Source organism: Micropruina sonneratiae (genome assembly GCF_025972045.1).
Classification (GTDB): domain Bacteria; phylum Actinomycetota; class Actinomycetes; order Propionibacteriales; family Propionibacteriaceae; genus Micropruina; species Micropruina sonneratiae.
In genome coordinates, this window is record NZ_JAPDHX010000003.1 from 57672 (window position 1) to 171214 (window position 113543).

Annotated in this window: 102 protein-coding genes, 4 tRNA genes, 1 pseudogene and 1 riboswitch (1 of these 108 only partly in view); of the genes and pseudogenes, 72 read left to right on the forward strand and 35 right to left on the reverse strand. The window is 71.0% G+C overall.

Going from position 1 to position 113543, the window contains the following annotated elements:
* Positions 1 to 2264 carry the 3' portion of an MDR family MFS transporter gene (locus tag OIE40_RS08415; RefSeq protein ID WP_264701761.1) on the forward strand. The gene continues 469 nt to the left of window position 1, outside the view, so only the last 2264 of its 2733 coding nucleotides appear in the window; the start codon falls outside the window, past its left edge; it ends in the stop codon at positions 2262 to 2264.
* A gap of 50 nt (positions 2265 to 2314) precedes the next feature.
* Entirely contained in the window at positions 2315 to 2893 is a 579-nt protein-coding gene (locus OIE40_RS08420) for a TetR/AcrR family transcriptional regulator (RefSeq protein WP_264701762.1), read from the forward strand.
* Positions 2894 to 3016: 123 nt separating this feature from the next.
* On the opposite strand, the gene OIE40_RS08425 is transcribed toward OIE40_RS08420, so the two are convergent.
* Positions 3017 to 3889: an endonuclease domain-containing protein gene (locus tag OIE40_RS08425; RefSeq protein WP_264701763.1), complete on the reverse strand. Its 873-nt coding sequence runs from the start codon at positions 3887 to 3889 to the stop codon at positions 3017 to 3019.
* Positions 3890 to 4113: 224 nt separating this feature from the next.
* On the opposite strand from OIE40_RS08425, the gene OIE40_RS08430 reads away from it, so the two are divergent.
* The 6 genes from OIE40_RS08430 to OIE40_RS08455 are packed head-to-tail and all read left to right on the forward strand — an operon-like array spanning position 4114 to position 9178.
* Positions 4114 to 5151 (forward strand): nucleoside hydrolase, encoded by a 1038-nt coding sequence (locus OIE40_RS08430; RefSeq protein ID WP_264701764.1) that lies wholly within the window; start codon positions 4114 to 4116, stop codon positions 5149 to 5151.
* A gap of 34 nt (positions 5152 to 5185) precedes the next feature.
* The gene (locus OIE40_RS08435) at positions 5186 to 5995 is read left to right on the forward strand and encodes a hypothetical protein (protein ID WP_264701765.1); all 810 of its coding nucleotides are present in this window, start codon (positions 5186 to 5188) and stop codon (positions 5993 to 5995) included.
* A 6-nt stretch (positions 5996 to 6001) separates the two neighbouring features.
* On the forward strand, positions 6002 to 6781 hold the full coding sequence (locus tag OIE40_RS08440; RefSeq protein WP_264701766.1) for an energy-coupling factor transporter transmembrane component T family protein: 780 nt from the start codon (positions 6002 to 6004) through the stop codon (positions 6779 to 6781).
* 55 nt (positions 6782 to 6836) lie between these two features.
* Positions 6837 to 7691 (forward strand): energy-coupling factor ABC transporter ATP-binding protein, encoded by an 855-nt coding sequence (locus OIE40_RS08445; protein WP_264701767.1) that lies wholly within the window; start codon positions 6837 to 6839, stop codon positions 7689 to 7691.
* The gene (locus tag OIE40_RS08450; RefSeq protein ID WP_264701768.1) at positions 7688 to 8494 is read left to right on the forward strand and encodes an energy-coupling factor ABC transporter ATP-binding protein; all 807 of its coding nucleotides are present in this window, start codon (positions 7688 to 7690) and stop codon (positions 8492 to 8494) included. The genes OIE40_RS08445 and OIE40_RS08450 overlap by 4 nt, the downstream gene beginning before the upstream one ends.
* A 48-nt stretch (positions 8495 to 8542) precedes the next feature.
* Entirely contained in the window at positions 8543 to 9178 is a 636-nt protein-coding gene (locus OIE40_RS08455; RefSeq protein ID WP_264701769.1) for a DUF3060 domain-containing protein, read from the forward strand.
* Positions 9179 to 9293: 115 nt separating this feature from the next.
* Here the strand turns inward: OIE40_RS08455 and pdxT are convergent, their stop codons facing one another.
* On the reverse strand, positions 9294 to 9902 hold the full coding sequence (gene pdxT / locus OIE40_RS08460; RefSeq protein ID WP_264701770.1) for a pyridoxal 5'-phosphate synthase glutaminase subunit PdxT: 609 nt from the start codon (positions 9900 to 9902) through the stop codon (positions 9294 to 9296).
* A gap of 94 nt (positions 9903 to 9996) precedes the next feature.
* Entirely contained in the window at positions 9997 to 10914 is a 918-nt protein-coding gene (gene pdxS / locus OIE40_RS08465; RefSeq protein WP_264701771.1) for a pyridoxal 5'-phosphate synthase lyase subunit PdxS, read from the reverse strand.
* 725 nt (positions 10915 to 11639) lie between these two features.
* On the opposite strand from pdxS, the gene OIE40_RS08470 reads away from it, so the two are divergent.
* Positions 11640 to 11825 (forward strand): hypothetical protein, encoded by a 186-nt coding sequence (locus tag OIE40_RS08470; RefSeq protein WP_264701772.1) that lies wholly within the window; start codon positions 11640 to 11642, stop codon positions 11823 to 11825.
* A gap of 50 nt (positions 11826 to 11875) precedes the next feature.
* On the opposite strand, the gene OIE40_RS08475 is transcribed toward OIE40_RS08470, so the two are convergent.
* The 4 genes from OIE40_RS08475 to OIE40_RS08490 form a co-directional block, all read right to left on the reverse strand.
* Entirely contained in the window at positions 11876 to 12784 is a 909-nt protein-coding gene (locus tag OIE40_RS08475) for a flagellar basal body L-ring protein FlgH (RefSeq protein WP_264701773.1), read from the reverse strand.
* A gap of 205 nt (positions 12785 to 12989) precedes the next feature.
* A complete protein-coding gene (locus OIE40_RS08480) occupies positions 12990 to 13532 on the reverse strand; it encodes a dihydrofolate reductase family protein (protein ID WP_264701774.1) in 543 nt (180 codons plus the stop codon).
* A 78-nt stretch (positions 13533 to 13610) separates the two neighbouring features.
* On the reverse strand, positions 13611 to 13763 hold the full coding sequence (locus OIE40_RS08485) for a hypothetical protein (RefSeq protein ID WP_264701775.1): 153 nt from the start codon (positions 13761 to 13763) through the stop codon (positions 13611 to 13613).
* 332 nt (positions 13764 to 14095) lie between these two features.
* The gene (locus OIE40_RS08490; protein WP_264701776.1) at positions 14096 to 14299 is read right to left on the reverse strand and encodes a cold-shock protein; all 204 of its coding nucleotides are present in this window, start codon (positions 14297 to 14299) and stop codon (positions 14096 to 14098) included.
* Between the two features lie 553 nt (positions 14300 to 14852).
* Between OIE40_RS08490 and OIE40_RS08495 the strand changes: the two genes are divergently transcribed.
* The 4 genes from OIE40_RS08495 (at position 14853) to OIE40_RS08510 (ending at position 20045) form a co-directional block, all read left to right on the forward strand.
* Positions 14853 to 16430, forward strand: coding sequence for a DEAD/DEAH box helicase (locus OIE40_RS08495; RefSeq protein WP_264701777.1), 1578 nt, complete (start codon positions 14853 to 14855; stop codon positions 16428 to 16430).
* 378 nt (positions 16431 to 16808) lie between these two features.
* A complete protein-coding gene (locus OIE40_RS08500; protein WP_264702322.1) occupies positions 16809 to 17660 on the forward strand; it encodes a fumarylacetoacetate hydrolase family protein in 852 nt (283 codons plus the stop codon).
* Between the two features lies 1 nt (position 17661).
* Positions 17662 to 18684, forward strand: a complete 1023-nt coding sequence (locus OIE40_RS08505) for a zinc-dependent alcohol dehydrogenase (protein WP_264701778.1) — start codon at positions 17662 to 17664, stop codon at positions 18682 to 18684.
* 107 nt (positions 18685 to 18791) lie between these two features.
* The gene (locus tag OIE40_RS08510) at positions 18792 to 20045 is read left to right on the forward strand and encodes an ROK family protein (RefSeq protein WP_264701779.1); all 1254 of its coding nucleotides are present in this window, start codon (positions 18792 to 18794) and stop codon (positions 20043 to 20045) included.
* Between the two features lie 40 nt (positions 20046 to 20085).
* On the opposite strand, the gene OIE40_RS08515 is transcribed toward OIE40_RS08510, so the two are convergent.
* From OIE40_RS08515 to OIE40_RS08530, 4 genes are read right to left on the reverse strand one after another with little or no spacing between them, the layout of a single operon-like run.
* Positions 20086 to 22149, reverse strand: a complete 2064-nt coding sequence (locus tag OIE40_RS08515; protein WP_264701780.1) for a glycoside hydrolase family 3 C-terminal domain-containing protein — start codon at positions 22147 to 22149, stop codon at positions 20086 to 20088.
* Positions 22139 to 24046 carry an alpha-galactosidase gene (locus OIE40_RS08520; protein WP_264701781.1) on the reverse strand — a complete coding sequence of 636 codons (1908 nt, stop codon included), beginning with the start codon at positions 24044 to 24046 and terminating at the stop codon, positions 22139 to 22141. Before OIE40_RS08520 ends, OIE40_RS08515 begins: the two co-directional genes overlap by 11 nt.
* A complete protein-coding gene (locus OIE40_RS08525) occupies positions 24043 to 25431 on the reverse strand; it encodes an MGH1-like glycoside hydrolase domain-containing protein (RefSeq protein WP_264701782.1) in 1389 nt (462 codons plus the stop codon). The genes OIE40_RS08520 and OIE40_RS08525 overlap by 4 nt, the downstream gene beginning before the upstream one ends.
* Positions 25428 to 28472, reverse strand: a complete 3045-nt coding sequence (locus tag OIE40_RS08530; protein WP_264701783.1) for an alpha-mannosidase — start codon at positions 28470 to 28472, stop codon at positions 25428 to 25430. Before OIE40_RS08530 ends, OIE40_RS08525 begins: the two co-directional genes overlap by 4 nt.
* Positions 28473 to 28592: 120 nt before the next feature.
* Here OIE40_RS08530 and OIE40_RS08535 point away from each other — a divergent pair, with 120 nt between their 5' ends.
* The 7 genes from OIE40_RS08535 (at position 28593) to OIE40_RS08565 (ending at position 35648) form a co-directional block, all read left to right on the forward strand.
* Positions 28593 to 29591, forward strand: coding sequence for an aldose epimerase family protein (locus OIE40_RS08535; RefSeq protein WP_264701784.1), 999 nt, complete (start codon positions 28593 to 28595; stop codon positions 29589 to 29591).
* Between the two features lie 31 nt (positions 29592 to 29622).
* Positions 29623 to 30804 (forward strand): mandelate racemase/muconate lactonizing enzyme family protein, encoded by a 1182-nt coding sequence (locus OIE40_RS08540; RefSeq protein WP_264701785.1) that lies wholly within the window; start codon positions 29623 to 29625, stop codon positions 30802 to 30804.
* On the forward strand, positions 30801 to 31526 hold the full coding sequence (locus OIE40_RS08545) for an SDR family NAD(P)-dependent oxidoreductase (RefSeq protein WP_264701786.1): 726 nt from the start codon (positions 30801 to 30803) through the stop codon (positions 31524 to 31526). The genes OIE40_RS08540 and OIE40_RS08545 overlap by 4 nt, the downstream gene beginning before the upstream one ends.
* A 135-nt stretch (positions 31527 to 31661) precedes the next feature.
* Positions 31662 to 32603: a carbohydrate ABC transporter permease gene (locus OIE40_RS08550; RefSeq protein ID WP_264701787.1), complete on the forward strand. Its 942-nt coding sequence runs from the start codon at positions 31662 to 31664 to the stop codon at positions 32601 to 32603.
* Complete coding sequence (locus tag OIE40_RS08555; RefSeq protein ID WP_264701788.1) at positions 32603 to 33466, forward strand: carbohydrate ABC transporter permease; 864 nt, start codon at positions 32603 to 32605, stop codon at positions 33464 to 33466. Before OIE40_RS08550 ends, OIE40_RS08555 begins: the two co-directional genes overlap by 1 nt.
* A gap of 35 nt (positions 33467 to 33501) precedes the next feature.
* Complete coding sequence (locus OIE40_RS08560; RefSeq protein WP_264701789.1) at positions 33502 to 34848, forward strand: ABC transporter substrate-binding protein; 1347 nt, start codon at positions 33502 to 33504, stop codon at positions 34846 to 34848.
* Positions 34849 to 34970: 122 nt separating this feature from the next.
* Complete coding sequence (locus OIE40_RS08565; RefSeq protein ID WP_264702324.1) at positions 34971 to 35648, forward strand: SDR family NAD(P)-dependent oxidoreductase; 678 nt, start codon at positions 34971 to 34973, stop codon at positions 35646 to 35648.
* Here OIE40_RS08565 and OIE40_RS08570 read toward each other — a convergent pair.
* Complete coding sequence (locus tag OIE40_RS08570; protein WP_264701790.1) at positions 35645 to 36232, reverse strand: hypothetical protein; 588 nt, start codon at positions 36230 to 36232, stop codon at positions 35645 to 35647. The two genes, OIE40_RS08565 and OIE40_RS08570, sit on opposite strands and share 4 nt — an antisense overlap.
* Before the next feature lie 204 nt (positions 36233 to 36436).
* Between OIE40_RS08570 and OIE40_RS08575 the strand changes: the two genes are divergently transcribed.
* On the forward strand, positions 36437 to 39592 hold the full coding sequence (locus tag OIE40_RS08575; RefSeq protein ID WP_264702325.1) for a DEAD/DEAH box helicase: 3156 nt from the start codon (positions 36437 to 36439) through the stop codon (positions 39590 to 39592).
* Here the strand turns inward: OIE40_RS08575 and OIE40_RS08580 are convergent.
* Complete coding sequence (locus OIE40_RS08580; RefSeq protein ID WP_264701791.1) at positions 39555 to 39998, reverse strand: TIR domain-containing protein; 444 nt, start codon at positions 39996 to 39998, stop codon at positions 39555 to 39557. The two genes, OIE40_RS08575 and OIE40_RS08580, sit on opposite strands and share 38 nt — an antisense overlap.
* A 272-nt stretch (positions 39999 to 40270) precedes the next feature.
* On the opposite strand from OIE40_RS08580, the gene hutH reads away from it, so the two are divergent.
* Complete coding sequence (gene hutH / locus OIE40_RS08585) at positions 40271 to 41812, forward strand: histidine ammonia-lyase (protein ID WP_264701792.1); 1542 nt, start codon at positions 40271 to 40273, stop codon at positions 41810 to 41812.
* Positions 41813 to 41899: 87 nt separating this feature from the next.
* Here hutH and OIE40_RS08590 read toward each other — a convergent pair whose 3' ends face one another.
* The gene (locus OIE40_RS08590; RefSeq protein WP_264701793.1) at positions 41900 to 42673 is read right to left on the reverse strand and encodes an IclR family transcriptional regulator; all 774 of its coding nucleotides are present in this window, start codon (positions 42671 to 42673) and stop codon (positions 41900 to 41902) included.
* A gap of 207 nt (positions 42674 to 42880) precedes the next feature.
* Between OIE40_RS08590 and hutU the strand changes: the two genes are divergently transcribed.
* Together hutU and hutI are read left to right on the forward strand one after the other, a co-directional pair.
* A complete protein-coding gene (gene hutU, locus OIE40_RS08595; RefSeq protein WP_264701794.1) occupies positions 42881 to 44545 on the forward strand; it encodes a urocanate hydratase in 1665 nt (554 codons plus the stop codon).
* A 4-nt stretch (positions 44546 to 44549) separates the two neighbouring features.
* On the forward strand, positions 44550 to 45713 hold the full coding sequence (gene hutI, locus OIE40_RS08600) for an imidazolonepropionase (protein WP_264701795.1): 1164 nt from the start codon (positions 44550 to 44552) through the stop codon (positions 45711 to 45713).
* Positions 45714 to 45734: 21 nt separating this feature from the next.
* On the opposite strand, the gene OIE40_RS08605 is transcribed toward hutI, so the two are convergent.
* Positions 45735 to 46064, reverse strand: a complete 330-nt coding sequence (locus tag OIE40_RS08605) for an excalibur calcium-binding domain-containing protein (RefSeq protein ID WP_264701796.1) — start codon at positions 46062 to 46064, stop codon at positions 45735 to 45737.
* 184 nt (positions 46065 to 46248) lie between these two features.
* Positions 46249 to 46923: an efflux RND transporter periplasmic adaptor subunit gene (locus OIE40_RS08610; RefSeq protein ID WP_264701797.1), complete on the reverse strand. Its 675-nt coding sequence runs from the start codon at positions 46921 to 46923 to the stop codon at positions 46249 to 46251.
* On the opposite strand from OIE40_RS08610, the gene OIE40_RS08615 reads away from it, so the two are divergent.
* Positions 46895 to 47893, forward strand: a complete 999-nt coding sequence (locus OIE40_RS08615) for a hypothetical protein (protein WP_264701798.1) — start codon at positions 46895 to 46897, stop codon at positions 47891 to 47893. The two genes, OIE40_RS08610 and OIE40_RS08615, sit on opposite strands and share 29 nt — an antisense overlap.
* A gap of 151 nt (positions 47894 to 48044) precedes the next feature.
* Here OIE40_RS08615 and OIE40_RS08620 read toward each other — a convergent pair whose 3' ends face one another.
* The 4 genes from OIE40_RS08620 to OIE40_RS08635 form a co-directional block, all read right to left on the reverse strand.
* Positions 48045 to 49274, reverse strand: coding sequence for an ABC transporter permease (locus OIE40_RS08620; protein WP_264701799.1), 1230 nt, complete (start codon positions 49272 to 49274; stop codon positions 48045 to 48047).
* Positions 49274 to 49966, reverse strand: a complete 693-nt coding sequence (locus OIE40_RS08625) for an ABC transporter ATP-binding protein (RefSeq protein ID WP_264701800.1) — start codon at positions 49964 to 49966, stop codon at positions 49274 to 49276. Before OIE40_RS08625 ends, OIE40_RS08620 begins: the two co-directional genes overlap by 1 nt.
* A gap of 11 nt (positions 49967 to 49977) precedes the next feature.
* Entirely contained in the window at positions 49978 to 51312 is a 1335-nt protein-coding gene (locus tag OIE40_RS08630) for an efflux RND transporter periplasmic adaptor subunit (RefSeq protein WP_264701801.1), read from the reverse strand.
* Between the two features lie 90 nt (positions 51313 to 51402).
* Positions 51403 to 52041, reverse strand: coding sequence for an HAD family hydrolase (locus OIE40_RS08635; RefSeq protein WP_264701802.1), 639 nt, complete (start codon positions 52039 to 52041; stop codon positions 51403 to 51405).
* 45 nt (positions 52042 to 52086) lie between these two features.
* A riboswitch (FMN riboswitch) is annotated at positions 52087 to 52214 on the forward strand.
* Between the two features lie 83 nt (positions 52215 to 52297).
* Between OIE40_RS08635 and OIE40_RS08640 the strand changes: the two genes are divergently transcribed.
* From OIE40_RS08640 to OIE40_RS08655, 4 genes are all read left to right on the forward strand, one after another.
* Complete coding sequence (locus OIE40_RS08640; protein ID WP_264701803.1) at positions 52298 to 53062, forward strand: ABC transporter permease; 765 nt, start codon at positions 52298 to 52300, stop codon at positions 53060 to 53062.
* A gap of 11 nt (positions 53063 to 53073) precedes the next feature.
* A complete protein-coding gene (locus OIE40_RS08645; protein ID WP_264701804.1) occupies positions 53074 to 54093 on the forward strand; it encodes an ABC transporter substrate-binding protein in 1020 nt (339 codons plus the stop codon).
* Positions 54094 to 54291: 198 nt separating this feature from the next.
* Entirely contained in the window at positions 54292 to 56556 is a 2265-nt protein-coding gene (locus tag OIE40_RS08650) for a sensor histidine kinase (protein ID WP_264701805.1), read from the forward strand.
* Positions 56553 to 57215: a response regulator gene (locus OIE40_RS08655; protein WP_264701806.1), complete on the forward strand. Its 663-nt coding sequence runs from the start codon at positions 56553 to 56555 to the stop codon at positions 57213 to 57215. The genes OIE40_RS08650 and OIE40_RS08655 overlap by 4 nt, the downstream gene beginning before the upstream one ends.
* Before the next feature lie 44 nt (positions 57216 to 57259).
* Here OIE40_RS08655 and OIE40_RS08660 read toward each other — a convergent pair whose 3' ends face one another.
* A complete protein-coding gene (locus tag OIE40_RS08660; RefSeq protein ID WP_264701807.1) occupies positions 57260 to 57916 on the reverse strand; it encodes an aggregation-promoting factor C-terminal-like domain-containing protein in 657 nt (218 codons plus the stop codon).
* A 144-nt stretch (positions 57917 to 58060) separates the two neighbouring features.
* Positions 58061 to 58306, reverse strand: coding sequence for a PLD nuclease N-terminal domain-containing protein (locus OIE40_RS08665; protein ID WP_264701808.1), 246 nt, complete (start codon positions 58304 to 58306; stop codon positions 58061 to 58063).
* A 35-nt stretch (positions 58307 to 58341) separates the two neighbouring features.
* Here OIE40_RS08665 and OIE40_RS08670 point away from each other — a divergent pair, with 35 nt between their 5' ends.
* The 4 genes from OIE40_RS08670 to menD are packed head-to-tail and all read left to right on the forward strand — an operon-like array spanning position 58342 to position 62911.
* Positions 58342 to 59436 (forward strand): AMP-binding protein, encoded by a 1095-nt coding sequence (locus tag OIE40_RS08670; RefSeq protein WP_264701809.1) that lies wholly within the window; start codon positions 58342 to 58344, stop codon positions 59434 to 59436.
* Entirely contained in the window at positions 59437 to 60315 is an 879-nt protein-coding gene (locus OIE40_RS08675) for a 1,4-dihydroxy-2-naphthoate polyprenyltransferase (protein ID WP_264701810.1), read from the forward strand. It abuts the gene before it with no gap.
* On the forward strand, positions 60315 to 61322 hold the full coding sequence (locus OIE40_RS08680) for an o-succinylbenzoate synthase (RefSeq protein WP_264701811.1): 1008 nt from the start codon (positions 60315 to 60317) through the stop codon (positions 61320 to 61322). The genes OIE40_RS08675 and OIE40_RS08680 overlap by 1 nt, the downstream gene beginning before the upstream one ends.
* Entirely contained in the window at positions 61319 to 62911 is a 1593-nt protein-coding gene (gene menD, locus OIE40_RS08685; protein WP_264701812.1) for a 2-succinyl-5-enolpyruvyl-6-hydroxy-3-cyclohexene-1-carboxylic-acid synthase, read from the forward strand. Before OIE40_RS08680 ends, menD begins: the two co-directional genes overlap by 4 nt.
* A 33-nt stretch (positions 62912 to 62944) precedes the next feature.
* Here menD and OIE40_RS08690 read toward each other — a convergent pair whose 3' ends face one another.
* Entirely contained in the window at positions 62945 to 64606 is a 1662-nt protein-coding gene (locus tag OIE40_RS08690) for a TM0106 family RecB-like putative nuclease (RefSeq protein WP_264701813.1), read from the reverse strand.
* A 13-nt stretch (positions 64607 to 64619) separates the two neighbouring features.
* Positions 64620 to 65315 carry a demethylmenaquinone methyltransferase gene (locus OIE40_RS08695; RefSeq protein WP_264702326.1) on the reverse strand — a complete coding sequence of 232 codons (696 nt, stop codon included), beginning with the start codon at positions 65313 to 65315 and terminating at the stop codon, positions 64620 to 64622.
* 260 nt (positions 65316 to 65575) lie between these two features.
* Between OIE40_RS08695 and OIE40_RS08700 the strand changes: the two genes are divergently transcribed.
* From OIE40_RS08700 to OIE40_RS08710, 3 genes are all read left to right on the forward strand, one after another.
* On the forward strand, positions 65576 to 66235 hold the full coding sequence (locus OIE40_RS08700) for an ABC transporter ATP-binding protein (protein WP_264701814.1): 660 nt from the start codon (positions 65576 to 65578) through the stop codon (positions 66233 to 66235).
* Entirely contained in the window at positions 66232 to 67935 is a 1704-nt protein-coding gene (locus OIE40_RS08705) for a DUF6297 family protein (protein WP_264701815.1), read from the forward strand. The genes OIE40_RS08700 and OIE40_RS08705 overlap by 4 nt, the downstream gene beginning before the upstream one ends.
* Before the next feature lie 194 nt (positions 67936 to 68129).
* Entirely contained in the window at positions 68130 to 69206 is a 1077-nt protein-coding gene (locus OIE40_RS08710) for a fatty acid desaturase family protein (RefSeq protein ID WP_264701816.1), read from the forward strand.
* 69 nt (positions 69207 to 69275) lie between these two features.
* On the opposite strand, the gene OIE40_RS08715 is transcribed toward OIE40_RS08710, so the two are convergent.
* The gene (locus OIE40_RS08715; protein WP_264701817.1) at positions 69276 to 70517 is read right to left on the reverse strand and encodes an isochorismate synthase; all 1242 of its coding nucleotides are present in this window, start codon (positions 70515 to 70517) and stop codon (positions 69276 to 69278) included.
* A gap of 111 nt (positions 70518 to 70628) precedes the next feature.
* Here OIE40_RS08715 and OIE40_RS08720 point away from each other — a divergent pair, with 111 nt between their 5' ends.
* From OIE40_RS08720 to OIE40_RS08805, 18 genes are all read left to right on the forward strand, one after another.
* Positions 70629 to 71891 (forward strand): geranylgeranyl reductase family protein, encoded by a 1263-nt coding sequence (locus OIE40_RS08720; RefSeq protein WP_264701818.1) that lies wholly within the window; start codon positions 70629 to 70631, stop codon positions 71889 to 71891.
* Between the two features lie 16 nt (positions 71892 to 71907).
* Positions 71908 to 72267, forward strand: a complete 360-nt coding sequence (locus OIE40_RS08725; protein ID WP_264701819.1) for an NADH-quinone oxidoreductase subunit A — start codon at positions 71908 to 71910, stop codon at positions 72265 to 72267.
* Between the two features lie 39 nt (positions 72268 to 72306).
* A complete protein-coding gene (locus OIE40_RS08730) occupies positions 72307 to 72864 on the forward strand; it encodes an NADH-quinone oxidoreductase subunit B (RefSeq protein WP_264701820.1) in 558 nt (185 codons plus the stop codon).
* Positions 72861 to 73667 carry an NADH-quinone oxidoreductase subunit C gene (locus OIE40_RS08735; protein WP_264701821.1) on the forward strand — a complete coding sequence of 269 codons (807 nt, stop codon included), beginning with the start codon at positions 72861 to 72863 and terminating at the stop codon, positions 73665 to 73667. The genes OIE40_RS08730 and OIE40_RS08735 overlap by 4 nt, the downstream gene beginning before the upstream one ends.
* Complete coding sequence (locus tag OIE40_RS08740; protein WP_264701822.1) at positions 73664 to 75019, forward strand: NADH-quinone oxidoreductase subunit D; 1356 nt, start codon at positions 73664 to 73666, stop codon at positions 75017 to 75019. Before OIE40_RS08735 ends, OIE40_RS08740 begins: the two co-directional genes overlap by 4 nt.
* The gene (gene nuoE / locus OIE40_RS08745) at positions 75016 to 75780 is read left to right on the forward strand and encodes an NADH-quinone oxidoreductase subunit NuoE (RefSeq protein ID WP_264701823.1); all 765 of its coding nucleotides are present in this window, start codon (positions 75016 to 75018) and stop codon (positions 75778 to 75780) included. Before OIE40_RS08740 ends, nuoE begins: the two co-directional genes overlap by 4 nt.
* Positions 75777 to 77102, forward strand: coding sequence for an NADH-quinone oxidoreductase subunit NuoF (gene nuoF / locus OIE40_RS08750; RefSeq protein ID WP_264701824.1), 1326 nt, complete (start codon positions 75777 to 75779; stop codon positions 77100 to 77102). Before nuoE ends, nuoF begins: the two co-directional genes overlap by 4 nt.
* The gene (locus OIE40_RS08755; RefSeq protein WP_264701825.1) at positions 77099 to 79495 is read left to right on the forward strand and encodes an NADH-quinone oxidoreductase subunit G; all 2397 of its coding nucleotides are present in this window, start codon (positions 77099 to 77101) and stop codon (positions 79493 to 79495) included. Before nuoF ends, OIE40_RS08755 begins: the two co-directional genes overlap by 4 nt.
* Positions 79492 to 80811, forward strand: a complete 1320-nt coding sequence (gene nuoH, locus OIE40_RS08760) for an NADH-quinone oxidoreductase subunit NuoH (protein WP_264701826.1) — start codon at positions 79492 to 79494, stop codon at positions 80809 to 80811. The genes OIE40_RS08755 and nuoH overlap by 4 nt, the downstream gene beginning before the upstream one ends.
* On the forward strand, positions 80811 to 81371 hold the full coding sequence (gene nuoI, locus OIE40_RS08765) for an NADH-quinone oxidoreductase subunit NuoI (protein ID WP_264701827.1): 561 nt from the start codon (positions 80811 to 80813) through the stop codon (positions 81369 to 81371). Before nuoH ends, nuoI begins: the two co-directional genes overlap by 1 nt.
* Complete coding sequence (locus OIE40_RS08770; protein ID WP_264701828.1) at positions 81368 to 82153, forward strand: NADH-quinone oxidoreductase subunit J; 786 nt, start codon at positions 81368 to 81370, stop codon at positions 82151 to 82153. Before nuoI ends, OIE40_RS08770 begins: the two co-directional genes overlap by 4 nt.
* The gene (gene nuoK, locus OIE40_RS08775) at positions 82150 to 82446 is read left to right on the forward strand and encodes an NADH-quinone oxidoreductase subunit NuoK (RefSeq protein WP_264701829.1); all 297 of its coding nucleotides are present in this window, start codon (positions 82150 to 82152) and stop codon (positions 82444 to 82446) included. The genes OIE40_RS08770 and nuoK overlap by 4 nt, the downstream gene beginning before the upstream one ends.
* Positions 82447 to 82486: 40 nt before the next feature.
* Positions 82487 to 84391: an NADH-quinone oxidoreductase subunit L gene (nuoL, locus tag OIE40_RS08780; RefSeq protein WP_264701830.1), complete on the forward strand. Its 1905-nt coding sequence runs from the start codon at positions 82487 to 82489 to the stop codon at positions 84389 to 84391.
* A 13-nt stretch (positions 84392 to 84404) separates the two neighbouring features.
* A complete protein-coding gene (locus tag OIE40_RS08785) occupies positions 84405 to 85913 on the forward strand; it encodes an NADH-quinone oxidoreductase subunit M (protein ID WP_264701831.1) in 1509 nt (502 codons plus the stop codon).
* Positions 85913 to 87454: an NADH-quinone oxidoreductase subunit NuoN gene (gene nuoN / locus OIE40_RS08790; protein ID WP_264701832.1), complete on the forward strand. Its 1542-nt coding sequence runs from the start codon at positions 85913 to 85915 to the stop codon at positions 87452 to 87454. Before OIE40_RS08785 ends, nuoN begins: the two co-directional genes overlap by 1 nt.
* 84 nt (positions 87455 to 87538) lie before the next feature.
* Positions 87539 to 88519 (forward strand): polyprenyl synthetase family protein, encoded by a 981-nt coding sequence (locus OIE40_RS08795; protein ID WP_413774484.1) that lies wholly within the window; start codon positions 87539 to 87541, stop codon positions 88517 to 88519.
* Between the two features lie 95 nt (positions 88520 to 88614).
* Positions 88615 to 89973: an NAD(P)/FAD-dependent oxidoreductase gene (locus tag OIE40_RS08800; RefSeq protein WP_264701833.1), complete on the forward strand. Its 1359-nt coding sequence runs from the start codon at positions 88615 to 88617 to the stop codon at positions 89971 to 89973.
* Positions 89974 to 90174: 201 nt separating this feature from the next.
* The gene (locus OIE40_RS08805) at positions 90175 to 91602 is read left to right on the forward strand and encodes an amidase (RefSeq protein WP_264701834.1); all 1428 of its coding nucleotides are present in this window, start codon (positions 90175 to 90177) and stop codon (positions 91600 to 91602) included.
* A 48-nt stretch (positions 91603 to 91650) separates the two neighbouring features.
* Here OIE40_RS08805 and OIE40_RS08810 read toward each other — a convergent pair whose 3' ends face one another.
* Entirely contained in the window at positions 91651 to 93567 is a 1917-nt protein-coding gene (locus OIE40_RS08810; protein ID WP_264701835.1) for a M13 family metallopeptidase, read from the reverse strand.
* A gap of 131 nt (positions 93568 to 93698) precedes the next feature.
* Here OIE40_RS08810 and OIE40_RS08815 point away from each other — a divergent pair, with 131 nt between their 5' ends.
* Positions 93699 to 93857, forward strand: a complete 159-nt coding sequence (locus OIE40_RS08815; protein WP_264701836.1) for a hypothetical protein — start codon at positions 93699 to 93701, stop codon at positions 93855 to 93857.
* A gap of 144 nt (positions 93858 to 94001) precedes the next feature.
* Positions 94002 to 94388 carry a DoxX family protein gene (locus OIE40_RS08820; RefSeq protein ID WP_264701837.1) on the forward strand — a complete coding sequence of 129 codons (387 nt, stop codon included), beginning with the start codon at positions 94002 to 94004 and terminating at the stop codon, positions 94386 to 94388.
* Positions 94389 to 94410: 22 nt separating this feature from the next.
* Here OIE40_RS08820 and OIE40_RS08825 read toward each other — a convergent pair whose 3' ends face one another.
* From OIE40_RS08825 to OIE40_RS08845, 5 genes are all read right to left on the reverse strand, one after another.
* Positions 94411 to 95460 carry a 2-oxoacid:ferredoxin oxidoreductase subunit beta gene (locus tag OIE40_RS08825; protein WP_264701838.1) on the reverse strand — a complete coding sequence of 350 codons (1050 nt, stop codon included), beginning with the start codon at positions 95458 to 95460 and terminating at the stop codon, positions 94411 to 94413.
* Positions 95457 to 97307, reverse strand: coding sequence for a 2-oxoacid:acceptor oxidoreductase subunit alpha (locus OIE40_RS08830; protein WP_264701839.1), 1851 nt, complete (start codon positions 97305 to 97307; stop codon positions 95457 to 95459). Before OIE40_RS08830 ends, OIE40_RS08825 begins: the two co-directional genes overlap by 4 nt.
* A 61-nt stretch (positions 97308 to 97368) precedes the next feature.
* Entirely contained in the window at positions 97369 to 98070 is a 702-nt protein-coding gene (locus tag OIE40_RS08835; protein ID WP_264701840.1) for a sirohydrochlorin chelatase, read from the reverse strand.
* A 70-nt stretch (positions 98071 to 98140) separates the two neighbouring features.
* Positions 98141 to 98944, reverse strand: a complete 804-nt coding sequence (locus tag OIE40_RS08840; RefSeq protein WP_264701841.1) for a phosphoadenylyl-sulfate reductase — start codon at positions 98942 to 98944, stop codon at positions 98141 to 98143.
* Positions 98941 to 100638 carry a nitrite/sulfite reductase gene (locus tag OIE40_RS08845; RefSeq protein ID WP_264701842.1) on the reverse strand — a complete coding sequence of 566 codons (1698 nt, stop codon included), beginning with the start codon at positions 100636 to 100638 and terminating at the stop codon, positions 98941 to 98943. Before OIE40_RS08845 ends, OIE40_RS08840 begins: the two co-directional genes overlap by 4 nt.
* Positions 100639 to 100972: 334 nt before the next feature.
* Between OIE40_RS08845 and mptB the strand changes: the two genes are divergently transcribed.
* Together mptB and OIE40_RS08855 are read left to right on the forward strand one after the other, a co-directional pair.
* Complete coding sequence (mptB, locus tag OIE40_RS08850; RefSeq protein ID WP_264701843.1) at positions 100973 to 102478, forward strand: polyprenol phosphomannose-dependent alpha 1,6 mannosyltransferase MptB; 1506 nt, start codon at positions 100973 to 100975, stop codon at positions 102476 to 102478.
* Positions 102475 to 103413, forward strand: coding sequence for an enoyl-CoA hydratase/isomerase family protein (locus OIE40_RS08855; RefSeq protein WP_264701844.1), 939 nt, complete (start codon positions 102475 to 102477; stop codon positions 103411 to 103413). The genes mptB and OIE40_RS08855 overlap by 4 nt, the downstream gene beginning before the upstream one ends.
* 9 nt (positions 103414 to 103422) lie before the next feature.
* Here the strand turns inward: OIE40_RS08855 and OIE40_RS08860 are convergent, their stop codons facing one another.
* The 4 genes and pseudogenes from OIE40_RS08860 to OIE40_RS08875 form a co-directional block, all read right to left on the reverse strand.
* Positions 103423 to 104223 (reverse strand): exodeoxyribonuclease III, encoded by an 801-nt coding sequence (locus OIE40_RS08860; RefSeq protein ID WP_264702327.1) that lies wholly within the window; start codon positions 104221 to 104223, stop codon positions 103423 to 103425.
* On the reverse strand, positions 104120 to 104695 hold the full coding sequence (locus tag OIE40_RS08865) for a phosphopyruvate hydratase family protein (RefSeq protein ID WP_413774490.1): 576 nt from the start codon (positions 104693 to 104695) through the stop codon (positions 104120 to 104122). The genes OIE40_RS08860 and OIE40_RS08865 overlap by 104 nt, the downstream gene beginning before the upstream one ends.
* Before the next feature lie 27 nt (positions 104696 to 104722).
* Positions 104723 to 105072: pseudogene (locus OIE40_RS17025) on the reverse strand (hypothetical protein); the annotation flags it as partial.
* A gap of 275 nt (positions 105073 to 105347) precedes the next feature.
* A complete protein-coding gene (locus OIE40_RS08875) occupies positions 105348 to 105839 on the reverse strand; it encodes a YajQ family cyclic di-GMP-binding protein (RefSeq protein WP_264701847.1) in 492 nt (163 codons plus the stop codon).
* 83 nt (positions 105840 to 105922) lie between these two features.
* Between OIE40_RS08875 and OIE40_RS08880 the strand changes: the two genes are divergently transcribed.
* The 14 genes from OIE40_RS08880 (at position 105923) to rplA (ending at position 113260) form a co-directional block, all read left to right on the forward strand.
* Positions 105923 to 106004 (forward strand) — tRNA-Tyr (locus OIE40_RS08880).
* A 307-nt stretch (positions 106005 to 106311) separates the two neighbouring features.
* Positions 106312 to 106812 carry a GNAT family N-acetyltransferase gene (locus OIE40_RS08885; protein WP_264702329.1) on the forward strand — a complete coding sequence of 167 codons (501 nt, stop codon included), beginning with the start codon at positions 106312 to 106314 and terminating at the stop codon, positions 106810 to 106812.
* 68 nt (positions 106813 to 106880) lie between these two features.
* Positions 106881 to 106953, forward strand: a tRNA-Thr gene (locus OIE40_RS08890).
* 58 nt (positions 106954 to 107011) lie between these two features.
* Positions 107012 to 107087: transfer RNA gene (locus OIE40_RS08895), tRNA-Met, on the forward strand.
* Positions 107088 to 107122: 35 nt separating this feature from the next.
* Complete coding sequence (gene rpmG / locus OIE40_RS08900; RefSeq protein ID WP_264701848.1) at positions 107123 to 107293, forward strand: 50S ribosomal protein L33; 171 nt, start codon at positions 107123 to 107125, stop codon at positions 107291 to 107293.
* A 117-nt stretch (positions 107294 to 107410) separates the two neighbouring features.
* Complete coding sequence (locus OIE40_RS08905) at positions 107411 to 107845, forward strand: FAS1-like dehydratase domain-containing protein (protein ID WP_264701849.1); 435 nt, start codon at positions 107411 to 107413, stop codon at positions 107843 to 107845.
* The gene (locus OIE40_RS08910) at positions 107842 to 108246 is read left to right on the forward strand and encodes a MaoC/PaaZ C-terminal domain-containing protein (protein ID WP_264701850.1); all 405 of its coding nucleotides are present in this window, start codon (positions 107842 to 107844) and stop codon (positions 108244 to 108246) included. The genes OIE40_RS08905 and OIE40_RS08910 overlap by 4 nt, the downstream gene beginning before the upstream one ends.
* Positions 108243 to 109313 carry a UDP-N-acetylmuramate dehydrogenase gene (locus tag OIE40_RS08915; RefSeq protein WP_264701851.1) on the forward strand — a complete coding sequence of 357 codons (1071 nt, stop codon included), beginning with the start codon at positions 108243 to 108245 and terminating at the stop codon, positions 109311 to 109313. Before OIE40_RS08910 ends, OIE40_RS08915 begins: the two co-directional genes overlap by 4 nt.
* 5 nt (positions 109314 to 109318) lie before the next feature.
* Complete coding sequence (locus OIE40_RS08920; protein WP_264701852.1) at positions 109319 to 110521, forward strand: amino acid aminotransferase; 1203 nt, start codon at positions 109319 to 109321, stop codon at positions 110519 to 110521.
* A gap of 122 nt (positions 110522 to 110643) precedes the next feature.
* Positions 110644 to 110716: transfer RNA gene (locus OIE40_RS08925), tRNA-Trp, on the forward strand.
* Between the two features lie 30 nt (positions 110717 to 110746).
* Positions 110747 to 111124, forward strand: coding sequence for a preprotein translocase subunit SecE (gene secE, locus OIE40_RS08930; RefSeq protein ID WP_264701853.1), 378 nt, complete (start codon positions 110747 to 110749; stop codon positions 111122 to 111124).
* A gap of 29 nt (positions 111125 to 111153) precedes the next feature.
* Positions 111154 to 111954, forward strand: coding sequence for a transcription termination/antitermination protein NusG (gene nusG, locus OIE40_RS08935; RefSeq protein WP_264701854.1), 801 nt, complete (start codon positions 111154 to 111156; stop codon positions 111952 to 111954).
* A 39-nt stretch (positions 111955 to 111993) separates the two neighbouring features.
* Entirely contained in the window at positions 111994 to 112425 is a 432-nt protein-coding gene (gene rplK / locus OIE40_RS08940) for a 50S ribosomal protein L11 (RefSeq protein ID WP_264701855.1), read from the forward strand.
* A gap of 136 nt (positions 112426 to 112561) precedes the next feature.
* Positions 112562 to 113260: a 50S ribosomal protein L1 gene (gene rplA, locus OIE40_RS08945; protein WP_264701856.1), complete on the forward strand. Its 699-nt coding sequence runs from the start codon at positions 112562 to 112564 to the stop codon at positions 113258 to 113260.
* The last annotated feature ends 283 nt before the right edge of the window (positions 113261 to 113543 follow it).

Below are 113543 nucleotides of genomic sequence, written 5' to 3' on the forward strand. Positions count from 1 at the left end.
CCACGTTCGGAATCGCGTCCGTCATCGGACCGCTGATCGGCGGACTGTTCGCCGGCACCGACACCATCTTGTGGGTGTCCGGCTGGCGCTGGGTGTTCCTGGTCAACGTGCCAGTCGGTGCGATCGCCCTGCTGATGGTGATCGCCTTCCTGCACCTGCCGCACGAGTCGCACGGGCATCCGCGGATCGACTGGTGGGGCGCGACCCTCGTCGTCGGCACCCTCGCCCCGCTGCTGCTGGTCGCCGAACAGGGCCGCGACTGGGGCTGGACGTCGGCCGGGTCTATCACCTGCTACGTGATCGGCGGCGTCGGCCTGCTCGCGTTCATCCTGGTCGAACGGGCGATGGGTTCGGACGCCATCATCCCGATGCGGCTGTTCTCCTCGGGCACCTTCTCGACCACCGTGGTGCTGAGCGTGCTGGTCGGCTTCGGCATGTTCGGAGCCATGCTGACGATTCCGCTGTACCTGCAGATCGTCAACGGACTGACCCCGACCGAATCGGGCTTCGCGACGCTGCCGATGATGGTCGGCGTGATGATCGCCTCGATCGGCTCCGGCCAGATCGTGATGCGCACCGGCAAGTACGCCGTCTTCCCGATCACCGGCACCTTCACCACCGCCGTCGGCTTCGGCATCCTGGCGTTCATCACGCTCGACCGGCCGCTGTGGTACCTGATGATCGCCATGTTCGTCATCGGCCTCGGCCTCGGCCAGCTGATGCAGACGCTGACGATGTCGGCCCAGGCGTCCGCCGAAGCGCGCGACATCGGCGTGGCCACCAGCTCGGCCGCCTTCTTCCGGCAGATCGGCGGCACCCTGGGCACGGCGATCATGCTGTCGCTGCTGTTCAGCCTGCTGCCCGCCAACATCACCAACTCGCTGACCGACGAGCAGACCCTCACCGACGCGCTGGACGCCGCCCTCGACCCCGCGGTCGCCAACGCGCCCGAGAACGCCGCGATCATGGCGCAGATGTGGACGCCGATCGTCGACAAGATCAAGGACAAGGTCGACGACAAGCTGTCCGACGCCACCGACACCGTGCACGACAAGGTCGAGGCGGCGGTGCGGGAGAAGGTCGCCGACGCCGTCCACAAGAGCGCGGCCAAGGGCGCCGGCAAGCTGGCCAACGGGGTCTCGGCGGTCAGCAAGGGGCTGGGCAAGCTGAGCACCGGCACCGGCGCCTTCGTCGACGGCGTCGGCCAGATCGGCACGGGTGCCGAACAGCTGGCCACCGGTGCGGCCAAGATCGCCACCGGCGCCGGCCAGCTCTCGACCGGACTGGCCAAGGTCAGCACCGCCGAGAAGACGGCCGCCAAGAACGCCAAGCAGGCCACCGCCGACTTCGCCGAACTGAGTGCCGCGATGACGTCACTCGGCACCGACCAGCAGAAGTGCGCCGGCGGCGACGAAACCGCCTGCGGCAAGCTGACCGACGACCAGACCGCCGTCAGCGCCGCCATGAAGGCGCTCGGCACCAGCGTCTACACCACCAGCGGCTACCTCAACGGCGCCTCCGGCAAGCCCGGGCTGTCCGACGCGCTGGCCCAGCTGGCCAGCGGATCGAAGGGGTTGGCGTCCGGTACCGAGCAACTGGCGACCGGCACCAAGCAGCTCGCCACCGGCGCCAGCACGGCGGCCGAGAAGGGCAGCGCGCTCACCACGGGCACGCAGGCCGCGGCGTCCGGCACCAAGAAGCTGAGCGCCGGCGCCAAGCAGCTGTCGAAGGTCGAGAAGCTGATCAACTCCAAGGTCAAGGAGCTCGTCCCCGACGCCGAGGCCAAGGCGCTGAAGAAGGTCGCCAAGGACAAGCACTTCAGCGTCGTCGACGGCAAGCTGACCATCGACTACAGCGACCCCGTGCAGCGCCGGGCGATCATCGACGAACTGGTGCCCGAGATGGTCAAGTCGATCAAGAACGGCGACACCGACAACGTCAAGACCGAGACCAGCTCGAGCGACACCTCGTTCCTGACCGGAGCCGATCCGCGGCTCACCAAGCCGTTCCTGGCGGGCTTCAACACCTCGGTGGTGACGATCTACTGGGTCGGCTTAGGCGTGATGCTGCTGGCGTTCGTCATCACCTGGTTCTTCCGGGTGCCGCCCCTGCGGACCCGCTCGGCGATGCAGGAGCGGGCGGCCGCCGCCGAAGCGGCCGCTGAGGAGGCCGGGGCGCAGACCGACGCCGACTCGCCGACCGTGGTTGACGATCAGACAGCGGCCGAGGCCGACACGCCCAGCACCGAGCGGGCGTCGTCGTGACCGCGGAGATCGCCGCCCCCAGCGGCGCACGGGCTGGGATGATGAGGAACGTGACCGAACAACCGTGCACGTCGCTGCGGGAGCGCAAGAAGCGGGCCACCCGCGCGGCGCTGCACTCGGTGGCGTTGCGGCTGGTCACCGAGCGCGGCGCCGACGACGTGACGATCGAGGAGATCTGCGACGAGGTCGAGGTGTCGCCCCGGACCTTCTTCAACTACTACCCGACCAAGCTGGCGGCCGCCTTCGACCTGCCCGTCGCCGAGATCCCGGAGGCCGAACGCCAACGGTTCCTGGCGGCGACCGGCCACCTGGTGGTGGACGCCTGCGAGCTGGTCTCGCGCAACGTCGCGTTGCCGACCGACTATCCGCGGATCAAGGACATGCTGCGCGCCCACCCGGCGCTGCTGATGGATTTCTGGCAGCAGACCCTGCAACGGCTGAAGCCGTTCCACGCCCTGATCGACGAGCGGGTCGGTGACCCGCAGGCGGCCAGGCTCGCCTTCGGGATCGTGATCACGGCCGTCAGTTCGGCGATGGTCATCGCCGGTACACCAGGGGTCGACCTCCGCGATCGGCTGCTGGAACAGGTGCGGGCCATGAGCGGCCTGATCGACGGGGTCGACGGCTGAGCTGGGCGGCACGGCGAAGGCACTCCAGACAAGGGTTGTTCCGGGGGTTTGTCTGAAAACTGCATGCCAGTGATCCGCTGGACCAGTCAGTGACTGATCGGCTGGGTCACTGGCATGCAGTTGTCAGAACTCTTGCGCGGCACGGCGGTGCTCAACCGCCTCACGAACTGCCTCGACGAAGGCGTCGGGTTCCTCCAGAACCGCGGAGGCTGCGAACGGTAGGACCAACCAACCGGCGGTGCTGAGACGCACGCTGCGCCAACGGTCTGCGACGAACGACTTCTTGGTGTGGTGGTGAGCCCAGCCGTCGATCTCGATGGCGAGCTGAAGTCTGGGGAATGCGATGTCGAGGAAGTACGTCAGGTCCTTCACTGTGACGCGGTGGTTGGTTCGCCATCCCGTCAGACCAGCCTGCCTGAGCTGTCGGTGCGCCTCCCGCTCAGCCTCAGACCACGGTTCGTCGCGGGAGTCCTCCAGCAGGTCACGACGTAGATGATTGCCCGGGCGGTGGGGTGACAGGCGGAGTGCCTGCCACAGGTCGGCAAGCTGAACGGCGCCCCGTCGCAGGGCTTCGTCGATCACGGTGCCACCCAAAGCAGGAAGAAGGTCGAGGACCGACAAGGCGGGCCCGGCCACCCGCAGGCCTTCGGTGTGCGCGATCAGGTCGGGATGAACCTCCCGCTGCTCCCACACGAAGCCCGGATAGCTCCCGCGCACCTTGTGGGGCACCGCCACGGACACTTCAGTGATGGGGCACTCGGGCCACCAGGTGATCAGGGCTGCCGCTGCGCCCGTGATCACACAGCCCGCCCGAAACGCGTCGGCCGCCCGGATCCGCGCCTGCCAGCCGGGCTGTGGGGCTGTGTAGATGCCGGGCAGCGTCGACACGAGCGAGCCGGTCCGCAGACAGTAGTCGAGTTGAACGCTGAGAGACCGCTCCTCGCGGCGGAGCAGGACGCCTTGCCCGGCCACCAGGAGTTCGTTGAGGTGCTTCACACCATAGAAGGCACTTTTCCGGGTGCGTTTTGTGAGTGCGGACCGAAAGTTGCAGCCCAGCAATTTCGTCTGGTGGCCCCGTACTGGGGTGCGTGGCGGACCCTGGGCACACGCCCACCGTGCGCGGGTGGTTCCACGGGTGTGAGTTCCGGGCCACTGGTCGTGGCCGCCGGTCCGCACTAGATTGATCGCGGCCCGCAGCACGCTCGTGGCAAGGGGGAACAGTGGCCGAGCAGACAGTCCCGCTGATCGTCGACGTCGACACCGGCATCGACGACTCGCTCGCCCTGCTGTACCTGATGGCCAGCCCCGAGGCCGAACTGCTCGGCATCACCTGCACGGCCGGCAACGTGACCGCCCGGCAGGTCGCCACCAACAACCTCGCCTGGCTCGAGCTGTGCGGCTACGCGGACGTCGAGGTCGCGCTCGGTGCCGAGGTGCCGATCATTGCGCCGCTGATGACCACCGAGGAGACCCACGGACCGCAGGGCATCGGCTATGCCGAACTGCCCGCACCCACCCGCGCGCTGTCGTCCCGGCACGCCACGCAGGTGTGGATCGACAACGCGCGCCGGCGTCCGGGCGAGATCACCGGACTGGTCACCGGGCCGCTCACCAACCTGGCGCTGGCGGTCAAGCTCGAACCGGAACTGCCCCGGCTGCTGAAGCGCATCGTGGTGATGGGGGGTGCGTTCAACCATCCCGGCAACACCAACCCCACCACCGAATGGAACGTCGCCGTCGACCCGGACGCCGCCAGGATCGTCTTCGACGCCTTCTCGGGCCTGCCGGAGGGGCGGCGTCCGGTCATCTGCGCCCTGGACGTCACCGAACGGATCGAGATGCGTCCGCACCACATCGCGGCGCTCGCGGAGGCGTGCGGCAGCACCCCGGCCGAGATCATCGATCCGGACGACCCGCCCGGCCGGCGCTCGCAGGCGTCCAACCGGGTGGTGCGGCACCTGAGTGACGCCGTCCGGTTCTATATGGAGTTCCATCGGCTCTACGACCAGGGGTTCCTGGCGCACATGCACGACCCGTTCGCGGCGGCCGTCGCGCTCGACCCGGCGCTGGCGACCACCCGGCGCGCCACCGTCGACGTGGAACTGGCCGGCACCCTCACCCGCGGGCAGACCGTCGCCGACTGGCGAGGCATGTGGGGCCGCGAGCCGAACGCCGACATCGTGGTCGACACCGACCCCGAGGAGTTCTTCCGGCGCGCCATCGAGCGGGTCGCTGCGCTCGCCCGGCGGGTCGGCTGAGCACAATGTGACAACGACTTCGCCAGGAGGACCCGTGAGCACGACCACCACCGGACAGGGCAACGCCAACCGAACCCGCAACCTCGCCCTGATCGTGATCGGCACCCTGATCGTGCTGGCCACCTACCTGTACCTGGTCATCGCGCAGCCGACGGAACTCGCCGACAACGCCTCGGCGCCGGCCGGGCTGATCGCGATGGCCGGCTACCTGGTCGGCGCGGTACTGATCGCCGCCGGGTCGATCCACCGGCTCTCCACCGTCACGATCGCGATGGTGCCGGTGGCGATAGCGCTCAACATCGTCGTCGGGCAGCTGGTCGTCGTGCTGGCCCTGCCGGTCTATCTCGACTCGATCGGCACCGTGCTCATCTCGGTGCTGGCCGGGCCGGCCGCCGGCGTGGTGACCGGCATCCTGACCAACGTGATCTGGGGGCTGATCCTGAGCCCGTCCGTGTTGCCGTTCGCCGTGGTGCAGGTGGTCATCGGGCTGATGGCCGGCTACGCCGCCCGCTACGGCATGTTCCGCCGGGTGTGGCTCGCGCCCATCGCCGGCGCCGTCACCGGGGTGGTGGCGGCGATGATCTCGGCGCCGATCGCCGCCTTCGTCTTCGGCGGGGTGACCGCGCCCGGCACCGGCGCGCTGGTCGGCATGTTCCAGGCCTGGGGCAACTCGCTGCTGGCGTCCACCACCTTCCAGGGGTTGCTGTCCGACCCGCTGGACAAGTTGCTGTCGTTCACCGTGGTGGTGCTCATCCTGACCGCGCTGCCGAGCCGGTTCCTGCAACGGTTCCCGTTCGTCCGCGAGTACCGGGTGTTCCGGCGTCCCGGCGTGAAAGCGGCCTGAGCGGGCGTGTCGACGACCCTGTACGTCGAGCGGGTATCGCCGGTCCACCGGCTGAACCCGGTCACCAAACTGGTGGCGCTGCTGTGCCTGCTGGTGGTGGTGTTCGCCATCGCGCAGTGGTGGGTCGGGGTGGGGGTGCTGCTGCTGGTGATCGTGCCGGCGGCGGTGGCGTCCGGCTGTGGGGGAGTGCTGGCCGGCTTCGCGCTGCGGCTGCTGCTGCCGGTGCTGGCGATGCTGGTGCTCGTGCAGGGGCTGACCTACCCGGGCGGGCAGACCGTGCTGTGGGAGTGGGGTCCGCTGGCGCTGACCACCGAAGGGTTGCTGTTCGCGGCGACGATCGGTGCGCGGCTGGCGTGCCTGGTGTGCGCGTCGGTGCTGCTGGTGCTGACCACGCACCCCGGCGAGCTGATGTCGGCGCTGACCGAGAAGGGCCTGTCGCCGAAGTTCAGCTACATCATCTCCTCGACGCTGCAGTTGATCCCGTCGTTCCGCGACCGGGCCGACAGCATCCTGCTCGCGCAGCAGGCCCGCGGCCTGGCCGTTCCACGCAATCCGCTGCGCCGGCTCGGCGTCCTGATGCCGCTGCTCGGGCCACTCGTGCTGGGCATGTTCACCGACGTCGAAGAGCGGTCGACGGCCATGGAGGCGCGCGGTTTCGGCTCGACCGCACGCCGCACGTCGCTGGTGCCGGTGCCCGACACCACGGCCCAGCGGGTGGCGCGCTGGGTGATGCCGGCCCTGGCCGCGGTGGCGATCGTGGCGCCGTTCGTGTGGGGGTCGCGGTGAGAGTGCTCACTGCGCTGTGGACCGGGGGGACCGTTCTTCCGTCGGGAGGTGGCCGATGACTGACCAGGGCTTCGTGGTGCTCGACGACGTCACCTACGCCTACCCGGACGCCGACCGCCCCGTCCTCCACGGCGTCCGGCTCGAGATCGCGGCCGGGTCGATCACCGGGGTGGTCGGGGCGTCCGGGGCGGGCAAGACCACGCTGGCGAAGCTGATCAGCGGGTTCATTCCGCAGGTGGACGGCGGCGACCTCACCGGCACCGTGTCGGTCGGCGGGCGCGATCTGGCCGAGCTGTCGCTGGTCGAGGCGGTCGGTCAGGTCGGCCTGGTCATCCAGAACCCGTTCAACCAGATCTCCGGCGCCAAGTACACCGTCCGCGAAGAGATCGCCTTCGGGCTCGAGAACGTCGGCACCCCTCGCGCCGAGATGGCCAAGCGGGTGGACGACGTGGCCCGGCTGCTGCGGATCACCGACCTGCTCGACCGCTCGCCGTACGCGCTGTCCGGCGGGCAGATGCAGCTCGTCGCCATCGCCTCGATGCTGGTGCTGCGCACCCCCGTGCTGGTGATGGACGAGCCCACCTCGCAACTCGACCCGGCAGGCACCCGGCTGGTGTTCGACGTGCTCAACACGCTCGAGGAGGCGGGCCTGACCGTGATCGTCTTCGAGCACAAGCAGGAGCTGCTGCAGGCCTACGCCGACCGGTTGCTGGTGCTGGCCGGCGGGCGGATCGTCGCCGACGGCGACCCGACCACCGTGCTCGCCGACGACCACACCGAAGAGTGGGGGATCGGCGCCACACGCTTCACCCGCGCCGCCCGGATCGCCCGGGATCGCGGGCTGTTGAACGGCGGCGTGCTGCCCGTCTCGTTCGAGCAGGCCGTGGAGACGTTCGGGGGCCCGCGATGACCGCGGTGCGGTTCGACGGCGTCCGGTTCAGCTACCCGGGCGGCGTCGAGGCGTTGCGCGGGGTGAGCCTGGCCGTCGCGCCCGGCGAGCGGGTGGCGATCGTCGGCCAGAACGGCGCAGGCAAGACCACCCTGGTGCGGCACCTGAACGGCATCCACCAGCCCACCGCGGGGGTGGTCACCGTCGGCGACCGGCCCACCACCGGACGCCCGATCGCCGAGCTGGCGGCCCTGGTCGGCTACGTGTTCCAGAACCCCGACGAGCAGATCTTCGCCTCGACCGTGCTGGCCGACGTCGAGTTCGGGCCGCGCAACCTCGGGGTCACCGGGGCCGAGGTGACGACGCGGGCGGTGGAGGCACTGGAGCAGGTCGGGCTGGCCGCGACCGCTCACACCCATCCGATGCATCTGTCCTTGTCCGAGCGCAAACGGGTGGCGCTGGCGGGAGTGTTGGCGATGTGCACCGACGTCGTGGTGCTGGACGAGCCGACCACCGGCCAGGACGCCCGCGGCGTCGAGTTGGTGGCCGGGGTGGTGGAGTCGCTGGCGGCCGCGGGCCGGACGGTGATCGCCATCACCCACGACATGGACGTGGCCGCCGAGCATTTCGAGCGGGTGGTGGTGATGGCGCGCGGCGAGGTGCTCGCCGACGGCCCGCCCGCGGAGGTCTTCGGGCAGGACGACGTGCTGGCCGCCGCGGCGGTCGAGGCGCCGCAGCTCATGCGGCTGGCCGGACGCCTCGGCTGGCAACGGCGTCCGCTCACCCCGGAGCAGTTCGTGGACGCCTGGCAGGCCGAGCGCTGACGGCCGCGTCCCGCCACACCGCGGCAACCCCGTGCCTAGAATCCGGCCATGAGTCGAACAGCGCCCCGTGCGGCGGGCCTGGCCGGGCTTGGGCTGCTGGTTCTCACCGCCTGCACCGGCACGCCGGCCGCGCCCCCGACGCCGTCGATCGGGACGCTGGTCTCGACCGCGCGCGCCACCGCGTCGGCCGGCCCGGCGACGGGGACGCCGGACGCCTCGAAGCCGGCCACCTGGGTGAGCCTCGCCGCGGGCTCGACCACCCAGTGCGAGGCCGGCACCGGCTACGCGATCCACGGCGCCGGCGACTACTGGCTGACCGGAGACTGCGACGCGGTGAGCCTCAGCGCCGACGGCAGCGACGTCGAGAGTGCCGGACCGATCGCCGTGCTTACCGTGCAGGGCGACAACAACGACGTGGACGCCAGGGCGGTCGCCGCGCTCAAGGTGAGCGGTGACGGCAACGACCTCGAGACCGACGACGTGACCAACGGCTCTGTCTCCGGTCAGGACAACGACCTGTCGCTGACCAGCGCCAATGCGCTGCTGGTGAACGGCGATCACAACAGCTTCGAGGTCGAGACGCGGATCGGCCTGCTCACCATCAACGGCAACGACAACGAGGTCGAAGCGCAGAGCATCGAGAAGCGCGACGTGGTCGGCGACGGCAACCGGATCACCCCGTAGCAGCAGGTCGTCCCCGGCGACCCGGGCAGGGGCGTGGTGACGTTGCGCGCCTGCGGACCCGTTGCGGCTGTTGCAACACCCGCAACGTGACCGGACGCGCGCAATGTCGCGAGGGTCAGCCGGCGGCCCGGGCCAGGGCGACGAAGGCGGCGTGGACGCGGGGGTCGCCCCCCATCTCGGGGTGGAAGGCGGTGGCCAGCAGGTTGCCCTGCCGGACGGCCACCACGTGCCGGGCGCCGTCCGGACGCGGCACGCTCGCCAGCACCTCGACGTCCGGCCCGCACCCGACCACCTCGGGCGCCCGAATGAACACCGCCCGGAAGGCGCCGCCGGCGGGCCAGCCGGAATCGAGGTCGGCCTCGAACGAGTCGGTCTGGCGTCCGAACGCGTTGCGCCGCACGGTGACATCGAGGCCGCCGAAGGTCTGCTGGTCTGCCGGGGCGTCGACGAGCCGGTCGGCCAGCATGATCATGCCCGCGCACGATCCGAAGGCGGGCAGGCCGGCTCGCAGCGCCGCGACCAGCGGCTCGCGCAGGTCGAAGGCGCGGGCCAGCTTGTCGATGGTGGTGGACTCGCCGCCGGGGATGACCAGCCCGGCCAGCCCGTCCAACTCGGCCGGACGCCGCACCGGTCGCGGCAACGCCCCGCAGGCGGTCAGCGCCGCAACGTGCTCGCGGACGTCGCCTTGCAGGGCGAGGACGCCGACGACGGGCGCCGCCGTCACCGGGGCTCCCGGAGTGGGGCGGGCGGTAGGGATCCCGGGGCGAGCTCGGGATGACGAAGGGCGCCTGAGCGACCACCACCGCCCCGGACGGTGCTCACCAACCGCGTTCGGCGAGCCGGTGCGGCTCGGGGACGTCCTCGACGTTGATGCCCACCATCGCCTCGCCGAGGCCGCGCGACACCTGGGCGATGACGTCCGGGTCGTCGTAGAAGGTGGTCGCCTTGACGATCGCGGCGGCCCGTTGCGCCGGGTTGCCGGACTTGAAGATGCCCGAGCCGACGAACACGCCCTCAGCGCCGAGCTGCATCATCATCGCCGCGTCGGCCGGGGTGGCGATGCCGCCGGCGGTGAACAGGACCACGGGCAGCTTGCCGGTCTCGGCCACCTCGCGGACCAGCTCGTAGGGCGCCTGCAGCTCCTTGGCCGCGACGTACAGCTCGTCGGCGGGCAGCGACGACAGCCGGCGCAGTTCGGCGCGGATCTGCCGCATGTGGGTGGTCGCGTTCGAGACGTCCCCGGTGCCGGCCTCGCCCTTCGAGCGGATCATCGCCGCCCCCTCGGTGATCCGCCGCAGCGCCTCGCCCAGGTTGGTCGCGCCGCACACGAACGGCACCGTGAACTGCCACTTGTCGATGTGATGGGCGTAGTCGGCGGGGGTGAGCACCTCGGACTCGTCGATGTAGTCGACGCCCAGCGCCTGCAGCACCTGCGCCTCGACGAAGTGCCCGATCCGCGCCTTGGCCATCACCGGAATGGTGACCGCCGAGACGATGCCGTCGATCAGGTCCGGGTCGCTCATCCGCGCGACGCCACCCTGAGCCCGGATGTCGGCCGGCACCCGCTCCAGCGCCATCACGGCGACGGCGCCGGCGTCCTCGGCGATCTTCGCCTGCTCGGCGGTGACCACATCCATGATCACGCCGCCCTTGAGCATCTCGGCCATGCCCCGCTTCACCCGCGAGGTGCCGGTCTGCGCGGCGCCGTTCGCCTGCGGGGTGGTGGTTGCTGTCATCTGCCTGCCTTCCGTTGTGCCGGACCATTATGGGCCGGACGTCGTGGCGCCCCCGGCGGGGGTCTGTCCGTGGGCAACGGACCGGGCGGCGGCACCGTGTGGGGCGGCCGTGCACCGGCCGGGCGAATACGCAGATCGGACACCGTTCGTGCCGGAGCGGGCCGAGCTGGTCGGGGCATGACGACCGGACCGGCCCTGGTGGCCGAATCGATCCGGCCGGGCACCAGGACGATCGGCGCAGGCGCCGATGGCCTGGCGATCGCCGACCTCACCCCGCTGTCGACGTGCGATTGGTCGGGACGGTTGGTGGCGACCGCCCTCCTGCAGGGCTGCCCATGGGCGCTGCGGGTACTGCCACAACCCCGACCTGCTCGACCCCGGGATCGCCGGCCGGGTGCCCTGGGCGAGGGGGCGCGACCTACTGCGACGACGCCGTGGCCTGATCGACGGTGTGGTGTTCTCCGGCGGCGAGCCGACCCGGCAGGCGGCAACGGCCTGCGCCGTCGACGAGGTGCAAGCCGCGGGGTTCGCCGTCGGCCTGCACACCGCCGGGGCGTACCCGTCCCGGTTGGCGGGTCTGCTGCCGCAGCTCGACTGGGTGGGGCTCGACATCAAGGCGCTGCCCGAGGAGTACGGGGCGGTGACCGGGGTGGCCGCCTCCGGAGGTGCGGGCGTTCCAGGCGCTCGAGCTGGTGGTCGCCTCCTATGTCGACCACGAAGTACGAGTGACCATCGATCCTGCCGTTCACACCGACCGCGACATCCGTCGGCTCATCGCGCCGGTGCAGGCGCGTGGTGCGGGGCGGATCGTCCTGCAGCAGCTTCGCAGGCCGGACGGCTCGGTGGCACCCGCGCTGCCGGTCCAGTCCGAGCCGCCGGTCGGCGTCCAGCACCGTGCGGCGGCGCCGTGAGTGATGCGACCGAACGCGCTCGGCGCACCGGCGGCGGCGCAGGTGAGGGTTCAGCTCGACTCGTAGCGGCCCGGATCGGTCCAGACGCAGATGCGGTCGTCGGAGTTGCCACCGGCGGGCCACACCGCGACCAGCCGCATCGGGTCGGCGTTCTGGGTGAGGCCGTGCGGGTGGGTGAGGATCATGTACATCGTCTTGCCGTCGATGGTGAGCGGGGCGGCATTGGTCGGGGCGATGCCGCCCCACACCTTGACCCGCCCGGTCTCGGTGCGTTGCTGGGTGGGACAGACCCCGCCGTAGCCGCGCCGGTCGTCGAGGTTGACCAGCGCGGGCAGTTCACCGACCCGTTCGACGCCCACCCTGCGGGTGGACTTGAACGTGCCCGGGCTCGAGCAGGGCAGGTGGTCGTCGATCACCGGTTCACGCAGCCGTTCGACGACCTTGAAGCCGCCCTTTGTCGCCGTCACCTTGCTGGTGCCGTCGCCACAGCGCACCGTCCAGGCGATCGGGATGGTGACCTGTTCGGGGGTCCCGTCGGCACCGGCCAGCCAGATGTGCCACTGCTCGCGGTAGCCGTTGCCGTCGAGTTGGGCGATGGAGACCGCCATGTCCTCCAGGCCGTCGGCGTTGGCGTCGGAATAGACCGGCTTGCCGATCGTGTAGGTGCGTTTGTGCCTGTCGGGCTTGGTGACGTCGACCGCGGTGATCTGGGAGTGGCTCTCGAACCACTGCCAGTCCAACCCGGCCGGGTCGAGGTGGCGGATGGCGTCGGCGGCCGGTCCTGCGGGGGTGGTCGCCGAGGCGCTGGGCTCGGGTGCGGTGGGCTCTGGTGCGTTCGGCGCCGCACTGCCGGAGGTCGTGGGCCCGGTGTCGACAGGGGGCGGACCCGATGTGCATCCGGCGGCCAGGCCGAGCGCGACAAGGCCGATCAGCAGGTGGCGGAAGGGGGTGAGACGCATCGGCACTCCTCGACGACAGGCGGGCGGTCAGTGCGGGGAGGGTGCTTCAGTGTGGCCAGGGCCGCGGCGGCGGGTCAAGGTTTCCGGCCGGGTTCCTGAAAACGGTGCACTCGTCGCCGCCCCTAGGCGGCGGTTCGCCCCAGGGTCGGTCCGGGTGGCCGGACGAGTGCACCGTATTCAGGGTCACCTGCAGGGCACGACCGTCTCAGGGCCGCAGCGAGTAGGTGAGCACCGCGTTGCCCGCCGGGGTGATCACCGAATCGACCAGCTGCAGTCGGGTCAGCGGCACAGACTCGTCGAACAGCCGCCCGCCGTCGGGGGTCACGGCCGGGTGCATGGTCAGCGTGAGGGTGTCGATCGCGCCGCCGACGAACAACGACCGCACGGTCTGCACGCCGCCGGCGACGCTGACCCGGCCGGCCGCCGTCGCCGCGAGCCGGCGGACGTAGTCGACCGGGTCGCCCACGGCGACGGTGCTGTTCCACTCCAGCGGACCCTGCAGGGTCGAGGAGATGACGTGCTTGCGGACCGGGTTGATGAAGGCGCCGAACGGGTCGTCGGCGGTGGCCCAGTAGTCCTTCCACTCCTGCCACAGCTTCCGGCCGATGACCAGGTCGGTGACGCCCTCCAGGGCCGTGGTCATCAGTTCGCCCTCGGCCTCGCCGAAGGCGTCGAACTGGAACAGGTGCGGATCGCGGGCCACGCCGTTGACGGAGTAGAACAGGTGGGCGCTGACGGGTGCGGACATGTCGTTCCTTCGTGTCGCGGGCGGCGGTTCCGCCCTCCGATCAGTCAGACGGGACGGGCCGCCGAAACTGGTCGGTGATCACGTGACGATTTCGGCCGGCAGGCCGAGCAGCGTGAACACCGAGGCGCCCAGGTAGTGCGTGAGGTCGGTGATGCCGGCGTCCGACGCCTCCACGACGTGCACCGCGAACGGCTCGCAGCGGCGGTCGTCGACGAGGTGGTAGCAGGCCACCGCCGGACGATCGTTGAGGCGTCCGCCGGCAGCGGATCGCCCAGCGCGGGAGCGGCGTCGCCGACGGTGCCCTGCGCCCGCAGGTCCATCGGCAGCGCGCGCCGTTGCGGGGCACGGGTCATGTCGATGCACACGTTGACCGCGACCCGGTACTGGTTGATCGAGCCCTTCCGTTCCGCGCTCGTCGAACGAGCCGCGGTTCACGCCGGCCGTGCGCACTCACCCTCACGGTGGCGGGCGGCGCACGGGGATCGGCGCTTCGCTGTGCTCAGCGGGTGGGCTGAGCGGCCGGTGTGAGTCGAACGGCTGCCCGACTCACACCGGCGGGTGGCTCACAGGGCGCGGATGTTCGTCGCCTGCAGGCCCTTCTGGCCCTGCTCGATGCCGAACTCGACCTGCTGGCCCTCGAACAGGTCGCGGCGGCCGTGGCCCTCGATGGCGCTGAAGTGAGCGAAGACGTCGGGCGAGCCGTCGGACGGGGCGATGAAGCCGTAGCCCTTGTCGGAGTTGAACCATTTGACAGTGCCAGTGGCCATGTCATCTTTCCTTTGTTTCGTGGGGCGCCGTGTGCGCCCCGGTTTTCCATCCCGGAGATGCCGGGGCGGGATCCATGGGTGGGCAGCACCTCGGAGCCGGCGTCCGGGACAGGTCGGCCGGGCGGCGCGGGTGCTGCGGGCAGCCGAAACGAGCCGGTGAAGGACCGGCCGGGATGCTGCGGGTGTTGCGATGATGCGGATCGTTTCTCGTGCGAGGTCCGTGAAGGACGGCGACGGACGGGGGACTCGGGGAATGATCGACCCGGATCGCGGGGCGAGCAAACCATCGGCGTGTTGAACTGCGAACCTTCGGGTGTTACGCCGACCGGCCTGCTCAACCTGGACAGGTGTGCAACTGGTGCGACCACCGACAATACCAGGGTTGGCGGGGGTCGTGGTGCGCGCCGCCGTGGCTTTGTGTGGAATACTGTGGGACAGGTCGCGGTCGTCGCGACCCGCATCGCACCACATTCCGTGTCGAGCTGGCAGGTGTCCGCACCGCCGCCCACGGACTTGGACCGTGGTGAACACTCCTTGTGAAAGTAGACGTTTCGTGTCCAACACCTATACCGCCGTGGGCTTTGCCGCGCTCGGCGTCCCGCAACCCCTGGTCGACGCGCTGACGGCGCGCGGCCTCACGGCCCCGTTCCCGATCCAGGCCGCCACGCTGCCGGACACGCTCGCCGGACGCGACGTGCTCGGCCGGGGCCGCACCGGCTCGGGCAAGACCCTCGCCTTCGCGCTGCCGGTGGTCGCCCGGCTGGCCCGGCTCGTCCCGTCGGCCGGACGCGTCGCCGCCCGGACCCGCCCCGGACATCCGCGGGCGCTGATCCTCGCACCGACCCGCGAGCTGGCCGGCCAGATCCTGGCCACGGTGCGGCCGCTGGCCGAGGCGTCCGGCCTGAGCGTGATGACGATCTTCGGCGGCGTCAACCAGTCCGGCCAGGTCCGCCAGCTGCGGCAGGGCGCCGACATCGTCGTCGCCACGCCGGGACGCCTCGAGGACCTGATCGGACAGGGCCACGCCAGCCTGGGCGACGTGGCCGTGACCGTGCTCGACGAGGCCGACCACATGGCCGACCTTGGCTTCCTGCCCGCCGTCACCCGGCTGCTCGCCGCCACCCCCGCCGGCGGCCAGCGGCTGCTGTTCTCGGCGACGCTCGACCACCACATCGACGCGCTGGTGAAGCGCTTCCTGCACCAACCGCTGGTGCACTCGGTCGACGCGGCGGCGTCCGCGCCTGCCGAGATGACCCACCACGTGCTGCTGGTCGACTCGCCGGCGACCAAGCGTCAGGTGGTCCGCACCCTGGCCGCCGGCCGGACGCGGCGGCTGCTGTTCACCCGCACCAAGCACCAGGCCCGCAAGCTCGCCCGCGACCTGACCGCCGACGGCGTGCCGGCCGTCGAGCTGCACGGCAACCTGTCCCAGAACGCGCGCGAGCGTGGCCTGAAGGCGTTCGCAGACGGCTCGGTGAGCGTGATGGTCGCCACCGACATCGCGGCCCGCGGCATCCACATCGACGACGTCGGCCTGGTCGTGCACGTCGACCCGCCGGCCGAGCACAAGGCGTACCTGCACCGCTCCGGCCGCACCGCGCGGGCCGGACACGACGGCGACGTCGTCACCCTGGTGCTGCCCGAGCAGCGCTCCGACTTCAAGGCGCTCGCCCGGGCCGCCAGGATCAGCGTCGAGCCGACCCCGGTCGCCGGTGGCGATCACCGCGTCGCCGCCCTCGCCGGCGAGCCGGCCCTGCCCGTGCCGCCCGGCGAGGCGCACCCCGCCGCCGCGACCAAGTCGGCGGCCCAGCCGCAGGCGTCCGGGCGCGGCAAGCCCCGCGGCTCCAGCGGTGTCGGACGCCGGGGGGCGACCGCCGCGCCGGGCGCCAACCGCGGCTCGTCGTCCCGCAACTCGTCCTCCCGCGCCCGGGCCGGTCAGGCCCCGCGCACCCGCACCGAGGACGGCTCGCCCGCCCAGCGCCGGACGAAGCAACCGGCGACCACCGGCGGCTGGGGCGCTGCCCGCGGCTCGCGCAATCCGGCCGCCGTCGGCGACAACGTGGTCAGGTTCTCCCAGCGTGGCAGCGCCGGGCGCAGCCGCTCGGGCAACTCCCGCCGGGCTGCCGTCTGACCATTTTCTGGTTCATATCAACGGAGGTGGTCGACGGTCCTGGACGTTGAACCGGTTTGTGGTGGGTATATACACCCCCCGGGGGTATCTATTGCAACCATATGTCGGTTCCTGTGGTCCGACGCGGCGACCACCAGCCACCAATCAACCACAAAGCGGTTCTTGGCAGGAGGCCGGCCTGACGGGACCCAAACGTGAGCGGGCCGATGAGGTGATCGCCGCGGCATCCGGGCTCTCGGCCCAGCTGGGGTTCCGCGGGGAGGCCTGAGGCGTCAGGATGCTGTGTCCGGCGTATTAATCCAGTCAATGGCGAAACCCCGTGGATGCGGGTAGCGTGCGTGCCACCGTCAGACCACAAAGGAGTGTCCTGTGAAACTGATGCGGATCGGCGAGGCGGGCAGCGAGCGTCCGGTCGTCCGGCTCGACGAGGAGCACTACCTGGACGTCTCGGACGAGTTCAGTGACTTCGACGAGCGGTTCTTCGGCTCGGACGGGCTCAACCGGCTCGCCGAGGTGGTGGCCGGGCGGACGGCCGAGGGCGACCGCGTCCGGTTCGCCGGCGAGCGGATCGGGGCGCCGATCGCGCGCCCGCACCAGATCCTGTGCATCGGGCTGAACTACCGCGACCACGCGGCCGAGACCGGGCAGCGGGTGCCCGCCGAGCCTATCCTGTTCACCAAGTCTCCCAACACGATGGTCGGGCCGAACGACGACGTCCGCATTCCACGCGGCTCGACGAAGACCGACTGGGAGGTCGAACTCGGCATCGTGATCGGACGCCGCACCTCGTACCTGGCGAGCCCGGCCGATGCGGCGGCGTCCATCGCCGGCTACGTCGTCGTCAACGACGTCAGCGAACGCGCCTTCCAGACCGAACGAGGCGGGCAGTGGTGCAAGGGCAAGTCCGCCGAGACGTTCAATCCGTGCGGGCCCTGGCTGGTCACCCCCGACGAGCTCGCGGACGTCGGCGGGCTCGACCTGTGGCTGGACGTCAACGGCGTCCGGCGGCAGAGCGGCAGCACCTCGTTGATGATCTTCGACCCGCTGTTCCTGGTGCACTACCTGAGCCAGTTCCTGGTGCTGGAGCCGGGTGACCTGATCAACACCGGGACGCCGCCCGGCGTGGGCATGGGGCTGGAGCCGCCGGTGTTCCTCCAGGCCGGCGACATCGTCGAACTCGGCGTCACCGGTCTCGGGGTGCAACGCCAGCGAGTCGTCGGGCCGCGCTGACATGCGGGCCCTGCGACTGGCCGAGTTCGGCCGCCTCGAGGTCGTCGAACTGCCCGATCCGACGCCCGGGCCGGGCGAGGTGCTCATCGGCGTCGGCTTCACCGGCATTTGCGGCACCGACCTGCACGGCTACACCGGTGCGAACGGACGCCGCCGGCCCGGCCAGGTGATGGGGCACGAGACCTCCGGACGGGTGCGTGCCGTCGGCCCGGGGGTCGCCGGCCCCGCGCCCGGCACCGCCGTCACGGTCAACCCCGTGGTCGTGCCCGAGGCGGACGCCGACGCCTGGCGCGGGCGCGAGCAACAGCACCCGGACAAGTACGTCATCGGCGTGCGGCCCGACCTTCCGGCGGCCTTCGCGCAGTCGTTGGTGGTGCCGGCCCGCAACGTCGTGACCCTGCCCGCGGGGATGCCGCTGACGCACGGGGCGCTGATCGAGCCGCTGGCGGTGGCCACGCACGCCGTCGCCCGGCTGCCCCGGGTGGCCGGCGCCACGGTGCTGATGACCGGCGGCGGCCCGATCGGCCAGTCGGTGGTGGTGGCCCTGCGCCAGGCGGGGGCTGCAACGGTGGTGGTCAGCGAGCCGTCCGCGCCGCGCCGCAACCTGCTCGCCGGTCTGGGTGCGGTGGTCATCGACCCGGCGGACGGACCGGTGGCCGAGCAGGTGCTGGCACTGACCGGGGCGGCGTCGTGCGCGCTGGACGCGGTCGGCACGTCGGGCTCGGTGGCCGACTGTCTGCAGGCCACCGAGGCGGGCGCCACGGTGTGCCTGGTCGGCATGGCCTCGCCGCGGCTGGAACTCGCGGCGTTCGACGTGACGACGGCCGAGCGCATGCTGACCGGCAGTTTCGCCTACTCCAGCCTCGACTTCGCCACGGCGTCCGAGGCCCTGGCCGGTACGCCCCAGCTTGCCGACGCCTTGATCAGCCGCACGGTGCCGCTCGCCGAGGCACCGGCCACCTTCGCGGCCCTCGCCGCCGGCGATCCGACCCCCGGCAAGGTGCTGGTGTCCTTCGAACGGTGAGTCCGACGGACCACTCCTGGACGGGCGGACGGTAGAGACAGCGCGGCGCAGACAAACTACATTGACTTGAGTTACGTGTTTTCCACCCCAGAGCCGAGGTGAGATCGATGCGGGCGCTGCGACGAGGCACCAACCTGTCGCGCGTCGCCGGGTTCAACGAGGCTGTCGTGATCGACGCCATCCGGCGGGCCCGCGACGGCCTCAGCCGGGTGGAGGTGGCCGAGCAGACCGGCCTGTCGGCCCAGACCGTCTCGAACATCGTCCGCCGGATGCTCGAATCCGGGTTGCTGCTCGAGGGTGACCGCGTCACCCGCGGTCTGGGCAAGCCGCGCACCCCGCTCACCCTCGACCCTCAGGGTCGTTACGCCGTCGGCGTCCACCTCGACCCACTGTTCGTCACCGTGGTCGTGGTCAGCCTGCGCGGCGAGGTCGTGGCGCACATGCGGATGCCGAGCCCGGCGCAGGTCGAGCCGACACGGGTGATCGCCGACCTGGCCGAGGCGGTCCCGGCGTTGCTCGACGAGGCGGGGGTTCCCGGCGAACTCGTGGCCGGCGTGGGGGTGGCCGCCCCGGGCCCGATCGACGTCGCGAACGGCTCGGTGCTGGCGCCGCCGCACCTGCCGCGCTGGCGCTACGTGCCGGTGGTCGACGAACTGGCCGCCCAACTGGGGCTGCCGGTGCTGCTGGACAAGGACGTGGTGGCGGGCGCGATCGGCGAGCGGTGGACGGGCGCGACGCTCGGCCAGGCCCACTCGCTGTTCCTGTACCTGAGCACGGGCATCGGGCTCGGCGTCGCCGACAACGACAGCATCATTCGCGGGTCGACGGGCAACGCCGGCGACATCGGGCATCTGAACGTCGACGACAACGGCCCGCTGTGCGAGTGCGGACGCCGTGGCTGCCTGGGCGCCACGCTGAGCCCGGCGGCGCTGGTCGAGCAGGCGGTGCAGTCGCGGCTGCTGGCCGGCCGGCACCTCGAGGCCGTGCACGCCTCCGACCCGGTCCGGGTCGACGAGTCGTTCGCGGAACTGTGTGCCCTGGTGGATGCCGGGGAACCCGGCGCCCTCGTCCTCGTCGATGCCTCGGCGAGGCAGTTGGCGAAGGCCATCTCGACCCTGGCCAACCTCTTCGACACCGACGCCGTGGCGATCGGCGGACCGACCTGGATGCGGCTGCGCGGGGTGTACCTGCCCCGGCTGGAGGCGCTGGTCGCCGCCGACCTGCTGGGGCGTCCGGGCGACCGTCCGGTTGCCCTCGTCGGCACCGTCCTGGGTGACGACGTGATCGCGGTGGGGGCGGCCTGCCTGGTGCTGGATCGTGCCTTCGCGCCCGCGGTGACCGCGATCGCTCTGGAGGCCTGAGCGGCTCCGTCTCGTCCGTGAGAACCGTCCCCCGGTCCGGTCAGCGGCCCTGCAGGCGCTCGGCCAGCTCCTCCTCCGAGACCAGGGCAGGTGCCGAGGGATCGGCGGGCCACTCGACGGTGGTGTGCAGCCGCAGATCGCGCGCGGAGAACCCGATCGAGACGGTGAACAGTCCCGGACGCCGCTGCCAGGCCGAGCCGACCACGTCCCAGAAGGCCCAGGCGCGGGCGTCCAGCTCGAACTCGACGACCCGGGACTCGCCCGGGTCGAGCGTCACCCTCGCGAAGGCGCGCAGTTCGCGGGGCGGCCGCGGAATGAGCGACTGGTGCTCGCCCACGTACAGCTGCGGCACGGCCGTGCCGGTCCGGGTGCCGGTGTTGCGCACCTCGACCGGCACCCGCGCCGCACCCGCGGCCGCGTCCAGCACCTCGAGCTGCAGGTCGGACAGCTCGAAGCCGGTGTAGCCGAGCCCGTGCCCGAACGGGTAGGCGACGTCCCGGTCGAGCGCGTCGTACCAGCGGTAGCCGACGAACACCCCTTCGCCGTAGCGGACGTGCCCGCGCTCGCCCGGATAGGTGGGGGCCGCCGGGGTGTCGGCCAGCCGTAGCGGCCAGGTCTCGGTCAGCCGGCCGCCGGGTTCGGCCGCGCCCAGCAGCACCCGCACCAGTCCCGCGCCGCCGGCCTGCCCGCCGAAGCCGGGCAGCAGCAGCGCCGCCACCGCTCCGCGCCAGGGCCCCAGCGTCAGCGGAGCGCCGCTGGTGAGGCTCACCACCACGGGACCGCCGGACGCCGCCAGTGCGGCGGCCAGGGCGTCCTGGTCGTCGGGCAGGTCGAGGTCGGTGCGGTCGTAGCCCTCGCACTCGACCCAGTCGGGATGCCCCAGGCAGAGCAGCACCACATCGGCGTCGGCGGCCAGCGCCAACGCCTCGTCGCGCAACCCCCGCGCTCGCTCGTCGGACGCCGCCCGCGGCACCCGGCGTCCGTCGATGACCGGCTCCCAGTCGTACCCCGGCGCGTACTGCACGGCCTCGTCGCCCAGCTCCGCGCTCAGCCCCGCCAGCACGGTGTCGACCCGCGTCGGCACCACCCGCGCCGAACCGCCGCCCTGCAGCACCGGCTCGGCCGCCTGCCGCCCGATCACCGCGATCCGGGTGCCGGGTGCGAGCGGCAGCGTGCCGTCGTTGGCCAGCAGCACCGTCCCCGCCGCGGCGGCCCGCACGGCCACCTCGTGATGCTCCCCGGCCAGCGCCGGCGGCACGCCCACCGTTGCCAACGCCGGCCCGCAGCGCTGCGCCAGCGTGCGGACGCGGTCGGCGCTGCGCCTCACGTCGGCCTCGGCCAGGTCGCCGGTGGCCACCGCCGCCCGGATCGCCGCCACCGACGCGCCGTCGTCGCCGGGCATCTGCAGGTCGAGGCCGGCCGCCACCGCCGCGACCGGGTCGTGCACCGCGCCCCAGTCCGAGACCACCAGCCCGCGGTAGCCCCATTCGTCGCGCAGCAGGTCGGTCAGCAGCCAGCGGTGCCGGCTGGCGTGGACGCCGTTGAGCCTGTTGTAGGCGCACATCACGGTCCACGGGTCGGCCTCGCGCACGACCCGCTCGAAGGCGGGCAGGTACAGCTCACGCAGCGTCCGGTCGTCGACGTCGGCCGAGATCGAATGCCGCTCGTGCTCCTGGTTGTTGGCGGCGAAGTGCTTCAGCGAGCACCCCACCCCGGTGGACTGGACGCCGTCGACGTAGGCCACCGCCAACGCGGCGGCCACCTCCGGATCCTCCGACAGGTACTCGAAATTGCGTCCGCACAAGGGGGTTCGCTTGAGGTTGACGCCGGGGGCGAGCAGCACGTCGACGCCCAGCGCCCGGGCCTCGGCCCCCAGCGCGGCTCCGACCTCGCGGAGCAGCCCGGTGTCCCACGACTGTGCCAGGGTGGCCGGCGGTGGGAAGCAGGTGGCGGGCAGGGTGCGGTCGCCGGACTCGCGCCGCAACCCGGTCGGTCCGTCACTCAGCCGCACCGCCCGCGTCCCGGACCCGGGGTCGGGATGGGTCAGCCACTGACCGTCACCGACCAGCAGTCGCGCGTCGTCCGGTGCGGGGTCAGCGGTCATCGACCGGTCCCGCGGGGGTCGCCGGGGGTTCGGCCGGCTCGATCAGCAGTAGCCACGACTGGGCGCCCGAGCCGCGCCCCACCTCGATGCCCGTCGTCATCAACTCGGCACCGGTTCCGGCCACCGTGCCCAGGTCGGACGCCGGCGCGCCCGGCCCCAGCAGCGTCACGGTGTACCGGGCCGCGGCCGCCAGGCCTAACGGACGCAGCCGGCACGTCGCGGCCGCGCCGGGCAGCGCCACCGCCATCACCACGTGAGCGGCACGTGCCGGGGCGGTGAGCTGGAAGGCCGGCCAGCGTTCCCCGCCGCCCTCGCGGCGCGGCTGCGCGGTCAGCGGCCGGATCACCCCGTGCTCCTGCAGAAGAGGCCGCACGTGCTCCCGGTAGACCGCGGCATGCTCGATGACCCGCTCGCGCAGCGCCGCCGACAGTTCGGGCAGCTTCAACGACAGCGCGAACCGGTGCAGCATCACCGCCCGCAGCGACGCGTCGAAGGTCTCGACGCCGATAGTGGCCGGGTCCAGGTTCTGCAACGGATGGAAGGTGCGCCACTGCGACTCGCTGAAGTGGAAGATGCTCGCCGCGGGCAGCAACTGGCTGACGCCCCACAGCAGCTGCAGCTGGAACTCGGTCCAGTCCGGATCGGACAGGAAGCCGCAGTGCACGTGGCCGAGCAGCCCCAGGTCGAGGCGCAGCCCGCCCGAGCTGCAGTCCTCGACGATGAGTTGGGGGTGCCGGTCGCGCAGCACGTCCAGCACCTCGTAGAGCCCGCGGTAGTGCTCGTACAGGCCGTCTCCGGCGTCGTGGCCGTGGTCGGTGCGCGAGCAGCCGGGGCCGGGGTCCAGGTTGAAGTCGACCTTCAGCCAGGACGCCCCGGTGCGGGCGACCAGATCGTCCAGCGTGACCAGGACGTGGGCCCGGCCGGCGGGGGAGCCGAGGCAGACGTAGCCGAGCCAGCCCGGGTCGCCCTCGCGGGCGCCGGCGAACCCCGGCTCGTCGCGGCGGGCCACGATCTCCGGACGCCGGGCGGCCACCGCGGCATCGTCACCGAGCGCCTCCACCTCGCACCACACGCCGAACTGCAGCCCCTGCTCGCGGGTGGCCCGCGCCAGCCCGGCCACCCCGGCGGGGAAGCGGACGGTGTTCTCGGCGTCCCAGTCGCCGCGGATGCGCCACCAGTCCGAGTCGGCGTCGGCGCCGCCGAACCAGCCGGCGTCCAGCACCGCCAGTTCATAGCCGAGCCGGCGGGCCACCTCGACGTTGGCGAGGAACGTGTCGTGGTCGATCTCGCGATCCTCGTAGGGCCACCAGTGGTTCCAGGTCAGCGGCACGGCCGGCGTCCGGGGCACCACCCATGCCGACGCCGCGGCGGCCAGCGCCGCCGTGGCGTCCGCCCTTGTCGGAGCGCTCGAGACGTACACGGTCGGGGCACGAAAGGTCTGCTCGGGGGTGACCCGGCGGCTGAACCGCCACGGGGAGATGCCGGCCCGCACCACGAAGCCGGCCCCGGCCGGCTCGACGTCGAGACGCCAGTTGCCGCTCCACGCGGGCGTGACCACGACGGTGCGGCCGTCGCCACGCTCGAGGGCGAGCCACGGGTGCAGCCCCTTCGACGAGCGACCGGTGGTGTTCCGCAACTCCAGCGGCTCGGGACCGAGCGGCTGCCGGCGGGGAGTGAACTCGTCGCCCCAGTCGGAGCTGAACCAGTGCGCCGTCCAGTCCCCGGGTGCCAGTTCGACCAGCACGGTCGCCAGGTCGGAGACGTCGGTCTCGCCGGCGTTCACGGTGGCCGTCAGGTCGCAGCGGGTCACCTGACCGTAGGGGTTGGGCAGGTCCTGCAGCATCGGCTGCAGGGTCAGCGCGTCGTGCCTGGGCGCGGCGAGCGCGACGCCGGTCATCGCCCGGGCCCAGGGCTGCAGTGCACCTGCACGACCCTCGGCGTCTCACCGGCGGGCAGCCACGGGCCGTCCAGGTCGCGGCCGTCGGCCAGCACCCGCTCGACGTGCGACCCGGAGCCGCGCAGCTCCAGGTCGAACGCCGAGGAGCGCCAGTTCAGCCCGCGTAGGGTGATCGCTTCGGTGCCCGGTGGCAGGCAGGGCGCGAAACCCAGCCGGTCGGGGCCCGGCCGCAGCCCGGCCAGGCCGTACAGCACGGTGCCGATGAAGGCGGACGCCGACCACGTTTGGTCGGGCTCGGACGCCCACTGATGGCCGGATTGCCAACCGCCGTCGGGGTCGCCGCTGAACGGGTGGTAGAGCTCGAAGAAGGCCAGCTCGCTGTCCTCGATGAGCCGGCAGAACCGTTCGAGGTCGGCGCCGAACCGTGCACTGTCGCCGGTCGTGGCGACCGCCTGCGCCCAGACGCCGTGGATCATCGGCCACACCGCGGCGCCATGCCGGCCGAATCGTTGGTCGTCGTAGCCGGGGAAGTGCGGCCACACCGCGGGCAGGCCGGCGGGCGCCTCGCACACCCCGGCCACGACACCGGCGGCGTCCGGCCCACCGACGACGCCGGCGAGGATGGCCAGGGCGACCCCCAGCCCCTCCTGTTCACCCGACAGCCGGCCGTCGGCGATCAGGTAGCCGAACGGTTCGTCCGGCGAGGTCCGGAACCGGCTCGCGACCCGGGCGGCCAACTCGTCGGCGCGCCGGTGCCAGGGCTCGGGCTGTTCGCCCGCCAGCGCGGCCAGGTCGCCCAGGCAGTGCAGCGCCCGCACGTACAGCGCGTTGGTGGACAGGCAGTGGATGCGATGGGTGGCGGCATGGTCGAGGACGAACGAGCCCTCCGGCCGGCCCGGGTCGTGCAGGGCGGGTGGGTAGCCGGTGATGCCGTCGGCCATCACCGCCGGTCCGCAATAGAGCCGGGTGGCCCAGTCGAAGGCGCGCTGGTCGAGCCGGGCCAGGGTGGCCGCCCCGATCCGCAGGCCGCGCGCCGCCTCGACCGGGTCGCCGCTGACCATGGCGAGCATGTGCGTGCCCAGCACCCAGCTGATCTGGTCCCACCACTGGTCGTCCCAGGTGACCGCGGTGCCGTCGGGCTCGCAGACCATTGCCAGCGTGTCGGCGCTGACCTGCGGCAGCATCCACGCCCCCGCCTGCCAGGCGTTGATCGCGGCGTCCCTCGTCCACGGATCGGGGTAGCCGCTGCCGGCCCGCAGGTAGTGCATGGGCTCGTCGGGGCCGCGACCGGGGACGACGTTGTGCAGCACGCAGTCGATGGCGGATTCCAGCAGGGGAGCCAACCGTTGCGCCCACGGGCACTGCCCGCTCAGCGTCAGCGTCATGCCCGCACCCCGCTGAAGCGCAGGGTGACGATCTCGAACGGGCGCAGCGCCAGCGTGACCGGGTCATCGTCGTGCTCGACGGGCGCGTCGGGCAGGACCCGCTCGAGCAGGTCGGTGCGCTCGACCGAGTCGAAGCCGAAGCCGGCGTGCAGGCGTCCGTGCGCCCGCGCCCCCAGTGACTCGTACAGCCGGACGACCACGTCGCCGCTGCCGTCCTCGGCGAGTTTCACCGCCTCGACCAGGACGCCGTGGGCCTCACAGCGCAGCAGCGGCTCGACGCCGTGGGCCCCGGCCAGCGCACGCAGCGGCTGGTTGAGCCGCTGGCCCGCGACGATCGCGTCGGCGATGTCGGCTCCCACCACGGCGGACACCGTGAGCCGCTGCCGGCCCTGGTCGGTGTCGGGGTCGGGGAACTTCGGCCCGCGCAGCAGGGAGAGGCGCACGGTGGTGCCGGAGGAGCGTTCACCGGCGTGGTCGCGGCGGATGTCGTGACCGTAGGTGGAGTCGTTGGCGACCGCGAAACCGAAGCCCGGCTCAGCGACCTGCACCCAGCGGTGCGCGACTGTCTCGTAGCGGGCGGCGTCCCAGGTGGTGTTGGAGTACGTCGGCCGGTGCAGGTGCCCGAACTGGATCTCGGACGCGGCCCGGTCGGTGAACACGCTGGTCGGGAACGCGAACTTGAGCAGCGTGCGCTGCTCGTGCCAGTCGATGTCGAAGTCGAAGTCGATCGCCGCCGAACCCGCGGTGAAGGCGATCAGGTAGCTCAACGTGCTGTCGCGGTGGCGGCGGACCACCTCGAACACCGCGCGGCGGTCGCCGGATTCGACCAGCCGGACGTTGGCGGGGCCGTCCAGATCGGTGACCATCCGGTTGATGTGCCCGTCGATGTCCCACGCCTCGTACATCGACGGTCGGTCGTTGTGCAGTTGCAGCAGCCCGAACCGCCGCCCCTCAGCCACCGCCTCGCGCCCGGTGGCCAGGTGAACCGCCGACGGGATCAGGCCCTCGGCGTCCAGCACCACCCGGACGGCGCCGGTGTCGATCAGCCAGCCGCCGGCCTCGGCGTCCGAGACGGCGAGGTGGGGCGACGATGCCGGGTTCGCGGCAGGATCGGCCGGCGCGGCTTGGATCGCGAACGGCGCCACCCCGTCCAGCGCGACCGGCGCCGAGTTCACCGTGAGCGACATGTCGCCCTCGCCGGCCAGGGCACGCAGCGAGCGGTCGATGATCGCCTCGAGCGTCTCGGCGACCCGGGCGTAGTTCGCCTCGGCCTCGCGGTGCACCCAGGCGATGGACGAGCCCGGCAGGATGTCATGGAACTGCTGCAGCAGCACGGTGCGCCAGCAGTCGGCCAGTTCGTCGGTGGGGTACGGCGTGCCGGCCCGGACGGCGGACGTCACCGCCCACAACTCGGCGGCGCGCAGCAGGTGCTCACTGCGCCGGTTGCCCTGTTTGGTCCGGTGCTGCGAGGTGTAGGTGCCGCGGTGGGTCTCCAGGTACATCTCGCCCGACCAGGTGTGCGGGTGCTCCAGTTCGGCCTCGGCCTCGCTGAAGAAGTCGTGCACGGTGGCGATCCGGACGGTGGGCGAGCCTTCCAGGTCGGCCGTCCGATGGGCCCGGGCGACCATCTCGCGGGTCGGTCCGCCGCCCCCGTCGCCGTACCCGAACGGCACCAGCGAGACGGTGCCGTGGCCCTGCTCGGCGTACTGCCGTTGCGCCTTGGCCAGCTCGAACGCCGCCAGAGTCGAGTTGTAGGTGTCAACCGGCGGCAGGTGCGTGAAGATCCGGGTGCCGTCGATGCCCTCCCACCAGAACGTGTGGTGGGGCAGCACGTTGGTCTCGTTCCAGGACATCTTCTGGGTCAGGAACCACCGCGAGCCGGAGGCCTTCGCCACCTGCGGCAACGCCGCGGAGTACCCGAACGAGTCGGGCAGCCACACGTCCAGCGGCTCGTAGCCGAACTCGTCGAGGAAGAACCGCTTGCCGTAGACGAACTGCCGGGCCAGCGCCTCCGAGCCGGGCATGTTGGTGTCGGACTCGACCCACATGCCGCCGACCGGGACGAAGGTGCCGGCCGCGACGGCGTCCTTGAGCCGCTGCCACAGGTCGGGGTAGTACTGCTTCACCCACGCGTACTGCTGCGCCGACGAGCACGAGAACACCAGGTCGGGGTGGTCGGTCGCCAGCGCGATCACGTTGGCGAAGGTGCGGGCGCACTTGCGGACGGTCTCGCGCACCGGCCACAGCCAGGCCGAATCGATGTGCGCGTGCCCGGTGGCCACGATCCGGTGCGCACTGGCGTTGGCCGGCCTGGCCAGGACGCCCTGCAGCGCCGCCCGGGCGGCGGGGGCCGTGCCGGGCACGTCGTGCGGGTCGACGGCGTCCATGGCGGCGTTCAGCGCGACCACGATCTCGGCGCGGCGGGGCAGGTCGGCCGGCAGTTCCTCGGCCAGGCCCGCGAGCACCTCGAGATCGCGGTGCAGCTCCCACACCTCGACGTTGCGCCGGGCCAGGTGGAAGGTGCGCAGCACGTACAGCGGCTCGTCGGGCACGGTCGCCTTGGACGAAAACGGCGTGGGGTGCCATGACCCGCCGACCGCGACCTCGGGGTTGGCCGCGGCCTCGAGGTAGAAGTCGATCACCTCGGGGTGCTCGACCGGCAGGTAGCGGTTGAACGGTTCGATCGCCTTGATGATGGTTCCGTCGGGGCGGAAGGCGAGTCCCTCGGCCTGGCTACCGTCCAGCTCCTTGCGGAAGCCCAGATCCACCACGATCTCGTAGGGGACGTTGTCGGCGCGCCACCGCTCCGGCACCTCGCCGGTGACGTGGAACCACAGCGTGCTCCAGCCCTTACCCCAGGTGGACCCGACCTGGAACGGCCGGTAGTCCTGGGCCACGGCCTGCGCGAACGGCACCGGCTCGTCCGGCACGGGCCAGGCGGTCAGGGTGAGCGGCCGGGTTTCGCCGTACTGGTGGGGGACGATCAGCTCTTCGAGGAACCGACCCAGGCGTCCGCGGTACAGCCACTCGTTGTCGCGCACCCGTGCTCCTTCGCAGGCGTGAAACTGTTGAGTCAGTTTCGTCAAATTGACAGACTTAGTCAATCGCCGCGGGTGCTCCGCCCGCAGGACGACTCGCCGACGCCGTCGAGAGGGGCCGCGATGACAACGCCGGCAACAGGCTGGGCCCGGGTCGAGACCGGCTGGTCGCTGTCCGGGCTGGACGCCGTGGCGCTGGCCAGCGACCGGCTACGGGTGGTGGTGCTGCCCGGCCTGGGCGGGAGGGTCTGGGAGATCACCGACCTCGCCACCGGCGTCCAGCCGCTGTGGCACCACCCCCGCCTGCAGCCGGCGCCGGTGCCGTTCGGGTCCGGTTACGACGACAACTTCATCGGCGGCTGGGACGAGCTGTTCCCCAACGACCTCGCCGAGGAACTGGCCGGCGAGCCGTTCCCCGACCACGGCGAGACCTGGTCGGAGGGTTGGGCGTGGCGGGTGCTGCCCGGTCCGGACGCCGCCGTCGAGCTCACCCTGCACGGCCGCATCTCCGGCTGCCGACTACGCCGGACGCTGCGGTTGGCGCCCGGGTCGCCGGCTTTGGCCTGCGAGGTCGAGGTGACCAACACCGGACGCGACGAGCTGCCGATGCTGCACAAGCAGCACCTTGCGGTGGCGCTCGACGCCGGCTCGCGCGTGGACCTGCCTTCGGGGTGCCGGGTCGAGGTCGGCCCGTTCGGACGCCCCCGCGCGGGGGCTGGAGGTGACCGGTTCGCCTGGCCGGGGCAGTCCGACTTCGCCGCGCCCGCGCCGCCGGGCACCGCCGAGCTGCTGTTCGCGTCCGACCTGACCCAGGGCTGGTGCGCCGCCACCCGCGGCGACGGCACCGGCATCGGGGTGGCCTTCGACGCCGCCGCCTACCCGGCCTGCTGGACGTTCGCCTCGTGGGGCGGCTGGCGCGGCCTCGAGGTGGTGGTGCTCGAGCCGTGCACCGGTCTCGGCCTCTCGGTCGCCGAGGGCGTCGAGACGGGTCGGCACCGGGTGCTGGCCCCGGGCGAGGCGTTCGCCACCACCGTCACCGCGGTGCTCTACTCGGGCCTGGCCCGGGTCACGTCGATCGCCGGGGCGGGCGACGGCGTCCGGGTCGAGGGGGAGCGACTGTGAGCACGCACACCCACACCAGCGAGGAGAACCGATGAGGATCGAGGCCGTCGACATCTTCTACCTGGCGGTGCCGCAGCTGCGCGACATCGGCGACGGCAGCCAGGACATGGCGCTGGTGCGGGTCCGGGCGGGCGGGCACACCGGCTGGGGCGAGTGCGAGGCCTCCCCGTTGCCCACGATCGCCGCCCTGGTCACGCCGCCGTCGCACTCGGCGTGCCACGGCGTCCTCGACTCGGTGCTCGGTGAGCGCCTCGACGACGTCGCCGACATCGGACGCCTCGCGCGCCGGGTCGCCGAGCGGGGGCTCGACCTGCTGCAGACCCCGCACGCCTGGTCGGGGGTCGAGATCGCGCTGTGGGACCTGCTGGGCCGGGCCCGGGGCGTCGCGGTGTGGCAACTGCTCGGCGTCGCCCAGCCGCAGCCGCGGCGCCCGTACGCGTCGCAGCTGTTCGGCGACGATCCGCAGCAGACCCACGACAAGGCGGTCCAGGTGGTGGCGGCGGGGTTCACCGCCGCCAAGTTCGGGTGGGGACCGTACGGCACCGGCTCGGTCGAGGCGGACGCCGAACAGGTCGCCGCGGCCCGGGCCGGCCTGGGTGACGAGGTGGACCTGCTGGTGGACGCCGGCACCGTGTGGGGCGAGGACATCGAGGCCGCCGCCGCCCGGCTGCCCGCCCTGGAACGGGCCGGTGTGGTGTGGCTCGAGGAGCCGTTCGTCGCCGGGGCACTGGCGGCGCACGCCGAACTGGCCCGGCGCTGCCGCGGGGTGCGGCTGGCGGGCGGTGAGGGGGCGCACAACACCCATCTGGCAAGGCAACTCATCGACCACGGTGGCGTGGGGTTCATCCAGATCGACACCGGCCGGATGGGCGGCATCGGGCCGGCCGCAGCGGTCGCCGGGTACGCCGCCGGCCGCGGGGTCACCTTCGTCAACCACACGTTCACCTCGCACCTGGCGCTGGTGGCCTCCCTGCTGCCCTACGCGGGGCAACCGGGCGGCCGGCTGTGCGAGTACCCGGTGGAGTCCAGCCCACTGGCCCGCGGGCTCACCCGCGACCACCTCGAACCAGGCGACGACGGGCTGATCCGCCTGCCCGAGGGGCCGGGGCTGGGCCTCGACCTCGACCTGGACGCCGTCAGCCCCTACCTGCAGGAGGTCGAGATCGTGCTCAACGGGCAGACCCTGTACCGCACCCCGGAGCTGGTTCCGTGACCGGCGTGGACGGCCGCCGCGCGGTGGTGACCGGCGCCAGCAACGGCATCGGACGGGCCGTCGCCCTGGCTCTGGCCGCGGCGGGGGCGGTGGTGACGGGTCTCGATCTGGAGCCGGGCCGGGACGGCCTTGAGGTGCGCACCGTCGACCTGGCCGACCCCGACGCCGTGGCGCGCACGGCGTCCGGCCTGGGCGGTGTGGATGTGCTGGTCAACTGCGCCGGCAGCTACGCGACCCTGCCACTGCTCGACCTCGACCTCGAGCAGTACCACCGGCTGCTCGCGATCGACCTGCACGCGCCGGTGCTGCTGATGAAACACCTCGGCGCCGGCATGGCCGAGCGCGGCTGGGGACGCATCGTCAACGTGACCAGCGTGCACGCCCAGGTCAGCGAGCCGGGCGCGCTGGGCTACGACATCGCCAAGGCCGGCCTGGAGGCGGCCACCCGGGTGGCAGCGATCGAACTCGCGCCCCGCGGGGTACTGGTGAACGCGGTGTCGCCCGGCTTCGTCGCGACCCGGATGTCCGTCGTGGACGGCGTCGACGAACTGCAGGGGGAGGAGTTCCGCACCGTCTACCAGCAGGGCGGACGCCTGCCGCTCGGCCGGGCGGCGACGCCCGCCGAGATCGCCGCCCCGGTGTTGTGGCTCGCCGGCGCGGACAACACCTACGTGACCGGCCAGTCGCTACGCGTGGACGGCGGGCTCACCGTCCGGCTGTAGTCGACGCACGATCCCGGGGGGAGGACCGGGCCGGCGCACAGGTTTCGCTCCGGCTCTTGACCCTAGTGTCGCAGTGGCCGATCATGAGACTTAATCCGCTCAGTGGATTAAGTACCAGGTCAGAGGAGCTCTGGTGTGACCACGACGACGACGGCGCAGAGCCGGCAACGCCGCGCCCGTCGGCAGCGGCTGAGCGGGTTACGGCGCCGCGAGGCCCTCTGGTGCTACATCTTCATGACGCCCGCCGTGCTCGGCGTGCTGGTCTTCGCCATCGGCCCGATGATCGCGTCGCTGTGGCTGAGCTTCACCGACTACGACATGCTCAGCTCGCCGGAGTTCATCGGGCTGAAGAACTACACCAAGCTGGTCTCCGACAAGCTGTTCTGGCATTCGCTGCGGATCACCATGCTGTACGCGGTCGTGGTCGTCCCCGGCAGCATGCTGGCCGGCCTGGTGGTCGCCATCCTGCTCAATGCCAAGCTGCCGGTGATGGGCTTCTTCCGCTCGGCCTACTACCTGCCGTCGGTGATCGGCGGAGTGGCGGTCGCCCGGGTCTGGGGGATGCTCTACAACACCGATCACGGCCTGTTCAACCTGATCCTCGGCCTGTTCGGCATCGACGGCCCCGGCTGGCTGACCGACGAGAACTGGGTGATCTGGTCGCTGATCTTCATGGGCGTGTGGGGGTTCGGCGGCACCATGCTGATCTACCTGGCCGGCCTGCAGGGCATCCCCAAGGAACTCTACGAGGCGGCAGAGGTGGACGGCGCCGGCAAGTTGCGCCAGCACCTGTCGATCACCGTCCCGATGCTGTCCGGGGTCACCTTCTTCAACCTGGTGATGGGCATCATCGGCGCCCTGCAGGTGTTCGCCGAGCCGTTCGTGCTGGCCAACGGCAACCCCAGCAACGCCTTCCTGCTGCTGCCCGTTTATCTCTACCGGGTCGCCTTCGACTATCTCGAGATGGGGTACGCCTCGGCCATCGCCTGGGTGGTGTTCGCGATCACCCTCGTGCTGACCGCCCTGGTCTTCCGCTCGTTGCCGCTGTGGGTGCACACCGAGGCGGGTGACGACTGATGGCCCATCGGATCAGGTCGAAGGAGGGTGGGGTCGGCATCAGCCGCACCGAGGCGTCCGTGCGGGTGCTGCTGCTCAGCCTGGGCTGCTTCCTGGTGCTGATGCCGGTCGCCTGGACGGTCCTCACCTCGCTGAAGACCGCCCAGCAGACGCTGGAGGTTCCGCCGGTGTGGTTCTTCGACCCGCAGTGGAGCAACTACGCCGAGGTGCTGACCCTCGTCCCGTTCCAGAACTACGCACTGAACACCGCCATCATCGTCACCTCGGTGGTGGTCGGCACGCTGCTCAGCTGCTCGTTCAGCGCCTACGGCTTCGCCCGGCTGCGTGCGCCCGGCCGCAACGCGATCTTCGGCGTCCTGATGGCCACCATGATGCTGCCGGCCACGGTCACGCTCGTGCCCACCTACATCGCCTTCAACAAGATCGGCTGGATCAACACCTTCCTGCCGCTGATCGTCCCGGCGTTCTTCGGCTCGGCCTTCTTCATCTTCATGTTCCGGCAGTTCTACCTGTCGCTGCCCCGCGAGCTGGAGGAGGCGGCCCGGATCGACGGCGCCGGCTACTTCCGCATCTGGTGGAGCATCTTCCTGCCGCTGAGCATGCCGGTCATCGCGACCGTCACGGTGTTCACCTTCGTCGGCACCTACAACGACTTCTTCGGCCCGCTGATCTACCTCACCGATGAGTCGAAGTGGACGATCTCGGTGGCGCTGTCCAGCTTCGGCGGCAGCCCCAGGATCGGGCCTCAGCTGCACATGCTGACGGCCGCCACGATGATCGCCGCCGCCCCGTCGATCATCGTGTTCCTGCTTGCCCAGCGGTACTACGTGAACGGCATCTCGGTTTCCGGGATCAACAAGTGACCCGATCGAACGACCACAGGAAAGGACTCCCCACGATGACTCCAGTGCCCCTTGACGGCGCCACCGGCATCGCTCGCCGGACGCTGCTCGGCGGCGGTCTCGCCGCCTCCGCCCTCGCCCTCGCCGCCTGCAGCGGCCCGAGCGCGACCGAGTCCTCGGCCGCGCCCACGGCCGCCTCGACGGAGGTGATCGGCTCCACCGACCTCACCGTCTACGCCTGGACGAACGGCACGGCCATCGACGAGAACTTCAAGAGCAGCGTGACCGCGTTCAACAAGGAGTTCGACGGCAAGTTCACCGCCAAGATCAACTTCCTGCCCTACGACCAGTACTGGCAGAAGATCCAGCTGCAGTACGCCGCGAACCAGCCGTTCGACATGTACTACTGGGACGTCCAGGCCTACGCCCACTACAAGAAGGACCTGCTGCAGAACGTGCAGCCGGCTGTGTCGGCCTCCGAGCTGGCGGACGGGTCGACGTACCCGGTGGCGCTGTTCGACCCGTGGCGCTTCGACGGCACCGACCTGTACGCGATCCCCGAGAACATCCAGTCGATGTCGCTGTTCTACAACAAGAAACACTTCGACGACGCCGGCATCGCCTACCCCGACGCCACTTGGACGTGGGACAAGGTCATCGAGGTCGCCGGCCAGCTCACCCAGAAGAGCGGCGACAAGGTCACCCGGTGGGGTCTCGACATCGGCGACCTGGGCGCGTGGTGGGGCATCCAGACGTTGGCCTGGGCGGCCGGCACGGCCTTCTTCGACAAGCCGCTGGAGCCGACCGCCTTCCAGATGACCGACCCGAAGGTCGTCGAGGCGTTGCGCTTCGTGCAGGACCTGATGTGGACCAAGCACATCGCCCCGCGGCCGGACGAGCGCGACGCCAACAACTCAGCCGGCGGCTTCGCCGGTGGGGTGGTGTCGATGATGCCGGGCGGCACCTGGGGCATCGCCTCCTACCAGCAGATGAAGGACGGCTGGGGGATCGCGCCGCTGCCGCTGTACCAGGGCCAGAGCGTGATGCCCTACTGGCTGGGCGGCTGGGTGATCCCGAAGGCGTCCGCGGCGTTGACCGCGGCCCAGACCTTCGCGATCTGGCGGGCGACGACCTTCCAGGAGCAGATGGCCGCCGACCACGACTGGATCCCGATCCAGGACGCGGCGCGCACGTCGGAGACGATGCTGAAGGGCATGCCGGACGGCTTCGAGGCGGCCATGCAGTCGCTGCCGTCCGCGCGGATCGGCGACCTGTACACCGAGAACAGCCAGAAGATCCTCAACGAGGTCTACAGCACCCATCTGGACGAGCTGTTCCGCAACAAGGCGACCCCCGAAGCGGTGGCGCAGGCGATCCAGGACGAGGCCACGGCGCTGCTCTGACCGGCCCGGGCGGGCGGGACGCCGGACTGTCCCGCCCGCCGCGTCCGGTGCCGGGATGCGACCAGCACCGACACACAGGCGAAAATAAGGCAACGATGGGTTACCGGGACGTCTGCTGGCTGATGGTGTGGGCCCTTCTCCACGTCGGCTATCAACGGCGAAGCGGCGCAGGCCGTCGCCGACCGGATCACCGAGGCAGGCGGCGTGGCGATCGGCGTCACCGCCGACGTCTCCAGCGGGCCGACATCAAGGCGGTCGTGGCTGCGGCGGTGGAGACCTACGGCGGCGTGCACGTGGTGTTCAACAACGCCGGCATCATCGTGCGCACAACGGTCGAGGAGACCGCCGTCGAGCAGTGGGACCGGGTCTTCGCGGTGAACGTCCGCTCGATCTTCCTGATGTGCCGCGAGGTGGTGCCGATCATGGCCGCAGCCGGTGGTGGCTCGATCATCAACACCGGTTCGGGCTGGGGACTCAAGGGCGGTGGCCGTGCGGTGTCGTACTGCGCCTCGAAGGGGGCGGTGGTGAACCTGACCAGGGCCCTGGCCATCGACCACGGACCCCAGGGCATTCGGGTCAACTCGGTGAACCCGGGCGACGTGAACACCGACATGCTGCGCAACGAGGCGAACCAGCTCGCTCAGGACACCACCAGCTTCCTGGCCGAGGCCGCCGACCGTCCGCTGGGCCGGATGGGTGAGCCGGCCGAGATCGCTGCGGCGGTCGTCTGGCTGGCCGGCGACGAATCGAGCTACGTGACCGGGGCCGCGCTGAGCGTCGACGGCGGCGGTAACGCCTAGCCGGTTCGCCCCGTCCTGGCCAGGTAGGCGCGGCCGCGCGGGCTGAGCTCGTAGCCGACGGGGTGGCTGATGGTCAGCCCGAGGTTCTTCAGCTTGCGCACGTCGAGCTTGAACGGCGCGGTCTCGCGGCCGAACTCCGCGGCCAGGTCGGGGGCGCGGACCTGCGGGCGGCGTCCGATCAGCTCCAGCGTCGCCATCGTCCAGGCTCCGTGGGTGCTGGCCCGATCGAGCCGTTCCAGGCGTTGGTCCAGCGCGGCCACGTCGTCGTCGGACAGCTCGTCGGCGCTTCTCAGCGCGATCCGCGGGTCTTCGCCGGCCCAGCCCAGCCCGATCCGGTAGGTCGTCCAGCCGTCCTCGCCGGACAGTCGCTTGCGGACCGAGTCGGCGCTCGGGTGGCCGGCCAGGGCGGCGTCCGACTCGGTGATGGACGCCGGGTCGACGGTCTCGACCGACTCGACCCGGATCACGCCGGCCGAGGTACGAAACTGCTGCCCGGGCCGGACGTCCGGACGCCGCCAGCGTCGGAAGGCCAGCGAGACCGAACCGTCCCGCACGCCCGCCGCGACCGTGGGTGGGAGCAACACCGAAGTATTGTCGCGCTCCCACCCGCCATCCGCGAGAGGCCGCGGTTGGTGCGAGCGGGAAGTGTCGGTGCACACTGGTTGACTGATCATCGTCCAGCTCGAGCGTGGGAAGAGGCAGCGCGTGCAGCAGACCGGCCGGCTTCACACGTCGGGGATTCGTGCCTGCCGATGAGTTCCCGCAGCTATCCAGACTGGGTGCTCGAAATGTCCGAGCGCGCGTTGGCCGAGTTGTTCGGCGCCACGACCCTGGCCCGCGGCCAGGAGTACGCCAAGCAGGGCAGAGTCGGCCACATCACCGTGGCCCAGGGCGGGGCGAGCACCATCGTCCAGGCCGAGGTGCGCGGCTCCGCCTTCCGCAGCTACCACACCGTCGTCACCCGCACGGCCGGCACCGGCACGCTGGTCGCCACCTGCACCTGCCCGGTCCGCAGCCGCTGCAAGCATTCCGCGGCGCTGCTGTGGCACATGCGCACGGTCAGCGTGCGTGCCGCCACGCCGTCGTGGCAACGGGCGCTGAGCGAGATCGCCGAGAGTGCGCGTCCCGCCGAACGGGGTGAGCCGCTCGCACTGCAGGTGACTCGTGGCGGCCCCGGCGTGGCGTTGCGGCCGATGGTGTGGGGCAGGTCCGAGCGCTGGGTGCGCGCGGGCATCACCTGGGACAACGTCCAGCAGCCCTGGATGCACCAATTCCTCGAGGAACACCGGACGGCGCTGGCCGGGCTGGCGCGCACCCGCAATGAGCGGTCCTCCGGCTACTACTCGAGGCGCCAGGACGAACTGTGGCTGGGTGAACTGGGTCCGGGCGCCTGGGACTGGCTGCGCGCGGCGGTGGCGGCCGGCGTCGAGTTGGTGCCGGGACGCGACACCGGCGCGGTCCGGATCGCCGACCAGCCGGCGGTGCTGGCCAGCCGCCTGAGCCGCACCGAAGGAGGCGTCCGGCTGCGCACCGTGGCCCGCTCCGGCGAGTTCGAGCGGGCGGTCCCCTACGCCGACCTCATCGGCGAGCCCCCGCACGGCTTCGTCGTCGACTCCGGCGACGAATTGGTGCTGGTGCCGTTCGCCGAGCCGCTGAGCAAGGGTCAGCAGGCGCTGCTGCTGCGGCATTCGCGGCTCGACATCCCCGAGGACGACCTGCCCGCCTTCGCGGCGCAGTATCCGCCGACGCTGCGCCGGATGGTCGCCCTCGAGATCGATCCCGACGTCGAGCTACCCGAGGCAGAGCCGCCGCGGCTGAGACTCACCGTCGGCTTCGAACCCGACCACGTGGCGCAGCTCGCCTGGGCGTACCGGTACACCGTCGGCGAGCACGCCTTCGACGTCGACCTCGAACCGGTCGGCAGCCAGCCGGTACTGCGCGACCCGGACGCCGAGGAGGCCCTGCTCGCGGCGCTGCCCGAGGGCCCGTGGCCGCTGGTCGACGTCGCCGCCGGCCTGCGGCGTCCGCTCGAACGGGCGAGGCTGATCGGCCCCGACACGGCCCTGCTCGTCGAGCAGGGCATCCCGTCGCTGACCCGGGCCGGTGTGATCGTCGAAACCACCGGGCAGGCGGCCGATTACCGGCTGGCCACCGAGGCGCCCGAGGTGCGGGTCGAGGTCGCCGACCCCGCCCACGGCAGTGACTGGTTCAACCTCGACGTCGAGGTCAGCATCGAGGGCGAACCGATCGAGTACCGCGAACTGTTCACCGCGCTGGCCACCGGGCAGACCCACCTGATCCTGCCGTCGGGCACCTGGTTCAGCCTCGAGCGGCCCGAACTGCAGCAGCTGCGCGCGCTGATCGCCGAGGCACAGGAGTTCGCCGCCGACGGCACCGGTCAGCTGCGGCTGCGCACCGAGCACGCCGGGCTGTGGGACGAACTGGTCTCCCTGGGCGTGGTGGCCCGGCAGTCGGCGGCCTGGCAGCAGGCCGTCTCGGCGCTGCTCGACCTCGAGCAGTTGCCCGAGGTGGATCCGCCGCCGGGGTTGCGGGCGACCCTGCGCCCGTACCAGTTGCACGGGTTCCGCTGGCTGCACTACCTGTACACGGCCCGGCTCGGCGGCATCCTCGCCGACGACATGGGACTGGGCAAGACCATGCAGGCCCTGGCCCTGGCCTGCGCGCTGGCGCAGGAGGGCGAGCGCGAAGCCCCGATGCTGGTCGTGGCGCCCACCTCGGTGCTGGGCACCTGGGCCGCCGAGGCCGCCCGGTTCGCGCCCGGGCTGCGGGTGCGGGTGGTCACCGGCACGGCGAAACGGCGTGCCGAATCGCTGGCCGAGCTCGCCGCCGGGGCCGACCTGGTGGTGACGTCGTACACGCTGCTGCGCCTCGACGAGGCCGAGTACGTCGCGCAGCCCTGGCAGGTGGTGCTGCTCGACGAGGCGCAGTTCGTGAAGAACCGCCAGGCCCGCGGGTACCAGTCGGTGCGCAAGCTGTCGGCCCGCACCAAGTTCGCGATCACCGGCACCCCGCTGGAGAACAACCTGATGGACCTGTGGTCGCTGCTGTCGATCGTGGCGCCGGGCCTGTTCGCCGACCCGATCAGCTTCGGTGAGCGCTACCGCAAGCCGATCGAGTCGGGCAGCGACCCGGACGCCCTGGCCAGGCTGCACCGCCGCGTCCGGCCGTTGATGCTGCGCCGGACCAAGGAGACGGTCGCCGCCGAACTGCCCGAGAAGCAGGAGCAGGTGCTGTCGATCGAGCTGACCCCGGGGCATCGCCGGCTGTACGACAAGCAGTTGGCGGTCGAACGCAAGAAGGTGCTCGGCCTGGTCGACGACCTCGGCCGGAACCGGATCACGATCCTGTCCTCGCTGACGACCCTGCGCCAACTGGCGCTGTCGCCCGCGCTGGTGCTGCCCGATCAGGCGGCGGTGTCGGCCAAGGTCGACACGCTGATCGAACTGGTCGGCGAACTCGCCGCCGAGGGCCACCGGGCGCTGGTGTTCAGCCAGTTCACCCGCTACCTGAAGCTGGTCCGGGACAGGCTCGAGGACGAGGGCATCGGCACCACCTACCTCGACGGCCGTACCCGCGACCGGGCCGACCGCATCGCCCGGTTCCGCGCCGGTGACGATCCGGTGTTCCTGATCAGCCTCAAGGCGGGCGGTTTCGGGCTGACCCTGACCGAGGCCGACTACGTCTTCATCCTCGACCCCTGGTGGAACCCGGCCGCCGAGCTGCAGGCCATCGACCGCACCCACCGCATCGGCCAGGACAAGCCCGTCATGGTGTACCGCCTGGTCAGCGCCGACACCATCGAAGAGAAGGTGGTCGCCCTGCAGCAACGCAAACGCGACCTGTTCGCCAAGGTGGTCGGCGAGGCCGGCGACCTGGCCGCACCGCTCACCGCCGACGACATCCGGGGCCTGCTCGAGGGCTGAGCGGTGACCGGGGATTCCGGCGTGCGCCGGTCGAGGTGTCGCCGTAGTAACCGGTGAGCAGCGTCGTTCCGTCGGGCATCATCAGGTAGTTGCGCGGCACCCCGTCCAGGCCGGGCGGCACCGGCACCGGCTCCTCGCTGAACCCGTCCCGAAGCGAGGGCACCGTGCTGTCGGGGGTGAAGCCGTCCAGGGCGGCGTCCCAGTGCAGCTCACCGTCGTCGAGCACCAGCAGCACCGACCCCTGCCCCTTGTGGTCGAGCCACCAACGCACCTCGCGGTCGACGTACTCCGACGCCGCGGCGCGCGGGCTGAGCAGCACGATCAGGTGCCGGGCACTGCTCAGGTCCTCCTCGATCGCGTTCCACAGAGCCGGGTTGGTCGACAGGGCGTTGTCGTCGCGGAACACCCGGATCCATCCGGCGCCGGTGCCAGGGCCGGGCGAACCGCTCCAGCCCCCGCTGCAGGGCGACCGCCGTGTCCCCCGGCGCCGCGCGCGCATAGCAGATGAAAGCGTCCCAGCCCGCCAAGCCCGCATTGTCGACCTGCGCCCGCCGGGCCGGCCAGAGGAAGGAGCGACGCGATGCCAGGCTTCTGTTCGGATCCGAGACGGTATCCGGGGGTCGGCTGTTCTGGACGGGGTTCGAGGGTCACGGTGGTGGCGTGAAGGGAGCCGCCGCGATGAATGACAGCACGGTCGAGATCGGGATGGGCCCGGTGACCCCCGAGCAGGTGGTCGCCGTCGCACGCCGGGAGGCGAGGGTCGCGCTGGCCCCGGACGCCCTGGCGGCCCTGGCCGCGACCCGCCGTCGGATAGAGGCCCTCGCGGCGTCCGACCGGCCGGTGTACGGGGTCTCCACCGGGTTCGGCGCGCTGGCCACCCGGCACATCCCGATCGATCGCCGCGCCGACCTGCAACGCAGCCTGATCCGCTCGCACGCCGCCGGCACCGGGCCCGAGGTCGAGCGCGAGGTGGTCCGGGCGATGATGCTGCTGCGGCTGTCCACCCTCGCGACGGGACGCACCGGCGTCCGGCCCGTGGTGGCCGAGACCTATGCGGCGTTGCTGAACGCCGGGCTCACCCCGGTGGTGCACGAGTACGGTTCGTTGGGCTGCTCGGGCGACCTGGCGCCGTTGGCGCACTGCGCGCTGGCGGTGATGGGCGAGGGGTACGTCCGCGACGCCTCCGGTGAGCGACGGCCGAGTGCCGAGGCGCTGGCGGACGCCGGAATCACGCCGGTCACCTTCGCCGAGAAGGAGGGGCTGGCCCTGATCAACGGCACCGACGGCATGCTCGGCCAGTTGATCCTGGCCGGGCACGACCTGGCCGGCCTGCTGACCACCGCCGACATCACCGCCGCGATGAGTGTCGAGGCGCTGCTCGGCACGCCGCGGGTGTTCGCGCCCGACCTGCAGACGCTGCGACCGCAGCCCGGGCAGGCGGCGGGCGCGCGGGTGATCGCGGCCATGCTGCAGGGCTCGGAGATCGCGGCGTCCCACGCCGTCGACGACTGCCCGATCGTGCAAGACGCCTACTCGCTGCGCTGCGCGCCCCAGGTCAGCGGCGCCGCCCGCGACACCCTGGCGCACTGCCTGTGGGTGGCAGGCAACGAGTTGGCCGCGGCGATCGACAACCCGGTGGTGACACTGGACGGCCGGGTCGAGTCCAACGGGAACTTCCACGGTGCCCCGGTCGCCTACGCGCTGGACTTCCTGGCGATCCCGGTGGCCGACGTGGCGTCCATGAGCGAGCGACGCACCGACCGGCTGCTCGACGTGCGGCGCAGCCATGGGCTGCCGCCGTTCCTGGCCGGCGACCCGGGGGTCGACTCGGGACACATGATCCTGCAGTACAGCCAAGCCGGCATCGTGGCGGAGTTGAAGCGGCTGGCGGCGCCGGCGTCGGTGGATTCGATCCCGTCCTCGGCGATGCAGGAGGACCACGTGTCGATGGGCTGGCACGCGGCCCGCAAACTGCGCCGGGCCCTCGACGGGCTGGCCCGGGTGCTGGCCGGCGAGGCGCTCAGCGCCGCCCGCGCGCTCGACCTGCGCGAGCGGCGTCCGGCCCCGGCGACGGCGGCGGTGCGCGACCGCGTCCGCACGGCGGTCGAAGGGCCCGGCCCGGACCGGTTCGTGGCCCCCGAGCTCGAGGCGGTCGTCGGACTGGTCAAGGCGGGCGCCCTGATCGAGGCCGCCGAGGCGGTGACCGGCCCGCTGGAGTGACGCCCGGCCTGAAATGGGGACGGTTCCTTTTCAGGCCACGCAGGCAGCGTGGCCTGAAAAAGGAACCGTCCCCATGTCAGGTCACGCTCAGTGGAGCCGGCGGGTGATCTCCCTGGCCCCCTTCATCAGGTGGCCGATCAGGTCCGACGGGTCGCGCAGGGCGACCCGTGAGCGCCAGGTGCAGCTGATCGCCGCCACCGGCTGGCCGTGCAGGTCGAACACCGGGGCGGCCGCCGATCGCAGCCCGGCCGCGATCAGCTCCACCTCCTCCGACCAGCCCTGGGCCTTCTCCAGGGCCAGCGCCGTGTGCAGTTCGCCCAGCGAGCGCGGCCCGCGTCCGGTTCTGGAGACGAAGTCGCCGGGCCGGCTGTACAACGCGCGCAGCTGCTCGTCGGGCAGGTGGGCGAGGATCGCCCGTCCGTTGGCGGTCAGGTGCGCGGGCAGCAGGACGCCGACCGCCGTCACCAACGGCGGCTCGAGTTCGCTCTGCTTGGGCGGGTACTCCTTCAACAGGTACAGCGTGCTGGCGCCGCGCAGGATGCCCAGGTGGACGGTGATTCCCGCGGCGGCGGCGACGGTCCGCAACACCGGCCTGGCCAGCCGTTCGAGCTGGTCGTGCATCGTGAACGCCGACGCCAACCGGTACGCGGCCGCGCCCAGCGCGTACCCCTTCGCCTCGGGCACGTAGACGGTGAAACCGCGCTCGGTCAGCACGGTGAGAATGTGGTAGACCGACGAGCGCGGCAGGCCCAGATCCCGCGCCATCGTGGACGCCGGCACCGTCCCGGTGCGCTCGGCGAGGTAGCTGAGCAGATCCAGCGCGCGGCCGACCGCCGGCGAGGTGCTGGATTCGGTGGCCATTGGACCATCCTGCCGGTCGGTGACCCGCCGCGCACCCTCGGCCCGTAGCGGGGCGGCTCACCCGTGCACCCGGTGCCACCGCGGGCGCCTGTCTCGGATTCCAGATGTGCCGAACGCCGGCCGTGCGGCGTGCGAACGCCTCACGGAAGCTGGTGGCGTCACCGATCAGCGGCGGCCCGTCCGCCCCAGAGCCCGCCAGGAGAACCGATGTCAGGACCCCGCCCCGTCCGAGCCCCGCGCGGCGCCGAACTGCGCTGCCGCGGCTGGCAGCAGGAGGCGGCGCTGCGGATGCTGATGAACAACCTCGACCCGGAGAACGCCGAGCACCCCGACGACCTGGTGGTCTACGGCGGCACCGGGCGGGCCGCGCGCTCATGGGAGGCGTTCGACGCGATCGTCCGCACCCTGGAGACGCTGGCCGACGACGAGACGTTGCTGGTGCAGTCGGGCAAGCCGGTCGGGGTGTTCCGCACCCACGAGTGGTCGCCGCGGGTGCTGATCGCCAACTCGAACCTGGTCGGCGACTGGGCGAACTGGGAGCACTTCCGCGAGCTGGAGGCCAAGGGGCTGATGATGTACGGCCAGATGACCGCCGGGTCGTGGATCTACATCGGCACCCAGGGCATCCTGCAGGGCACCTTCGAGACCTTTGCCGCGGTCGCCCGGAAGCGCTTCGGCGGTACCCTGGCCGGCACCATCACGCTCACCGCCGGGCTGGGCGGCATGGGCGGTGCGCAGCCGCTCGCGGTCACCATGAACGACGGCGTCGCGATCTGCATCGACTGCGATGAGAGCCGCATCGACCGGCGCATCGAACACCGCTACCTGGACGCCAAGGCGTCCGATCTGGACGACGCGATCGCGCAGGCCAATCAGGCCAAGGCCGACCGGAGTCCGCTGTCGATCGGACTGCTCGGCAACGCCGCCGAACTGGTGCCGGAACTGCTGCGGCGCCACCGGGCCGGCGACATCGTCGTCGACGTGGTCACCGACCAGACCTCCGCCCACGACCCGCTCGCCTACCTGCCGCTGGGCTACGAGTTCGCCGACATGAAGGCCCGCGCCGTGGCCGACCCCGAGGGCTTCACCCGCGATGCACAAGCGGCGATGGCCGCTCACGTGGCCGCCATGGTCGGCTTCCAGGACGCCGGCGCCGAGGTGTTCGACTACGGCAACTCGATCCGCGACGAGGCCCGCAAGGGCGGTTTCGCCGACGCCTTCGCCTTTCCTGGCTTTGTGCCGGCCTACATCCGGCCGCTGTTCGAGGAGGGCCTGGGCCCGTTCCGCTGGGCGGCGCTGTCGGGCGATCCCGAGGACATCCGCCGCACCGACGCCGCGATCCTGGAGCTGTTCCCCGAGAACGAGCACCTGAGGCGCTGGATCACCATGGCGCAGCAGAAGGTGGCGTTCCAGGGGCTGCCGGCCCGGATCTGCTGGCTGGGCTACGGCGAACGGCATCGCGCCGGGCTGAAGTTCAACGAGATGGTGGCCGCCGGCGAGGTCGGTCCGATCGCCATCGGTCGCGACCACCTCGATTCCGGTTCGGTCGCCTCGCCCTACCGCGAGACCGAGGCGATGCTCGACGGCACGGACGCCGTGGCCGACTGGCCGTTGCTGAACGCCCTGGTCAACACGGCTTCGGGGGCGTCCTGGGTCAGCATCCACCACGGCGGTGGGGTCGGCATGGGCCGCTCGATCCACGCCGGGCAGGTGTGCGTCGCCGACGGCACCGATCTGGCCGCGGCCAAGCTCGAGCGGGTGCTCACCAACGACCCTGGCATGGGCGTCATCCGGCACGTCGACGCCGGCTACCCCCACGCGGCCAACGTCGCCCGCGAGCGCGGCGTCCGGGTGCCGATGCTGGAAGGCTGAGCCGATGAGCCTGCTGGTCGACAACATCGGGTCGCTGGTCACCAACGACCCCGTCCACGGCGATCGGCTCGGCGTGATCCCCGACGCCGCGGTGCTCGTCGACGGCGATCGGATCGCCTGGGTCGGGCCGCGCACGCAGGCCGACCGCGGTGTCGACGAGGTGCTGGACGCCGGCGGTGCGGCGGTGGTGCCGGGGTTCGTCGAGAGTCACAGCCACCTGGTGTTCGCCGGTGACCGGGCGGAGGAGTTCGCCGCCCGGATGGCGGGGGAGCGCTACGCCGCGGGCGGCATCCGCTCGACCCTGGCGGCCACCCGGGCAGCCACCGACGCCGAGCTGCACGCCAACGTCGCCCGGCTGCGCGCCGAGTACCTGGCGCAGGGCACCACCACGGTTGAGATCAAGTCCGGCTACGGCCAGACCGTGCCTGACGAGCGCCGGTCCCTCGAGGTCGCCGGTAGCCACACGCCGTTCACGACCCTGCTGGCGGCGCACGTGGTGCCGCCCGAGTTCGGAGGCCGTCCGGACGCCTACGTGGCTCTGGTGATCGACGAGCTGATTCCCGCGTGCGCGCCGCTGGCGTCCTGGATCGACGTGTTCTGCGAGATCGGCGCCTTCGACGCCGACCAGTCCCGGGCGGTGCTGACCGCCGGGCAACGCGCCGGGCTCGGCGTCCGGGTGCACGGCAACCAGTTGCACCAGGGCCCCGGCATCCAGCTGGCCGTCGAGTTGGGGGCGGCGTCGGTCGACCACGTCTGCCACGCCGACGACGCCGACATCGGGGCACTGGCCGGCTCCGGCACAGTGGCGACGCTGTTGCCGGCCGCGGACTTCTCCACCCGCAACCGCTACCCGGACGCCCGCCGGCTCTGGGACGCCGGGGTCACCGTGGCGCTGGGCGCCGACTGCAACCCGGGCACGTCCTACACCACCTCGCTGCCGTTCGTGATCGCGCTGGCGGTGCGGGAGTTGCACCTGACCCCCGACGAGGCGGTGTGGGCCGCGACCCGCGGCGGGGCGCTCGCCCTGCAGCGCGACGACCTGGGCGTCCTGCGACCGGGTGCGGTCGCCGATCTGGTGGTGCTGGACGCCCCCAGCCACCTGCACCTGGCCTACCGGCCCGGCGTCCCGCTGGTGCGCAGCGTGGTCAAGGACGGACGCCTGGCCTGAGCCGCGGCCCGTCCGGCGACCTCAGCGCTTCTCGCAGGCCACGCCGTCCTTGTCGCGGTCGAGGCCGCTGTTGTTGGCCATGGCCTTCTTGTAGATGGCGGTCGACCGCTTGAAGGTGGTCACCGGCTTGGACTTGCCGCTGACCTTGTCCTTGGCGCCCTTCTTGCCGACGCCGTGCTTGTACTTCGCGTTGAACGCGGTGCAGTTCTTGTAGACGCCGGTCTTACCGCTCGGGGCGGCCGCCCCGACCAGACTCGGCTGTGCAGCCACGGCGTCGCCCGGCCCGGCGGCGGCCAGCGGCAGCAGCAGGACGCTGCCGAACGCGACGGAAGCGATGATCTTTCGCACCATGTGATTCCCCCCAGAACCGGCGCCCGGAGAGTTCGCGGGCGTCGGTTTCGATGGTACGAAACGGCGGTCGTCGGGCGCCAACGCCATCGGTCACCCTCAGGAGTGACCGCGCGAGGTGCCCACGGCGCCGACGGCCGGCGTCAGGGTCTCGCCCCGGGCGCCGGCCGCTGCCTGGAACCCGGCCTCAGCGGTTGCCGGAGCGCCCGGTGCTGGTGCTGTTCGACGGGATGTCGGCGGTGGTGTCGGCCAGCACCACCAGCTGCCCGGCAGTCAGCCCGTCGGTGATCTCGACCCAGCCGGCACCGACGGCGCCGGTGGTGACCTGCACGGTGGACGCCGTGTCGGCCCCGGCGCTGTCCACCACGCTCACCGTGGCGGCGTCGGTCCCGGTGGGGGTGACGGCCGAGGCCGGCACCCGGACGACGTTGCTGGCCGACTGCACCGGGATGTCGACGGTCGCCTTCGAGCCCGAGGCGAGCAGCGCGTCCGGATCCGAGATCGTCACCGAGGTGCTGTAGGTCGGAGAATCGCCGGAGGTGCCGCTCGTCTCGACCGCGCTGATCGAGGTGATGGTGCCGGTCAGGGTGGTGGTCGAACCGGCCGGCGTGACGGTGACCTCCTGCCCGGCTGCGATCAGGGTGCGGGTCTTCAACGGCAACTCGAAGGTGGCCTGGGCGTTGCCCTTGCCCACGATGGTGATCGTGCCCGAGTCGTCGCCGGCCGCCATGTCCACGGCGCCCACGGTGCCCGAGATCGGGGAGGCCAGCTCGGCGTCGGCCAGGTCGTCCTCGGCCTCCTGCAGGGCCTGCTCGGCCTCCAGCAGCTTGGCCTTGGCCGAGGCCACCTGCGACGCGCTCACGGTGGTAGTGGAGCCGCTCGACCTCGACGAAGCGGAGGAACTGCTGCCCGACGACGACGTGCCCGACGACGTGCCGGACGACGATCCGCGCGACGTCGTGGTGCCCGAGGTCCCCTTGGAACCCGCGGACGACCCGGTGCTGACCAGCCGGTTCACCGTCGCCTGCAGCGCCTGGGTGGCCAGGTTGACCTCCGCCCGGGCGTCGCCACAGGCCTTGAGCTCGGCGGTGCTGGGGTCGTTGCTCTCGATCGTGTCGGACTGGTTCTTGATGACGCCCGACGAGGCGGACGCCGTGGCCGACTCGGTGGCGCTCTCCGACGGGCTCGGGGAGGCGCTGGCTTCGTCGGTCGGTGACGACGACGCGCTGGGCGTGGCCGTCGCCGTCGGGTCGGCTGAGCCGGTCGGCTCGGCCGACGCGGTGGGGCTGGCGGACGCCGACGCCGAGGCGCTGGGGCTGGCCGACGGGTCAGGATCGGTGTCGGAGAAACTGCCGAAGACCGGCTCGCACGCCGTCTGCTCGGCGCTCACCGCGTCCGTGACCCGCTTGGTCGCGGCGACCAGGGCGGTGGGGTCGATGGTGACGCCCGAGGACGTGCCACCCGAACCGGAACCACCGGAACTGGAACCACCCGAACTGGAACCAACCGAACTGGAACCAACCGAACTGGAACCATCGGAGCTCGAGCCCGACGAGCTGCTTCCTCCGGAGCCGGAACCACCCGAGCCGGAGCCCGTCCCGCTCGAGGTGCTGGAGGGATTCTCCGCCGAATACAGCGACGCCTTGGCCTCGGCCACCGTCGTCTCGGCCTCGAGCACCGCCAGTTGCAGCGGGCCCTTCTTCAGCACGGCCAAGAGGTCGCCCGCACGCACGGTGTCACCCACCGCGACCGTGACCGACCGGATGGTGCCGTCCACCGCGAACGACGCCTCGGCGGTGTTGGTCCGGGTGATGCTGCCGCTGGTGCTGTAGGTCTGGGTGACGTCACCCGTACCGACGACGGCCGTCACGTACCGGTTCGAGCCCGACGTGGACGCCATCGCTGCGGTCAGTCCGGCGCCGGCGACCACGGCCAGCGCGGTGCCGGCGATGATCACCCCGCGGACGCGTGGGTTGATTGCCATCATTCGCTCCTCAGGGCGTCGATCGGGGCCAGCTTGGCGGCCCGCGACGCCGGGTAGACGCCCGCGACCAGGCCGATGCCGAGAGACACCACCAGGGCGAGCAGGGTGACGGGGACCGAGACGGCCACGTCGATCGACAGGGTCAGGGTCAGGATCGCCGCACCGACGACGCCGATGGTGACGCCGAGCACACCACCCAGCGTGCCGAGGATGCCCGCCTCGACCAGGAACTGCCGGCGGATCACCGCCGGCGTCGCGCCGAGCGCCTTGCGCAGGCCGATCTCGCGGACCCGTTCGCTGACCGAGACCAGCATGATGTTCATCACGCCGATGCCGCCGACCAGCAGCGAGATTCCCGCGACGCCGCCGAGCAGCAGGGTGAGCACCCCGCTGACCGAGGTGGCGGTCTCGACCAGGGACGCCTGGGTGCTGACCGAGAAGTCGGCGTCGTCGCTGGTCACCTGATGCGCGGCGAGCAGGGCGGTCTGCACCTGCTGATAGGCCGCGGACAGGCTGTCGGCGTCCTTACCGGACAGGTAGATCGACGAGACGCTGTTGACGCTGGTCGAGGTGGACAGCCGGTTCGCGAACGTGGTCAGCGGCACCAGTACGGTGTCGTCCTCGTTGCTGGACAGCGAGGACCCCGCCTCGGCGAGCACGCCGATGACGGTGAACGACTGGCCGTTGATGCTGACGCTCTGCCCGATCGGATTGACGCTGCTGAACAGTTCCGTCGCCGTCTCGGAGCCGATCACCGCGACGCTCTGCGCGCTGTCGACCTCGGAGGTCGAGAAGAACCGGCCGGACGCCACCTCGCGGGCGCGCACCGTCTGCCAGTCCGGCACGGTGCCGACCACGGTCGAGGTCCAGGTCGTGGACGACGACTGCAGCGAGCCGGACACGCTCGAGATGGGCGCCACCGCGGCAATGTCGGGCGCCACCGTCGGATCGGCCAGCATGGCGGCGTCCGCCGTGGTGAGGGTGGACGCCGCACCACCGCCGCCGCGGAAACCACCGGACGTGGTCGTCTGGCTGGGCGAGACGATGATCATGTTCGAGCCCAGCGCATTGATCTGGCTGGTGATCTGCTGCTGGGTGCCCTGCCCGAGTCCGACGGTCAGCATCACCGCGGCGATGCCGATCAGGATGCCGAGCATGGTCAGCAGGGACCGCATCCGCCGGGCGTTGAGCGCAGCGACGGCGGTCTTGATGGTTTCGGACCATTCCATCACTGCACCGTCCCGGCCAGCAGCGCGTCGGTGGAGTTCAGCAGCCCGTCGCGGATGAACACGGTCCGCTTGGCCTGCTGGGCGACGTCCAGTTCGTGGGTGATCATGACGATCGTGCGGCCGGCCCCGTTGAGTTCGGCGAACAGGTCGAGGATCTCCGCGGTCGAGTGCGAGTCGAGGTTGCCGGTGGGTTCGTCGGCGAGCAGCAGGGCCGGGTCGGTGACCAGCGCCCGGGCCACCGAGACCCGCTGCTGCTGGCCGCCGGACAGCTCACCGGGCCGGTGCTGCACGCGGTCTGCGAGCCCGACCTTGTCGAGCGCGGCCATGGCCCGCTGCTTGCGCTGGGCGGCCGGGACGCCGGCGTAGACCAGCGGGAGTTCCACGTTGCGCAGCGCCGACAGGCTGGAGAGCAGGTTGAACTGCTGGAAGACGAAGCCGATCTTGCGGTTGCGCACCTCGGCCAGCTCCTTCTCGGTCATCTTGCTGACGTCGGTGCCGTCCAGTTCGTAGGTGCCGGCGGTGGGGATGTCGAGGCAGCCGATGATGTGCATCAGCGTCGACTTGCCCGAGCCGGAGGGGCCCATGATGGCCAGGTAGTCACCCTCGTCGACGCTCAGGTCGACGCCGCGCAGGGCGTCCACCTTCACCACGCCGGTCGAATAGGTCTTGCGCACGTCGCGCATCGAGAGCATCCGGGTCATCGTCACGGTCCGTTCCCGCCGTTGCCGTTGCCGCCGCCGCCCGGTGGCTGACCGCCCCCGCCGCCGCCGAAGCCGCCACCGCCGAAGCCGCCGCCGCCGAAACCGCCGCCCTGGCTCTGGTCGCTGCCGGTCGTGCTGGTGCCGGAGGGGCGGGTGAAGGTGATCTGCACCTGGTCGCCCTCGGCGAGGCCGGAGGTGATCTCGGTGCTGTCACCGAACACCCGGCCGGTCTCGACCTCGACGACGCTGGTGGACGTGCCGTCCACCTTGGTCACCACGGACTTGCCGTCCGAGGTGCTGATCGCCGCGGTGGCGACGCTGAGCACGTCGTCGTAGGTGCCGGTGGTGATCACCGCACTCGCCGTGGTGCCCGAGTACAGGTCGGAGTGGGTGCCGGACAGGTTGATCACCACCGGGAAGGTGGCCGTCCCGTCGCTGGAGGACGAGCTGGCGACGATGCCGACCGAGGCCACCGTGCCCTTGATCGACTCGGTGGCGCCCGACGGGGTCACCGCGACGCTCTGCCCGGCCTTGATCGAGGAAAGGTCGGTGCTGCCGACGGTGCCCTCGACCTTCCAGGTCGAGGTGGAGATCACGCTGAACTGGGCGGTGCTGCTCGTGGACGAGCTGGTCCCGGAGCCGCCGGACCCCCCGCTGTTCGATCCGCCGCCCGAGCCCGACGACGTCGAGCCGGACGACGAGCCGCTGCCGCTGACCGTGTCGCCCTCCTCGGCGCTCACCGAGGCGATCGTGCCGGCGATGGGGGAGCGCAGCACGGCGTCGTCGAGGTTCTGCCGGGCACTGGTCAACGCCGCCTTGGCGGAGGAGACCTGGGCCTTCACGGAGGCGATGGCGGCGCTGCTGCCGTCGTTGTTGTCGACCACCTCGGAGTAGTTGGTTCGCGCGGTGGTCAGGTTGGCCTCGGCGACGTCGACGGCGTTGGTGAGGTCGCCGTCGTCGATCTGGGCCAGCTTCTGGTTCTTCTTCACCGTGTCGCCGGCCTTCACGTACACGGCGGTGATCGTGCCGGACACGGTGAAGTTGACGTCGGAGGACTTGCGAGGGCTGAGCGTGCCGTCCAGGCCGACCGTCAGGGTCTGGGTGCCCCGGGTCACCTCGACGGTGCGGCTCATGCCCTGTGCGGCGCCCGCCGCGCGCGGGCGGAACAGCAGGTAGCTGCCGAAACCGGCGGCCAGCATCAGGGCCAGCGCGACGGACAGCCACAGCCACCGCCTGCCCGTCATGTGGAAACGGCGCCTGCTCGGCGGCGCCGCCTCCTCCTCGGCGGTATCGGTCGGAAGTGGTTCGGTGTCGACCTGGTCGGTCTCAGTTGCCATGAATTGGGTCTCCTCAGCGATTGCGCTTCGACGCTAGGAAACCGACCTGTGTGTTCGCTGTGGTCAGCTGTGGGCAGGGCTGTGGGGGCCTCAGAGGCCGAGCAGCTCCAGCAGCCCCGGGTCGCTCAGGGACGCCCCCAGGAAGTCGGCATCATCGGGATCACAAGGGCCGGAGGGCACCATCACCACGTACATCCCGGCCGCGCGGGCCGCGGCGGCGCCGGTGCGGGAATCCTCGATGCCCACCGTCGTCGCGGGCCGGACGCCGAGCAGCTCGCAGGCGCGCAGGTAGACGTCCGGCGCCGGTTTGGACGCCGCCACCTCGCTCGCCGACACCGACACCGGCACCAGTTCGCCCAGGCCGGACGCCGCCAGCGACAGATCCAGCAGGTCGCGCGGGGTGTTGCTGGCGACCGCGAACGGCACCCGGAGGCGTCCGAGCAGGTCGACCGCGCCCGGCATCGGCTCGGAGCCGGCCGCCAGTTCGTCGCGGGCCCTGGCCAGCAGGTCGGCCAGCACCCGCGGCTGCGGTTCGTCGAAATAGTCGGCCATGATCGCCGCGGTGGTCTCGACGGCGGTGCCCAGGAACAGTGCCCGTTCGGTGTCGCCGTAGGGGACGCCGCGGCTGGTGAACATCGACCGCTCGGCCACCCCCCACGGCTTCTCGGTGTCGGCCAGCAGGCCGTCGAAGTCGAACACCACGGCTCGCACGGGGTCGGGTCGCTGCATGGGCCCGACCCTATCCAGCGGCGGGGTGGTACTAGACTGTGCGCGATTCGTGCTCCGGGGTCGGTGTAAGTCCGAACCGGCGGTGACAGTCCGCGACCCGCTGCCCAGGCAGCGGTTGATCCGGTGGAATTCCGGGACCGACGGTGAAAGTCCGGATGGGAGGCAGCACGGGTGACTCGCGCCGTTGGCGTGCGTCGCCATCGGCGCACCCTGCCGCGCCGACCCCCGGTCCACGAACGGAACCGGAGGACATGTGATGAGGCGGCTGAACCCGAGGCACCGGCGCGTGATCGCGCCGATGCTGTTGGGTGTCGTGCTGCTCGGGCTGTGGTCGCTGGCCGCCGCCGTCGCGTCGCCGGTGCTGCTGCCGGGACCGGCGCGGGTGCTGGCCCGGCTCTGGACGGACGCCACCGCCGGCACGCTGTGGCCATACCTGGCCGTCACCCTCGCCGAAGCGCTCGGTGGCTGCCTGCTGGGCGCCGTGGTGGCACTGCCGCTGGCGGTGGCGATCCATCGCTCGGCCTGGTTCTCCGACGCGGTCCAACCGTTCCTCGGCGCCACCCAGGCCATTCCGGCGATCGCCCTGGCGCCGCTGCTCGTGCTGTGGATCGGCTACGGACTGGTGCCCGTGGTGCTGCTGTGCGCGCTGATCGTCTTCTTCCCGATCCTGGTCGCCGCCGTGGTGGGGTTGCGGATGGCCCCGCGCGAGCTGTCGGACGCCGCCCGGCTCGACGGCGCCGGCAGCCTCGCCCTGCTGCGGCACATCGAGGCGCCGCTGGCCCTGCCGTCACTGCTGGGCGGCTTCAAGAACGGCTTCGCGCTGAGCGTGACCGGTGCGGTGGTGGGCGAGATGGTGATGGGCGGCGCCGGCCTGGGCACCGTGCTGACCGTGCAGCGCGATGCGGTCGACACCACCGGCATGTTCGCCACCATCGCCTGGCTGTGCCTGATCGCCGCCGGCGCCTATTCGCTGATCACCTGGTGGGAGCGCCGCTCCGCCATCGTCGAGTCGCTGACCTGAGGAGAAGACCGATGCATCGCCGAACCTTCCTGGCCGCCGCCCTCGCCCTGGCCGCTGCGGGGTGCAGCACCGGTGCCGGCGCGACGACCGCCCCCGCGAGTGGGACGCCGTCCGCCCCGACCGGCGCGGCCCGGGCGGTGATCGGGCTGAGCTACATCCCCAACGTGCAGTTCGCCCCGTTCTACGTGGCCGAGGAGCAGTCGCTGTTCAGCGGCGTCCCGGCCACCGTCAGCCTGCGCCACCACGGCTCCACCGAGGGATTGTTCACCGCGCTCACCGCCGGCACGGAGGATTTCCTGGTCGCGGCCGGCAGCGAGGCCATGCAGGCTCGCGCCGAAGGGGTCGACGTGATCGCGGTCGGCGCCTACTACAAGGCGTTCCCGGTGCAGGTGATCGTGCTGGACGGCTCGCCCATCGACGACCTGTCCGGGTTGAAGGACCGCTCGCTCGGCGTGCCCGGGCGCTACGGCGAGTCGTGGCTCGCCGCCCAACTGGCCCTCGCCACCGCTGGGCTCACCGAGGACGACGTGAAGATCGTCGAGGTCGGCTACACCCAGGTGGCGGCGCTGACCACCAAGAAGGTCGACGCCATCGTCGGCTTCCGCAACAACGAACTCGTCCAGCTCGAGCAGGCGGGCACCGCGGCCCGGGCGATCGACGTCGCCCCCGGCACCGTTCCGCTGGTCAGTGCCAGCCTGCTCACCACGAAGGCGTACGCGCAGGCCAACCCCGACGTCGTGCGCGCCGTCGTCGCCGCCACCGACCGCGCCATCGAGGCGACGGCCGCTGACCCGGACGCCGCCGTCGACGCCGCGGCGAGCCGGATCCCGGGCTGGACGGAGGAATCCAGGCCGAACACCACCGCCGTGCTGGCCGCCACCCTGCAGGTGATGGCACTCGACGGCGGCCGCTTCGCCTCGGCGCTTGACCCCGCGCAGTGGCAGGCGATGGCGTCCTTCCTGGAGGAGCACGACCTGATCGCGGCGCCGGTCACGGCCACGGACGCCTTCAGCAACGACTACACGGCCTGAGGAGTGCGGGCGCCGGCACCTCGCCCCGGCCGACCGGCTCGCGCTGGAATCGCTATGGCCCCGGTGGCAGTATGACTCCATGAAGGACGCGCAGTGGGGGGTCACTGCGCCTGCCCCGACGGCTGCGCCGCACAGTGGTGACGCCTTCGCCCCACCCCGGCTGCGCGGGGCCCGCGCGTTGCGAGCCGCCCCGTGACGGTGAGCGGCGCAACCCTGACGAAGTCCGCGGGGCACCTGGGCCGGGCCGATCCCACCCGGGGCGCCAGTGCTGCCGGGCTGCGGCTGTGGCTGGCCCGCGCCGTCGCGATGACCTGCCTCGCCACCCTGGTTCCGGCCCTGTTCATGGCGCTGGGGCAGGTGCCCGACCTGCACCCGATCTGGCTCGTCGTGGTGGGCGGCGGCATCGTCGGATTCACCCTGCTGATGCCGCTGTACGCCTGGTCGCTGGGCGATGTCCGCTGGTTGTGCGGCGCCTACGCCCTCGTCACGCTGCTGGGCCTGGCCACCTGGGTGTGGGCCTGGACCAGTACCACCAAGGCGACCGAGGGCCCCTGGTTATGGATGTGCCTGGGCATCGCGGCAGTGTGTGCGGCGATGGCGACCACGGTGCCCGTCGGCTTCGTCTACACCGTGGTGGCGGCGATCACGTTCGGCTTCGTCCGTCTCACCCCGGCCGGCGGCGCGGTGGAGCCCCTGGAGGCCGTCCAGGACGTGCTGACCCTGCTCGTGCTGCCGACCGCGTTGCTACTGCTCATCCAGTTCTTCGCCACCGCCGTCGATGAGCTGGACGCCACCACGGCCGAATCGCAGCGGGTCGAGGCCGACCGGGCGATCGACCGTGCCCTCAGCAGCCAGCGGGCGATGCTGGACGGCATCATCCATGACCGTGTGATGACGACCCTGGTGACTGCGGTGCAGACCGACCAGCCCCGCAGCGAGGTCGCCGAACTGGCCGGTGCCGCCCTGGACACGCTGGCCGAGGCGGGCGCCCCGACCGATTCCGGCCAGCCGCTGTCGCCCCACCAGCTCGCCCGGCTGATCGAGGACATGGTCGAGCCGGTCTGCCCGCAGGCCGAGGTCGAGCTCGATTCGGCGGGGGAGGGCTTCACGGTCAACCCGAACGTGGCCAGCATCCTCGGCCAGGCCTGCCGTGAGGCGGCGCTGAACGTGACCCGGCACGCCGAGGCCGAGAACGTCACGATCGGCATCTCGGCCCGGGTGGTCAACGGGGACCAGTCGCTGCGGGTCGACATCAGCGACGACGGCAAGGGCTTCGACCCGACCGACGTGCCCGAGAACCGCTTCGGCATCCGGGTGTCGATGACCGAGCGGATGCGAAGCATCGGCGGCACCGTCGACATCGATTCGGCGCCGGGCAAGGGCACCGTCGTCAGGTTGCGGTGGAGCGGCCAGACCGAGCGGCCACGGACACCGATCTCGCGGCGGCGGGCGTCCGAGGCGCTGCGCTCGGTGCTGCGGGTCGAGCTGTTCCTGTTCCTGGTCTGGCTGGTGGTCGGCGTGCAGGTGCTGGTCGGGTTGATCTCGACGTTGTCGGCGTCCGACCCGGTGCCGGTGCTGGTCGCCCAGGGGGTCGCGATCATCGCGACCGGGATCGCCCTGCACCGCTCGGGTGAGCGGGTGATCACCACGCTCGAAGCGGGGCTGGTGGTGTTCTGCCTGACGACCGTCACCCACCTGATGTACGCGGTGCTGCGCGAGGGTTCGATGCCCAGCTACGCGACCTGGCACTACTCGGTGGTGATGGTGCTGCTGATCGCCGTGCTGGTCCGTGGCCAACGGACCGCCGCGTGGGTGGGGCTGGCGATCTTCCTGGTGCAGTCGATCGTGTGGTCGGTGCAGACCGACCAGGGTCCCTACCAGTTGATGGACGTCGTCTTCGGGCCAGTGCTGTGGGTCACCCTGGCGACGTTGGTGATGCGCGGCCTGCGCTCGATCGGTGAGCAACTGGTCCGGGTGCGCAGCACGTCGCGGGAGAACACCCACGCGATGGCCGACAGCTTCTCCAAACTGGTGCTGCGCGAGGTGTGGCTCACCCAGTTGCGCGAGCAGATCGGGCCGTTGCTGCAGAACCTGGCCGATCCGAACCATCAACTGAGCGCGCAGGAGCGGGACGCGTGCCGCATCCTCGAGGGTCGCCTGAGGGATGCGTTGCGGGCCGGCAACCTCGTGTCACAAGGAGTTTCGGATGCCATCCAGGCCGCTCGAGGACGCGGTGTCGAGGTGGTGCTGGTGGACAACCGGGGCTCGCGGCTGCCCGAACCCGTGCGGCTGGCCACCCTGCGACGGCTGGAGCAGCTCGTCCGTACCTCGACCGGTGGCCGGATCGTCGCCAGGACGGCCCCCGAGGGGTACGCCGACGCGGTCACCATCCTGCAGGTCGACGCGGAGCGTAACCTCACTACCATTGACGAGGCCGGCACCGTGACAGTGAGGAAGACATGACCGATTCGCCCACCATCCGGACCGCGATCATCGACGATCACGAAGCGATCCGGCTGGGCGTCGGCGCCGCCCTGGAGCAGCACGCCGGCAACAGGGTCGAGGTGGTCAGTTCGCACGAGAACGTGGACGAGTTCCTGGCCGACGACGTCGACGCCGACGTGGTGATGCTCGACCTGTCGCTGGGTGACGACTCCGACCCCAAGGACAACGTCGAGAAGCTGGCCGAGCGCGGCTACCGCATCCTGGTCTACTCGATCGCCGACAACATGCGGCTGGTGCGCCGGGCGCTGGCGGGGGGCGCGGACGGGGTGTGCCGCAAGGCCGAGCCGATCGCCCAGACCATCGAGGCGCTGGAGGCGGTCGCCAACGGCCAGATGGTGCTGTCGCAGGAGATTCTGGGCGCCATCGAGTCCGACACCAGTTACGTCGCGGCCCAGCTCGGCCCGCGCGAGAAGCAGGTCCTGTCGCTCTACGTGGCCGGGTTGGAGATCCCCGAGGTCGCGGGCACGCTCTACATCACCGAGAACAGCGTGAAGGAGTACCTCAAGCGCATCCGGGTCAAGTACACCCAGGTGAACCGTCCGGCCAACAACAAGCTCGAACTGTTCCGCCGGGCGATCGAGGACGGCATCATCCCCCCGGTCGAGCGCCGCAACTAGTCACACCTACCGCGCGACGACGTCCGGTCCCGCCTGGGGACGGCTCAGTACCAGCCGTGGCCGGCCTTGAAGGCCCAGGCCTGGCACGGCGTCCCGTAGGTGCTCTTGATGTACTTCAGCCCCCACTTGATCTGCGTCACGGGGTTCGTCCGCCAGTCGGCACCCTCGCTGGCCATCTTCGAGCCGGGCAACGCCTGCGGGATGCCGTAGGCGCTCGACGTCGGGTTGTCGGCGTTCCACTGCCACTGCGACTCCTGCGTCCAGATCTTGTTGACGCAGGTGAACTGGTCCTTGCCCCAGTGGTGTGCGCTGAGCATGATCTGCTTCGCGATGTCCTTGGGATCGGACGTCTTGGGGTCGTAGCCGAGCCGCTTCACCTTCTCGGCGTAGCGCAGCTTCTTCTCAGCCGCGGCGCGCTGCTTCACGAAGTCGCTGACCTGGAGCGACCGCTCGCGGGCGGCGATGTCGGCCTCGGTCCTGCTCAGTGCCGCCTCACGCCGGGCCGCGGCGTTGACCACGTCGGGCAGCAGGGCGGGGCGAGCGTCGTCTCGGGAGGCCTCGGAGTCGCGGTCGACGGGCGGGGTCGAAGCCGCGTCCACCTCCACCGGCCGCTGGGGATGCGCCACCGGCGCGGTCGCGAAACCGGTCGCCAGGCACAGCGCGGCGGCAGCCGCCAGCGCGGGACGGACGAGAAAGGGCACCCGACGAGGGTGCCACATGATTGATGTTAAGGAAAATCTCAGGTGTCTCCTGGCCGGCTGACCGCTCGGGGTGGGTGTCGGGAGTGGCCCACTGGGGGCCGTCGAGGCCCCGCGGTGACGGTCCGCCGAGCCGCACGTCGCGGGTCAGAGCCCGCGCAGGAAGTCCGGATCGTCGTCGGGGGCACGCGGTCGCTTGGGTGGCGGCTGGGTCCGCAGCGGACGTCCGGCGACCAGCCAGGCGATGGCGCCCAGTCCGGGCAGCAGAATGATCAGCGCCACCCACAGCCAGCGCGGCAGCGCGCGCACCCGGTCGGGGTCGGCCTGGGCGACCTCGATCAGGCAGTAGATGACCAGCAGTGCGAGCAGCACCACCGGCAGGATGCGCGGCATGCGCCCAATCTACCCGCCGACAGTAGGGTGAAAACGTGGGTACGGAGCTGATCGCCGGCGCCGACGTGGTGCCCGGCGTCGCCGAGGTGCTGGCCGGTGGCCCCGGCGTCGCCGTGGTGGCCGACCCGGCGTCGGTCCCCGCGGGCTGGCGCCTGGAGACCGAGCCGCTCGGCGACGACATCGGCGTGCTGATCGGCACCTCGGGCTCGACCGGCGACCCCAAGGGCGTCCTGCTCACCCGGGAAGCGATCCGAGCCTCCGCCGAGGCCCTGCACGCCCGGCTCGGCGGGGCGGGGGACTGGGTCTGCCCGCTGCCGCTGCACTACGTGGCCGGCATGATGACCGCGGCCCGCGCCGCCGTCGCCGGCAGCCGGGCGAGCGTGGTGGCGTCCGACCTGTCGGAGCTGCCGCTGGGCAGCGGCCGCAACTACGTCTCGGTCGTCGCAGCGCAACTGCATCGGGCACTCGAGTCTGCCTCCGCCACCCGCGCGCTGGCCGGGTTCGACGCCGTCGTCGTGGGCGGCTCGGCGGTGCCTGCCGAGCTGCTGCGCCGGGGCCGGGACGCCGGCCTCGCCCTGGTCACCAGCTACGGCATGGCCGAGACCTGCGGTGGCTGCGTCTACGACGGCGTCCCGCTGGAGGACGTCCGGGTCGACCTCGCCGCCGCCGCGCGGATCGAGATCACCGCGCCCGGCGTGTTCTCCGGCTACCGACTCGATCCGGACGCCACGGCGTCGGCCCTGGTCGTGGGCCCGGCGGGGCGAACCCTGCGCACCCAGGACCGGGGCAGCTGGTCCGGGGGGCGGCTGCAGGTGCTGGGGCGCATCGACGAGGTGGTGATCACCGGCGGGCTGAACGTCGACCTTGGCCTGGCCCAGCGCACCGTCGACGACGAGTTCGGGCCGGGCGCCGTCGCGCTGCTGGGCGTCCCCGACCCGCGGTGGGGCACCCGGATCGTGGCCGTTGCCGAGGCCGACCTCACCGTGGCCGACCTGCGCTCCCGGCTGGCCGGACGCCTCGAGCCGGCTGCGCTGCCGCGCGAGCTGCGCCGGGTCGCTGGCCTGCCCCGAACGTCCACTGGCAAGATCGACCGGGCGAGCCTGCGCCGGTTGTGGGCCGAAGGGAGCTGAGTGGCCAGTCCGAGTCAATGGCTGGAGGGCGCCCGTCCGCGCACCCTGCCGGCGGCGGTCTCGCCGGTGCTCGCCGGCACCGGCCTGGCCTGGTTCGAGGGCGCCTTGTCGGCCGGGTCGGCGGTGTTGTGCCTGGTGGTCGCCCTGTCGCTGCAGATCGGCGTGAACTTCGCCAACGACTACTCCGACGGCATCCGCGGCACCGACGCACAGCGGGTCGGCCCGATGCGGCTGGTCGGTTCGGGCGCGGCCTCCCCGGGCAGCGTGAAGGCGGCCGCGTTCGCGTGCTTCGCCGTCGCGGCCCTGGCCGGGCTGGGCATCGTGCTGATCACCGGCATGTGGTGGCTGCTGCTGGTGGGTGCGGCGGCGATCGCCGCGGCCTGGTTCTACACCGGCGGGCGGCGTCCGTACGGCTACCTGGGGCTGGGTGAGGTGTTCGTCTTCGTCTTCTTCGGCCTGGTCGCGGTGGGCGGCACCGTGCTGGTCCAGGTGGGCGGGACACCCCCGGCGACCTGGGCGGCGGCGGTGGCGGTGGGCGCGCTGGCCTGCGCCATCCTGGTCGCCAACAACCTGCGTGACCTGACCGGGGACTCCGCGGCCGGCAAGCGCACCCTGGCCACCCGGCTCGGCGACCGGCGCACCCGCTGGTTCTTCGTCGTTCTGGTCGCCGCCGCGATGGCCGCAGTGGTGCTGGTCGCCTTCGCCACGACGCCGTGGGCCCTGTTGGGCCTGGTCGCGCTGGTGGCGCTGGCCGGTCCGTGTCGCGAGGTGCTCGCCGGCGGCACCGGCCGATCGCTGATCGGCGTGCTGAAGCTGGTCGGACTGGGTGAGCTGGTGGCCTCTGCCGGCCTCGCCCTCGGCCTGGTGATCGGCGCCTGATGGACGGCCCACCCGCCGGCCCCGGGCCGCAGGCGCTGCGCAGCTACGACGTGCCGCTGCGGACCCGGTTCCGCGGCATCGTGCGACGCTCCGGGCTGTTGCTGCACGGCCCCGCCGGCTGGGGCGAGTGGAGCCCGTTCCCCGAATACGAGCGGCCCGAGATCGACGCCTGGCGGGACGCCGCGGTCGAGGCCGCGGTGCGGGGCTGGCCCGAGGCCGTGCGCGATTCGGTGCAGGTGAACAGCACGGTCCCGGCCGTGGACGCCGAACGCGCCGGCACGTTCGCGCTCGCCGGGGGGTGCTCGACAGCCAAGGTGAAGGTCGCCGACCGTGGCCAGGGGCTCGCCGACGACCTGGCCCGGGTCGAGGCCGTCCGCGACGCGCTCGGCCCGTCCGGGCGGGTGCGGGTGGACGCCAACGGCGGCTGGAGCATCGACGAGGCGGTGCGGGCGCTGCGGGCGTTGTCCCGCTTCGAGCTGGAGTACGCCGAGCAACCGTGTGCCACCGTCGAGGAGCTCGCCGAGCTCCGGCTGGCTTTGGCGCGGGCCGGCATCGACGTCCCGATCGCGGCCGACGAGTCGATCCGCCGCTCCGGCGATCCCGAGCGGGTGGTGGCGCTCGCGGCCGCCGACGTGGCGGTGTTGAAGGTGCAGCCGCTGGGCGGCGTCCGGCGCTGCCTGGAGCTTGCCGAGAGGCTCGGCCTGCCGGTGGTGGTGTCGTCGGCGCTGGAGACCTCGGTCGGGATCGCGGCCGGGGTCGCGCTGGCCGCAGCACTGCCCGAACTGCCCTACGCCTGCGGGTTGAACACGGTCGAGTTGCTCGGCGGCGACGTGGTGGCCGAGCCGCTCGTGGCGCGGGCCGGGACGTTGCCGGTGCGGCGGGCCGAACCGGTCGCCGGCTCGTGGCCGGCCGGGCCCGAGCTGGACCGCTGGTGGCGGGAGCGCTGGTCGAGCGTGGCCGAGCACCGCTCGTTGGGCCTGGCGACCGCGGCCGAGGAGCAGCGATGACGTCTCCACGCTGCGCTACGGCGATCATCGCCCAACTGGTGGCCCAGGGCGTCCGCGAGGTGGCGCTGGCGCCCGGCTCGCGCAGCGCACCGCTGGCGCTGGCCCTGGCCCGGGCCGAGCTCGACGGGTTGCTGCGGCTGCACGTCCGCTACGACGAACGCAGCGCCGGCTTCCTGGCGCTCGGCCTGGCGAAGGCGTCCGGACTGCCGGTGCCGGTGGTCACCACGTCGGGCAGCGCGGTCGGCAACCTGCTGCCCGCGGTGATGGAGGCGCATCACGGCGGGGTGCCGCTGGTGGTGGTGAGCGCCGACCGGCCCGCCGCCATGGTGGGGTTCGGCGCCAACCAGACCACCGACCAGGTCGGGCTGTTCGGTGCCTTCGTGCGCTGGGCGGCCCGGGTGTCGTCCACCGCTCCCGCGGCGTCCTGGCCGGCGCAGGTGGCGCGTGCCTGCCTGCTCGCCGCCGATCCGGCCGCCCCGGGCCCGGTGCACCTCAACGTCGAGCTCGCCGAACCCCTGGTGGGCGACGAGGAGCCGTTTCCGCGCGTGCGGCCGGTGATGCGAGCCGATTCCGGGCGGGCCGAGCCGGTGGCTCTGGGTGCCGGCCCGCGCACCCTGCTGCTGTGCGGGGACGCCGCCCCCGACGTGGGTCGCAGAGTGGCGGCGTTGGCTGACCGCGCCGGGCTGCCGCTGGTGGCCGAGCCGTCCAGCAACGCCCGCGCGGCCGCCCTGCGGACGGGACGCCTGCTGCTCGCCGGCCCGCTCGCGGGCGAGGTCGAACGGGTGGTGGTGTTCGGACACCCGACCCTCTCCCGCCCGGTGAACCGGCTGCTGGCAAGTGATGATGTCGAGATCGTCGTGGTGGCTCCGGGGGGCGGCTGGGTCGATCCGGGGTGGCGGGCCTCATCGGTGGTGCCATGGGTCGAGGTTGCCGAGGGCGATCCGGACTGGTGGGCGCGCTGGTCGGCGGCCGACGCCGCGCTGAGCGCCGCCGTGGATGAGCTGGTCGCCGCGCAGCCGGTGCTGACCGGCCCCGCGGTCGCCGCGGCGGTGGCGGACGCAGTGGCCGGCGGCGTCCTGGTGCTGGGCAGCAGCCAACCGATCCGGGACGCCGACCTGGCGCCGCTGAGCCGGCAACGGGTGTTCGCGAACCGCGGCCTGGCCGGTATCGACGGCACCGTGTCGACCGCCGTCGGGGTGGCGCTAGCCATGGACGAGCCGACCACCCTGCTGTGCGGCGACCTGACCTTCCTGCACGACCTGAACGGCCTGGCCGCGGGGCTGGGCGAGCGGCGTCCGGACCTGCGGATCGTTGTCGCCGACGACTCCGGGGGCAGCATCTTCGCCACCCTGGAGTACGGCGCCGACCGCTACGCCGACGTCTTCGAACGGGTCTTCGCCACCCCCTCGGGCGTCGACCCGGCGCTGGTGACCGTCGGCTACGGCGTCCCCGCCGACCGGGTCGGCACCCTGGAAGAGTTGGCCGCCGCCCTCGTCCGCCCGATCAGCGGCGTCGAGGTGATCGTGGCGTCGGTCGACCGCGCCGGACGCCGCGCGCTGGACCGGCAGCTCAACGCCATCGGAGGGTAGGGGTCCAGGGGAACGGTTCTCCCGGTTCGTCCGTCACAGCGTGCGCAGCCACCGCCGCACGTGCCAGGTGGCCCGGACGTCGTCCTCGTTGTACTCCAGCACGCGCTGCCGAGCCGCGGCCCTGATCTCGGGTGTCTCGCCGGTGACGGCCTCGTGGAACCAGGACTGGCTGTTCAGCCCGCCCGGGTCGCTGTCGCGCCAGCGGAACCCGGCCGCCCGGGACGCCACCACCTTCAAGCCCAGGCCCTGGGTGCCGAAGAAGTGCGTCCGGATGTAGGTGAACAGGTCGACGAAATGTCGTTGCGCCCACTCCTCGGCCCACGTCAGCGTCCGGGATCCGTCGGCCAGCCGGTGCAGGCGCACCACCTCGTAGTCGGAGTAGTGGTAGACCAGCGCATCCACCCCGTCCACCAGGTCGCGCAGCCAGCCCATCGCGGCCGCAGCCAGATTACGTTCGGCCTCGTCGTCGAGGGTTTCGAAGGCGCCGAAGTGACGGTAGTAGCACGACCCGTCGCGGCTGTCGCTGACCAGGAACCCCCACAGGTACACCCGGTCGTCCACGGACGTCTCGATGTCCAGATCGATCTCGACGGTGGCGCGGGGAACGTCGATCGTACCCTCGGTGACGCGGTCGAAGTCGACGCCGCGCTGCATCAGCACCGAGCGACGCCAGGCCAGCCGCAAGCGCTCCTCGGCGCCGATCCGGTGGGTCACCCGGGGCAGGTACTCCGGCAGCAGACCCGCCAGGTCGGTCGCGGCCAGCTCGGCGACGGTCGCCACCCCCAGGTCGCGCAGCACGCGGATCTCGTGCACGTCCAGGGGCGACTTGGAGATCCGCAGGCTCAGGTCGTCGTCGTCGAGTTGCGGCCGGCACACGTCCCACCATTGGCACCAGCCGCACTCGCGGTTCGCGATCGGCAGCAGGGCCGGCGGGTCGCCCGGCTCGAGCGCGGAGGCCACCTCGGCCACCTCGACCCGGAACGCGTGCTCGGTGTCGTAGCGCTGCAGCGCCGAGACGGGTTCGGGTGCCGCGTCGGCGAGGGCCCGCGGGCTCGGCGGCAGCAGCGGCGCGTCGAGGTCGACCCACGACAGCACCCGGCCCAGCCCGGGCAGCTCGTCGTTCCCGACCACCGCCGCCAGCGGCTCGGACGCCGCGTAGCCGAGCCTCAGCAGCATCCGCTGGTAGTGGGCGAGTTGCAGCAGGTCGTTGAGTCGCCAGGTGTTCCGGAACCGGTAGCCGGGCAGCACCTGCCGGTTCGCCGGGTCGGACAGCGCCGACCAGGTCAATTGCGAGGCGGCGCTGCGCTGGTCGGTGACCCGATGAAACTTGATCTCGACGGGGTGGTAGCCGCCCTCGGGGGCCCGCAGCAACAGGTCTGGGCGGCCGCTTCGGTGCCCGACGCCGTCCCGCGGCAGCAGCGGACCGATCAGCACCTGGACCCCGGCGCCCAGCGCCCGCATCGCAACCGCCTCCTGCTCGGCGGCGGGCAGGTGGGTCAGCTCACGGCCGTCGAGCACCGATCCGCCGAACCCGGCCAGCAGGGCGTCGAGCACCTCGGCCGAGAAGGCCACGCCGCCGTGGAACACCTCACGCAGACCCTCGTCGCCGGCCGGCAGGCTCAACCCCGGATGGAAGGCGTTGTGCGTCTTGACCGGACAGCTGCGGGCCGCATAGGCGTCCAGGGTGAATTCCACAGTCTCGCGACTTTCAGGCCAGGCCCTTGTGCAGCGCGACGATGCCGCCCGACAGGTTCTTCCAGGCGACCCGGCCCCAACCCGCGGCAGCCATCGCGTCGGCCAGCACCGGCTGCGCCGGCCAGGCCAGGATCGATTCGGCCAGGTACTCATAGGCCACCGGGTTGGACGAGGTCAGGCGTGCCACCAGCGGCAACGCCTTCAGCGCCACCCGGTGGTAGGCCCAACGCAGGGGCGGGAACACCGGCGTGCTGAACTCGCAGATCACCACCCGCCCCCCGGGACGGGTGACCCGGTGCAGCTCGGCCAGCGCGGCCGAGGTGTCCTCGACGTTACGCAGCCCGAACGAGATGGTGACCGCGTCGAACGCGTCGTCGGCGAACGGCAACGCCAAGGCGTCGGCGTTGACGAAGGCGAGCGCGGGTTGGCGCTGCTTGCCGACCTGCAGCATGCCCAGGCTGAGGTCGGCCGGCACCACCAGCGCGCCGGCGTCGGCGAACGGCTTGGACGACGTGCCGGTGCCGGCGGCCAGGTCGAGGATCCGCTCGCCCGGACGCGGCGCCACGGCCTCGAGCACGGCCCGCCGCCAGCCCCGGTCGAGGCCGCCGGTGAGCACGTCGTTGACCAGGTCGTAGCGGGCCGCCACACCGTCGAACATCGCTGCAACGTCGGCACGGCGCTTGGCCAGGGTCGCCCGGGCACCCTTCAGTTCCACCACTCGGCATAGCCTGCCATGCCGCACCGACACGTCGCGGTTCGGGGTCGTCTCTGGGCGGCCGGGCGCTCGCCGTTCTCAGCAACGCCGACTACTTTCGGCAACCGTGACTGCTTTCGTGTCACAACACGAAAGCAGCCCGCCAAGCCGAGAACAGTGGGCGTTGCTGAGAACGGACGCCCCCAACGGCCGCCGCCCGCACCAACCGCGCCACGATTCGGGGTCGGCCGGGGTTGTGGGGGACAATCCTGACCATGGCCAAACGCAGCACAGTGCTCAAGGTGGCCGGGTTGAGCAAGGCGTTCGGCCCGGTCGTCATCGTTCAGGACTTCAACCTCGAGGTGCGCGAAGGCGAGGCGATCGCGCTGACGGGACGCAACGGCGCCGGCAAGTCGACCATCCTGCGCTGTCTGGTGGGGGCGGAGCAGCCCGACGAGGGCAGCATCGAGGTCAGCGGCGTCACGATGAGCGAGACCAACCCCGAGGTTCGCCGCGACGTGGCCACCGTCATCGACGATCTGGACTTCTTCCCCGACCTGTCGGTGGTCGAGCATCTCGACCTGTTGGCCCGCGCCCACGGCGTGCCCGATCCGGAGACGGCCGTCGACGAGGTGCTCGACGAGGTGCAGCTGGTGCCGCAGTCCGGGCAGCTGCCCGGGACGCTGTCGTCCGGGCAGCGCCGACGGCTCGCGCTGGCGACCGCCTTCGTCCGGCCCCGCAAGCTGCTGGTGCTCGACGAACCCGAGCAGCGCCTCGACGTCGAGGGTGTCGAGTGGCTGGCGGCCAGGCTCGCGGCCGAGCGCCAGCGGGGACTGGCGATCGTGATGGCCAGCCACGAGCCGCGACTGGTGGACGCCGTCGCGACCCGCATCGTCCGGGTCGGCGAGCCGGCCGCCGACGAGGTCGGCGCGTGAGCAAGAAGTCCCGCAAGCTGATCCGCTCCGCGCAGTTCGTCGCGCAGCCGGACGCCGCCGCGGCACCCGAGCTGGTGCAGCACACCTTCTGGTTCCTGCCGGACGCCCCGGCCGAGTACGTCGACGAGCGCGACCTGCACGACCAGATCCAGGACTGGCGGCACGGCCGCGCGACCCGGTCGATCTGGGACGCCGTCCAGGACGCCTACGTCGCGATCTTCAGCGTGTTGATGATCGGCGCGATGCTGTCCAATCTCGTGCTGAAGGCACAGTCGACCATGGCGTCGTGCACCGCGGTGTCCTGCCTGTCGGCCCGCACGCTGGTGCCGTGGGCGACCTGGTTCGCGGTGCTCGGCCTGGCGCTCGCCGTTGGTCGACTGTTCGGCCCGGTCCTGGTCTCCGCGGCCGAGGGCTTCTGGCTGATGGACGCCCCCATCGAACGCTCCCGGCTGCTGTCCGGACGCCTCCGCCTGGCCCTGATCGCCGGAGGCCTCGTCGGCGCCCTGCTGGGTGCGCTGACCGCGGCGCTGAGCGGTTCCAGCCCCATGGAGATCGGCCTGTGGACCCTGGCCGACGGGGTGGGCGCGGCCGCGGTGCTCGCCTTCGCCGCCGCCGAACAGACCCGGGAGCGCACCGTGGTGACCAGGGTCGTCCAGACCCTGCTCGCCCTGCTCGCGCTGGCCACCCTGCTGCTGACCGTTGCGGTGGCGGCCGGCTGGTGGCAGCTGGCGCTGCCCGAGGGGGTGACCACGCTCGCTCCGGCCGCGGCAGCCGCTCTGGGGCTGGTGTTGCTGGTGGCCGAACTGGTCGTGGCGTCCCGGCGGCTGGGAGAGATCCGGCGCGCCCGGCTCGTCTCCGGCGGCTCGCTGGTGTCCGGCATGGCCGGCGCGATGTACGCCCTCGACTTCGGCCTGATCCGCGACATCGTGGTCGAGCGGGCCGCCGTGGAACGCGGCCACGTCACCCCCACCGCGGGTCGCGGCCAGGGCCTGCAGTCACTGCTGTGGCGCGACCTGCAACGCCTGGTCAGGTTCCCCCGTCCGCTGGTGCCGCTGGCGGCGTCCGTGGTGGCGCCGTACGCGATGGACGCCCTCGGCATGACCACCCTCAACCCGTTCATCTCGGGGCTGGTCCTGGTCGTGGTGCTGATCCCGTTCCTGTCGATGCTGCGGGTGCTGTCGCGGACCGGGGGGCTGGCCCGGCTGTTCCCGTTCCGCACCTCACAGGTGAAGACGGTCACCATGCTGGTGCCGCTGCTGCTCGCGCTGGTCTGGGCGGCCGCCACGGTGCCCGCATTCGTCGGGATCACCTCCAGCGGTGCCGAGCGGACGCCCCTGGAGGGCCTGACCGTCGCGCTGGTGACCGCGCTGGCCGGCTGGCTGGGTGCGGTGCGCTGGGTGACCGCGAAGAAGGTCGACTTCAACACGCCGATGGTGGCGACCGAATCCGGCGCCGTCCCGCCGATGTTGATCCTGAACCTGTTCCGCGGCCTCGACATGGTGGCGCTGATCACCGCCCCGGTGATGCTCGGCGGGTCCGCGATGTGGTCGTTCGGGATCGCCTTCGTGGCGTTCATCTTCCTGCGCGGCACGTTCAACATGGACGAGATGAAGGCCCAGCAGGAGCAGTTGCAGCGAGAGAAGGACGCCGCGAAGGCGCCCGGCGGGCAGAAGATCAGGGTGCAGCGCCCCACTCGCTGATCACGACCACGGGGGAGCGGGCCCGGTGCGCCGCCCCGCGCTGGGACGGCGGAACTCCTCATCGTCCCCGTCGCGTCGGCCCACCCTTCGGGCAGGCCGTTGCGGGTATCGCCGTCGCGCAAGCTACGCTGGCGTAACCGTTCCCTGAGGCGCCGCCCGGGTTCTTTCGATGGGCCGGTGGAGAAGCGGAGCCGATGACGACCACCCACGCCCCGAACAGGCGCGAACAGTTCGCGAACCGTGCCAGGAGCTTCACCGAACTCGCCGGCCGGGTTCGTGACCAGGGGCTGAACGCCCGCACCCGCTGGTTCTACTTCTCGATCTTCGGGCTGTTGCTGCTGGCCCTGGGCGGCGCGTTCACCTCTCTGGTGCTGCTGCAGGATTCGTGGTTCACGCTGCTGATCGCCGCGGCCCTAGGGATCATCTTCACCCAGTTCGCTTTTCTCGGGCACGAGGCCTCCCACCGGCAGGTGCTGGCGTCCGGCCCGGCCAACGACCGGCTCGGCCGGGTGCTGGCCACCTTCTTCGTCGGCATGAGCTACTCCTGGTGGATGAACAAGCACAGCCGCCACCACGGCAACCCGAACAAGGTCGGCAAGGATCCCGACCTGAAGTCGGACTTCGCCAGCTTCACAAGCGAGGACGCCGCCGCCAGCCGTGGGCTGAGGCGCTGGCTGACCCGCCGGCAGGGCTGGCTGTTCTTCCCCCTGCTGACCCTGCTCGGGTTGGACCTGCACGGCCAGTCGGTCCGCACGCTGCTGTCCCGCGGGCGGGTCGAAGGCCGCAAGACCGAACTCGCGTTGCTCGCCGGCCGCTTCGCGCTGTACCTGGGAGTGGTGTTCTGGCTGCTGCCACTGGGCATGGCGTTCGCGTTCATCGGCGTCCAGGTGCTGGTGTTCGGGCTGTACATGGGCATCACGTTCTCGCCCAACCACATCGGCATGCGGATCGTGCCCGCCGACTCGAGGCTCGACTTCCTGGACAAGCAGGTACTGACCTCGCGCAACGTCTCCGGCGGCTGGTTCATGACCGCCTTGATGGGTGGACTGAACTACCAGATCGAGCACCACCTGTTCCCGAGCATGCCGCGCCCGCACCTGTCCAAGGCGCGCCGGCTGGTGCTCGCGCACTGTCGCGAGCACGGCGTCCCCTACACCGAGACCGGCCTCGGCGAAGCGCTCGCGATCGTCGTGCGGCACATGAACGACGTCGGCATCGCGGCCGCCCGTCGCTTCAATTGCCCGACCGCCGGCGCCCTGGGACGCGGCTGACGGTGGCCCGGTGGTTCGTCATCCCGGGCTTGCCCCGGGATCTCGGGTGCAGAACCTTGACCGGCCACCTCAGCCCAGCAGGGCGTTGACCATCGGCACCAGCTTGGCCTGGGTCTCGGCGAGTTCCTCGTCGGGGTCGGAGCCCTCGACGATGCCGCAGCCGGCGAACAGGTCGATCCGGGCCGGGTCGTCGGGGTCGATCAGTCCGCAGCGCAGGGCGATGGCCCACTCGCCGTCGCCGCGGGCGTCGATCCAGCCGACCGGTCCGGAGTAGCGGCCCCGGTCCAGGCCCTCGAGTTCGGCGATCGCCGCACGGGCCGCCGCCCGCGGCGTGCCGCACACCGCCGCCGACGGGTGCAGCGCCGCAGCCAGGCGAAGCGCGCTCGCCTTCTTGTGCGCCACGGCGGTCACGTCGGTGGCCAGGTGCAGCACGTTGGGCAGTTCCAGCACGTACGGCGACTCCGGCACGTTCATGCCCGAGCACAGCGGCGCCAGCGATTCGGCCACCGACGCAACGGCCAGTTCGTGCTCGCCCAGGTTCTTCGACGACCGGGCCAGCGCCGAGGCAAGTTTCAGGTCGGTCTCCTCCGACCCGCTGCGCCGGATCGTCCCGGCCAGGATGCGCGACGTCGCCAGGCCCCGCTCACGCCGGATCAGCATCTCGGGCGAGGCGCCCACCAGGCCGTCGATCGAGTACGTCCAGCAACTCGGGTACTCGCGCGCCAGGGTGTCGACCAGGTACCGGGCGTCGAGCGGCCGCCGGGCACGCGCGGTCACCGAGCGGGCCAGCACCACCTTCTCCAGACCGTTGGTCTCGATCCGGCGGACGGCCTCGGCCACCCGGCGCTTCCAGCGGGCCTGCGCCTCGGTGTCGAGAGTGATCTGCACCCCGTCCGGCTCCTGCACCGAAGGACCCGGCGCGGGCACCGCCAGGGGACCGTCGCCGAGCACCGTGAGCCACGCCTGGCCCTGCCGGCGTCCGATGATGATGCGTGGAACGACCAGCCGCGACACCGCGGCGGTGTGCACCGGATCGAAGCAGAACGATCCGAATGCGAGCGGTCCCGCACCGGCCACGCCGTGCACCTCGGAGTCGTGCTCGAGGCCGGCCACGAAGGTGCTCCACCAGGCGTCCGCCTCGGCCGGGCTGGCCACCTCGACCGAGCTGTGGCAGCCCAGGCCGACCATGCCCTCGCCGCGCCGGATCCAGGCCACCGACGTCTGATCGACTAGGTATTTTGCCAACGATCCCGGGTCGTTAATAGCGACCGTGCGGGCGAGGGTGGGGGCGGCCGGAGGCGCTGAGATCACCCGGGAAGCTTAGCCACCGCCCAGGGGTGGGCTCGAATGGCTGTCGTGTCATTTCGTGCCTAGACTGGCCGTGCCCGACGGGCAATGAGCAAGAATTCGACGAGGAGTGACATGTCCGAGGAACAGGCGGACGTCATCGTCGTCGGGGCCGGCCCCGCGGGCGCAACCACTGCCTGCTGGCTCGCCGATCGGGGTCTGACGGTGGCCCTGTTGGAGAAGAGCCGGTTCCCGCGCGACAAGGTGTGCGGTGACGGCCTGACCCCCCGAGCGACCAAGCAGTTGCTGCGGTTGGGCATCGACGTGTCCGAAGAGGCCGGCTGGCTGCACAACAAGGGCCTGCGCGTCTACGGAGGTCGCACCGAGCCGTTCGAACTGCCCTGGCCCGAACTGGCCGAGTTCCCGTCGTTCGGCCTCGTCCGCAAGCGCGCCGACTTCGACGAACTGCTGGCCCGCCGCGCCGTCGAGCGCGGCGCCACTTTGTACGAGCAGGCGAACGTCACCGGGGCCGTGATCGACGACCGCAGCGGACGGGTGACCGGGGTGACCACCAAGGACGGCCGCACGTTCAACGCGCCGCTGGTGGTCGCCGCCGACGGCAACTCCTCACCGGTGGCCAAGTCGATGGGCCTGCTCAAGAACGCCAAGCGCCCCATGGGCGTCGCCTGCCGCACCTACTTCACCTCGCCGCGCAGCGACGACGAATGGATGGAGTCCTGGCTGGAGTTGTGGGACGGCAAGCCGGGGGAGTCCAACCTGCTGCCCGGCTACGGCTGGATCTTCGGCATGGGCGACGGCACCTGCAACGTGGGGCTGGGCACGGTGGCGTCCACGGCGACCTCGCAGAAGCTGAACTACCGCGAACTGCTGCAGACCTGGCTCGCCAACACTCCCGAGCAGTGGGGTTTCACTCCCGACAACCAGGTCGGCGGCATCGCCTCCGCCGCCCTGCCGATGGCCTTCAACCGCAAGCCCGCCTACACCCGTGGGCTGCTGCTGGTCGGCGACTCCGGCGGCATGGTCTCGCCGTTCAACGGCGAAGGCATCCCCTACGCCATGGAGGCCGGCGAGCTGGCGGCCGACGTCGTCGCCCGCGCCCACGCCGAGGGGGTCGGGACGCCGGCCGCCGAGAAGGCGCTGGCGTCCTATCCGGCACAGCTGGCCCACGAGTGGGGCGGGTACTTCCGGCTCGGCCAGATCTTCGTGAAGCTGATCGAGCACCCGCAGGTGATGCGGGTGTGCACCCGCTACGGGTTGCCGCGGCCCGCGCTGATGCGCTTCACCATCAAGTTGCTGGCCCACCTTTATGACACCAAGGAAGGTGATTGGATGGATCGCGTGATCCACACCGTATCGAGGGTGGTTCCCGCAGCATGACCGGACGGAGGCAATCGTGAGTCCCTACATCCCGATCCTGGGCATCATGCTGCTGGCGCTGGCGTTCCTGGGAGTCTCGGTGGTGCTCAGCCTGCTGGTCGGGCCGCGTCGCTACAACCGGGTCAAGTACGACTCCTACGAGTGCGGCATCGACCCGACCCCGGCGGCCGCCGGCGGTGGCCGCTTCCCGGTGAAGTACTACATCACCGCGATGATGTTCCTCGTCTTCGACGTCGAGGTGGCCTTCCTGTATCCGTGGGCCGTCGCCTTCGACAATCTCGGCGTCTTCGGCTTCGGCGCGATGATGATCTTCCTGCTCGTGCTGGGCGTCGCCTACTTCTACGAGATCCGTCGCGGAGGCCTGGAATGGGACTGACCGCACGCACGACCACGAGCACCTGTCAGGGGGTCCGTCATGGGGCTTGAGGACAAGATTCCGCAGGGCGTCCTGCTGACCACCGTCGAGGGCATCTTCGGCTGGATGCGGCAGGCGTCGTTCTGGCCGGCCACCTTCGGCCTGGCCTGCTGCGCGATCGAGATGATGACCTACGGCGCGCCGCGGTTCGACGCCGGACGCTGGGGCCAGGAGGTGTTCCGTGCCTCGCCGCGGCAGGCCGACCTGATGATCATCTCGGGCCGGGTCAGCCAGAAGATGGCGCCGGTGCTGCGGCAGGTCTACGACCAGATGCCCAACCCCAAGTACGTGATGGCGATGGGCGTGTGCGCCAGCTCGGGCGGCATGTTCAACAACTACGCGATCGTGCAGGGCGGCGACCACATCGTCCCGGTCGACATGTACGTCCCGGGCTGCCCGCCGCGCCCGGACATGCTGATCGACGCCATGTTCAAGTTGCGCAAGCAGATCGTGATGAAGAGGCCGATCGGCGACCACGAGCTCGAGGAGCTCGAGGCGCAGGAGAAGGCGGCGCTCGAGGCCATGGCCACCCACGAGATGAAGGGGCTGATGCGATGAGCGACGACAAGCCCGCGAGCACTCCGCCCGCCGACGACAAGGCGCCCGGCGAGGAGAAGACCGTCGACAGCCATGTCGACGACGGCGCCTCGGCGCCCGGTGCCGGCCTGGAACGTGAGGACGCCCAACCCGACGAGCAGCTGGACGCCGTCGCCCAGGTCCCGGCCGGACCGCTGGTCATCGAGACCCGCCGGGGCATGTGGTCCGACGGTTCCGGCGACACCTCCGGCTACGGCCGGCTGGTGCGCGCCGTGGAACTGCCGAATCAGGGGTTGCCGTCGGACGGCTGGTACTCCTCGGTGACCTCGCGCCTGCTGCGGCTGGTGCCCGACGCCCTGGTCCGGGTCGTGTTCGACCGCGGCGAGCTCACCTTCCTGGTCGCCCGCGAGAAGCTGACCGAGGTGATGGGCCAGCTGCGGGACGACGCCGAGCTGCGCTTCGAGTTCCTGCCGAGCGTGTCCGGGGTGAACTACCCCGACGACTCCGGTGCCGAGTTGCACGTCGTCTACCACCTGCAGTCGATGACCCACAACCGGCGGCTCCGCGTCGAGACCACGGCGCCGGACGCCGACCCGCACGTCCCCAGCGTGGTAGCCATCTACCCCGCCGCCGACTGGCACGAGCGCGAAACCTGGGACATGTTCGGGATCGTCTTCGACGGGCACCCGCACCTGACCCGCATCCTGATGCCGGACGACTGGGTCGGGTTCCCTCAGCGCAAGGACTATCCGCTGGGCGGCATCCCGGTGGAGTACAAGGGGGCGACCGTCCCGCCGCCGGACGAGCGGAGGATCTACCGATGAGCAGCACCGACTTCTACGCCCAGCCGGGCGAGGCCACCGAGGGGACCGTCTACACCGCGATGGGCGGCGACTGGGGCGAGATCGCGGCCGAGCAGGCCGAACGCTCCGACGAGATCCTGGTGATCAACATGGGCCCACAGCACCCGTCCACCCACGGGGTGCTCCGGCTCATCCTGGAGTGCGACGGTGAGACGGTGCTGAGCATCAGGCCAGGCATCGGGTTCCTGCACACGGGCATCGAGAAGAACATGGAGTACCGCACCTGGACGCAGGGCTCCACGTTCGTCACCCGGATGGACTACGTGGCCCCGATCTTCAACGAGGTCGCCTACTGCCTGGCCGTCGAGCGGCTGCTGGGCATCGAGGCCGACATTCCCGAGCGCGCCAACGTCATCCGGGTGCTGATGATGGAGCTCAACCGGATCGCCTCGCACCTGGTCTGCATCGGCACCGGCGGCATGGAGATCGGCGCGCTGACGGTGATGACGATCGGCTTCCGCGAGCGCGAGATGATCCTCGACTTCTTCGAGGCGGTCACCGGCGTGCGGATGAACCACGCCTACATCCGGCCCGGCGGTGTGGCCAACGACCTGCCCGAGACCGGCATCGCCCAGTTGCGCGACCTGATCAGCTGGCTGCACAAGCACCTGCCCGAGTACGCCGCGTTCTGCAACGAGAACCCGATCTTCAAGATGCGGATGATCGGCGTCGGCCACCAGGACCTGAGCGCCTGCATGGCCCTGGGCGTGACCGGCCCGGTGCTGCGTTCGACCGGCTACAACTGGGACCTGCGCAAGCAGCAGCCCTACTGCGGCTACGAGACCTACGACTTCGACGCCATCGCCTGGACGCCCGAGGACGGCTGGGACTCCTCCGACTCCTACGCCCGGTTCCGCATCCGGCTCGAGGAGATGTGGCAGAGCCTGAAGATCGTCGAGCAGTGCGCCGACCGGCTCGAGGCGTCCGTCGGCCAGCCGGTGATGGTGGCCGACCCGAAGATCGCCTGGCCGGCGCAACTGGCCGTCGGCCCCGACGGCCAGGGCAACAGCCACGAACACATCAAGCACATCATGGGCGAATCCATGGAGGCGTTGATCCACCACTTCAAGATCGTCACCGAGGGCTTCCGGGTGCCGGCCGGCCAGGCCTACGTGCCGATCGAGTCGCCCAAGGGCGAGATCGCCTGCCACGTCGTCTCCGACGGCGGCGTGCGGCCGTTCCGGGTGCACATGCGAGACCCGGGGTTCAACCACCTGCAGTCGGTGCCGATCCAGTGCGAGGGCGGCATGATCTCCGACGTCGTCGTGGCGGTCGGTTCGCTCGACCCCGTGATGGGAGGAGTCGACCGATGAGCGGTCACGAGTTCGAGTCCTGGTTCCCCGATTCGGGCGGCATCGACTACGAGGACACCGCCACCGCGATCACCGACGCCACCGTCGAGGAGATGCGGCAGATCGCGGCCCGGTACCCGCAGCCGCGTTCGGCGCTGCTGCCGATGCTGCACCTGGTGCAGAGCGTCGAAGGCCGGATCAGCCCGGCCGGCGTCCGCGCCTGCGCCGAGGTGCTCGGCATCACCACCGCGCAGGTGTCGGGGGTGGCGACCTTCTACACGATGTACCGGCGGCGTCCGGGCGGCCGGCACCACGTCGGTGTCTGCACCACGGCGCTGTGCGCGGTGATGGGCGGCGACCACCTGCTCGACCGGGTCTGCGACAAGCTGGGCATCCACGAGGGCGAGACCACCGCCGACGGCACCTTCTCGATCGAGCGGATCGAATGCAACGCCGCCTGCGACTTCGCCCCGGTGATGATGGTCAACTGGGAGTTCTTCGACAACATGACCCCCGCCAAGGCCGACGAACTACTGGACGCCCTGGCCGCGGGTACCGCGGTGAAGTCGCCCCGCGGTGCCACGCTCACCTCGTGGCGCGAGGCCGAGCGGGTGCTGGCCGGTTTCCCCGACGGTCGCGCCGACGAGGGCCCGACGGCCGGTGAGGCGTCCACCCTCGGATTGCGGGTCGCCCGGGAGAAGGGCTGGCGGGCGCCGGACGCCCCGCCTCCGGTCCCCACGCCCACCGACGAGGCCTCGGATAATCAGGGAGGTGCCGCGTGACAGACGTGCTGACCCCGGTGCTCAGTGCCAACTGGGCCGACGAGCGCGCGTGGAAGCTGACCAACTACGAACGCCGCGGCGGTTACCGTGCGCTGCGGACGGCGCTGGGCCAGAGCCCCGCCGAGGTGATGGAGACGGTGAAGGAGTCCGGCCTGCGCGGACGCGGCGGCGCCGGCTTCCCGACCGGCATGAAGTGGTCCTTCGTGCCCAAGGACAACCCGAACCCGAAGTACCTGGTGGTCAACGCCGACGAGTCCGAGCCGGGCACCTGCAAGGACATGCCGCTGATGCTGGCCAGCCCGCACACGCTGGTCGAGGGCGTGATCATCTCCGCCTACGCGATCGGCTGCTCCTACGCGTTCATCTACTGTCGCGGCGAGGTGCTGCACGTCGTCCGGCGGTTGCAGCAGGCGGTCCGTGAGGCCTACTCGGCCGGCTACGCGGGCAAGAACATCCTCGGCAGCGGCTACGACCTCGAGGTCGTCGTGCACGCCGGTGCCGGCGCTTACATCTGCGGCGAGGAGACCGCGCTGCTCGACTCCCTGGAAGGGCGTCGCGGGCAGCCCCGGCTACGGCCGCCGTTCCCTGCCGTGGCCGGGCTGTACGCCTCGCCGACGGTGGTCAACAACGTCGAGTCGATCGCCTCCGTGCCGTCCATCATCGACCACGGGGCGTCTTGGTTCTCGTCGATGGGCACCGAGAAGTCCAAGGGCATGACGATCTACTCGCTGTCGGGGCACGTCAAGCGTCCCGGCCAGTTCGAGGCGCCGCTGGGCGTCACCCTGCGCCAGCTGCTCGAACTGTCCGGCGGCATCCGCGAGGGCCACGAACTCAAGTTCTGGACGCCGGGCGGCAGCTCGACGCCGATCCTCACCCCCGAGCACCTCGACCTGCCGCTCGACTACGAGTCGATGGCCGGCGCGGGCACCATGCTCGGCACCAAGGCGCTGCAGTGCTTCGACGAGACCACCTCGGTGGTGCGCACCACGCTGCGCTGGATCGAGTTCTACAAGCACGAGTCCTGCGGCAAGTGCACGCCGTGCCGCGAGGGCAACTGGTGGCTGGTGCAGATCCTGAAGAAGTTCGAGGCCGGCCGGGCCGAGAGCGGTGACATCGAGAAGCTGCTCGACATCGCCGACGACATCGGCGGGCGTTCGTTCTGTGCGCTGGCCGATGGGGCGGTCGCCTGCCTGACCAGTGCGATCAAGTACTTCCGGGACGAGTTCGAGGCCGGCATGCACACCCCGGCCTGGGAACTGTTTCCCTACGGCCGCAGCGCACTGTTCGAGGTCGCCGACGAGCGGGAAGGGGCGCACGCATGACGGTCACCGCCAAGCCGGGCGAGGTCGTCGCCAGCGACCTGATCACGGTCTTCATCGACGGCACCGAGGTGCAGGTGCCGAAGGGCACGCTGGCCATCCGGGCCGCCGAGATGATCGGCGTCGCCATTCCACGGTTCTGCGACCACCCGCTGCTCGATCCCGTCGGCGCCTGCCGCCAGTGCCTGGTCGAGGTGCCCGACATGGGCAACGGACGCGGCATGCCCAAGCCGCAGGCGTCCTGCACCCTGGAGTGCGCCCCGGGCATGAAGATCCTCACCCAGGAGACCTCGGCCACCGCCGCCAAGGCCCAGAAGGGGATGATCGAGTTCCTGCTGATCAACCACCCGCTGGACTGCCCGATCTGCGACAAGGGCGGCGAATGCCCGCTGCAGAACCAGGCGATGAGCACCGGTGCCGGCGAGAGCCGCTACGAGGGCGTGAAGCGCACCTTCCCCAAGCCGATCAACATCTCGGCGCAGATCCTGCTCGACCGCGAGCGGTGCGTGCTGTGCGCCCGCTGCACCCGGTTCTCCGAACAGATCTCGGGCGACCCGTTCATCACCCTGGTCGAGCGGGGGGCGCTGCAGCAGGTCGGCTACTACGAGGATCACCCGTACAACTCCTACTTCTCCGGCAACGTCATCCAGATCTGCCCGGTCGGGGCGCTGACCAGCGTCTCGTACCGCTTCCAGAGCCGTCCGTTCGACCTGGTCAGCACGCCGACCACCTGTGAGCACTGCGCCGGCGGGTGCCAGTTGCGCACCGACCACCGGCACTTCCAGGTGAAGCGCCGGCTGGCCGGCGACGCGCCCGAGGTGAACGAGGAGTGGAACTGCGACCGGGGCCGGTTCGCCTTCAAATCGGCCCGCGGCGAGGACCGGCTGACCCGTCCGCTGGTGCGCGACAACGGCGTGCTGCGGGTGGCGTCCTGGCCAGAGGCGATCGACGCCGCCGTGGCCGGGCTCCGGGCCGCCGGCTCGAAGGTGGGCGTGCTGACCGGTGGCCGCCTCACCATCGAGGACGCCTACGGCTACAGCAAGTTCGCCCGGCACGTGCTGGGCACCAACAACATCGACTTCCGGGCCCGGCCGCACAGCGACGAGGAGGCCGCCTTCCTGGCCAACCGGGTCGCCGGCACGGTGCTGGACTCCGACACGTTGAGCTACACCGCGCTGCAGGGCGCCAAGCAGGTCGTGCTGGTCGCCTTCGAGCCCGAGGAGGAGGCCGCGATGGTCTTCCTGCGGCTGCGTAAGGCGGTGCTCCGCAACGGCACGAAGGTGGTCACCGTCGCCCCGTACGCGTCGAACGGGTCGGTGAAGCTGAAGGCCGAACTGGTGGCAACCGTCCCCGGTGCAGAGGCCGAGGCGCTGGCCGGCATCGAGGCGGACGCCGACACCATCGTGCTGGTGGGTGAGCGGGCCGCGGTGATCCCCGGCCTGCTGACCGCCGCGGCCGAGTTCGCCGACCGCACCGGTGCCCGGCTGGGCTGGATCCCGCGCCGGGCCGGCGACCGCGGAGCGATCGAGGCCGGTTGCCTGCCCAACCTGCTGCCGGGCGGGCGTCCGGCCGGTGAGGTACTGGCGCGGGTCGACGTCCAGGCGGCGTGGGGAGTCGAGTCGCTGCCCGGCACCACCGGGCTGGACGCCGACGCGCAACTCGCCGCGGCCCGCGGCGGCGGCCTGGCCTTGGTCGTCGGCGGCGTCGAGCCGGCCGACTTCACCAGCGCCGACGACGTGCGGGAGAGCCTCGACGAGGCGTCCTTCGTGATCAGCCTGGAGCAGCGGCAGAGCGAGGTCACCGAACGCGCCGACGTGGTGTTCCCGATCGCGCTGATCGAGGAGCGGCCCGGTCACTTCCTGAACTGGGAGCATCGCCGCGGCCGGGTGAACACGGTGATCAAGCAGCCGAACCAGCCGATGACCGACCTGCGGGTGCTGGCGGCGCTGGCCGACGCGATGGGCCGGCCGCTCGGCGTCCGGACGGCGCGGCAGGCGCTCGCCGAACTGGACGAGCTGGGCGCCTGGGAGGGTGTGAAGGTGCCGCTGAACCGCGGCCGTGCGGTGCTCGAGCCGGCCGAGGGCGAGTTGGCCCTCGCGACCTGGCGTGAGCTCATCGACGGTTCGCGCTCCAACGACGGCGAGCCGGCGCTGCAGGCGACCGCCAAGCCCGTGCTGGCCCGCACCTCGCCCGAGGTGGCCGAGCTATACGGGCTCACCGACGCGGTCACCGTCGGCAACGCCGAGGGCTGGCTGACGCTGCCGCTGGAGATCGTCCCCGCGATGGCCCCCGACACCGTCTGGGTGCCGGCCCACGCGCCCGGGACGGCACTGTCCGAGCTGGGCCTGGTGCACGGCGCCAGCGTCAGCGTCTCCGTCCCGGGAGGTGAGGCATGATCCCGCTCGACCTTTCCCTGTTCGGCACCGACCCGTGGTGGCTGGTGCTCATCAAAGTCGTGGTGCTGTTCGTGGTGCTGCTGGTCTGGACGATCTTCAACGTCTGGTACGAGCGCCGCCTCGTCGGCAAGATGCAGCATCGCCTGGGACCGATCATGAACGGCCCGTTCGGCCTCGGCCAGGCGCTGGCCGACGGCATGAAACTCCTCATCAAGGAGGATTTCCGGCCCAAAGCGGCCGACCGGGTGCTATTCACCTTGGCGCCGCTGATCGCCGGCACCGCGGCCTTCGCCGCGTGGGCGGTGATCCCGTTCGGCGGCGAGGTGGAGATCTTCGGGGTGCGGACGCGCCTGCAGGCCACCGACCTGCCGATCTCGGTGCTGGTCATCCTGGCCGTCGCGTCGGTGGGCATCTACGGGTTCGTGCTGGCCGGCTGGTCGTCCAACTCGCCCTACTCCCTGCTGGGGGCGCTGCGCAGCTCGGCGCAGATGATCTCCTACGAGCTCAGCATGGGCCTGGCCCTGGTGGCGGTTTTCCTGTACAGCCGGTCGATGTCGACCTCAGAGATCGTCGACGCCCAGGGCCAGCCGTTCATCATCGACCTGCCCCAGTTCGGCATCCACTGGGATCTGGGGCTGCAGAACTGGTACTTCCTGCTGCTGTTCCCGTCCTTCGTGATCTATCTGATCTCGATGGTCGGCGAGACCAACCGCGCGCCCTTCGACCTGCCCGAGTGTGAGTCGGAACTGGTGTCGGGCTACCTGACCGAATACTCCGGCTTCCGCTACGCCATCTACTTCCTGGCCGAGTACATCAACATGGCCACCGTCTCTGCTGTGGCCACCACCTTGTTCCTCGGCGGCTACCACGCGCCGTGGCCGATCAACGCGCTGTTCCCGGCCGTCGACACCGGCTGGTGGGGACCGTTGTGGTTCGTGCTCAAGGTGCAGCTGCTGATCTCGGTGTTCGTCTGGTTGCGCGGCACCCTGCCCCGGTTCCGCTACGACCAGTTCATGAACCTGGGCTGGAAGTGGCTGATCCCGATCTCGCTGGTGTGGGTGATGCTGGTCGCCACGGCGCGGATCGCCCGCGCCGAGGGTTGGTTCACTCCGACCGTGATGGTGATCGCCGGCGTCGTGGTCGTCGCGCTGTTCGCCCTGTGGTGGCTGCTCGATCGAGAACCCGAACCCGACATCGTCGAGGAGGTCGCCTTCGATCCCTTCGCCGGCGGCTACCCCGTGCCGCCGATGCCGGGACAGAAACTGCCCGAACAGGTCGACGTGCTGCCGGCCGAACCGGAAAGGACGGACGCCTGATGGCCTCCTTCGCAGATCAGTGGGCCGGCTTCGGCGTCACCTTTCGGACGATGTTCCGCAAGACCTTCACCCAGGGCTACCCCGAGAAGGGCAAGGTCAAGGTCACCGCGCCGCGGTTCCACGGCCGGCACCAACTGAACCGCTGGCCCGACGGCCTGGAGAAGTGCGTCGGCTGCGAGCTGTGCGCGTGGGCCTGCCCCGCCGACGCGATCTACGTCGAGGGTGCCGACAACACCGAAGAGGCCCGCTTCTCGCCGGGCGAGCGGTACGGGTCGGTGTACCAGATCAACTACCTGCGCTGCATCCTGTGCGGACTGTGCATCGAGGCGTGCCCGACCCGGGCGCTCACCATGACCAACGAGTTCAAGCTGGCCGACACCACCCGCGAGAAGATGATCTACACCAAGGACCGGCTGCTGGCGCCGCTGCTGCCCGGCATGGAGGAGCCCCCGCATCCGCGCCGGCTCGGCGATGACGAGCAGACCTACTTCCTCGGCCTGCCGAAGACCGGGACGCCCGACACCCGCACCTCCAGCGTCCCGGCGGGGGAGGGTCGATGAACGTCGTGTTCTGGATCTGCGCCCCGCTGATGGTGCTGGGCGCGCTGGGCCTGGTGCTGTTCCGCAAGGCCGTCTACTCGGCGTTGTCGATGGCGCTGACCATGGTCAACCTGGCGGTGCTGTACGCCTCGCTGGACGCCCCGTTCCTGTTCGCGATCCAGATCATCGTCTACACCGGCGCGATCCTGATGCTGTTCCTGTTCGTGCTGATGCTGGTCGGCGTGGACACCCCCGACTCGATCATCGAGACGATCAAGGGCCAGCGGGTGCTGTCGGCGCTCGGCGCGCTCGGGCTGCTCGGCCTGCTGGTGTTCTCCATCGGTGGCGCGGTGACGGCCCCGGCCGACACCATGGAGGGCGCGACGGTCGCGGCCGGCGGCAATGTCGAGGGGGTCGCGCAGCTGCTGTTCGGCCGCTACGTGTGGGCCTTCGAACTCACCTCTGCGCTGTTGATCACCGCCGCGGTCGGCGCGATGATCCTGGCGCACGCGCAGCGCACCAGGCCCAAACTGGGCCAGCGCGAGCTGGCCGATGCCCGGATGCGGGCGTACGCGACCAGCGGCGCCCACCCCGGCTCGCTGCCCAACTCCGGCGTGTTCGCCACCAGCAACTCGATCGCGACCCCTGCGCTGCTGCCCGACGGCAGCATCGCGCAGGAGTCGGTGAGCGCGACGCTCACCGAACGCGGTGCCCAGTTGGACAGCGCCCAGTTGAAGGAGCTCACCGCCGAGACCTTCGCCGGCGCCCAACGGGTGAGTGACGAAGAGGAGGAAGAGCTGTGATCGAGCAGTACCTCTACCTGGCGGCGATCCTGTTCACCATCGGCGCGATCGGCGTCATGGTGCGGCGCAACGCGCTGGTGGCGTTCATGTCGGTCGAGCTGATGCTCAACGCCGCCAACCTCGCCCTGGTCGCCTTCGCCTGGCACCACGGCAGCTTCGACGGGCAGGTGGCCACCTTCTTCGTGATGGTGGTGGCCGCCGCCGAGGTGGTCGTCGGCCTGGCCATCATCGTCAGCATCTACAAGACCCGTCGCTCGACCTCGGTCGACAACGCCAACCTGCTCAACCAGTGAGGCCCGCTGCAATGACTGACCGCATGAATGGGGTGCGCGCATGATCGGCCTGGAGATCGTCGACCCGGTCGCCGCCACCGGCCTGTTCGGCTACGCCTGGCTGATGATCGCGCTGCCCGCTCTGGGTGCCCTGCTGATCCTCGGTTTCGGGCGTTTCCTCGGCAAGGCCGGGCCGGCACTGGCGGTGGCCACCATCACCGGCTCGTTCGCGCTGGCGGTGGCGCTGTTCGTCCAGCAACTCGCCGCGCCGGCGGACGCCCGGGCCGTGTCCGTGCCGCTGTACACCTGGTTCTCGACCGGCGCGTGGCAGCTCGACGTGGGCCTGCTGGTCGATCAGCTGTCCATCCTGTTCTGCCTGCTGATCACCGGCGTCGGCGGCCTGATCCACGTCTACTCACTCGGCTACATGGCCCACGACGAACGCAAGGGCCGGTTCTTCGGCTACCTGAACCTGTTCGTCGCCGCGATGCTGGTGCTGGTGCTGGCCGACAACTACCTGGTGCTGTTCGTCGGCTGGGAGGGCGTCGGTCTGGCGTCCTACCTGCTGATCGGGTTCTGGCAGCACAAGCCGTCAGCCGCCGCCGCGGCGAAGAAGGCGTTCGTGATGAACCGGGTCGGCGACCTGGGCATGGTGCTGGCCATCTCGGCGATGCTGGCCCAGTTCGGCTCGTCCGCCTTCAGCGAAGTCAATCACGGCGCGGCGAACCTGGTCGGCCCGTGGCCGACCGCGATCGGCCTGCTGCTGCTGCTCGGTGCCTGCGGCAAGTCCGCGCAGGTGCCGCTGCAGGCCTGGCTGCTGGACGCCATGGAGGGCCCGACCCCGGTGTCGGCACTCATCCACGCCGCCACCATGGTCACCGCCGGCGTCTACCTGGTGGTGCGCAGCCACGCGATCTTCGAACTCAGCACGGTGGCCGCGACCACCGTCGTGCTGGTCGGCACCGTCACGCTGCTGGCCGGCGCCTGGATCGGCTGTGCCAAGGACGACATCAAGAAGGTGCTGGCGGGTTCGACGATGAGCCAGATCGGCTACATGATGCTGGCTGCCGGCATCGGCCCCGCCGGCTACGCCTTCGCGATCTTCCACCTGCTCACCCACGGTGCGTTCAAGGCCAACATGTTCCTCGGCGCCGGCTCGGTGATGCACGGCATGGACGACGACGTCGAGATGCGGCACTACGGCGGCCTGTGGAAGTACCTGCCGGTCACCTTCTGGACCTTCGCCTGCGGCTACCTGGCGATCATCGGCTTCCCGCTCACCTCCGGCTACTTCTCCAAGGACCACATCATCGAGGCCGCCTTCGGCCAGTCGATGCTGATCGGTTCGCTGGCCCTGCTGGGTGCCGGGGTGACGGCGTTCTACATGACCCGGCTGATGCTGATGACCTTCGGCGGCGCGAAGCGCTGGGCCGACGGCGTCCATCCGCACGAGTCGCCGGCGGTGATGACGGTGCCGCTGGTGGTGCTGGCCGTGCTCAGCATCGGCGCCGGTGCGGTGATGAACTGGTGGATCCAGGAGTGGCTCGAGCCGGCGACGGGCGCGCACGCGCATGAGGTCGACCTGCTGCCCACCCCGATCGGCTGGGCGACGATGGCCGTGGTGGCGCTGGGGGTGCTGGTCGGCTGGCTGGTCTTCGGACGCCGCGAGGTTCCGGCCACCGCTCCGCAGGGCAACCTGGTGGCTCGGGCCGGACGCAACGAGCTCTACGGCAACAGCGTCAACGACGTCCTGGTGGTGCAGCCGGTGCTGGCCATGTCCCGGGCCGCGGTGACTACCGACGCCAAGGGCATCGACGGCTTCGTCGGTACGTTCACCGACGCCATCGGCGGGTTGAGCGTGGCCGGCCGCAGGGCGCAGAACGGCTACGTCCGCAGCTACGCGCTGACCATGGTGCTCGGCGTCCTGGCGGTGGGCGCGGTGTTGATCCTCGGCCTGGTCGGCTGAGGGAGGAGACGAGATGACATTCCCCTGGCTCACCGTCCTGGGCCTGCTGCCCCTGGTGGGGGCGCTGGTGCTGGCGCTGCCGCTGCGCCGGGCCGCCCGCCCCGTCGGCCTGGCCTTCGCGCTGCTCACCTTCGCCGTCTCGGTCGCCGTGACCGTGCTGTACCTCGGCGGGACGGACCTGGCCGTGCGGCAACCCTGGATCCGCGCCTTCGGCGCCTACTGGGCCCTCGGCCTCGACGGCATGGGGCTGGTGATGGTGCTGCTCACCACCTTCCTCGTGCCGGTGGTGATGATCGCCGAATGGGACGTCGCGGGCCACGGTCGGTGGGATGCGCAGGGCTACTTCGCGATGGCGCTGGCGCTGCAGGGCACCGCGCTGTTCACCTTCCTGGCCGACGACGTACTGCTGTTCTACGTGTTCTTCGAGGCCACCCTGATCCCGATGTACTTCCTGATCGGCGGCTTCGGCGGCGCCCGGCGCCGGGTCGCCGCGGTGCAGTTCCTGATGTTCAACCTGATCGGTGGGTTCATCCTGCTCGCCTCGGTGATCGGGCTGTTCGCGACCTCGGCGTCGCTGGGCGGGACGCCCAGCTACCTGCTGGCCGACCTGGCCGCGCTGCCGATGCCGACCGAACTGGGCCGCTGGCTGATGATCGGCTTCCTGATCGCCTTCGTGGTCAAGGCGCCGATGGTGCCGGTGCACACCTGGCTGCCGCTGGCCGCCGAACAGGCCACGCCGGGCTCGTCCACGATGATGGTCGGCATCCTCGACAAGATCGCCACCTTCGCCATGATCAAGTTCTGCATCGGGCTGTTCCCCGAGGCGAGCGCGTGGGTGGCGCCGGTGATGATCGTCCTGTCGCTGGTGTCGATCATCTACGGGGCGGCGGCCGCGATCGCGTCCACGAATCTGCTGCGGCTGGTCTCCTACACCTCGGTCAGCCACTTCGGCTTCATGGTGCTCGGCATCTACGTGTTCACCACCCAGTCGATCAACGGCTCGATCTTCTTCATGGTCAACCACGGCTTCTCGACCGCCGCGCTGTTCCTCGCCGTCGGGTACCTGATCAAGCGCCGTGGCTCGGCCGACATCAACGACTTCGGCGGTGTCGAGAAGGTCGCACCGGTGCTGGCCGGTTCGGTGCTGCTGGCCGTGCTGTCGGCGATCTCACTGCCCGGCATGTCGACCTTCGTCAGCGAGTTCCTGGTGATCGCCGGCACCTGGTCGCGGACGCCGTGGGTGGCCGCGATCGCCGCCACGGGCATCATCCTGGCCGCCACCTACGGGCTGCGGCTCTACCAGCGCACGATGACCGGCCCGGTGACCGAGTCGACGCAGCGGCACATCACCACCGACCTCGACGGCCGCGAGAAGGCCGTGCTGGTGCCGGTGATCGGCTTGATGCTGCTGTTCGGCTTCCTGCCGGGGCCGGTGATGGCCGTGACCGAACCAACCGCGCAGGCGGCGATGCAGCGGATGCAGCTGACCGACCCGGTCGCGCCCGCGAAGGGAGAGAAGTGATGACGGTCGAGTGGCGGGCGATCGCACCCGTGCTGCTGGTGCTGATCGCGGCGATCCTGGGCATCCTGGCCGAGGCCGTGGTGCCCCGGGCGCAGCGGTTCTTCGCGCAGGTGTTCCTGACCGTCGCCAGCATCGTCGTCGCCGGCGTCCTGCTCGTCACCAACTGGCGGGCCGGGTTGGGCGGTCCGGTCGCGATGGGCTCGATGATGCTGGACGCCCCCACCTACTTCATGTGGGGCGCCCTACTGGTGTTCGGGCTGATCTCCATCCTGGTCTTCGCCGAGCGTGAACTGAACGGCGGGGTGAGCGCCTTCGCGGCGTCCGCCGCGACCGTGCCGGGCAGCCGGGCCGAGGCGGAGGCGTCCGCCGCCCGGCTCGAGCACACCGAGGTCTTCCCGCTGGCGCTGTTCGCCCTCGGCGGCATGATGGTGTTCCCGGCCTCCGCCGACCTGATCACCATGTTCGTGGCGCTCGAGGTGCTGTCGCTGCCGCTGTACCTGATGTGCGGCATGGCGCGCCGGCGCCGGCTGCTGTCGCAGGAGGCGGCGCTGAAGTACTTCCTGCTGGGCGCCTTCAGTTCGGCCTTCTTCTTGTTCGGGGTCGCGCTGCTCTACGGCTACGCGGGCTCGTTCGATCTCAGTGCCATCGCCACCGCCGTGCAGAACCCGACGATGGGTTCGGGCGTGCTGTACGCCGGCATGGGCCTGCTGGCCGTCGGGTTGCTGTTCAAGGTGGGCGTGGTGCCTTTCCACAACTGGACGCCGGACGTCTACATGGGCGCCCCGACGCCGGTGACCGGCTTCATGGCGATCTGCACCAAGCTGGCCGCGGTCGGCGCGACGCTGCGGGTGTTCTACGTGGCGCTGTCGGGCGAGCGCTGGTCGTGGCAGCCGCTGCTCGCGGTGCTCGTGGTGGCGACGATGGTGGTGGGCGCGGTGTGGGGGCTGACCCAGACCGACATCAAGCGCACCCTGGCCTACAGCTCGATCGCGCACGCCGGCTTCATCATGACCGCCGTCGTCGGCGCCTACGCCGGCTCTCCGACCAGCCCACTCGACAGCGTCGGCTCGGCACTGTTCTACCTGGTGGTCTACGGCCTGGCCAGCGTCGGGGCGTTCGCCGTCATCACGATGGTGCGCAACGCGTCCGGTGAGGCCAACGCGATCGCCAGCTGGTCGGGGCTGGGACGCACCAGCCCGCTGCTGGCCGGCATCTTCGCGCTGTTCATGCTCAGCTTCACCGGCATCCCGCTGACGGCTGGCTTCATCGGCAAGTGGGCGGTGTTCGCCGCCGCGTGGCGTGGCGGGTTCGAGTGGCTGGTGATCGTCGCCGTCCTGCTCAGCCTGGTGGCTGCAGTGTTCTACCTGCGGATCATCGTGGTGATGTTCTTCGGGGAGCCGGTCGACGGTGTGGTGGTCGGCCGGGCCAGCGCGTTCACCTGGTTGCCGATCGCCGTGGCCGCGATCGGGGTGGCCGTGCTGGGCGTGTTCCCGGGCCCGGTTCTCGACCTGGCGACCGCTGCGAGCACCTTCCTGCGCTGAGGCTAAGCTGAGAACCCGGTCGAGCCGGCGGCCCCGCGCCACACGGATCCGTCCGTGCGTACCCCGCTAGTGCAAGGAAGAAGTGTGACTCTCGAGATCGGCGTCGACTCCTCGTTCGCGCAGTCGATCAGCGAGCGCCTGCAGTCGATCGAAGCGCGGCTGTCGGCGTCCGCCTTCGGCCAGACGCCGTTCGTGACCGAGGTGGCGTCGCACATCATCAACGCCGGCGGCAAGCGGTTCCGGCCGCTGCTGGTGGCACTGGCCTCGCAGCTGTATCCGGGGGCCGACGACGACGCGATCGAGCGGGCGGCGATGGTGGTCGAGCTGACCCACGTCGCCAGCCTGTACCACGACGACGTGATGGACGATGCCGAGCTGCGTCGCGGTGCCGACAGCGCCAACCACCGGTGGGGCAACTCGGTGGCGATCATGATCGGCGACTTCCTCTTCGCGCGGGCGTCCTCGATCGTGGCGACCCTGGGCGTCGAGTACGTCACGCTGCAGGCGGAGACCTTCGCCCGGCTGGTGCAGGGCCAGATCGCCGAGACGCGGGGGCCCGCCGCGGACGACGACCCGGTGGGCCACTACCTGCAGGTGGTGGCCGACAAGACCGGCTCGCTGATCGCCGCGTCGGCGGTGTTCGGCGGCATGGTGTGCGGCGCCCCCCAGCCCGTGCTGCAGGCGCTGGCAGCCTTCGGTGAGGAGATCGGCGTCGTGTTCCAGCTCAGCGACGACATCATCGACATCGCCAGCGACTCCACCGGCAAGACGCCCGGCACCGATCTGCGCGAGGGCGTCTGGACGCTGCCGACCTTGCTGGTGCGCTCCGCCGACGACCCCGCGGACGCCCGGCTGCGTGAACTGATCGGTCGGCCGCTCGACGATTCCGACGAGCTGGCCGAGGCGCTGGGGTTGATGCGCTCGCACGACGCGCTGGCCAAGGCGCGGGCCGAGGTCGACCGGCGGGCCCAGGTGGCGAAGGACCACCTGTCGCGACTGCCGGCGTCGGTCGCCCGCGAGGCGCTGTACGAGTTGTGCGATCAGATCGTCTCGCGCAGCGCCTGAGCCGTCCCACAGAGCGTTCACGCTTGCCAGCATTCCGCACGGGCGGCAGACTCGACCCGAGACAGCCGCCGTTCGACAGTTCCCTGGAGTAGCCCATGCCACGTCCCCACGTCGTCATCATCGGCTCCGGTTTCGGTGGCCTGTTCTCAGCGCGCGCCCTGGCCCGGGCCGACGTGGACGTGACGCTCATCAGCAAGACCACCGCCCACCTGTTCCAGCCGCTGCTGTACCAGGTGGCGACCGGCATTCTCTCCAGCGGCGAGATCGCACCCGCCACCCGCGACATCCTGCGCAATCAGAAGAACGCGCGGGTGCTGCTCGGCGATGTCAGTTCGATCAACCTGAACAGCCGCATCGTGGTGGGCGAGAAGCTGTCGAAACAGATCATCCTGCGGTACGACCATCTCATCGTCGCCGCCGGCGCCGGCCAGTCGTACTTCGGCAACGACCACTTCGCGACCTTCGCGCCCGGCATGAAGAGCATCGACGACGCGCTCGAGCTGCGCGCCCGCATCTTCGGCGCGCTCGAGATGGCCGAGCTCAGCCAGGACGCCGCCGAGCGCCGCTCGCTGATGACGTTCGTCATCGTCGGCGCCGGCCCCACCGGGGTCGAGCTGGCCGGTCAGATCGTCGAGCTGTGCCACAAGACGCTGGTCGAGTCGTTCCGGAACATCGACACCCGGCAGTGCCGGGTGCTGCTGCTCGACGCCGCCCCGGTGGTGCTGCCGCCGTTCGGTCCGAAGCTGTCCGCGGCCGCGCAGAAGGAGTTGGAGCGGATCGGCGTCGAGGTGAAGCTCAACGCGATGGTGACCAACCTCGACGCGACCGGCCTCGACATCAAGAACCCCGACGGCAGCACCGAGCGCATCGACGCGATCTGCAAGGTGTGGGCCGCGGGCGTCCAGGCCAGCCCGCTGGGTCGGACGCTGGCCGAGCAGTGCGGCATCGAGACCGACCGGGCCGGGCGGGTGCCGGTGCAGCCCGACCTGACCCTGCCCGGACACCCGGAGGTGTTCGTGATCGGCGACATGATGGCGCTGGACCGGCTGCCCGGCGTCGCGCAGGTGGCCATCCAGGGCGCCAAGTACGCCGCGAAGAAGATCATCGGCGAGCACAACGGCACCCCGGTCACCGAGAAGTTCAGCTACTTCGACAAGGGCTCGATGGCGGTCATCAGCCGCTTCGGGGCGGTCGCCAAGATCAGCGACAAGGTGCAGTTCAGCGGCTTCATGGCCTGGCTGGCCTGGCTGGGATTGCACCTGATCTACGTGGTCGGCTTCAAGAACCGGATCACCACCCTGCTGCACTGGACGATCACCTTCCTGGGCAGTGGGCGTTCCGAACGGGTCACCACCGACCAGCAACTGGTCGGCCGCCTCGCGGTCAAGCAGCTCGGCCCCGCGTTCGAGCCGACCATCTCGGGCATCCTCGACCCCAAGAAGATCCAGGACTGAGTCCTCGCTGTCGCTAGTACGGCCTCCTAGATCCCGGCGTGCGCCTGGATGACGTGAGGTCACGTCATTCCCGCGCTTGACCCGGGACCTGCGGGCGGTGCGGGCCACGTCATCCCGGCTTGACCCGGGATCTCTGGTCGGTGCGACGCCACCTCCCGGTCGTGACCGCCGGGGCAGGGCGGAGGTGACAGGATGGCGGCCATGCTGGACGCCTCCACCTACACCTCGCTGTCCGCCCTGGACATCGCCCGGGAGGTGAATGCCGGGCAGCTGTCGGCCGTCGAGGTGGCCGAGGCCGCCCTTGCCCTCGCCGAGCAGCGCGGGCCGCAGTTCGGTGCGTTCACCCACGTCGCCCCGGCGCGGGCGCTCGAAGACGCCCGGCACACCGACCGGCGGATCCGCGCCGGCGAACGGCTCCGGCTCGCCGGCGTGCCGTGCCCGATCAAGGACCTCAACCAGGTCGCCGGGTTGCCGTGGGCGGCCGGCAGCGCCGCGCTGCAGGGGGTGGTGGCCGAGACGGACGACCCCATCGTGGGCTGGTTCGCCGACGCCGGCACCAGCATGATCGGCAAGACGAACGTCCCGGAGTTCGGATTGCCCTGCTACACCGAACCCGACACCGGCCCGCCCGCCGTGACGCCGTGGGATCCGACCCGTTCGGCGGGCGGCTCCAGTGGGGGAGCGGCCGCCGCGGTGGCGTCCGGTATCGCGCCGATCGCCCACGCCTCGGACGGCGGCGGCTCGATCCGCATCCCGGCGTCCGCCTGTGGGCTGGTCGGGTTCAAGGCCAGCCGCGGCCTGATCTCGTCGGGCAACCGGCCGCCGGGCCCGGGACTCGGCACCGACGGTGTGCTCAGCCGGACGGTCCGGGACACGGCGCTGGCCCTGGACGTGCTCGCCGGGCCACACCCCGGCGACACCTACTGGGCCCCGACCGCGCCGGGCGGCTACCTGGCCGCCTGCGGCCGCACCCCGGCGCGGCTACGGGTCGGCCTGCTCACCACTCCGGTGATCGCCGACGACGCCGACGTGCACCCCGCCTGCCTTGACGCCGTCGCCAGGGCCGCGCTCCTGCTCGAGGGGCTGGGGCACGATGTCACCGAGGCGGCCGTCCCGTTCGCCGCCGAGCAGTGGCAGGCCTTCGCCTCGGTCTGGTCGCTGGGGGCCTTGAGCATCCCACTGCCGCCCGGGGCCGAGCCGCTGCTCACCCCGCTGACCCGCTGGCTGCGCGACGCCGGACGCCGGGCGAGCGCGCTCGAGTTCGCCGGCGCGCTGGCGTCCATCCAGTTGCTGACCCAGCAGGTGGCGCGGGCGTGGGAGCGGTTCGACGTGGTGCTGTCGCCGACCTTGGCGCAGCCGCCGGCCGTGCTGGGCAGCCTGCGCGACGATGCAGACCCGGCAGGGGACTTCGCCGCCCAGACCCGTTTCACGCCGTGGACGTCGGTGTACAACCTGACCGGACGACCCGCCGTCAGCCTGCCGTTGCACACCGCCACCGCCGCGGGCGCCGGCTCGCCGGAACTGCCCATCGGGGTGATGCTGGGCGGCACCTTCGGCCGCGAGGACGTGCTGCTCGGGCTGGCCGCGGCCCTCGAAGAGGTCGCCCCCTGGCACGGACCCGCACTCTGAGCACGCCGGGTCCGTCATCCCGGGCCTGCCCCGGGATGACGGGTGCCGCTACCAGATCTTCACGCGTTCCTCGGGCGGCAGCCACAGCTCGTCGTCGCCGGTGACGCCGAACGCGTCGTAGAACTCGGGCAGGTTGCGCACCACCTGGTTGCAGCGGAACTCGTCGGGAGCGTGCGGGTCGTTGGTGAGCTGGGTGATCAGCGCCTCGGGCCGGATCTTCTGCTGCCAGGCCCGCGCCCAGGCGAAGAAGAGCCGCTGCGCACCACTGAGGCCGTCGATGGGTTCGGGTTCCTCGTCGCCGATCGCCAGCCGCCAGGCCTGGTAGGCGATGGCGAGCCCGCCCAGGTCGCCGATGTTCTCGCCCAGGGTGAGTTCGCCGTTGACGTCGTGCCCGGGGGTCTCGGCCGGGCTCAACGTGTTGTACTGCTCGACTAGGGCCCGGGTGCGCTCCTCGAAGGCGGCCTTGTCCTCGGGCGTCCACCAGTCCCGAAGCTTGCCGTCGCCGTCGCAGGTGGCGCCCTGGTCGTCGAATCCGTGCCCGATCTCGTGGCCGATCACAGCCCCGATCGCGCCGTAGTTGACGGCCTCGTCGGCGTCCGCGGTGAAGAACGGCGGCTGCAGGATCGCGGCCGGGAAGACGATCTCGTTGCGCAGCGGGTGGTAGTAGGCGTTCACCGTTTGCGGCGTCATCAACCACTCGTGCCGGTCGATCGGGCCGCCGAGCTTGGCGAGTTCGTAGGCGGCCTCGAACTCCGCCGAGCGCAGCACGTTGCCCAGCAGGTCGTCCGCGCGGATCTCGAGCGCGGTGTAGTCCCGCCACCGGTCCGGGTAGCCGATCTTGGGGATGAACTTGGACAGCTTGTCCAACGCCTGCGCGCGGGTGGTCTCGGTCATCCAGTCCAGTTCGCTGATCGAGATCCGGTACGCCTCGACCAGGTTGGCCACGAGTTCATCCATGCGCTGCTTCGCCACCGGCGAGAAGTGCCGTTCGACGTACAGCCGGCCGACCGCCTCGCCGAGGCAACGCTCGACCAGGGCGATGCCGCGTCGCCACCGCTCCCGGTTGGTCGGGATGCCGTGCAGCACGGTGCCGTAGAAGGCGAACCGGGCGGCGACGAACTGCTCGGGCAGGTACGGCGACAACGCCGAGATGAGGTGGAAGCGGGCCCAGGCCCGCCAGGCCGGCAGGCGCTCGGCGCCCAGCAGGTCGGCCAGTTCGACGGCGAACGACGGCTGCGCGTCGATCAGCTGATCGATCGGTCCGACCCCGGCGGCGGTGAACATCCGCAGCCAGTCCACGGTGCGCGCGAACGACGAGGGAGCGACCGGGTTGTACATCTGCACGAGGTCGCGGGTGCGCACCTTGTCCCAGTGCCGGGCGGCGATCTCGGTCTCCAGTTCGACCACCGAGCCCGCCCCGGTGGCGTCCAGGCCGGCCAACTCCAGGGTCGTGGCGACGTGCTCGCGATAGCGGGCCAGCACGTCGGCGAAGCGCTCGTCGCGGTAGTACTCCTCGTCGGGCAGGCCGAGCCCGGACTGGCCGACGAACAGCGCGTACCGGGTCGGGTCGCCCGGATCCGAATCGACATCGACATCGAGCGGCGATCCGGTGCGGCGCCGGACGCTGCGGCCGAAGTAGTCGAGCAGCGCCGGCAGGTCGTCGATGGCGTCGATCTCGGCGAGCAGCGGCGCCAGCGGCGCCAGGCCGCGGCGCTCGACGGTTTCGGTGTCCATGAACGACGAGAACAGGTCCTGCACCTTGGCGGCATCGGTGCCCGGCTCGGCGCCGGTCAGGCCGGTGACGATGTCGCGCACCGCGTCCTCGGCGGCGTCCCTGAGCACCGTGGTCGTGCCGTAGGAGGGCTTGTCGTCGGGTATCGCCGTGCTGGCCAGCCACGGGCCGTTGACGTGTCGGAACAGGTCGTCCTGGGCCCGGACGCCAGGGTCGAGATCGAACGCGGTCACCGGGCGATCCTATGCGCTGCGCCGTCGCCTCGGCCTCGCCGTATCGTGTGCTGCCACCCGTTCGGGGGTTGTGCTCGCCGAGCCGCCCGGCGAGGCTTGCCGACAACGATCAAACCGGAAGGCGAATCACCATGTCCGAGCAGCAGCACGAGAGTGACACCGACGCCGGTGTCACCGAGCAGGACTTCGGCAACCTCTCCGTCGAGGACGACCCGCAAGGCACCACCGATCCGGCCGACCTGGCCGACACGGCCGGCCCCGACGACGACGGCGGGCGCCAGGACCCCTGAGCTCCACCCTGCGACCCCCGGACGCCGCGCGTCCGGGGGTCGTGCTCTGGTCGGACGTCGGCGTGAGCGGGCGGCCGCCCGGCAGGCGTCGACCCATAGACTGATTCGGGCGGCTCCGGCCGCGACGATCGAGAGGAACAACCGATGTCTCTGCTCTCCGCACTGGCGCGAGTCGCGCTGGGCACCCCCTTCATCGTGCTGGGCTACCAGGCCGCGAAGGAACCCGGCGGCCGGACCAAGGCCGCCGCCGCGTTCGGCATCCCCGAGGAGTACGCGGACCAGGCGGTACGGCTCAACGGCGGCGCGATGGTCGCCGGTGGCCTGGCCATGGCCCTGGGGATCGCTCCGCGGCTCGGTGCGCTGACCGTCGCCGGCGCGTTGCTGCCGACCACCCTCGCGGGCCACCCGTTCTGGAAGGGTGACGAGCAGGCCAAGGCCGCCAACCAACTGCAGGCGCTGAAGAACCTGGGCCTGCTGGGTGGACTGCTGGCCGTCGCTGCCACGCCTCGCGCCGGTTCCGACCAGGACTGATCCGCTACCGCCGGCGGTCGGCTCAGTTGACCGTCCAGGTGTCCGAGCCGTTCAGCAGACCCTGCAGCGCCGTCAGTCTCTCGGCGGGCGAGGGCATCTCGACCTGCTCGCGGACGCCGTCGTCGAACGACGGCCGGTCCACGTCGCGGAAGATGCCGATCGGCGCCTGCTGCAGGACGCCGGTGTCGGTCAGCCGCGACAACGCGAACGCCGCGGTCGGGTCGTCGGCCCGGGCGTCGTGGACGACGACCCGAGCGGGGTCGGCGTCGGCGGTGTCCACCACCTCGAGCGAGCCGTCCGTGCGCCGCACCACGGACCTAGCGCCGTCCGGCCCGAACGTCACCGGCTGGCCGTCGACCAGCCGGATCACGCCCGGCGCCTTGGGCCCCTTCAGTTCGAGGAACGCGTCGTCGTTGAAGATCGGGCAGTTCTGGTAGATCTCCACCAGGGCCGCACCACGGTGGGCGACGGCGGCGGTCAGCACCTCGGTCAGGTGCGCCCGGTCCGAGTCGATCGTCCGCGCGACGAACCCGGCCTCTGCGCCGAGCGCCAACGAGATCGGGTTGAACGGGTAGTCCACCGAGCCGACGGGGGTCGACTTGGTCACCTTGCCCAGCTCGGACGTCGGAGAGTACTGACCCTTGGTGAGACCGTAGATGCGGTTGTTGAACAGCAGGATGGTGATGTTCACGTTGCGCCTCAGCGCGTGGATCAGGTGATTGCCGCCGATGCTGAGGGCGTCTCCGTCACCGGTGATCACCCACACGGCCAGGTCGTCGCGGGCCGTGGCCACGCCGGTCGCGATCGCCGGCGCGCGGCCGTGGATCGAGTGCATCCCGTAGGAGTCCACGTAGTACGGGAAGCGTGACGAGCAGCCGATCCCGGACACGATCACGGTGTTCTCGCGCCTGATACCCAGCTGCGGCATCAGCCCCTGGAAGGCGGCCAGCACGGCGTAGTCGCCGCAGCCCGGGCACCAGCGCACCTCCTGGTCGGAGGTGAAGTCCTTGCGGTTCAGCGGGGTCAGTGCCAGCGGCACCCCGGACAGCCCGGAGGAGGTGGTCGCGGTCATCGTCCGTCCTTTCCGTCGATGATGGCGATCAGGTCCTCGGCCAGTTCCGACAACGAGATCGGCAGGCCGCGGACCCGGGAGTAGCTTTCGCAGTCGACCAGGTACCTGGCGCGCAGGATCATCGCCAACTGTCCCAGGTTCATCTCCGGCACGATCACCCGGTCGTAGGAGCGCAGGATCGCGCCCAGATCGTGCGGCAGCGGGTTCAGGTGCCGCAGGTGCAGCGTCGCCACCGGACGACCGCTCAGCCGGACGCGGCGGGCGGCGGCCGAGATCGGGCCGTAGCTCGAGCCCCAGCCGACCACCAGCACCCGGGCGGCCTCGCTGGGATCGTCCACCTGGAGCGGGGCCAGGGTGTCGGCGATCCCCTCCACCTTCGCCTGCCGCAGTCGCACCATGTGCTCGTGGTTGTCGGGGTCGTAGCTGACGTTGCCGGTGCCGGCCGCCTTCTCGATGCCGCCGATGCGGTGCTCCATTCCCGGGGTGCCGGGGACCGCAAGCGGCCGGGCCAGCTTGTCGTCGCGGCTGTAGGGCAGGAACTCGCCGTCCGCCGGCACCTCGGTGGCGAACCCTGGGTCGATGGCGGGCAGGTCGGCCAGGTTCGGCACCGCCCACGGCTCGGCGCCGTTGCCCAGATAGCCGTCCGACAGCAGGATCACCGGGGTGCGGTAAGTGAGCGCGATCCGCACCGCCTCCACCGCGGTGTCGAAGCAGTCGCCGGGGGACTGGGCGGCGATCACGGGCAGCGGGGCCTCGCCGTGGCGTCCGAAGACCGCCTGGAACAGGTCGGCCTGCTCGGTCTTGGTCGGCATGCCGGTCGCCGGCCCCGCCCGCTGCACGTCGCAGATCACCAGCGGCAGCTCGAGCATCACCGCCAGCGAGATGGTCTCCATCTTCAGCGCCATGCCGGGGCCGGACGTGCTGGTGACGCCCAGCGCGCCGGCGTACGAGGCGCCCAGCGCCGCCCCGACGGCGGCGATCTCGTCCTCGGCCTGGAAGGTGATCACCCCGTGGTCCTTGGTCCGGGACAGGATGTGCAGCACGTCGGAGGCCGGGGTGATCGGGTAGGCGCCCAGGAACAGCTGCAGCCCGGCCTTCGCCGCGCCGGCCATCAGCCCGTACGCGAGCGCGGTGTTGCCGGTGATCTGCCGGTAGGTACCCGGCGGGGTCGGCGCCGGCGCCACCTGGTAGCGGGCGGTGAACACCTCGGTGGTTTCCCCGTACGCGTAGCCGGCCTTGAAGGCGGCCACGTTGGCGTCGCGGATGTCGGGCTTGCCGGCGAACTTGCGGGCCAGGAAGTCCAGCGTGCCCTGCTCGGGGCGGCTGTACAGCCAGGTGAGCAGGCCCAGCGCGAACATGTTCTTGGTGCGCGCGGCGTCCTTGCGGCCCAACCCGAACGGTGCGACGGCGGCGACGGCCAGGCCGGTCAGGTCGAGGGCGTGCACCTCGTAGGCGTCGAGTGTGCCGTCGGTGAGCGGGTCGGCGGGGTAGCCGACCTTGGCCAGGTTGCGGGTGGTGAAGTCGGCGGTGTCGGCCAGGATCACCGCCCCGCGGGGCAGGTCGTGCAGGTTGGCCTTCAGCGCGGCCGGGTTCATCGCGACCAGCACGTCGGGCCGGTCGCCCGGGGTGCGGATGTCGAAGTCGGCGAAGTGCACCTGGAAGCTGGAAACCCCGGCCACGGTGCCGGCGGGCGCCCTGATCTCGGCCGGGAAGTTCGGCAGGGTCGAGAAGTCGTTGCCCAGCTGTGCGGTGTCTGAGGTGAACCGGTCTCCGGTCAACTGCATGCCGTCGCCGGAGTCACCGGCGAAACGGATGACGACCCGGTCGACGCTGCGAACCTCGCTCATGCGGGCGTCGCCCTCCCTCTGTTGTGACAATCCGAGCCAGCTTACTGGTTGGTCGAGAACTTCAGTCATTGACGGCTTTCAGTCGGGACGGGGCCTGGTCGGGGGTGCCGGCGATGCGCCAGCGTTGAACGATCTCCTCGACGAGCAGGGGGTGGACGCCGACCGGTTCGCTGACCGCGTCGGCACCGGCGTCCTGCAGGCGTTCGCTGAACAGTCCGGGGGCGAGCAGGTACGACGCGATCGCCACCCGGCGGTGGCCGGCGGCGCGCAGTTCGGCGACCGCTTCGGCCACGGTGGGGGACGCGGCGGTGACGAAGCCGGCCCGCGCGGGGCGTCCGACCGCCCGGGACAGAGCCTGCGCCGCCGCCTGCACCTCGCCGACCGCGCCGGGCCGCAGCGAGCCGGCGCCGGCCAGCACCACGGCGTCGACGTCGCCGAGTGCGCGCAGGTTCTCCAGTACCGCGGGCAGCACGTCGGCGCCGATCAGCGGGGTGGCGCTCGACCGGCCGCCGGCCGCGGCGATGGCGGCCGGGATGTCGGAGGTGACGTGGTAGCCGCTGGTCAGGAACACCGGCACCACCACGGCGGCCGGCAGGGCCCGCAGCGTGTCGGTCAGGGTGGGCCGGTGGATGTCCACCCAACCCAGGTGCACCTCGGCGCCGCAGGCGGCGGCGACCGCCGCGGCCAGCTGCTGCGAGGTGCGGGTGCCGGCGGCCGAGCGGGTGCCGTGCACGGCCAGGACCAGGGGATTCGCGGTCGTCACGCGCCCTCCGTGACCGGCCTGGTGCGCTCCACAGGGTCGGACGCCACGGCGGTCTGCGTCACGGGTCGCATCAGGCGGCTCCCGTGCCCCGGCCGGGCGTCAGCTTCAACTCCTGCAACACGGTGCCGAAGCGGGGCGCCGGGGCGGCGTCCTCGTCATGCACGTGCAGCCCGCACTCGGTCTTGTTCTGACCGGCCCAGCGCCCGGAGCGGGGATCCTCGCCCGGGGCGACCGGACGGGTGCAGGGCGCGCAGCCGATCGACGGATAGCCCTGCTCGAGCAGCGGATTGGTGGGCACGTCGTGGTCGCGGGCATAGCCGACCAGTTCGTCGTGGGTCCAGGCCGCGATCGGGTTGATCTTCACCATCTGGTGGCTCTCGTCCCACTCCACCAGCGGGGTGTTGGCGCGCAGCGCGTTGTCCTCACGCCGCACCCCGGTCACCCACGCCTCGTACTCGCCGAGGGTGGAGTTGATCGGGTCGACCTTGCGCAACTGGCAGCACAACGTGGGGTTCCGGTCGTGCAGCCGGGCGCCGTAGGTCACGTCCTGCTCGGCGACGGTCTGCTCGGGCAGCACCTCCACGATCCGCACCGGCGCGGCCGCGGCCAGCGCATCACGGGTGGCGATGGTCTCGGGGAAGTGGTAGCCGGTCTGCAGGAACAGTACGTCGACGCCCGGCAGCTGCCGGGCGACCAGGTGCGGCACGACCGTGTCGCCGGCCATCGAGCAGGCCACCGCGACCCGGCCGGCGAAGTGCTCCGCGGTCCAGGCGGCGACGTCGTCGGCGCTCCAGTCGGCGCCGTGCCGTTGTGCCGACTCGACCAGCGCCTTCAGCTCCTCGACGCTGCGCCGCTCGATCGTGCCGGCGCTCACCGCAACACCTCCTCGTCGCTGCGCTTGGCCCAGGCCGAGAAGGTCTCGCCGGCGTCGGCGTCCGCGGCGTAGCGGCGGACCACCCGCTCGACGTAGCCGGGCAGTTCCTCGGCGCTCACCTTGAGCCCGCGCACGGTGCGGCCCAGGCCGGGCTCCTCGCGGTTGTCGGAGGCGAGTCCGCCGCCGAGATGCACCTGGAAGCCGAACTCGGGCTCGCCGTCCGCGCCGGTCAGGATCTGGCCCTTCAGCCCGATGTCTGCGGTCTGGATGCGCGCGCACGAGTTGGGGCAGCCGTTGAGGTGCAGGCTGATCGGCAGGTCGAGCGTGACGTCGGCGAGCCGGCGCTCCAGCTCGTCGATGGTGGCGGTGGCGGTGTCCTTGGTGTCGACGAAGGCCAGCTTGCAGTACTGGATGCCGGTGCAGGCCATGGTGTGCCGCCGGAACGGGCTCGGGTCGGCGTGCAGGCCGAGTGCCTTGAGCTCCTCGGTCAGGCCGGCGACCTGGTCGCCGGGGACGTCCAGGACGAGCAGCTTCTGGTGCGGGGTGAACCGTACGCGCTGCGACCCGACACGCTCGGCGGCCTGCGCCACGGCGTCCAGGATGGGCCCGGACACCCGGCCGACGGTGGGCGCGAAGCCGACGTAGAAGAGGCCGTCCTTCTGCGCGTGGACGCCGACGTGGTCGCCGGCGTCGGTGGCCGGCGCCGGGGCGGGGCCGTCGGGCAGTGCGTAGCCGAGGTACTCGTTCTCGAGCACCTCGCGGAACTTGGCCGGCCCCCACTCGGCGAGCAGGAACTTCAGCCGGGCCTTGTTGCGCAGCCGCCGGTAGCCGTAGTCGCGGAAGATGCCGACCACGCCCGCCCACACCTCGGGAGCCCGATCCTGGCTGACGAAGGCGCCGAGGCGTTCGGCGAGCCGGGGGGCGACACTCAGGCCACCGCCGACCCACAGGTCGTAGCCGGGGCCAAGTTCGGGATGCACAACGCCGACCAGCGAGATGTCGTTGATCTCGTGCACGACGTCCAGGCTGGGGTGGCCGGTGATCGCCGTCTTGAACTTGCGCGGCAGGTTGGCCAGGTCGAGTTCGCCGATGTACCGCTCGACGATCGTCTCGATCACCGGGGTGGGGTCGATGATCTCGTCGGCGGCGATACCGGCCACCGGCGAGCCCAGGATGACCCGGGGGCAGTCGCCGCACGCCTCGGTGGTGATCAGCCCGACCGACTCCAACCGGCGCCAGATCTCGGGCATGTCCTCGATGCGGATCCAGTGCAGCTGGATGTTCTGCCGGTCGGAGATGTCGGCGCTGTCGCGTCCGAACTCGCGGCTGATGCCGCCGATCACTCGCAACTGGTCGGTGCTGACCGCACCGCCGTCGATGCGGATGCGCAGCATGAAGTACTTGTCCGAGAGTTCCTCGGGGCCGAGCGAGGCCGTCCGGCTGCCGGGGATGTCCTGGCGGCGCTGGGTGTACAGCCCCATCCAGCGGAACCTGCCGTGCAGGTCGTCCTCGGGGATCGAGTCGAAGCCCTGCTGGGCGTAGACGGTCTCGATCCGCTGCCGCACGTTGAGCGGGTTGTCCTCGGCCTTGAACTCCTCGTTGTGGTTGAGCGGCGTCGTGCCGTCGACCAGCCACTGGCCGTTGCTACGGCCCTCGCGCGGGGGTCGCACTCGGGCGGGCGCAGATGTGTTCATGGGATCTCCTGGACGTGTGGGGGGACCGGGCCGGGGAACTCGATCGTGGTGAGACAACTCAGGCGCAACACATCGCGCGGCCGCACCGGCGCGACCGGCAGCGGTGACGGCGGGTCACCCTGTGCGGTGCGATGTGGCGCAACATGGGGGCGAAATTACCCCGCACCCCGGGGTGGTTCGGCATCCGGGCGGCGATTCTCGCATATTGGTACTACTAATCGGCGTGGGAATGGCTCTATCAGTGGTCAGCCGACGCTGTGGGGCGCTAAGGCGGTTCGGCGGGTCCACCGTTACGCTGAGCTGGGCACATCGGGGGCACGGACGAAGGATCACGGTGAGAGAGCTGGAGCAGGCGTCGGCCGTGCCGAGGCTGCGGTGGCCCACCCGGGAGGTGCTGGCGGGCTACTGGCACGATATCGTCACCGCGTGGCGCGTGCCGGCCGTCAGGCGTGGACTGCTGGCCACCACCTTGTTGTTCGTGGGCTCGCTCACCCCGGCCTACCTGCCGCAGAACAGTCCCTGGTGGGCGCCGATCCGGGCGCTGGGCTGGGACACCTGGCCGGCGAAGGTGATCGGCACCGCTCTGGTGGTGGCCGCGGTGGTGTTGCTGGTCGACGCCTGGTTTCGGCTCCGGCCCGGCCTCTACCTCGACTTCAAGCACTGGGCCGTCGGCCTGCTGTGGAGCCTGCCGCTGCTGTTCGCACCGCCGATCTTCAGCCACGACGCCTACTCCTACGCGGCGCAGGGCTGGCTGCTGCACAACGGGCTGAATCCCTATGACACCCCGGTCAGCGTGCTTCCGGGCGCGTTCGCCGACCAGGTCGCCTGGGTGTGGCGCTACACAGCCGCCCCCTACGGCCCGCTCAGTCTGCAGATCTCCCACCTGATGGTGGTGCTGGGCGGGCTGAACCCGTACTACTCGACCCTGCTGATGCGCATCCCCGCGTTGATCGGCGTGGTGCTGATCGTGTACTTCCTGCCCCGCCTGGCGGCCCGGCTCGGCACCGACGTCCAGCTCGCCGCCTGGTTCTCGACGATCAACCCGCTGCTGATCATCGACCTGGTCGGCGGCATGCACAACGACGGGCTGATGATCGGGCTGATCATCCTCGCGCTGTACCTGACCCTGCAGCGTCCGCAACGGGTCTGGCTGGGCGCGATCATCGTCGGGGTGGCGGCCGCGGTGAAACAGCCGGCTCTGCTGGCCGCCTATCCGGTCGCCCTGATCGGGCTGCCCTGGCAATGGAACACCCAGCACGTACTGAACAAGCTGGGCCGGGCGGTGCTGTCCTCGGCGATCGCTGTGGCCACCTTCGTCGCGATCTCGCTGGCCACCGGGCTGGGTTTCGGCTGGATCAACGCCCTCGACGTGCCCGGCCGGGTGGTCACCCTGGCACCGCTGTCGCTGATCGGCGAGGGCGTCCGGCTGCTGCTGGTGGCCGCCGGGTACCCGGCTCTGGGCAGCCAGATCGCCGGCGGCCTGCTGGTCGCCGGGGTGGTGGCGTCCGCGCTGATCGTGGCCTACCTCGCGGTCACCGTCGCCCGGCGCAAACCGGTGACGTTCCTGGCCTGGTCGTACCTGGTGGTCGCGCTGCTGGGCCCCGCCATGCATTCCTGGTACCTGCTCTGGGGTGGGCTGCTGCTGCCGCTGACCCGGCCCACCGAACGGGTGCAGCGGGTCGCGGTGGCGGTCACCAGCGTCCTGCTCGGCTACGGCGCCGGCAACCTGGCCTGGCGCAACGACACCGGAATCGCACTCGGCCTGGCGGGGCTGGCGCTGATCATCACCCTGCTGGTCCGCTACTTCGACGAGCACCGAACGATGGGAGTACACCGATGACCGACGAGGTCACCTTCGACGTGGCGGACGGCGTCGGCCTGATCACGTTGAACCGGCCGCGGGCGATCAACGCGTTGAGCGTGGCGATGCTGATCGCGATCGGCGAACGGTTGAGCGACTGGCTCGACGACGACGGTGTCGAGCGCGTGCTGCTGCGCGGCGCGGGGGAGCGCGGACTGTGTTCGGGTGCCGACATCCGCGCCCTACGCGCCGAGTTGGTCGAGCGCGGTGCGGCTGCCGCCGAGGCGTTCTTCACCATCGAGTACGCCGTCGACGCGCTGATCGCCAACTACCCCAAGCCGATCCGGGCCGAGATGTTCGGCATCACGATGGGCGGCGGCATGGGGCTGTCGGCGCACTGCCCCGAGCGGGTCGTCCGCTCCGACAGCCGGCTGGCGATGCCCGAGGCGATCATCGGCATCTTCCCCGACGTAGGTGTGCTGTACGAGCTCTCCCGGGCGCCCGGCGAGCTGGGCACCCACCTGGCGTTGACCGGCGGCAGCGTGGGTGCGGCGGACGCCGTGGCGATCGGCCTGGCCGATCGTGCCGAGGGTGCGGTCCCGCCGGCACTGCTGCCGCCTCGTCGGCACTGGATCGACGAATGCTACGCCGGTGACGACCCCTTGCTGATCGTCACCCGGCTCGAGCAGCACGCGGACGCCGAGGCTCGCGCCACCGGGGCAGAGCTGCGGCAGCGCTGCCCGTTCTCGGTGGCGGTGAGCCTGGCGGCGATCCGGCGGGCGGCCACCCTGCCCGACGTGGCCGCCGTGCTCGGCCAGGATCTGGCGCTGGCCGTGCCGATGGTGCTGCGCCCCGACTTCCGCGAGGGCGTCCGGGCCCAGGTGGTCGACAAGGACCGCAACCCGTCCTGGAGTCCGGCCCGCCTCGAAGAGGTCGACCCCGCCGAGGTGGACGCGCTGTTCGCCGGTCTCTGACGGCGCCGGTCACCAGGCGTAGTCGACGACCACGGGCGAGTGGTCGCTCATCCGCGCCTCGTAGGACGCCTCGCGATCCGTCCCCGCCGCCACGGCCGCGGCGGCCAGGCCGGGGGAGGCGAGCTGGTAGTCGATCCGCCACCCGGTGCCCCGATCCCACGCCTGGCCGCCCCACCGCCACCACGTGTAGGGCCCCTTCACCCCGGGATGCAGCGCCCGGACGACGTCGGTCAGCGTCCGCGGCGTCAGCAGGGTGCCGAACCAGTCGCGCTCGTCGGGCATGAAGCCTGGGTAGCGTCGGTTGGCGCCCGGGTTGGCCAGGTCGTCGGTGGTGTGGGCGATGTTGAAGTCGCCCATCACCAGGAACTCCCGTCCCTGCCGCAAAGCCGTGCGCCGCGCGGTGGTCAGGTACCGCCTGAACGAGGCCATGAAGCGCAGCTTGCGGCGCTGCTTCGCGGCGAAGGACGGGCCGTCCTCGGGGCGTCCGCCCTTGGGCAGGTACAACGAGCCCACCGTCAACGGCGCCATGTCCGGCGGTTCGACGTCGATCTCCAGGTAGCGGCCCTCGTGGTCGAAGGCCTGGCTGCCGAAACCCATCCGCACCGCCGACGGCGTCCACCGGCTGAGCACCGCGACCCCGTTGCGGCCGGCCAGCAGCCCCGGGTGGTAGGCCCACTGGTGCTCCGGCCACGCCTGCACCGGCAGTTCATCGACCGGGCAGCGCAGTTCCTGCAGCGCGACGATGTCCGGGCGCCGATCGGCCAGCCAATCGCCGAACCCCCGGCGGACGGCGGCGCGAACGCCGTTCACGTTCGCCGTCGCGACCCGCAGCCTGCTCACAGCCCGCCAGGGTAGCGGCAGCCGACGACGGGAGTTGGCTGGTGCAGAACTTGTCGTCGCCGACCAGTTGCACGCGGTCGCCGAGTTCCGCGGTCAGCCGCTGCCAGCCGGTCGGCTCCTGCTCGCCGAGGCCGTCCTCGATGCTCCAGATCGGGAACGCGTCGATCATGGCGGCGTAGCGGGCGATCATGTCGTCGCTGCTCAACTGCTGGCCGTTCACCTTGTAGCCGCCGTCGCTGAAGAACTCCGAGGCGGCCGGGTCGAGCGCGATTCCCACGCCCTGGCGTCCGGTCGGGTAGCCCGCGTCGTCGATGGCGTTGACGATCACCTGCAGCACCTCCTCGGGTTCGGCGAGCTTGGGCGCGAAGCCGCCCTCGTCGCCCAGCCCGGTGGAGTGGCCTTCCGCCGCCACGCTGGCGGCCAGTGCCCGGACCAGGGCCATCGAGGTGCCGATCAGCGCGTTGGCGCCCAGGCGCGCCTTGTTGGGCGTGCCGTCGAGGTCGCGCATCGCCTGGTCCACCTCGGCCAGGTCGCTCCAGGACCGCGCGCTCAGGTGCTCGTTGAGCTCGCCGTTGACGTTGCCGACCGCCTTGGTCACCCGGCGCCTCCGAAGCGGGCCGGGTCGCCGTCGCGCAGTTCGACGGCCTCACGGGTTCCGGTGGACGCTCCCGACGGCACACCGGCCTCGGCCGTCGCGCCATCGGCCAAGGTGAGGCTGACCGTCAACGTCGGTCGCCCCCGCGAGTCCAGCACCTCCAGGGCGTGCACGGATTCGATTTCGAATGCCAGTGGGATTTTTTCGCGTCGCGGCCGACCCACCGTGGGTCGGAGGTGCGCGCAACCGGTGGGGCGATGCGGTCACCCCACCGTCATGCTGCGCACGAGGTAGGGACCGTTGGTCGCCGAGGCGACGGTTGAATGTGGGCGAGCCCCTCCGCCCACCTACGACCCCAGTGCGCGAAAGGCGTTCGCGGTATGGGTTTCACCCGTGAGGAGGTGCGGCATTTTTCGGGGCGAGGTCCGGTCGGGCCCGGCCGCGCAACGACCGCGCCCCCGATGCCGAACCCTGCTGTGGGCGGCCCTGCCGCGGGCGCTCACCGGTAGTTGGCGAACTGGACCGCGAAGTCGTAGTCGGCCTCGCGGATCAGCTTCTGGCAGGCCTGCAGGTCGTCGCGCTTCTTGCTGGAGACGCGCAGTTCGTCGCCCTGCACCTGCGTCTTGACGCCCTTGGGCCCGGAGTCGCGGATCAGCTTGGCGATCCGCTTGGCGTCCTCGGTGGCGATGCCCTGCTGCATGGTGGCGGTCAGCTTCCAGATCTTGCCGCTGATCCGCGGGTCGCCCGGCTTGAGCGCCTTGAGGTCGATCTTGCGGCGCACCAGCATGGTCTGCAGCACGTCGAGGATCGCCTTCACCCGCTCCTCTCCGGAGGCCTCCATGTCGATCACGTCGCCGGACACCCGGATCGCGGCCTCGGTGCCCTTGAAGTCGTAGCGGTTCCGGATCTCCTTGGCGGTCATGTTGACCGCGTTCTCCAGTTCCTGCTGGTCGAATTTGCTCACCACGTCGAAGGAGCTGTCGCCCGCCATCGTCCGTCCTCACCTCACGTTCGTCTCGATTGGTCCGCGCCCCGTCGGACTTGCTATCTTGTTCCTCGGCCCACACCACCAACGGCAGGTTGCCCGAGCGGCCAAAGGGAGCGGTCTGTAAAACCGTCGGCATCGCCTACGTAGGTTCGAATCCTACACCTGCCACCCGTTGGAAGCCATCCTGACTAGGCCATATGGCCTGGATCACGGATGGCTTCCGTCGTCTGGGGGAATGTGGTGGGATCCCCGGCGCCGGGGCCGCGAGGCGGCAGCGGCACACCATGTCGCCGGATTGCGACACCGCCGCGACACCCCCGACACCACGCCCCGAAACGGTTGGACAGCAAGGACAATCCCGCGGGCCGCCAACTCAACCGCCGGGTGGAGATCTTCGTGCGGGCCTGAGCGGCGACCCGCGCCCCCGGCTTGCGCCCCGGGCTACGCGAAACGACCTAGAATGGGCGCCGTGTTGATGCAGCGCAGCCTCCCACTCACCCAGCCGGACGTCCCGGCCGGGGTGCGCCTGCGTCCCCAGGCTCCCGACGATGCCGACGCCCTGGGCGCGCTGTACTGGGATTCCTACCCCAAGGGTGTCGCTGCGGTCGACCTCGAAGATGCCGTGGAAGAGATGGAGGGGGTCTTCGCCGGCGAGTACGGCACGCCCGTCGAGCAGGCTTCGCTGGTGGTCGAGGACGCCGACGGCACACTGCTCGGGTGCGTCCAGACCGTGACCAGCCCGCCGTGGGAGGGCATTCCCGCGGTGCCGTTCGTGATCGAGCTGTTCGTCCATCCCGACCATCGTCGGCGTGGGCTGGGCACCCTGCTGCTGTTGTCGGCCGCCGAGGCCTGCCATCGGCTCGGGTGGGAGAGCATCGCGCTGAACGCCCAGGAGGAGACGTCGGCCGACGCGTTCCACCTGTACCGCCGGCTCGGATTCACAGAGATCAGCCCGGTCGGAGCCGTCGACGGCTGAGTGCCGCGCGGGCCGTCCCTCGATTTGAGGACGAGACGATCGGTCGTGTAATGTTTCACGCGGTCCAGGCCCCTATAGCTCAGTCGGCAGAGCGTCTCCATGGTAAGGAGAAGGTCTGCGGTTCGATTCCGCATGGGGGCTCTGCGTTTGGGGTGATGGAACAAACCGCCCATCGTGCCCGTTGGGTACTCCGAACGGGGGCGGGATAGCTCAGGCGGTAGAGCAAGCGGCTCATAATCGCTGTGTCGCGGGTTCGAGTCCCGCTCCCGCTACCACGGACCGGCAACGGTGAAAGAGAGAGAGCAAGGCGATGGCCAAGAAGCAGTCGGAAGTTCGTCCGAAGATCACCTTGGCGTGCACGCAGTGCAAGGAGCGCAACTACATCACCAAGAAGAACCGGCGCAACGACCCGGATCGTCTTGAGCTGAAGAAGTTCTGCCCCAAGTGCCACCTGCACACCGCGCACCGCGAAACCCGCTGAGCGCAGCACCCCAGAACGCGACGAGCCGCCCGCAGCGTCGGGCGGCTTTTTCGCGCACCCGCTCCCCGGAGCGTCCGGCCGCTGTGGGGCGCCGGGGCCACGCACTACCCTGACGTCATGATCAGCGAGAGCCACATCGGCCGCAGCTATCCGCCCACCCCGCCGTACGTGGTGAGCGCGGCGAAGGTGGCCGAGTTCGCCGCGGCCCTGGGCGAGCGTGACAACCCGCACTACGCCGGAGCGGACGCCGTGGCACCGCCCACCTTCGCGGTGGTGCTGTCGTCGGCGGCCTGGAGGGCGATGTTCGACGACCCCGAGCTGGAGCTGTCGCTGAGTCGCACCGTGCACACCGACCAGCGGTTCGCCTGGCGGCGTCCGTTGCGGGTGGGGGACGCCGTGACGGCCTCGCTGACCATCGAGAAGTTCCGGGCGCGCGGCTCCAGCGCCTTCATCACCGTGGTGGTCGGCCTGGACGCCGACGGTGAGCGGGTCTGCGACGCCACCTCCACACTGCTGCACACCTGGCCCGACGCACCCGGGGAGGACGCATGACCACGCTCGAGGTCGGCACCGAACTGCCGAGCATCACCACCAGCTTCACCCGGGCCACCCTGGTCCGCTACGCCGGGGCGTCCACCGATTTCAATCCGATCCACTGGTCCGAGCGCAAGGCGCACGAGGTGGGCCTGCCCACGGTGATCGCGCACGGCATGCTCACCATGGGCACCGCGCTGCGGGTGGTCACCGACGCTGTCGGCGACCCGGCGCGGGTGCTCAGCTACTACGTCCGCTTCACCAGGCCGGTGCCGGTGGAGGACACCGACGACGGGTCCACCGTCACCTTCTCGGGCACGGTGACCAAGGTGGCCGACGGCGTCGCCACCATCGCCCTGCAGGCATTGTTCGGCGACACCAGGGTGCTCGGCGCCGCCACCGCGGAGGTCCGGCTGTGACCGAGACGATCGACACCGTCCGGCTGTCCGACCACACCACGTTGCGGGTAGGCGGTCCGGCACGCAGCTGGGTCACCGCCACCACCGAGACCGAGCTCGTGGACGCCGTGCGCACCGCCGACGCGGCGGGCGAGCCGGTGCTGGTGCTCGGCGGCGGCTCCAATCTGCTGATCGGCGACGAAGGCTTCGACGGCACCGTGATTGAGGTCGCCACCCGCAGCATCGGCGTCGACGGGGGAGTGTGCAGCCTGGAGGAGGACGCGGCCCAGTGCGGCGGCGCCATCATCAAGGTCTCCGCAGGTGAGAACTGGGACGACTTCGTCGCCTACGCGATCGCCAACCAGTGGCGCGGCGTCGAGGCGCTGTCCGGCATTCCCGGCACCGTCGGCGCCACCCCGATCCAGAACGTCGGCGCCTACGGGCAGGAGGTGTCGGAGTCCATCGAGACCGTGCGCACCTGGGACCGCGCCACCAACCAGTTCCGCACCTTCGCCGTCGGCGACTGCGGCTTCGGCTACCGCACGTCGCGGTTCAAGTCCGAACCCGGGCGCTACGTGGTGCTCAGCGTCACCTTCCAGTTCTTCCAAGGCGCGTTGTCGATGCCGCTGCGGTTCGGCGAGCTGCGTCGCCGGCTCGAGACCGACGAGCGGGGCCGTGCGCCGATGCGGCAGGTCCGCGAGGCCGTTCTCGCGTTGCGCCGCGGCAAGGGCATGGTGCTGGACGACGCCGATCACGACACCTGGAGCGCGGGCTCGTTCTTCACCAACCCGATCCTGACCGCCGAGCAGGCGGCCGGCCTGCCCGAGAGCGCGCCGCGCTTCCCGCAGCCGGACGGCCGGGTCAAGTCCAGCGCCGCCTGGCTGATCGAGGCGGCGGGCTTCCACAAGGGGTTCGGCACGCCGCCTGCCACCTTGTCGACCAAGCACACCCTCGCCCTCACCAACCGCGGCGGCGCCTCCAGCGCCGACCTGGTGGCGCTGGCGCGCACGGTCCGCGACGGCGTCCGGGACGCCTTCGGAGTCACCTTGGTACCCGAGCCGGTGATGGTGGGTACCGCCCTAGACTGAGCGCCATGTCCTCGCTGTTCGCTGCAGTTCCGCTTGCCCCGCGCGACCCCATCCTCGGCCTCACCGAGGCGTTCCAGGCCGACACGAACCCGGACAAGGTCAACCTGGGCGTCGGCGTCTACCAGGACGCCACCGGCAAGCTGCCCCTGCTCGAGTGCGTCCGGCGCGCCGAACAGCGACTCGCCGAGGATCCCAAGCCGCGCGGCTACCTGCCGATCGACGGGCTGCCCGGCTACGTGCGGGCCGTCCAGGAACTGGTGTTCGGGGCCGATTCGCCGGCACTGGCCGAGCGTCGGGTGGTCACGGTCCAGGCCCTGGGCGGGACTGGTGCGCTGAAGATCGGTGCCGACTTCCTGCGCCGGCTCTCGCCGGAGGCGAAGGTGCTGATCTCTGACCCGTCGTGGGAGAACCATCAGGCGCTGTTCACCCGGGCCGGGTTCACCGTCGAGAGCTACCGCTACTTCGACGCCGCCGCCAACGGGGTCGACGTCGAGGGCATGCTGGCCGATCTGGCCGCCGCGCCGGCGGGCACGATCGTGGTGCTGCACGCCTGCTGTCACAACCCGACCGGCTACGACCTGACCGAGCAGCAGTGGGGCCGCGTCATCGACACGGTGACCGCCGCCGGCCTGGTGCCCTTCCTCGACATGGCCTACCAGGGCTTCTCCGAATCGTTGGACGCCGACGGCGCGGTCGTGCGCCGTTTCGCCGCCACCGGCCTGCCGTTGCTGGTCTCGACCTCGTTCTCCAAGAGCCTCAGCCTGTACGGCGAGCGGGTCGGCGCCCTGTCGATCGTCTGCGCGGACGCCGACGAGGCGTCCCGGTTGTTGAGCCAGGACAAGATCGTGATCCGCACCAACTACTCCAACCCGCCCACCCACGGTGCACAACTGGCGGCCACCGTCCTCACCGACCCGGAATTGCGGGCGCTGTGGGTCGACGAACTGGGAGTCATGCGCGACCGGATCAAGGCCATGCGGCACAGGTTGGTGGCCGGGCTCGAGGCCGCCGGCGTCGACGACATGGGCTTCATCGCCACGCAGGTGGGCATGTTCAGCTACTCGGGACTGACCCGGGACCAGATGGTGGCGCTGCGGGAGAAGCACGGCGTATACGGCACCGACAAGGGCCGGATCTGCGTCGCCGCCCTCAACGAGGGGAACATCCAGCACGTCTGTGCGGCCATCGCCGACGTTCGACGCTCCTGACCACGCCCGGTTCGACTCGGCTCGTGAAGGCCGGTACACTCCTTGTCTTGGTGATCTCACCCGGATCGGCCATGCCCATCGCGCCCACAAGGCACGGGTAGCCTCGGCAGAGTTCACCACGAAGGGCAATAGCTCAATTGGCAGAGCAGCGGTCTCCAAAACCGCAGGTTGGGGGTTCAAGTCCCTCTTGCCCTGCTGGGACCGACCGAGTGCGAAGGATCGTTTGTGGCGCAGGAGAAGGACGACGTCGATGGCGACAACGACGTTGAGGCTGCCCAGGATCCGGCGCGCACGGTAGCGCAGGCCGCCGCGGACAACCGTCCGAAGCGGAAGGCTGCCGAGTCCGAGCCGGAAGCGGCCCCCAGTGGCAAGGGCAAGGCGACGCGGCGCCGCCGTGCGTCGGAGTCCCACGCCAGGAAGCGCACCACCCCGGTCGCCTTCGTCCGCGAATCGGCCGGCGAACTGCGCAAGGTGGTCTGGCCGACGGCCACCCAGCTTCGCCAGTACTTCATCGTGGTACTGGTGTTCGTCCTGCTGGTGATCCTCTACGTGAGCGCACTGGACCTGCTGTTCGGCTGGGGTCTGCTGCAGATCTTCGGCTGAGGCGAGAGAGTCAACGAGAGAGCAACACTGTGTCTGATACGCATGCCACCAACGAGCCCGAGTTCGAGATCGACCTCGGGCCGGCCGACGAGCCCACCCCGTCGGACGACTTCGAGGTTGACCTGGGCGTCCCCGAAACCGAGGAACCCGACGACGACGGCCTGTCGATCGATCTGAGCGAGCCTGAGGCGGCCACCGAGGAGTCCGACGAGACCGATCCCGGCGACGAGGCCGTCCTGGAGGAGTTGCGCGAGAAGCTGCGCAGCCAGTTCGGTGACTGGTACGTCATCCACACCTACTCCGGCATGGAGAACCGGGTGAAGCAGAACCTCGACTCCCGGGTGAAGACCCTGGGCATGGAGGAGCTGATCTTCGAGTCCGTCGTTCCCACCGAGGAGGTCGTCGAGACCCGCAACGGCACCCGCAAGACCGTCACCCGGACGCGGATGCCCGGCTACGTGCTGGTGCGCATGGAGCTGACCGACGAGTCGTGGGCCGCCGTGCGGCACACCCCCTCGGTGACGGGCTTCGTCGCGCACGCCAACGCCCCCGTGCCGCTGTCGCTGCAGGAGGTCGAGGACCAGCTCGCCCCGGCCGCTCTGGCCGCGGCAGCCGCCGCGAGCAGCGGCCCGAAGAAGCGCACCCGCAAGGTCGAGGTCGCCGACTTCAAGGTGGGCGACTCCGTCATGGTCGTCAACGGCCCCTTCTCGGGGGTGCACGCGACGATCACCGAGATGAACGCGAACAGCCAGCGGCTCAAGGCGCTGGTGGAGATCCTGGGTCGGGAGACCCCGGTCGACCTGACCTTCAACCAGATCGCCAAGGTCTAGTTCGCGAACCAGTTACACAACCAGTAAGGACCCACAGAAATGCCTCCCAAGAAGAAGGTAGCGGCCATCGTCAAGGTCGCCCTGAACGCGGGTGCGGCGACCCCGGCCCCGCCGGTCGGCACCGCGCTCGGCCCGCACGGCGTGAACATCATGGAGTTCTGCAAGCGGTACAACGCAGAAACCGAAGCCATGCGTGGCAACGTCATCCCCGTCGAGATCACCATCTACGAGGACCGCACGTTCACGTTCATCACCAAGACCCCTCCGGCCGCGGAACTGATCAAGAAGGCCGCCGGAGTGAAGAGTGGCTCGGCGCGTCCGCACAGCGACAAGGTCGGCAGCATCACCGCCGCCCAGGTGCGTGAGATCGCCACCACCAAGCTGCCCGACCTGAACGCCAACGACGTCGAGGCCGCCGCCAAGATCGTCGAGGGCACCGCCCGCTCGATGGGCATCACCGTCGAGGGCTGAGCCCGCCCGGCATCCGCCGGTCGAGCCTGGCTTGACCGCGGAGCCACAACCGAACCACCCAACCCAGCGGCAGGGCACCCGCCCGCACCGCGCCTGGCAGATCGGCCACACGGGGCCGACGAACAAGGAGACCAGCATGAAGCGCAGCAAGGCCTACCGGGCCGCGGCCGACAACCGCGACGCCGATCAGCAGTACACCCCGGAGGAGGCCCTGGCGATCGTCAAGAACAACGCCAGTGCCAAGTTCGACGAGACCGTCGAGGTCGCGATGCGGCTCGGCGTCGACCCGCGGAAGGCGGACCAGATGGTCCGCGGCACCGTGAACCTTCCCAACGGCACCGGCAAGACGGCAAGGGTCCTCGTCTTCGCCACTGGTGAGAAGGCCGCGGACGCCACCGCCGCGGGTGCCGACGAGGTCGGCGCCGACGATTTGATCGAGAAGATCAGCGGCGGCTACCTCGACTTCGACGCCGTCGTGGCCACCCCGGACATGATGGGCAAGGTCGGACGCCTGGGCCGCGTCCTCGGCCCGCGCGGGCTGATGCCGAACCCCAAGACCGGCACCGTGACCATGGACGTCGCCAAGGCGGTCAGCGACATCAAGGGCGGCAAGATCGAGTTCCGCGTCGACCGGCACGCCAATCTGTGCTTCGTGGTCGGCAAGGCCTCGTTCACCCCCGAGCAGCTGACCCAGAACTACTTCGCCGCCCTGGACGAGGTGTTGCGGCTCAAGCCGTCGTCCTCCAAGGGCCGGTACCTGAAGAAGGTCACCGCCTCGTCGACGATGAGCCCCGGCGTGGCCATCGACCCCACCCGGGTCAAGCCCGCCGAGTGAACTGACAGCGGCGCCGGACGCAACCGCCGCCGCCGCGACCGACCAGCGCCCACGATCATTCGTGGGCGCTGGTTCGTTCTGGGCGGGCCCGTGCGCACACCGCTGCCCGGCGCCCGGCCGATCGTCAGCTCGATCGCACCCTCCCGAGCGGCCGGCGATTTGGTCGGCGCCGGTGGCCTCGCGTATCCTTGTCAGTGCCGAAGACCGCTGGTGACACCGCCTGGTGTCCTAAGGATCAACGATCGCCCGCGCAGGTACACCTGAACAGCTCCTCAGAGTTCGC

Bases quoted from the DNA above. Each gene is read 5' to 3' on its own strand.
- OIE40_RS08445 (WP_264701767.1), top strand. From the start codon at position 6,837: ATGACTGACCAGGGCTTCGTGGTGCTCGACGACGTCACCTACGCCTAC.
- OIE40_RS08450 (WP_264701768.1), top strand. From the start codon at position 7,688: ATGACCGCGGTGCGGTTCGACGGCGTCCGGTTCAGCTACCCGGGCGGC.
- OIE40_RS08455 (WP_264701769.1), top strand. From the start codon at position 8,543: ATGAGTCGAACAGCGCCCCGTGCGGCGGGCCTGGCCGGGCTTGGGCTG.
- pdxS (WP_264701771.1), bottom strand. From the start codon at position 10,914: ATGACAGCAACCACCACCCCGCAGGCGAACGGCGCCGCGCAGACCGGC.
- OIE40_RS08475 (WP_264701773.1), bottom strand. From the start codon at position 12,784: ATGCGTCTCACCCCCTTCCGCCACCTGCTGATCGGCCTTGTCGCGCTC.
- OIE40_RS08480 (WP_264701774.1), bottom strand. From the start codon at position 13,532: ATGTCCGCACCCGTCAGCGCCCACCTGTTCTACTCCGTCAACGGCGTG.
- OIE40_RS08490 (WP_264701776.1), bottom strand. From the start codon at position 14,299: ATGGCCACTGGCACTGTCAAATGGTTCAACTCCGACAAGGGCTACGGC.
- OIE40_RS08500 (WP_264702322.1), top strand. From the start codon at position 16,809: ATGCGGATCGGCGAGGCGGGCAGCGAGCGTCCGGTCGTCCGGCTCGAC.
- OIE40_RS08505 (WP_264701778.1), top strand. From the start codon at position 17,662: ATGCGGGCCCTGCGACTGGCCGAGTTCGGCCGCCTCGAGGTCGTCGAA.
- OIE40_RS08510 (WP_264701779.1), top strand. From the start codon at position 18,792: ATGCGGGCGCTGCGACGAGGCACCAACCTGTCGCGCGTCGCCGGGTTC.
- OIE40_RS08515 (WP_264701780.1), bottom strand. From the start codon at position 22,149: ATGACCGCTGACCCCGCACCGGACGACGCGCGACTGCTGGTCGGTGAC.
- OIE40_RS08520 (WP_264701781.1), bottom strand. From the start codon at position 24,046: ATGACCGGCGTCGCGCTCGCCGCGCCCAGGCACGACGCGCTGACCCTG.
- OIE40_RS08525 (WP_264701782.1), bottom strand. From the start codon at position 25,431: ATGACGCTGACGCTGAGCGGGCAGTGCCCGTGGGCGCAACGGTTGGCT.
- OIE40_RS08535 (WP_264701784.1), top strand. From the start codon at position 28,593: ATGACAACGCCGGCAACAGGCTGGGCCCGGGTCGAGACCGGCTGGTCG.
- OIE40_RS08540 (WP_264701785.1), top strand. From the start codon at position 29,623: ATGAGGATCGAGGCCGTCGACATCTTCTACCTGGCGGTGCCGCAGCTG.
- OIE40_RS08555 (WP_264701788.1), top strand. From the start codon at position 32,603: ATGGCCCATCGGATCAGGTCGAAGGAGGGTGGGGTCGGCATCAGCCGC.
- OIE40_RS08560 (WP_264701789.1), top strand. From the start codon at position 33,502: ATGACTCCAGTGCCCCTTGACGGCGCCACCGGCATCGCTCGCCGGACG.
- OIE40_RS08565 (WP_264702324.1), top strand. From the start codon at position 34,971: ATGGTGTGGGCCCTTCTCCACGTCGGCTATCAACGGCGAAGCGGCGCA.
- OIE40_RS08575 (WP_264702325.1), top strand. From the start codon at position 36,437: ATGTCCGAGCGCGCGTTGGCCGAGTTGTTCGGCGCCACGACCCTGGCC.
- hutH (WP_264701792.1), top strand. From the start codon at position 40,271: ATGAATGACAGCACGGTCGAGATCGGGATGGGCCCGGTGACCCCCGAG.
- OIE40_RS08590 (WP_264701793.1), bottom strand. From the start codon at position 42,673: ATGGCCACCGAATCCAGCACCTCGCCGGCGGTCGGCCGCGCGCTGGAT.
- hutU (WP_264701794.1), top strand. From the start codon at position 42,881: ATGTCAGGACCCCGCCCCGTCCGAGCCCCGCGCGGCGCCGAACTGCGC.
- hutI (WP_264701795.1), top strand. From the start codon at position 44,550: ATGAGCCTGCTGGTCGACAACATCGGGTCGCTGGTCACCAACGACCCC.
- OIE40_RS08605 (WP_264701796.1), bottom strand. From the start codon at position 46,064: ATGGTGCGAAAGATCATCGCTTCCGTCGCGTTCGGCAGCGTCCTGCTG.
- OIE40_RS08620 (WP_264701799.1), bottom strand. From the start codon at position 49,274: ATGGAATGGTCCGAAACCATCAAGACCGCCGTCGCTGCGCTCAACGCC.
- OIE40_RS08625 (WP_264701800.1), bottom strand. From the start codon at position 49,966: ATGCTCTCGATGCGCGACGTGCGCAAGACCTATTCGACCGGCGTGGTG.
- OIE40_RS08630 (WP_264701801.1), bottom strand. From the start codon at position 51,312: ATGGCAACTGAGACCGACCAGGTCGACACCGAACCACTTCCGACCGAT.
- OIE40_RS08635 (WP_264701802.1), bottom strand. From the start codon at position 52,041: ATGCAGCGACCCGACCCCGTGCGAGCCGTGGTGTTCGACTTCGACGGC.
- OIE40_RS08640 (WP_264701803.1), top strand. From the start codon at position 52,298: ATGAGGCGGCTGAACCCGAGGCACCGGCGCGTGATCGCGCCGATGCTG.
- OIE40_RS08645 (WP_264701804.1), top strand. From the start codon at position 53,074: ATGCATCGCCGAACCTTCCTGGCCGCCGCCCTCGCCCTGGCCGCTGCG.
- OIE40_RS08655 (WP_264701806.1), top strand. From the start codon at position 56,553: ATGACCGATTCGCCCACCATCCGGACCGCGATCATCGACGATCACGAA.
- OIE40_RS08665 (WP_264701808.1), bottom strand. From the start codon at position 58,306: ATGCCGCGCATCCTGCCGGTGGTGCTGCTCGCACTGCTGGTCATCTAC.
- OIE40_RS08680 (WP_264701811.1), top strand. From the start codon at position 60,315: ATGGACGGCCCACCCGCCGGCCCCGGGCCGCAGGCGCTGCGCAGCTAC.
- menD (WP_264701812.1), top strand. From the start codon at position 61,319: ATGACGTCTCCACGCTGCGCTACGGCGATCATCGCCCAACTGGTGGCC.
- OIE40_RS08700 (WP_264701814.1), top strand. From the start codon at position 65,576: ATGGCCAAACGCAGCACAGTGCTCAAGGTGGCCGGGTTGAGCAAGGCG.
- OIE40_RS08710 (WP_264701816.1), top strand. From the start codon at position 68,130: ATGACGACCACCCACGCCCCGAACAGGCGCGAACAGTTCGCGAACCGT.
- OIE40_RS08720 (WP_264701818.1), top strand. From the start codon at position 70,629: ATGTCCGAGGAACAGGCGGACGTCATCGTCGTCGGGGCCGGCCCCGCG.
- OIE40_RS08730 (WP_264701820.1), top strand. From the start codon at position 72,307: ATGGGGCTTGAGGACAAGATTCCGCAGGGCGTCCTGCTGACCACCGTC.
- OIE40_RS08735 (WP_264701821.1), top strand. From the start codon at position 72,861: ATGAGCGACGACAAGCCCGCGAGCACTCCGCCCGCCGACGACAAGGCG.
- OIE40_RS08740 (WP_264701822.1), top strand. From the start codon at position 73,664: ATGAGCAGCACCGACTTCTACGCCCAGCCGGGCGAGGCCACCGAGGGG.
- nuoE (WP_264701823.1), top strand. From the start codon at position 75,016: ATGAGCGGTCACGAGTTCGAGTCCTGGTTCCCCGATTCGGGCGGCATC.
- OIE40_RS08755 (WP_264701825.1), top strand. From the start codon at position 77,099: ATGACGGTCACCGCCAAGCCGGGCGAGGTCGTCGCCAGCGACCTGATC.
- nuoH (WP_264701826.1), top strand. From the start codon at position 79,492: ATGATCCCGCTCGACCTTTCCCTGTTCGGCACCGACCCGTGGTGGCTG.
- nuoI (WP_264701827.1), top strand. From the start codon at position 80,811: ATGGCCTCCTTCGCAGATCAGTGGGCCGGCTTCGGCGTCACCTTTCGG.
- OIE40_RS08770 (WP_264701828.1), top strand. From the start codon at position 81,368: ATGAACGTCGTGTTCTGGATCTGCGCCCCGCTGATGGTGCTGGGCGCG.
- nuoL (WP_264701830.1), top strand. From the start codon at position 82,487: ATGATCGGCCTGGAGATCGTCGACCCGGTCGCCGCCACCGGCCTGTTC.
- OIE40_RS08785 (WP_264701831.1), top strand. From the start codon at position 84,405: ATGACATTCCCCTGGCTCACCGTCCTGGGCCTGCTGCCCCTGGTGGGG.
- nuoN (WP_264701832.1), top strand. From the start codon at position 85,913: ATGACGGTCGAGTGGCGGGCGATCGCACCCGTGCTGCTGGTGCTGATC.
- OIE40_RS08800 (WP_264701833.1), top strand. From the start codon at position 88,615: ATGCCACGTCCCCACGTCGTCATCATCGGCTCCGGTTTCGGTGGCCTG.
- OIE40_RS08805 (WP_264701834.1), top strand. From the start codon at position 90,175: ATGCTGGACGCCTCCACCTACACCTCGCTGTCCGCCCTGGACATCGCC.
- OIE40_RS08815 (WP_264701836.1), top strand. From the start codon at position 93,699: ATGTCCGAGCAGCAGCACGAGAGTGACACCGACGCCGGTGTCACCGAG.
- OIE40_RS08820 (WP_264701837.1), top strand. From the start codon at position 94,002: ATGTCTCTGCTCTCCGCACTGGCGCGAGTCGCGCTGGGCACCCCCTTC.
- OIE40_RS08825 (WP_264701838.1), bottom strand. From the start codon at position 95,460: ATGACCGCGACCACCTCCTCCGGGCTGTCCGGGGTGCCGCTGGCACTG.
- OIE40_RS08830 (WP_264701839.1), bottom strand. From the start codon at position 97,307: ATGAGCGAGGTTCGCAGCGTCGACCGGGTCGTCATCCGTTTCGCCGGT.
- OIE40_RS08845 (WP_264701842.1), bottom strand. From the start codon at position 100,638: ATGAACACATCTGCGCCCGCCCGAGTGCGACCCCCGCGCGAGGGCCGT.
- OIE40_RS08855 (WP_264701844.1), top strand. From the start codon at position 102,475: ATGACCGACGAGGTCACCTTCGACGTGGCGGACGGCGTCGGCCTGATC.
- OIE40_RS08865 (WP_413774490.1), bottom strand. From the start codon at position 104,695: ATGGCCCTGGTCCGGGCACTGGCCGCCAGCGTGGCGGCGGAAGGCCAC.
- OIE40_RS08875 (WP_264701847.1), bottom strand. From the start codon at position 105,839: ATGGCGGGCGACAGCTCCTTCGACGTGGTGAGCAAATTCGACCAGCAG.
- OIE40_RS08885 (WP_264702329.1), top strand. From the start codon at position 106,312: ATGCAGCGCAGCCTCCCACTCACCCAGCCGGACGTCCCGGCCGGGGTG.
- rpmG (WP_264701848.1), top strand. From the start codon at position 107,123: ATGGCCAAGAAGCAGTCGGAAGTTCGTCCGAAGATCACCTTGGCGTGC.
- OIE40_RS08905 (WP_264701849.1), top strand. From the start codon at position 107,411: ATGATCAGCGAGAGCCACATCGGCCGCAGCTATCCGCCCACCCCGCCG.
- OIE40_RS08910 (WP_264701850.1), top strand. From the start codon at position 107,842: ATGACCACGCTCGAGGTCGGCACCGAACTGCCGAGCATCACCACCAGC.
- OIE40_RS08920 (WP_264701852.1), top strand. From the start codon at position 109,319: ATGTCCTCGCTGTTCGCTGCAGTTCCGCTTGCCCCGCGCGACCCCATC.
- rplK (WP_264701855.1), top strand. From the start codon at position 111,994: ATGCCTCCCAAGAAGAAGGTAGCGGCCATCGTCAAGGTCGCCCTGAAC.
- rplA (WP_264701856.1), top strand. From the start codon at position 112,562: ATGAAGCGCAGCAAGGCCTACCGGGCCGCGGCCGACAACCGCGACGCC.